Raw genomic sequence first — 111,335 nt, 5'->3', positions numbered from 1 at the left:
TCCTTGCGAGCTCCACGGTCCCTGCCTGGACCATGACGATCATCCCCGCGTCCTTTGCACGGGGAATCATATCGGCGGCATAGCCCTCGGCGTAGAACAGCGAGAGCATCCGCGGCCTCTCCTGAAGAATGACCTGGAATTGCGCTTCGAAAACCTCCGGGCCACCAAATTGGGGAACAAGATTCACGCCAAACGGTTTGTCCGTGAGCTCTCTGGTCTCTCGGAGCCACCTGCGCAGAGCCAACGGTGGGAGGCGCAATCCTCCCACTACGCCCATGCCCCCTGCATTCGCTACCGCAGCGACCAGCTTGGGACCGGAGATGGCAGCCATGCCGGCCAGGAAGACGGGATAACGCACTCCGCAGAGTTGCGTGACGAGGTTGCCCGCAAAGTTCAGATCTGATTCGCTCATGGCTTACAACTCCACATGTTTTCCGAGGATCCGCTGCAGCGCGGCATTCTTCAGCACAAAGTGATTCTTGAGTGCGCCGAAGATGTGCAGCGCAAGGCCCGCAAGAAAAGCGGTCGCGCCAATGTTGAAGAGGATGTCGACGGCGTACTTCACCTGCGCGTTGGGCTCGATGAGTGTTGGGATTGAAAATCCGCCGGGCAGGCCAGTCACCTCTCCGGCTGCCGACCGGGAAAGCCAAACGGCAATCGGCAGCAGTACCATAGCCAACGCGAGGGCTGTCGCCACCGATCGACTCGCGATCACCTCGACCGGATTGGGCGTGCCCACGGGCAGAGGGTGATAGGAAGTGACCCTCGCCCAGAAACGATAGATCGAAACAACGAACAAAGCCATGCCCAGCAGGTTCTGCACCTGCATCAACTCTGTCCTTGTCGAAACGTTCGAAACCTGTGCGATTACGGCGCTGAGCCCGAGGACCGAGAGCAGCAGTGCCGCCACGATCCAATGCAGCGCAATGGTAATTGGGGAGAACCGAAGTCCGTTGTCTCGCAATTGCATGATTTTTCTCCTTCAATGTTCCGACGAATGAACTCGGCGATAGCGACGGGCGCCTGTATGCGCCCACCCGCTATGTGAGCTCAATGGCTGACGGCTCCGGATGCCCCGATCCCGGTCTGAGCCCGGATGAACTGATCGTCAAAGTCGTTTCTCTCAACCATGCTACGGGGGCTGCGATCGGTGACCGAACCCAACCATGCAAAAAAGAAAGCCAGATTCATTGAGATGATTGCGGGGTAGTCATAGGGAAAGACCGCGTTCGCATTGCCAAGCACCTTGACCCACACGGCGGGTGACAGGATGACAAGCCCTACAGCGCTTACGAGCCCCACCATGCCCCCAATCAATGCGCCCCGGGTCGTGAGTCCTTTCCAGAACATCGACAGGGCCAAGATTGGAAAATTCACCGAAGCTGCGACACCAAAGGTGAGTGCAACCAGGAAAGCGATGTTCTGATCCTTGAACAGGATACCCAGCACAACCGCCACCACGCCGATACACACCGACGCGATCTTCGAGACGCGCCTTTCCTTTGCCGGATCAGCCTTGTTCTTCTTGATCACCATCGCATAGAGATCGTGCGAAATTGCGGACGTACCTGCCATCGTGAGGCCAGCGACCACCGCCAGGATCGTGGCAAAGGCGACCGCCGACAGGAAGCCCAGGAACAGATCGCCGCCGAGCGCTTTGGCCAGGTGCATCACAGGCATGTTTCCGCCGCCAATGAGCTTTCCACCCAGCTGACCCCCTTCGTAGAACGCGGGGTCTTGGCCGACGATCACGATCGCGGCCATGCCTAGCACCACTACGACCAGAAAGAAGAAGCCGATAAAACCCGTCGCGACAAACACCGATTTCCGTGCCTGCTTCGCGTCCGGAACGGTAAAGAAGCGCATGAGAATGTGCGGCAATCCCGCGGTCCCGAACACCAGCCCAATCGACAGCGAGATCATGGCAACCGGATCCGCCACCAGTTTGCTGGGGAGAAGGATGCCGGCACCGTTCTTGTGAACGGAGACTGCCTTCGAGAACAGGGCGTCGAGAGAGAAGCCAAACCGACTCAAGGCAAGCACCGCCAGCAGGGTTCCTCCGAACAGCAGCAAGACCGCTTTGATGATCTGAACCCAGGTGGTCGCGACCATGCCTCCAAAGGTGACATAGACTGCCATCAACAGGCCAACCGCGATCACTGCATAGTTGTACTGCAGGCCAAAAAGCAACTGGATCAGTTGTCCGGCCCCCACCATCTGAACGACTAGATAGAAGCAAACCACGGTCAACGAACCAGCAGCCATCATGGTTCGAATACGGTTCTGCTCTAGGCGAAAGGAGGCAATGTCGGAAATGGTAATGCGGCCCAGGTTCCGGATTCGCTCCGCAAACAGAAAGAGCAGAAGTGGCCATGCCACGAAGAAGCTGATCGCGTAGATCATTCCATCGTAGCCATTGAAGAAGATCATGCTGGTGAGACCCAGCAACGCTGCCGCAGACATGTAGTCGCCAGCAAGAGCCAGGCCGTTCTGAAACCCTGTTATTCCGCCACCGCAATTGTAGAAATCATCCATGGATTTCGTCTTGGAGGCGGCCCAATAGGTGATCCCCAGCGTGGCGATGACGAACACCAGGAACATCACGATCGCCGTGATGTTGATGGGCTGTTTTTCGACTTCCTGAAGTGCACCAGGTGCCGCTGAGGCAGTGATTGCCGCACCAAGGAAGACAGAAAGAACGAGACGTTGGAGGGCGCGGCTCATGATTTCGCCCTCGCCAGAATCGCTGCAGTGAGATCATCGAACTCACCGTTGGCGCGATAGATGTACAGGCCCGTGAGAAGCCATGTACCAATGATCAAGGCCAAGCCCATCGGCCAGCCGACATTGATGATGCTGGTGTTTGAGAGCTTCGTCGCGAGGAAATTTGGAGCAAACGCAGCAACGAGGATGAAGCCGTAGTAAGGCGCTAGTGTCAGCACCGTAAGCCAGCCTACAAATTTTCGTCTGCGTCTTACCAGATCCTTGAACTGGAACTGATTCCGGATATTGGCTAGGGTCGTGTTGCTCATTTTGTCTCCTGGGCGTCGTGGAAGAATTTTTGCGCCGTGACCTCAGACTCGATAACTCGAACTGCCACAGGTCTCGGCTTATGGCCGTGGAAGATAGGCTTCGCTTTCAATCATGTAAAACGATGAATGATGATGGATGAAATCTCTTTTGATGATTCATCCCGCGGACTAGATGCCGATTCGGGCTTCTTTCAAGCCACCGCTCACAGGGGTCTTGAAGTCAAGGCGACAACTTTCGTAACTTGGCCATGCGGCCGATTCGACATCGCGAACGGGAAGACCTCCTGACAGGAATTTTCATTACTGCCGCCGCTCTCCTCGCGGTGGGCGGTCATCTCGCAGAGCTATGACACCGCGCCCAGTCCAAAGGCGCTGCGCCTCGCCACGCCTTCGATTCACCAATAGTGATTCATGACATCACTATTCATCGTTTTACATGATCGATGGTGAGACTTATCGTTTGGCGCAGGGTACGTTTACGACCCCTGACCTAGATGATTTGAAAGGGATGCTGAGCCCCTGCCGGGGCATCCCCCAACCACGAAAGAAACCCCATGGACCACAAGCTTCCCCCGCTACCGTTTGCCAAGGATGCGTTGGCTCCCCACGTGTCGGCGGAGACCTTCGACTACCACTATGCCAAGCACCATCAGGCCTACGTCACCAACCTGAACGGCTTGATCAAGGGCACGCCCTACGAGGAATTGGCGCTTGAGGAAATCGTGCGCAAAGCTCCGGCCGGCGGCATCTACAACAACGCTGCGCAAGTCTGGAATCACACGTTCTTCTGGAACTGCATGAAGCCCCAAGGCGGCGGAGCCCCCTCTGGAGCGCTCGCTGTCGCGGTCCGCGCCAAGTGGGGTAGCCTGGACGCCTTCAGCGACGCATTCCGCGCATCGGCCATCGGCAACTTCGGTTCGGGCTGGACGTGGCTGGTCAAGAAGCTGGACGGCACCCTAGACATCACGAACATGGGGCCCGCCGGCACGCCCTTAACGACTGACGACAAGCCGCTGCTTTGCATCGATGTCTGGGAGCACGCCTATTACATCGACTACCGCAATGCGCGTCCCGCCTTCGTCGAGGTGTTTCTCAACAAGTTGGTCAATTGGTCGTTTGCAGAAACCAACTTCACCTGATCTGGACGCCGGGACAGATTTGTCCCCACTTTCATCACATCGCACAAGGAGACTTTGAATATGACCACCACGCCCGCCGATATCGAACACTACATCCAGGGCCGCGTCGTGCTAGGCACTTCGGGGCGCACGCAGGACGTTACGAATCCAGCGACCGGCGCTGTTATCGGCAAGGTGGCTTTGGCGTCTTCCGCGGAGGTCGACGCAGCCGTGAAGGCTGCTGCCGCGGCGTTTCCGAAGTGGGCCGATACGCCGCCGATCCGCCGCGCGCGCGTCATGTTCAAGTTCCTGCAGCTGCTCAATGAACAAAAAGACGAACTGGCCCACCTCATCACCGCCGAGCACGGCAAAGTCTTCACCGACGCGCAGGGCGAAGTAGCGCGTGGTATCGACATCGTCGAGTTCGCGTGCGGCATCCCGCAACTGCTCAAGGGCGACTTCACCGACCAGGTTTCCACCGGCATCGACAACTGGACGCTGCGCCAGCCGCTCGGTGTGGTCGCCGGCATCACGCCCTTCAACTTTCCGGTGATGGTGCCCATGTGGATGTTCCCGGTGGCCATTGCCGCGGGCAACACCTTCATTCTCAAGCCCAGTCCGACCGATCCGAGCCCTTCATTGTTCATCGCCAAGCTGTTCAAGGAAGCCGGCCTGCCCGATGGCGTGTTCAACGTGGTGCAGGGCGACAAGGTCGCGGTCGATGCGCTGCTCGAGCACCCGGACGTCAAGGCCATCAGCTTCGTCGGCTCGACGCCGATCGCGAACTACATTTACGAAACCGGCGCGCGACACGGCAAGCGCGTGCAGGCGCTCGGCGGCGCGAAGAACCACATGGTGGTCATGCCCGACGCCGACATCGACCAAGCCGTCGATGCGCTGATCGGTGCCGGCTACGGCTCGGCCGGCGAGCGCTGCATGGCAATCAGCGTCGCAGTGCTGGTGGGTGACGTGGCCGACCGGCTGTTGCCCAAGCTCATCGAGCGCACGAAGACGCTGAAGGTGCTCAACGGCACCAACCTCGCGGCCGAGATGGGCCCGATCGTTACGCGCGCGGCGCACGAGCGCATCATGGGCTACATCGACATCGGTCAGAAGGAAGGCGCCAAGTTGCTGGTCGACGGGCGCAGCTTCGATGGCGCAAGCGCTGGCGAAGGCTGCGCTGATGGTTTCTGGATGGGCGGCACTCTGTTCGACCACGTTACGCCCGAAATGCGCATCTACAAGGAAGAGATCTTCGGCCCGGTGCTGGGTTGCATGCGCGTACATGATCTCAAGGAAGCAGTCGACCTGATCAATGCCCACGAGTTCGGCAACGGCGTGGCTTGCTTCACCCGTGACGGCAACGTGGCACGCGAGTTCGGTCGACGCGTCCAGGTCGGCATGGTCGGCATCAACGTGCCGATCCCGGTGCCCATGGCCTGGCACGGCTTCGGCGGCTGGAAGCGCTCGTTGTTCGGCGACATGCATGCCTACGGCGAGGAAGGCGTGCGCTTCTACACCAAGCAGAAGAGCATCATGCAGCGTTGGCCGGAAAGCATTGGCAAGGGCGCCGAGTTCGTGATGCCCACCGCTAAGTAGTCATCGCGGCGCTCATTCGTGGGCACCGACGGCAGCATCCCTTGCGATCATGCATGTGGCTGCTTGTATCTTTTTTCCCAAATCTTTCCCAAGAAGCACTCTATGCTGACACCTCCGCAACGCGACATCATCACGGCTACCGTCCCATTGCTGGAGACCGGTGGCGAAGCTCTCACCACCCATTTCTACAAGTTGATGCTCAGCGAGTACCCGGAGGTCCGGCCGCTGTTCAACCAGGCGCACCAGGCCAGCGGCGCCCAGCAGCGGGCGCTTGCCAATGGGGTGCTCATGTACGCACGTAACATTGACCGGCTCGAAGCATTGGGGCCATTGGCTGCGCAGATCGTCAACAAACACGTGGCGCTGCAGATCCAGCCTGAGCACTATCCAATCGTCGGTACCTGCCTGCTGCGGGCAATCCGCGAAGTGCTTGGCGAAGAAATCGCAACGGATGCGGTGATCGATGCCTGGGGTGCGGCCTACCAGCAACTCGCCGATATCTTGATCGGCGCCGAGCGCGAGGTCTACACCGCGCTGGCGACGGCACCCGGCGGTTGGCGGGGTGCGCGCGCATTCCGCGTTGTTCGCAAAGTACCAGAGAGCACGGAAATCACATCCTTCTATCTGGAGCCGGTCGATGGTGGCCAAGTTCTCGGCTTCAAGCCAGGCCAGTACATTGGCCTGCGCTTAGTCGTGGATGGCGAGGAAATCCGCCGCAACTACTCGCTGTCGGCGGCGTCGAATGGCCGCAGCTACCGCATCAGCGTGAAGCGCGAACGCGACGGCGTTGCATCTAACTTCCTCCACGACCATATCCCCGAAGGCGGGACCCTCGAACTCTTCCCGCCCGCCGGGGAATTCACCCTCGTCGACAGTAACAGACCGGTGGTGTTCATCAGCGGCGGTGTTGGCATCACGCCGACGTTGGCGATGGCCGAGGCAGCTCTCGACGCCGAGCGCCCGATCACCTTCATCCACTACGCGCGCAACGCCGAGGCTCATGCGTTTGGAGAACTCGTCGACGCCTGGGCTAAGCGGTATCCGCGACTGCAGGTCTATCTCGCTTACGAAGAGCACGATGGGACTACAGGACGCCGTCCAGATGCGGTGGGCCGACCTCATGCGGCGCAACTGCAGCAATGGCTTCCGGCTCATCGTGATTTTGATGCGTACTTTCTGGGGCCAAAGCCATTTATGGCATTCATCAAGCGAGCGCTGCGCGAATTGGGCCTGCCCGACGAACAAATTCGCTATGAATTCTTCGGCCCAGCCGAAGCCTTGAACTGAAGGTCAAGCAACCCCAACTTTTGAACAAGTCTGGCCGCGAATGTCGCCCCGGATGTTCCCCACTTCAAGCAGACCAAAATGCCCCTACTCAAGTTCGACGTCATCCAGGGTCGCAGCGACGCACAGCTCCGGGCGCTCCTGGACTCCGCCCACCATGCCATGGTTCAAGCGTTCGCGGTTCCCACAAGCGACCGCTATCAATCCGTCACACAACACCGCCCCGGCGAACTGGTGCTGGAAGATACAGGGTTGGGCTTCACACGATCCGCCAGCGTCGTGTTACTGACAGTGACTACACGTCCACGCTCGCAAGCACAAAAGTCCGAGTTCTATCGTCTTTTAGCTGAGCGACTGGAAGCTGACTGCGGCCTGTCTCCAGACGACCTAATCATCTCGATAGTCGAGAACGATAGTGTCGACTGGTCTTTCGGGTGTGGTCGTGCACAGTTCCTGACGAAGGAACTCTAGTGTTTTTGGTGTTAGTCCAACGTGACCAGCCACACTAAGGCACTCGAGGCCTAGCAGGCTGTTGAATTTCACCACTCGAGGTCGATGAGGCCCCCTCGTCGAGAGGTTTGCAGAGTTTTCCAGCGGTTGCGTTACGGCATGTTCGGCACCGAGGGCGATGCAGATGCACCTTCAGCGCCTCGAGCAGTTGCTCGTCTAGCCCAGCGGCCTGTCATATCGGCTCGAATTCGGGACGCTGGAAGGCATTCTGGCCTGCGTCGGCGCAGACGTCTGCGTCACCCTTCAGCCTTGGTACGTGATCGCAAGGTCGTTTGCGTACCAGCGCCTGATCGTGCACGAAATTGATGCTTCGATCTCTCGGACGCCAACGCTGCTCGTCACACGTCGAGGCGCCAACCGCGATGCCGATGTTTCGGGAGTGCCTGGCGCATCCGACATTGCGCCAGCTTGAAGATCTTCGGGTGAGCGAGAACTTTGATTCGATGGCAGCTCAGTGAGCGATTTGGGTCGAGCCCGTTCCACATGACAAACGTGCCACACGTGTCTTAGACCGCCTTGGTCCCGCAACGATCAATCAGGAAGCCAGTTCACTCGCCAGAACAGACATCAGTTCTGAGGCTGGCAATTCCCGCGCCAACGGTGCGCCTTGCCCCGCCCAATGCGCCGCAAACTCGCTGTTGCCGAGCTTTGCTGCCGCAGTATTCAATTGTTTAGCCGCATCGTACGCGACCGGATAGGCTGCGGGCGGGGGTGCACCCTTCGCTTCGCCGTGCGAGATGATGTGGTTGACGATGCCGCGCGCAGGGCGTCCAGACAAGGCGCTCGTCAAGCGCGTTACCGCAGCACGCTGGCTCTTGAGATTCGCGCGGTAGCTTGCGTTCGCGGCTGACTCGGGGCACAAAAGGAAGGCCGTACCAAGCTGCGCGGCAGACGCTCCCAAGTTGAGCGCGGCCTTGATGCCCTGGCCATCCATGATGCCGCCAGCTGCAATGATGGGCAGTTGTGTTCGTTGAACGAGCAAGCGCACCAACACTGCAGTACTCAGACCTTCGTCTGTCGCATCGGCATCGAAGACGCCTCGATGACCGCCGGCCTCAATGCCTTGGGCGACGATTGCATCCACGCCGGCCTGCTCGATCAAGGAGGCTTCCGCCAAATTGGTAGCGGTGGCGAAGGTGTAGATGCCGGCCTGCTTCAGTGCCTTAACCCGATGGACTGCCGGCACCCCGAAATGAAAGCTCACGACTGACGGGCGCTGTGCGAGCATGAGCTCGAAGGCCTCCTCGTCATCAAGGAAGGACTTGTAGATCTCTGACAGTGAGGCGGGCACCGCGATGCCCGCCTCGGCGAACAACGGTGCAAGATGCTTCAGCCACGCCGATTCACGTTCGGGCTCGCGACGCGCAGTACCGTGGCAAAACACATTGACATTGATGGGCCGGCTCGTCAGCGCGCGCGTTTCCTGAATTGCCTCGCGTGCCTGCTCGACCGTGCTCGCGCCGATTCCCAGCGATCCGAGCCCGCCTGCGTTCGACACGGCGGCGGCAAGGCGCGGTGTGGAGACACCGGCCATGGGTGCCTGGATGATGGGGAGCTGGATTGCGATCCGAGCCAGAAACCTTGAAGACGCGGTCATCAACCTTCCTTCTGCCATAGAGGCCTTGCGTTTAACATTCTCTAACTGAGAATATAATAGCACAACTATTTCATTTTAAAGAACTACATGGACTCCGAATCCCTCAGGATCTTCAACTCCGTGGCACGCGAACTCAGCATCACCCGCGCGGCCACCCGACTGGGCCGCGCGCCCTCCAACGTCACCACGCGCATCCAGCAACTGGAGGCCGACTTTGGCTGTGAGCTGTTCGTTCGAACCGGCAAGCGCATGGCGCTGTCCGCCGCGGGCGATCGGCTGCTCGAGTATGCGCAGCGCATGCTGGCACTCGAAGAGGAGGCAAGGCATGTCGTCAGTGGTGGACTCAGCGGTGGCGCATTGCGCATCGGGAGTATGGAAAGCACGGCCGCCACGCGCTTGCCGTCCTTGCTGGCCGGCTACCACGCAAAGCACCCGACGACACGCCTGGAACTCAGCACCGCCCCTTCGCGGCAACTGCTCGAACAGGTCCGCACTGGACGACTGGACTGTGCATTCATTGCCCTGCCGCCGTCGTTCAGCGGCGCAGACGCTCTGGCCGACCTCGGGATGGTGGGCGTAACCGCGTGGAGGGAGGATCTGAAGCTGCTGCTCCCCGCCAGCGAATACAAGGCGCGCCGAGCGGGGGACGTCCAAACGCGCTCGCTTGTCGCATTTCCACTCGGGTGCACCTACCGCAACATCGCGGAAGACCTGCTTGGAACCGCGGGATCGAGTGAATGGACAGTCCAGGAGATGGCCTCCTATCACGCGATGATCGCGTGCGTTGCCGCAGGCGCTTGCGTCACGCTTCTGCCTGCCAGCGTGCTGACGATCACGAGCGCACCTGCGGAGTTGAGAACGCTGAACGCCGGGCACGCAAACACCTTGCTGGTCTCGCGCAAGAACTACGACGTACCCGCATTCCAGCAACTTTTCACCCAGGTTGTCGAAGGGCGGCCATGACGACATCGATCACCCATGGGCGCAGAAAGAACAATTCGAACGTCCGCTCCGCTCTCGAGGCCGCTCTTATCCTTGCAGTGGGCATGGGGTTCGGCCGGTTTGCGTTCACTGCGGTCTACCCGCACATGATCACAGAGGGAGTCTTGAGCCTGCGAGGCGGCAGCTACGCTGCCACTGCCAACTATGCCGGTTATCTGATCGGGGCCATCCTCTCCGTCAGGGCTCAAGCAAGAAACGCTCATCAGGTCTGCCTGTGGTCGGTCATCGGGACTTCCGCCTGCCTAATGGTCTTGGCCGTCCTCACGCAAACCTGGGCGATCGTTGCCGTGCGCGGCCTCGCGGGAATGTTCAGTTCTCTGTCAATGGTCGCAAGCTCGCTTTGGCTGCTGGAGCGTCGCGGCCACCATCGCGGCGCGCCGCTGCTATTCGCCGGTGTGGGGGTCGGCATCGCGATCTCGGCCGAACTCCTGGTACTGGCCGCATATATCGGGATGGACAGCAGCGGTATGTGGATCATGCTAGGCGTCATCGGCCTTCTTGTGGGTCTGCTCGCGGCGCCCGGACTGGTCGCCAGCGGCAAGCAGACCCTGCAGGCAGCCAGTGCAGTCACTTCCTTGGCTCAAGCCCCTGTCGCAGCCTGGCCGCTGGTGGCGATCTACGGCCTGGCCGGTGTGGGATACATCGTCACGGCCACCTACCTCCCGTTGCTGGTCAAAACCGCGCTGCCGCACCTCGACGCCGCTCACGTCTGGGCGGTGTTCGGACTGGGCGCTGCGCCCTCCTGCTTCTTCTGGCATCGAGTTCACGGCCGACTAGGTACGCGAGCAGCACTGCAGGTGAACCTTCTGATCCAGGCTGTGGGCGTAGCCCTTCCCGCCTTGAACCAGTCGCCAGCGGCCTATCTGCTAAGCGCGTTGCTGGTAGGCGGCACGTTCATGGGAACGGTCACGATCGCCATGCCGGCAGCGCAGCACGCCGCTCGCGCTTCCGGCACGAACCTCATGGCGACAATGACCCTGGTCTATGGCGTTGGCCAAATCTTCGGCCCTGTGGTGGCTGATTTCCTGTACGCGCACAGCCATTCGTTTTCGACTTCGTTGGTCGCGGCTGCCGGGGCGTTGGTCGTCGCCGCCGCAGTGGCCTTGGCTCTGTAGCTTCCGAAAGCTCCGTGGCATTGAGATGCGGCGTAATCGTGTCGACCATCAAGCAAGGGCATCAATCGCGAAGACACTGTGGCGAGCCCGCCACGGGAAGGCCTTGGCAGTTTTGCGGCGCATATTCACCTTCTGCGCATCGAACTCGGTGCCTTTGCCCATGCTCCCGGGCCAGCACTGCAAAAACATGCCCGGAACGTAGTTAAGCTGGTCGGCAACGTCCTCGCCGATACGCTTGAGTGGTAATAGTCCGCTCGAGGCCGTTGTTGACGGCCGGATGGTTTAAGGCTTGATGTCGGTGACGTGTTGAAGCAGAGCGAACGCCATGCGCCATGCGCGGCCGTCGCAGTGGACGGTGGCCGTGCGCTGGTTGATCCGAACGATTTCTCCGACGTGACGCTTCAGGCTTTGGTCGGTGAAGCTCACGCGCTGGCCGACGCGGAAGTCCTGCTTGTGATGGATCTCCGGCGGCGGCCTCAGCGGTGCGACACCGTGGCAGGTGTGCAGTCCTCCCTGAAAGGGCTGTTATCCGTGACGGCACCCATCCGTTTCGGCGCCATCCATGTGGTACCCGTCATCAACGAGTTCCTGGCGCGCTATGCCGGTATCCGTGTGCAGGCCCAGTTCTCCGACCACAGAGTGAACCTGGCGGTTGGGGACATCGACGTGGCCGTTCGAATCGGGGTTCTTCCCGACTCTGGCTATCACGCGATACCCGTCGGTTCGTTGCGTCACGTCTGCTGCGCATCACCCGCCTATCTGGCCCAGGTCGGAACCCCATCCCAGCCCTTTGACCTACCCGGCGATCGCATCGTGGCATCGGTCGGAGGATGGACGTCGCTGGAGTGGCGCTTTTCAAAGGCATCTCCCGCCACCATCCAGGTGCAACCACGCCTGACGTGCAACAACAGCGAGGCCGCTGTGGCTGCAGTCGTCGGCGGCGCAGGCATCGCTCGTCTCTTGTCTTATCAGGTGGCGCGCGAGATCGAGCAAGGGCGGCTCGTCTCGGTGCTGGACGCGTTTCCTCAGTCCGCCCTTCCGGTCAACGTCATCCACCGGGAAGGCCGGACGATGTCCGCTCGAACCCGCTCGTTCGTCGAGCTGGCGGTCGAGCGGCTGCGCGCAACGCCGGCCCTCCAACAAGGTCGCTAAGGTATCCGCGGCACGCTTGTCAAAGAAGGTGGCAACGACAGACGCGCGGCAGGAAGAGCGCCACGCAATTTATGGCGCGTTCGTGCAGCGCAACTCTGCGAAGTGGTCGGCGGCCCTGACTGTGCATCTGTGTTCACTGGATGAACACATTCCGAGGTTCGGTTGACGATGAACATGCGCTCTGCAGAATCTGAAACCGTATTCACGGAATCTCCACAGCCTCACCGACATGCCCAACATCTATCAAACCTTGGCGTACCACGCGGTACGCCAGCCCGATGCCGTCGCGCTTTCCGATGCCAACAGGCAGTTCACTTACCGGCAATTCGTCAACCTCGTCAAAGACGTTGCCCAGTTCGTGCAGGACGGTGGCGTCAAGCCGGGCGATCGGGTCGCCATCGTCGCGGACAACAGCATCGAGTACGTCGCGTTGATCTACGCCACCGCGTTGGCCGGATTCGTTCTTGTCCCCCTGAACACGCGTTACTCGGCGGATGAGATTCGCCACGCGCTTGAAGACTGCGAACCTTCCTTGCTCCTGTACGAGGCCCGCTTCGCATCCGTCATCAACGAGGCAAACTGGCAGACCGTCCCTGTGCCAGTTGCGCGCGAACTGGATAGCTCGGGGTGGCGCATGAACCCGGTACGCGGCACTCTGACCGGGTCACGGTTCGGCACGGTCAGTGAATCGGACCTCTGCATGATCCTTTACACCTCGGGCACCACGTCGAGGCCAAAGGGCGCCATGCTGTCCCACCAGAACTTCGTCTGGAACTGCTTGAACAACATCGTCGAGCTGGAACTGACCCGTCGCAACCGGGCGATCATGGTCTCGCCCTTGTTCCACATCAACGCCTTCGGAGTTCTGAACGGCGCGATCCTGTACGCCGGAGGTTCGATCTTCGTCATGTCGAAGTTTGAGGCACGGGCGTACGCCGACGTGGTGGAAGACTTCCGACCCACAAACATCCCGCTGTTGTCGGTCATGTGGGTGGACCTCGTCAAAGAGCTGCGCAACAGGGGCAAACGATTCGACTTTGTTGACGCCCTTCAGGCTGCGGCCTCGCCGCTAAGCGAACAGCAACAGAACGAGATCGTGAGTTTCTTCCCCAACGCCGAGTGGGGATGGGGTTTCGGGCAGACCGAATGTTGCGGCACTTCGATTCGTAGCCGGTTCCGCTGGGAATCGGAGATGCGCCCAGGCACCACCGGGCATTTCTGGCGCCACGTCGAATGGCGGCTTGTCGACGATAACGGCCTGAGCATTGCAGAGCTTCCGGCCACGGGCGAGCTTCAGGTTCGGGGACCGACGGTGTTTCCGGGGTACTGGAAAAAGGACTCGCAGACGCGGGAGACCTTGACCAGTGATGGCTGGCTTCGCACGGGCGACATCTTGCGCGTCGAAGCCGACGAGTACGCATTCTTCGTAGGGCGGAGCAAAGACATGGTCAAGACTGGCGGCGAGAACGTTGCCGCGCTGGAGGTCGAACGCGCCCTGATCGAGCATCCTGCAGTGCAGGAGGCCGGCGCCTTCGGTCTGCCGCATGAGCGCTGGGGAGAGGAACTCGTGGCCGCGATCGTCTTGCGGCCCGGCATGAAAGCCAGCGCTGACGAGGTCAAAGACTTCATGCGCAAGACGGCAACCGGGTTTAAGGTTCCGAAGCGGATCTTCATCGTGCCCGCGCTCCCACAATCGTCCTCTGGCAAGGTTCAGAAGTTTGCCCTTCGTGAACAGTTCTCGGCACAGGCTACCCATGTCTGAAGGCATCGAAGCGACGGCTCCTAAGACCGTCCTGCTGAGCATCAGCGAGTCCATCGCCCTGGTTCAGCTGAACCGGTTCGAGAAAAAGAATGCGATCTCGGTGAGCATGCTCCGTCAGCTGCGCGATGTAGCGGTCCAACTGCAGAGCGATCGGACCGTGAAAGCCGTGGTGTTGGCAGGGAGAGGCTCCTGCTTTTCTGCGGGGGCGGACGTCGACGACCCTGAGCGCTGGGAAATCCCAGCCGACGACCTCGCGGCGCAGCGGATGGTCGCGCAGTTGGGACCTCGCGTTTGCCGTGAATGGGAGGCTCTTCCACAGCCCACCATCGCGGCGATCGAAGGTTTCGCGGTAGGCGGCGCCGCCAGCCTGGCCCTCTGTTGCGACTTCCGCGTCTGCGCGGAGAACGCCTTCTTCAAGTTCCCGGAAGTCCATATGGGCCTGCCCATGGGATGGCAGGCGGTGCCGCGGCTTGTGTCCGTCTGCGGGGCGGCGAACACGAAACGGATGCTGCTACTCGGCGAGGGCGTGCATGCAACAACCGCCTCGAACTGGGGATTGGCCACCGAGCTTGCTCCCCGCGGAGAGGCCATAGAAACGGCCATGAACCTGGCGCGTCGCCTGTCGTCCCTTCCAGCGCATGCGGTCGCGATGATCAAGGAGTCGGTGAACAACGCCGCCGGGCTGCTCAATCACGCGATCACAGCCATGGACGTGGACCAAGTCAACTGGGCAGCGTCAGCGATCCGAGCCCAAGTGCCGACCAAGACCGCTCGGTTGAACAAGTGAAGCATAGAACTTTCGATAAGGAGATGAAGATGAACCGATTCACGTCCATGGCGATCGGCGCCTCGTTGGTTGCCGCTTTCGGATCGCCACAATCGTCGCTTGCAGCGACACCGCCAAGCTTCAAGAGCGCGCCGATCAAGATCGTGGTTGCCTTCTCGGCCGGCGGGCCAGGGGATCTGCTTGCACGACGCATCGGACAACAGCTCTCACAGGATCTGGGCACGCCGGTAGTCATCGAAAACAAGACAGGGGCCGGCGGGCAGATCGCGACCAGCACCGTGGTGACGGCGAAGCCGGATGGATATACCCTCCTGCTGAACACGGGCGCGCTTTCCACAGAGGCGGTGACCAAGAACAAACTTCCCTACGACGTGCTGAAAGACCTTGCTCCGGTCACCAAGGCCGTGGATCTCCCAGCCGTGGTCATGGTCAGCAACCGCGTTCCAGCCAAGACGATGAAGGACTTCGTCCAGCACGCCAAGGCCAACCCGGACAAGATCACCTTCGGCTCGTCTGGCATCAGCAGCTCGACACATTTGGCGGGGGAGCTGATGAAGTCGGTCACCGGGATCGAGGCGGTTCATGTCCCCTACGCGGGTGGAACGCCCATGCTTCAGGCGCTGATGACGGGTGAGATCGCCTACCTCGTGGCTCCCATCAGCATGTCAAAGCCCCTCGCTGAGTCCGGGAAGGTGCATCCCCTTGCGGTTTCTGCCTCGCAACGCGTGGCCTACTGGCCCGAGGTCGTGACCACGGCGGAGTCCGGCTACCCTGAAGTGGACTTCACGCTATGGTTCGGGTTCTTCGCTCCGGCAAAAACTCCCTCAGAGACGGTTTCGGCGCTAAACCGCGCCATCGTTGCAGCCGCTCAACAGCCGACCGTCGCCAGATGGATCACAGACCAAGGCTTTCTGCCGATCAACAATTCTCCGGAGCAGTTCAAGTCGGAGATCGCATCAGAGATCAAGCGCTGGGAAGCCCTGGTGAAAAGATTGAACTTGCCCAAGAGCGACTGACAGGCACGAGCACACACATGGCCACCACGAAGAGCCAACCCGACAAGAACAGAAACTACGCCTCCGTGCGCAGCTGTCAACGGGGGCTCTCGCTTCTGGAGGTCATCAGCCTTCATCGGAGCATTCGTCTAAAGGATCTGGTTCGGGAGACTGCATTGCCTCGCGCCACGGTGGTGCGCCTGGTCGAAACGCTGGTGGACTGCGGATACGTGACAGAGAACCACGAGTTCGCAACCCTTGAGTTGGCACCGAGGGTTCTCAACTTGGCCAACGGCTTTCATTTCGAGAACTGGCTTGAAACGGTCTCCGCTCCCATCCTGTTGGAACTCATTGAGAAGATCGGCTGGCCGTCGGATGTGATGTTCCTTTACGGAGATCGCATGCGAGCCCGCGCGTCCAACCGCATGCACTGCGCGATGGAGATCAATAGGAACTTCGTCGGCGTGGGTGGCCCACTTTGGTATTCCGCCGCCGGTCGCGCGTACGTGGCATGGTGCAGCGAGATGGAGCTGGACCGCTTGCTGCACCAGAGCGCCCCACTGCCGCAGCACAAAGGCATTCGACGCGAGCTGGCATTGACACGCGAGCGCGGCTATTCGATACGGGACCCTGGGATCGAAGCAACGGTTGGCGCAATCGCGGTGCCCGTGATGTTCAAAGGCACGGTTGCCTGCACCCTCACCTGCATCTTTATCCACGGTGCGGTGACGAATATGGCGGTCGCAGAGAAGTGCCTGGAGCCTTTGCGGAAGGCCGCAGAGCGGTTGGAGCTTGCGTACCAAGGCAGCTTCCAACAAGTGCAAGCCGCACACCTGCAGGTCAACTCGTGGGAATAGCCGCTGGGCGATTGCGAGGCCCGTTCAGGCCGACAGGCACCCCGTGACAAGACAGGTGCTTCTTGGTGGGGCACACGGTCGCAGTCTCGATGGCCGAGATTAGCTGCAGGTCCATGGTGCTGCTGCGAAGCTCATCCTCGCTGAAGTAGGTTCCAAGTTCGACGTTGTCCTCCCACCCACGTCGAGAGAGGTTGGCTGTTAGCGCCGATGTAAAACTGACCCACTGGCTCAGTTTCCGGTCGGCGCCAACACTCGCAGTCTTCGGCGCCGGCGCCCTCGGCCTGCGTCTGGGTCAATGCTGGCTGCGCGTTCTGGTCGCCCACAAGTTCAAGCTGAGCGTGTTCGAGATGTTCGCTGGAGCGACCGTACTTCATGCGACGCAAGTACGCCACTTCGACCTTGAGCTTCTCGACGGTGAGCAGCGCGATCTTCAATGCCCCTTGGGGGCCTGCACCTCGCCGCTGAGAGCGGCGTTGGCGGCAAGCAGTTCCTGCGAGGTCAAGGGCACGGCTGTGCCGGCCGGAACCCGGCCTTACAACGGGAGTTGTCCTGTCAACTTGGCCGGCGGACCGCTACGCCGCTGCGCGCGGCTGCCAGGTGCGCTCAGGTCGGCGCCAGTCCATGCCTTCGAGCAGCATCGACAGCTGTGCGGCACTCAGGGAGATCGAGCCCGACTCGGCTTGCGGCCAGATGAAGCGGCCACGCTCCAGACGCTTGGCCAGCAGGCACATGCCGTCGCCGTCACTCCACAGCAACTTGACCAAGTGGCCTCGCCGCCCACGGAAGACGAAGATGTGTCCGGAGTACGGGGTCCTCGGTGAGCGCGGTCTGCACCTTCGCCGCCAGCGTTTCCATGCCGCAGCGCATGTCCGTCACGCCAGCAGCCAATCAAACCCGGGTGCCCGCGCGCGGGCCGAACATGCACTCTGCGCAGTGCGCGCAGAACGCTGCACAGGCTGTCTTCGTCGACAGCGCCACGCATTTGCAATTGCGCACCGGCAAACTCTAGCTCGATCACGCGGTTGCGCGGCGCCGGTCTCGACTGCGGGGTCGCGGGCCCGATTGAAGTGGCCATCGGCATTACCTCCGCGGCCGGCGCGACCTTCACCGGCCACAACACAGCGGATTCCGTGCGGTCCGATGATGTCTCAGCGCGCCGGAACTCACGTCGCCAAGTGAACAGCAAGTTGGCGTTGATGCCATGTTCCCGCGCGATTGCCGACGCCGACGCTTCTGGCTGCAGGCTCAACTCAATGAGCCTGGCCTTCAACGCCCGATCGTGATGGCGCCGACCTGGTTCTCCCTTACCCGTCATGATGTACACGCACTCCTGATGATGGGCACCTAATACGGTGCCATTTATTCAGGTCACATGCTGCCGACTTCGTCCGGCTTCATCAAGACGGCCTTCGTCGGACTATTACCTTGAGTTCCCAGTCGCATGCGCAGATGATCAAGGGCCACCTTCGCCCCCCGTAGTCTGGTGTTTTTTATTGCTCGAGGTAGATCGGCGTGGCCATCAGGTGACATTCATTTCCCGCGAGGGCAAGGCGGCCCGTGGGAAGCTATGTGGATGTGTTGTGCGGGCAGCCCGCCGCGGCCCGCAGGCGCACTGGCCACCCTTTGAAGCGCAACGTCCTTGGCGTCCAGTCGCTCTACATTCGAAACAGTGAAACTAGGTTCAGTGGAGGCGCACAAGGGCTGGCGAAGAGCGCACCATGTGACATCAGCACCATCCTATCGGCGCACGGCTATTTTGGAGTTGCTTCATCCCAAAGCGATAGATGCTAAAAGCCGCGCTAATTCTGCAGGAGCCGAGAGGAAGGGCGAATGGCTCGTGTCCATTGTGTGCACCACCGTTCTTCTCTGTGGAAATTCCTGGTCCGCCGTGCTGATCATGAGTTGCGCTAACGGCGGCACAACCGCATTGTCGCGCAGGCATTTGATGTAGTGCCGGTCGATGGCGCCCCATCCCCTCGCCGTTCTCGTAATAGGCACCAAGGCAGGACCTATTGGCTCATCCGGAGTTAGCAGATTCCCCATTGCCACAAACGCCTGATCGCTGACGTCGGCATAGAAGGCAGATTTGATCTTTGCTTGGTAAGCCGGGTCGGGCGACGCGAAATCAATGCGCTGTGCCCCACTTACCGCCAGGTCGCCCACTGTCAACCCCGGTACCTCGTTACTGGCGCCCTCTGGAACGATCGCCGTGTCGAGGAGTGACTTCCCGTTAAACGGAAGGAAGGCGGTGAGGTACACCAGTTTAGAAATTTTCCCAGCGGCACGTTCGCCCGCAAGCGTGATGGTACCGCCCCCGAGGCTGTGGCCGACCAGAATCACCTGACCATTGCCGAGGTTCCGAACCTGCTCGATGACGTCAAGCACGTGCACCACATAGTCATCAAGTGTTATGCCTGCAACTGGCGAGCGTTCGGCCGCAAATGCTTGCTCATTAAACGGACGTTGCCGCCAGCTCGCAGGAAAGCTTGCGCGCAATCCGTGGCCAGGAAGATCAACGGCAACGGCAGCGTGCCCTAGCTGAGCAAGGTGCGGGATCACCTGGTTCCAAGTGCTTGCATTGTGCCAAGCGCCGTGAACCAACACAAATACAGAGCGCGATGCGGCCTCCGCGTGGCCGCCTCCACATGCCGCGACTCCGGCGCCCAAGACCGCAGCGGAAGTTGTTCGTATCAAGTCACGGCGAGCAAGAGATTGTCGTTTCATATACATGCCTCCACCAGGTTATCCATGCTCTTAAATCTAGCTGGATCCCTTGTTTATCAGATGCTCCCCGGCACGCGCTTGTCTGCCTGCGAGCAAAAATTGTCTGCGGGTGCAGGTCTTACCGTAGCGCGCGCAGCGCGCGAGGTGGGTAACCGAACCGTTGAGTGAAACGCCGGCTGAAATGCGCGGGCGAAGTGAAGCCTGCCGCTGCGGCAATGTCTTTCATCGACAGGTCCGCTCCAGACGAGGCCAGCAGCAGCGCCCGGGCCCGTTCAAGGCGACACGAATAGACTAAGTCCATACAGCTAACGCCCTCCGCCGCTGCAAGAGCGTGCAGTCGGCGCAAAGACAATCCCAAGCCATTGGCAACATCCACAGGACGTAGCATCGGATCTACATGGTGTTCAGCAATATATGCGCGAACAGCTGCGAGCCCACCGATCTGGTGCGTCGTCGGCCCATTCCCCTCGGGCATCGCCCGTAGGAGCCTCACAAGTGCCCCACCGATTTCAGCACCGACGTGCAGGTTTGGCCCCTGCTGCTGGCCGGCGAACTCCTGTAGTAACGCTTTTAGGCCCCTGCACAACCATGGGGAGAAGCTGTCGACGGGCGCCGCTGAATAGGCCGCCAAGAATCGCGAGGCTGCACCAAGCTCATGATGTGGCACTCGCAAGGAGATGAGGCGATGGCCACTTCCTGCATGAAGAACGAATGGTTGCTGGCCATCGAACATCATCAAGCTACCGGGGTGCGCCACCTGACAACGACCGCCCTGCTCCACCCGGAAATATCCCTCCAAGACCAGGTTCAGGAACATCACCGGGTGTTGCTCACGCGCGATCATCTCAGTGGTGCGGTCCAGTCGCACGGCATCTGCAGTTGTCTCGTTCACTGCCAGCTGTCCCAGCTGGTAACTTGTCAATCGCACGCCTCTATGATTGCACTGCTCCCACAGAGTACGCATTTCCACGAAACAGTGACGCTGGATCTCTCGCTCCCGCGCCGCGCTCCAGTCAACTTCACCAAGGTTCCACTTGAGCTGAAGGGGAGCGGGTGGCACTGTCATGGTGGCATGCGCAGAGTGACTCAAAAATGAAGATGGGGAGGAGTCGCGTTCGCTCACAATCCGGCACACGCTTCAAACCGCCGGCATGTCGAATCGTGACGCGGAATGCCGCCAACCCTCCTTGCCGTCAAGCTGTTTTGCGTAGAAGACATCCAGGGATTCAATCATGTGGGCGAGGAACGGACCGGGCTGGCCCGCGTTGCGGTAGATCGTCGGACGCGCCAATGCTGCGCAGGCGGCAGACTTGCCATCGTAGAAGCCGCGCGCAAGCGTCTCGGCTTCGGGGCGAAGTGTGTTTGCCGGAGCTCGTTCGCCATCGTTTTCGTGAACGCGTTGAGCCACTCCGGTTCGACGTCGCCATCGAACACCATCGTCAGGGTCGATTTTCCGGGGTTCGTAGGACACGATGTCTCTCCACGCTTACTTCCAGCTCATGAACGCCAAGCCGATGCCGGAACCCAGGGGCGTTCGGTGCACTGGGATGTACTCTATGAAGTCAGATCTCAGCTCGGTCAGCATCCCGGAGACCATGATCCAGTTGCGGATCTCTGACGATCCAGACAGCATGGCCTCCTGCGGTATTGCGGTGAGCGTCTCGACGTCATTCGTCTGGAGGGCGGTGACGATGCGTCGGTCAAACGCCTCTTCACAAAGAAAGTGGCTGAGGCCCCCTGACGCAACCACCGCCACGCGCGCTGGATTCGAAGAGGCGGCAAGCGCCGTGGCGATCTTGGTTCCAACCTCGTAGCACCTTGCCGCCGTCGGCGTGTTCGGCGGAAAGTATGTGTTGAGCATCACCGGCAACATCGGCACGCTGACATCCTTCATCAACCGCTCGATGACGAAACCGAACGCGTGGCCGAAGCCGCGCACGCTCGGATCGAGGACACGATCCGATGACGCCACGTCGACACCTTGGCGAATAAGGTCATGCACCAGGTCAAGCGCCAGATCGGGCGCACCGGGATAGCGGTGCGGCAAGTCCATCCGATAGCCCGACCAGAATTTCTGGTCGGCCCACGGCGGCATTCCGTGAAGATGCTCTGATGGCTTCATCACGAGTTCTTCGCCGCGATAGATCGCCATCGCCGGGAAGTTCTCAGGGCCGAACAACTCCCCTTGATCGTCTCCTACGACCAGCACCACATCCGGCTCGGCGGCACGCAATTGCGCCGCCAAATTGTCGAGCGCGGCTTCCGCCCTTGCGGCCATCGCAGGAAAGCCCGCCGGGTCTGACTCTGCGAGGTAAGGCTCGCCTCGCTCAGCCACAAGGTCGTCGTACGAAACCAAGCGGCCGTCCAGCGTGTTGAGCGACGTGTTGCGCCGATCGTCCTTGGATCGGAACTCCCATTGCGGCCCACCCAAAACAAGCAATGGGCTGTGCGACGTGCCGATGCCTAGAACTATGCGAGCCATCAGTGTCTCCCCGTCACATTCCGATGCCTTGCCGGGCACCCTCGCCTGTCAAGTATTTGTTGGGGTCGCCTGTGACCTCGGGAGCTCCGCCCTTGGCTTTCAGGTGCGGAAACAGGCGTCGAGCGTTGTTCTCGTAGATATTGGCGCGGTCTTCGGCCGTCAACGTGTCGATGTCCTCGACGAGTGCCTTGATGTCGTCGAAGCTGCGGCCCGTCTCTGGATTCATCGCAGTGCCCGAGCCGGGGTTTTCAGTCCCGAATACGACCCGGTCGCTGCCCACGAGCTTGATCAGCATCGCCAGGGAGTCCTTTGAGTGGATCACGGTGTCGTAATAGATCCGCCGCAGGCTCTCGTCGAAGGTCTCGTTCAAGGGATGGTTCTTTGCCATGACCGGATGCAGACGCTCGGCGCGCCAGCGGCCGACCTGGTATGGCACCGAGCCACCGCCGTGGGAGATGATGATCTTCAGCTTCGGGAAGTCGAGGAAGACACGCGAGTTGACAAGGGACAGGATGGCAAGGCTTTCCTCGTCGATGAAATGGGTGGCGTAGGTGCCGCGGCCGTGCTGATTGCCGGTCGAGTGCACATGGGCAGGCACGTCAAGCTCGCACAGCTTTTCATACAGCGGGTACCAGTACTCGTCCCCCATGGGCGGGGTCTTGTTGTCACCCTCGCCCGGATCCGGGTCCAGCAGGCAGCCAACGAACCCGTATTCCTTGATGCAACGCTCCAGTTCGGGCAACGAGGTCTGGATCGGCTCGCCGGCTGGTTGCGGCAGGCCGCAAATGCCTGCGAAGCGGTCTGGCAACACGCGGCAGAACTGCGCAATGTAGGCATTGACCCCCTCGTTCCAGCGATGCGCCACGCGTCCCGGCTTCTCGGCGTGGAACATCGTGAAGGGCCGGGGCGACAGCAGCTGCACGTCTGTCCCTGCCAAGTCGATCGCATCGAGATTGCGCTTTGTCTCCGGCAGCGACAACATCTCGTCATCAGACATGGGCGGCGGTGGCGTGCCATAGGTGGCACGGCTGGCGAGCAGCAGGGTGTACCAAGCGTAGAGCTTCGGCGAGGCGCAAAGATGCCCGTGGACGTCGATGATCATGGGGAACTCCTAGAAATGCGGTTGGGGGCTGGGAGGCAGATGCCTTAAAAGTTGTAGACCTCGAGAGTCCGTTCGCCCGCGCGAATTCGATCGAGAATTGCAGCCTCCTTGGCCTCGCGCTCTTCGGCAGCTGCAACCACCTGCGCGGCGCGCTCGCGCGGGATCGCAACTACCCCATCGGTATCGCCGACGATCAAGTCACCGGCATTCACAGTGAGGTCACCGAACAGCACGGGATAATTGACCCAGCCGCGAGCGCCATAGTCCTTACCCGTGCCACGTATGCACAGGCCGCGCGCAAATACAGGCAAACCAAAGTCGGCGAGGATGCCGCCATCCCGCACGCAGCCATCGATGACGAGGCCAGCCAGGCCACGTGCCTTGGCGGCGCAGGACATGATTTCTCCCCAATAGCCGAACTCGTAGTCCTCGCTGACGTGGACAACGAGCACGTCGCCTGGCTGCGCCACATAGAGAGCGCGGTGCAGCCAGAGGTTGTCGCCGCCTGGTGAATGCACCGTGACTGCGGTGCCGCAGACGCGAAACGTCGGCGCCACCGGCTTGATCGACGGCGGCATAACGCCAATGCGGCCACCCGCCTCGTGCAGAGTCGCGGTGGGAAGGGACCGGGCGGCCGCGACAACATCCGCGCTGGTGCGCTCGATGTCGGCGCGAATGGTGGGCCCAGTGGGCACGGTTGGCGTGGTAGTCATTTCGAAGCCTCGCGCGTCTGCAGTTGGTGGTACTTGTGCTTCTGACGTGCTTCGCGCAGGTTCAGGCCGCTGCGTACCGACTCGCGGATCGCGTCTTCAGCGGTCTGGATCTCTTCGGCAGAGGCAAGCACGATGTCTTCCTGCTCCTTCGGAATGACGACCACGCCGTCTGCATCGCCACGTACGAGGTCTCCCGGGCAAACCCGGACGTCTCCGATGCTGACCGGGATTTGCGTGGCCTCGACTTGGACCCTGTCCTTTCCCGTGCGCATCCAGGATTCGCGGCTGTAGACCGGGTAGCCAAGCTGCAGGCAAAGGGAGACGTCGCGGTTGATGCCGTCGATGACGGTGCCTGCGATGCCCTTGCTGTGTGCGACCTCCGTCAGGATGTCACCCCAGACCGTGACGTTGTCGCGTCCGCCGTTGTCCAGCACGATCACGCTGCCCGGCGCCACATCGTCGATGTAATCGCCAACGGTGCCCGGTGGCGTGCCTGCGGGGCCGTACTTGAGAGTCCAGGCACGGCCCGTCATGCGGAAATCGCTCGAGCGCGGCTTGATCTTGTAGCATTGGCCATTGAGGCCGTGACGGTCGAGCGCGTCGCTCAAGGTTGCTGTATCGAGCTTTGAGGCTCGCTCAACGTTGCGGTCAGTCATATCGTTTTTTCAATACGCCGCTCAGCGCAGCATGTGTTCGTAATCGGCGCCCATCACTTGGGCGATTGGTTGACCGGCCAGCAGCGCCTTGGCCATAGCCGCTTCTCGACCTGCGATCGGCTCAGCGGCGTCGAGAACACGCTCGACATCAGCGGCCGGAATGAAAGCGACGCCGCTCGCATCAGCAATCACGTAGTCGCCGGCTTCTACGGTTACCTCGCCAATCGTGACGCGTTGATTGACCTCGGCTTCCGCCACGCGTCCGCGCGCAGTCTTGGCGGTCAGCGCACGGCAATACACAGGGAAGTCGTAGGTACGCGCCTCGTCGATATCGCGCACCGGGCCATCCGCGATCACGCCAGCGACACCGCGAACCTTCGCACCCAAAGTGAGGATGCCGCCCCAGCTACCAGCATCCAGTCCGGTGCGCTGCTCAGCAACGATCACATCGCCGGGTTGCGCCAAATCAATGGCAGTCGTACCCAGATGCCGGGGCGCTCCGCCCGCGAGCGGTGGCGCCTCAGCGGCAGGGACGAGCCGGTAGGTCACCACGCGCCCGGCGATACGCCGAGTTGTCGATCGCTGCTCCAGACCGCTTACAACACGATCGCGCAACCCGAGCTTGTCGAGCGCATCCGACACCGCGCAGCAATCGAGGCGGTTCAGGCGTTTGACGGAATCATTCATGAAACTAAGCCTTTGATGAAGACAGGTACTTCAGACGCAACTCGCGCTTGAGCACCTTGCCAGTGGGGTTCTTTGGCAACGCGTCGATCAGGATTACGCGCTTGGGGATCTTGAACAGCGCCAGCTTTCCGGCGCAGGCCTCCAGCACACCCTGTTCGGTGAGTTCTTGGCCGGGCCTCGCTACGATCACGGCCGTGACCGCCTCGATCCACTTCGGGTCTGGCAGTCCGATCACCGCGACTTCGGACACCCCTGCTATCCCGTAGATCGCCTCTTCGACTTCGCGACTGGCGACGTTCTCGCCGCCAGTCTTGATCATGTCTTTCTTCCGATCAACCACACTGATGTAGCCTTCCTCGTCGATGGTTCCCAAATCGCCGCTGTGAAACCAACCACCGTGGAATGCAAGCTTGGTGCGCTCCTCGTCCTTGTAGTAGCCCGACAGAAGCTGAGGCGAGCGATGCACGATTTCGCCGATCTCGCCGGCTCCGACGTCCTTCATGTCGTCGTCGACCAGCCTGGTCTCGACGTTGAGCGTCGCGCGCCCGGCCGTGCCTGCCTTTCGCAACTGGTCCTCAGGCTTCAACACGGTGGCCACCGGCGCGATCTCCGTCTGGCCATAGAGGTTCCAGAGGCGGACCGCCGGCATGCGTCGCTGAATCTCCTTCAACACCCCCACCGGCATGATGGAAGCACCGTAGTAGCCTTTGCGTAACGAGGAAAGGTCCGTCGATTCGAACTGGGGCGCCTGCATCAACCCGATCCAGACAGTCGGAGGCGCGAAGAAGGAGTTGATGCTGTCGCGCGCCATCAACGCCAGAAGATTGGCAGCGTTAGGGTTGCCTGTGATGACGCTCGTCGCGCCGACGTAAACGCATGGGCCGAGGAAGACATCCAATTGCGCGCAGTGGTACAGCGGGAGCGCATGCAGGACCCGATCGTTCGCTGCCACCTCGATGTCCACCAGGCAACTCACGTACTCGGAGATGACCGCGTCGTGCGTCAGCATCGCCCCTTTGGGACGCGATTCGGTTCCGCTGGTGTAAATGATTTGCGCCAGCATCGAGCCCGTCAACGCTCGCGGTGGAGCGTCGCCCTTCTCAAGCAGCTCATCGAACGTCGTCAATCCTGGCGCCGGATCGCTCGGCCCTTCGCTCGGAAGCCAGACCGTTTCACTGACCGAGGTATCAACGCTCGCGGCCGCGCCCAGCGCGGCGAAGTCCGCATCGACACATAGCATCCTCGCCCCGGAGTGCTCAAGAATGTAGTGCGCCTCGTCGGTGCTCAGCATGAAATTGATGGGGACCAGCACCGCACCCAATCGGGCGAGCGCGAACCGCAGAGCCGCAAACGCGTGAGAGTTCCGCGAGATTACGGCGACACGGTCCCCGATCTCGATCCCGCGTTTCGCAAGGCCGCCTGCAAGCTGGTTGCAGACCTCGTCGAACTGCGCGTAGGTCCAGTCGACCCTGCCGCAGCGAATAGCCAGCTTTTCAGGAAAGCGTTGCCTGGTGCGCCGCAGCAGGTCTCCAAGCGTGTGGCGCGCAATGTCGTTGGTCATTGACCTTCCCTCGGTTGTTGCATCAGAGTTCGTTGATGATGGCGACGACTTCCAGTTGCACCAACATGCCGTTCTGGAGGTCGTACATCAGGGTGTGGCGGGCCGGACGGTCGTGCGGATCGGTAAAGCACTTGAGCCATTCGGCATTGACGTGCTCACGCGCGGCACCGTCCTTCAGGTAGACCGTCATGCGCACCACGTCATCCAACGTGGCACCGCCTCCGGAAAGTAGGGCGCGCAGGTGCTCGAATGCGAAGCGAGCCTGCGAGGCTGCGTCGGGCGGAAGCTTTCCGGTGGCTGGATCGATGCCTGGGATGCCCGAGGAATAGAGGGTGTTGCCAACGCGGGCACCCATGGGAATGGGGGCGGCGCCGTGAGAGACACCGGTGACTTCGATCGAGCGTCGACGAGATTGCTTCATTCGCTTTACTCCGGGGATCAGGCCGACACGCCAAGCAGCTTGTCGATCAGAGGTTGGTTGCCCAGCAACTCTTCGCTGGGGCCGCTGTGGACGACCGAGCCGTGATCGATGACCACGCAGCGCTTGGACTGCGCCAATGCCAAGTCGTACTTCTGTTCGACCAGCACGATGGCCATGTCGCTCTCGTGGCGCATTCGCTCGATCGCAGTCAACATCTCCTTGACGATCAAGGGCGCGAGCCCTTCCACCGGCTCGTCGAGCAGCAGGAGTGACGGGTTCGTCATCAGAGCCCGTCCCAGCGCCAGCATCTGCTGCTCGCCGCCTGAGAGTTGGTTGCCGTAGTTGCCACGGCGCTCCTTCAAGCGAGGAAAGAGGCCGTAGACCCGCTCGAGGTTCCAAGTGCCAGGCCGCGCCACGACCGTGAGGTTCTCCTCGACGGTCAGTGATGGAAACACCTCCCGCTGCTGCGGCACCCAACCGACGCCGAGTCGATTGCGGCGATGCGCAGGCTCCGCATCAATGCGCTTGCTGTCGAACCAGATCTCGCCGGAATGGTGCGTCGTCAACCCGATGATGGTCTCGATCAGCGTGGTTTTTCCGACCCCGTTGCGGCCGATCACAACGAGCGTCTCGCCGCGACGAACCGACAGCTCCATGTCGTGCAGCACGCGGGCCGGCCCATATCCGGCACATACCTTGCGGACCTCCAGGAGTGCCTCTGATCCGACCGTCACTCGCGCCATTGCTGCAGGTTGCACGGAGGGACACGTGCCGCTGGAGGCGGCCCCCAATCTGGACTTGAGTTCAGCTTCCAAGATAGGCCTTTCGCACGCGCTCGTCTGCGCGAACCTGAACGGGGGTGCCTTGTGCAATCAGATCCCCCCCGGCAAACACTGACACCCGATCCGCATAGCGAAAAACCAGGTGCATGTCGTGCTCGATGAAGAGAACCGTCGTTTCTCCGGCCAGACTGGAGAGTTGGTCGAACAACGCCACTCCCTGCGAGGTCGAAAGGCCGGCCGCGGGCTCGTCCAGCAGCAAGACTCGCGGCTTCATGGCAAACGCCAATACCACCTCCAGCACTCTTTGCTCACCGTACGCCAGTGCCTGAGTCGGCCTGAGCGCCGAACCCAGCAGTCCGAAGCGGTCGAGCAGCGCGGACGCCTCATCGATCTGCCTGGTCATGCGGCTGATCGGTCGCCACGAAGGGCGCGCGAGGCCGTCGCGCTGGCACAGTGCGAGCACCACGGATTCGAGAGGATTCAGCGTCGGAAAGAGCGTGTTGATCTGAAACGTCCGCACCAAGCCGGCATGCACCCGCTCTTGCGGAGTGGTGGCCGTCACGTCGCGCCCTTCGAGGAACAACTTGCCGTCCGTGGGTGTCAGAAGCCCCGTCACAAGGTTCACGAATGTGCTTTTTCCAGCACCGTTCGGACCGATGACCGCATGTCTTTCGCCCCTTCGCATCGAGAAGTTGAGCTTGTCGAAGATCTTTAGTCCACCGAAGGCCATCCGCAGATCGCGGGTCTCGAGAACGGTCTCGGCGCTCATGCGCGTGCCTCGCGACGCAGGGCCAGGCGGCCTAGGAGCGTTGGAACAATCCCCTTGCGGAAGGTGGCCACGATGAGCACCAGGAGCAGACCGATCCAGAAGTACCAATAGATGGGGTTGTATGAAGACAATAAGTCGCGCAGTAGTATGAACACCGCAGCGCCTATAAACCCGCCGTAGAGCACCGCAGTGCCACCGATGACCAGCATGACCAGCACGTCAGCGGAACGCGTAAACGCCATGACGTCGGGAGAGACAAACTGTGTCGTCTGGGTCAGCAACGCACCGGCGACGCCAGCCAGAGCCGCGGAGATCCCGAACACGACGGTCACATCACGGTCAATCGGCGTGCCGAGCATCATCATTCGCCGCGTGTTCTCCCTTGCGCCGAGCAGCGAGAGGCCGAAGGAAGATTTGACAAGGACACGGGCGACCAGGAAGCAGACCAGCACTACCACGAAGGTATAGAGGTAGGCCGTGCGTCCGACCATGTCGAAGCGAAACATTCCGAGCACTGGCGCGACCTCGATGCCCTGCAGACCGTCATCCCCACCGGTGAGATGCGTCGAACGATGCACGAAGTCGAACAGGATCATGTTGAGTCCGAGCGTGACCATGAGCAACCCGATGCCATGCATTCCGCGAACGATGCGCCCCGTGGCCAGGCCAGCGCAACCAGCGACCAGACCTGCAACGAGCAGGCCACTGATAGGCTCCGTCCAGCCATACTTGCCGAGAAATCCTGCGCTGTAGGCCCCGATACCGAAGAACGCGGCGTGACCGAGCGAAGGAATGCCCCTGTATCCAAGCACCAGGTCCAGCGAGAGCGCAAAGAGCCCCCAGATCAGAATCTGTGACAGCAAGACAAGATTGCTGTTGGGGATGAAGAAGAGCACCAGAAGTACAGCCCAGAAGGCGAACTCCCACCGACTCCAGCCGCCGCGTGCAGAGAAGTACTGCGAAATGTCAGGACGCGTCATGTCAAACCTTTCGACCGAGCAATCCCTGCGGACGCCACATCATGATGAGCACGGTCAGCAAGTAGATGAAGAGGCCACCCGCTTCCGGGACGTAGTACTTGCCCACCACGTCGGCCACGCCGATCAGGAGCGCGGCAAGCAAGCTGCCGAAGATGTTTCCCATGCCCCCGACCGATACAACGATCAGCACGTACACCAGGTAGCGCAGTGGGAAATTGGGGTCCAGGCTCAGCAGATTGGCCGACAGAGCGCCGCCCAATCCGGCAAGACCACCGCCGAGCGCGAAGGTGAGAGCGAAGACGGCGCTGGTGTTCATGCCGCACCCGGAAGCGGCGCGTCGGTTGTCGACGCATGCACGCACCATGGCACCGAATCGCGTCCGCTCGAGTCCAAGCACGAGCACGAGGGAAATCAAGGCGCCGGCCACGAGCAGGAAGATGCGGTAGCGTTCGAGCATGAGACCAAGGACCGGCTCCTGGCCGCTCAGCCAGGCGGGAACGGTCACCGGCCGAAACGAGGGCCCCCAAAAGAAGGCGACCGCCGAAATCGACATGAACACAAGGCCCAACGTCAACAGTACCTGCGTCAGATCGTCAGTGTCGTAGAAGTGGCGCAGGACCAAGCGTTCCAAGACGACGGAGAAAACCGCAACGGCGACGAAGGCGAGCGGAAGGCTCGCCAGGAACGAAAGGCCCAGCGATCCCATCGCCGTCACCATCACGTAACCCCCAAGCATCGAGAAGCTCACTTGCGCGAGGTTCACGAACTGCATCATTCCCATAGTGACTGACAAACCCACCGCGATGATGAATAGCAGCACGCCGTACGCGAGCCCGTTGAAGAGAATGGTCAATAGCGCGTTCATGACGTCGTACTCAGAGGTGATCTGGGTCGGCTCAGTGGGCACCGGTCACTTGGCCGCGACGTCTTTGGTCGTCGCAATCTCAACGTTCTGGAGCACGCCGTCGCGCTTCTCCACCTGCCGGATGTAGACGTTCTGCGTGATGTCGCCGTTTCCTTTGTCAATGGTGATCGGTCCGCGGGGACTCTCAATGGAACGCCCCTTGACGAAGGCCATGAATTTGTCTGCGTCGAATGGCGCGCTTCCCTGTGCGGCGATGCCGTCATAGATGAGGCGCAGCGCATCCCACACGGCGACGCTGGACGCAGTGACTCGGGGAGACTTCCCGAACTGAGCGACATAGTCCGCCACGAACTGCTTGTTGGCAGCCGACTCATGCGCCGTAGAATAGACACCCGACGTGATCACGCCCAGCCCCGCATCACCGGCAGCATCAATTACGCTTTCGTCGGTCAGGTCACCGGTGCCAAGAAGCTTGATGGTGGTGTTCTTGAGCCCCGAATCGGCGTAGGCCTTGAGGAACTGCGGCACCAGTTCACCGATCGGCATGAAGACGAACACGGCATCCGGCTGAGCGTCCTTGATGCGCTGCATGTAGCTCGAAAATTCCGGACTGCGGACCGGAACACGACCGGTCCCCGCCAGCGTTCCGCCCAGCGCCGTAAATGCTTTTGTAAAGGTGGCTTCCGTGTCATGGCCAGGTCCGAAATCTGCCACCAGCACGTACGGTTTCTTCACGCCGTTTTTGTGTGCCCACTCTGCCATTGGCTTGACCGCCTGGGGGATGGAGAAGAACGTGCGAACGTAGTAAGGCGATTTCTCGCCGACGATCCCACCCGTGGCTGCGCCGGTCAGAAAGGTCGGGACCTTCGCTTCCGTCACCAGCGGCGCTACGGCCAGCGCGTTCGGAGTGAAGTCGGGTCCGATGAGAATCTGTACCTTTTCGCGAACGATGAGTTCCTGCGCAAGGCGCTTGGCGACTTCCGGGTTCGGGCCGGTGGTGTCCCGCTTGACGAATTCGATCTTCTTTCCACCGACGGTTGAACCATTCTTCTGTTGGAACAGTTTGATGGCGTTGTCGCTGAGCTGGCCGGTCATGCCTGATGCACCGGAGTACGTGAAGAGCAATCCGACCTTGACAGTTTCCTGAGCGAGGGCCGTCGTACCGAATGCGAGCCCGAATGCCACAGCGCCGGTGAGCCCAGTGAGAGAGTGAAGAAAGCTACGACGCATTGATGTCTCCGTTGATTTATAGGAAAGCCGCGAACGGCCGGGTTCGAACAACACTAGAGATCGAGGGTCAGCGAAGCTCCGGTGCAACGCGACACACAGACCATGATTCGATCCGTGGCGTTGGCTTCTTCGCCGAGCAGCACCGAGTCGCGGTGGTCGGGGATGCCTTCGAGCACGCGGGTCTCGCACGTTCCGCAGACGCCATCGCAGCAGGAGTGCTGCACGGCAACTCCGGCCTCGATAAGCACGTCGAGGATGGACTTCTGCGGCGGGACCGTAAGGGTGACGCCGCTGTTTGCGAGCTTCACCACAAACTCTCCGTCTGTCTGGGCGCCGGCCGTTGCGCTGGCGACGACTGACCTGGGCTTGAACCATTCGACATGTACCGTGCTTGGATCGCGTTCGGCCGCTGCGCGCTCAAACGCCTCCATCAGCGTCGTCGGGCCGCAGCAATACAGATGCGCATCCGCGGGCGCGTCGGCCATCACCTTCGAAAGGTCGATCGGGGCACCACCAGGCACCCCATCAAAGACCGGGATCACTTGGCCGGGCAGATCCTTCAACTCATCCAGAAAGGCGGCCCGCTCGGGTGTCCTGGCACAGTAGTAGAGGGTCCACCGTTGGCCGAGTGCGCTTAATCGCCGCGCCATCGCCAACATGGGAGTCACACCGATCCCCCCTGCCACGAGCACGGAAGAGTGCGCGGGCTCATAGAGCTGAAAGTGGTTACGGGGCGTGCTGATGTGAACGACGTCGCCAACCTTGAGGTTGTCGTGCAGATAGGCCGACCCGCCTCGCGTGTTGGCATCCCTGCCGACGCCGATCACATACCGATCGTGTTCGGCCGGGTCGTTGCACAGCGAGTACTGCCGCACGATGAAGTGGCCATAGGCGTCACGCACTGGCAGTTCAACGTCAATGTGGGAGCCCGCTGCGAAAGGGGTTAGTTCGTAGCCGTCGACCGCCCGCAGCTCGATTGCGACCACGCCGTCTGCGACGACACGGCGCTCCTGCACCCGCACGTTCAGGCCGGTGGTAGTGGGCATTGAATTCGCTGGTGCCATGGTGTCAGGCTCTCGGAGGGTCAGGTTTGAGCAGTAGGCTGTGCGCTCACTGGGCGGGGACTTGTACGGGCATGGAACTAAGTCCACGGAACACGGGCGAATGCATCCGAACGACCCGGTCGTGCAGCACGGTGAACCTGCGCGTCCGCGCGAACCACTCCTCCAGGAAGATTCGCGACATGGCTTTGGCCAACTGGGCGCCGAGGCAGAAGTGGACGCCGTGTCCCATTGCCAGGTGCCGGCTTGGCGGACGCGTGAGATCAAAGCGTTCGGGGTCGGTGTATTTGCGCTCGTCCCGGTTGGCCGACCCATACATCACCAGCACGCTTTGACCGGCGCGAATTGTTTGGCCATGTAGTTCGATGTCCTGTGTGGCGGTGCGATGGAAGCGCTGAGTGGGGGTGTCATACCGCAGCATCTCCTCGATGGCAGTCGGCGCCTGCGACAGGTCTGAAGCCAGCAGGTCAGCCTGGTCGGGGTGCTCGTTGAGCGCCAACATCGCGTTTCCGATGAAGCTCGAGGCGCTTTCGATGCCGGCTCCTAACAGCGTGGCCACCGTGTGCATCAGGTCGATCGGCGAGAGTTTTTGGCCTTCGACCTCGGCCGCAATGAGTGCGCTGATCAGGTCGTCGCGCGGCTCGATGCGGCGTGCCTCGATGGTCTTTTGCGCGTAGTCGACCATCGCACGCCGCGCCTCGTAGCCGGAGGGCGGCAACTGACGGGTCACAGGATCTCGGTACACCAGTCCGTCGACCCAAATTTTCAGCTGGACGTGGTCGGCGCGCTCGAATCCGAGCAGGTCGCATATCGTCGAGGTGCTGATCCGGGCCGTGAGCTGCCTGATGATGTCTCCACCGCCGGCCGCGAAGAATTCGTTCATGAACTCTTGGGTGATGGCTCGCATCTGGGGCTCCCGCTCGACGACCCGCCCGCGCATAAAAGCGGCATTAACCAGGCCACGCAGTTCATCGTGCTTGGGCGGATCGCTGGTGCCCAGCGTGTTGCCCATGCGGGCCGGGTCGTCATCCAAAACATTGCCGCGGGCCGAGGAGAAACGCTTCGGGTCATTGCATGCGTTGGCAATGTCCTCGTAGCGCGACAGAGCCCAGCAGTTGGCCTTTTCGCACCAATACAGTGGGTGGTCGCGCCGCAGCACCGCGTAATACGGGTAAGGGTTTTCCTGTACGTGGACTGAATACGGATCGAATTCGAAGGTTGTCTCGTTGGCCATTTCTGTTCCTGTTTGTGAGGAAAGTCGCGTCTTGCCGATGGGATGACTGTGATTGAATTCAATTATGAATGCCATTAGGGATTCCACCGGGATTGGGATTGGATTCAATCGTGAATGCGCGTTAGGCCTACACTTGCAGGCATCAACCGCACAACAGGAGGCGAGCGCATGCCGCCAGTCGCACAAAAGGCCCAAGTCATGGAGCGGGCCCTTCAACAACTTCGCGCAAGGGTCGTCTCGGGCGAGCTGATGCCGGGTGAGCAGATCCGGCAGCAGGAAATGGCCGAAGAACTGGGCGTGAGCCGAGTCCCCTTACGCGAGGCGCTCAACCTCCTCGCCGATCAGGGCCTTTTGGTCCACCGTCCCAACTCGGGCTACTTCGTTGCGAAGCGTGCGCCGAACGAGCTGGCCCAGATCAGCCGCATCCTGCAGTTGCTCGAGAACGAGCTGCTGGGTTCGATTTCCTGGCCCGATGAGGACTGCATCGCAACGCTGAAGGCGCTCAACGAGGAGATGCGCGCCGTCGCCGTGGCAGACGACTGGACCCCACTCGTACGGCTCAACCGTGAGTTCCACTTGCAGATCTATTCGCTGTCGCCCTATCGAATCATCCTGGACGAGGTCAAGCGTCTGTGGACGCAGGCGGATACGTTCATCGCGACAAAAATGTCCGAAGTCAGCGCGCGACTGCGCACGGTGGAGGAACACGACCGCTTGATCGAATGTCTGATTCGACGCGACCACGACGTCTGCCTGGCGGCGATGGAGGTGCATCGCGCAAGCACAACGAGTGGCTTGGCCCCCGATGCGCAACTTCGCCTCACTAATCCGAGGAACTCCCTCACCGCAGGGCCGGTGATGAACTGAAAGACCACGCGATGACGCTGCAGCTGTGTCTTGCAGGCGAAGGGGCGATCGCGCGATCGCACATGGAGGTCCTCAAGGAGACCCCTGGGGTCGTGGTGGTGTGCCTTGTGGGGGGCGTCGCCGGACCCGCGGCATCGTTTGCGCAGGAATGGTCCATTCCCCACCTCGACATGGATCTTGACGGGTGCCTTGCCAACCCTGGCATCGATGCAGTCGTCCTTGCCACACCTAGCCATCTTCATGCCGATCAGGCGGTGGCCTGTCTGAGCGCCGGCAAACATGTGCTGATCGAAATCCCGATGGCGCTAAACCTCGCCGACAGCGAGCGCGTCGCCGCAGCGGCCGCCGCGCGCCCCGACCTCGTTTGCATGGTGGCCCACACGCGCCGATTCAACGCTCCACACCGGGAAATGCGAAGGCGTATCGCCGAAGGGCACTTTCAGCTCCAGCACCTCGTATCCGAAACATACTTTTTTCGCCGTGAGAACACCAACGCGCGAGGCGAGCCGCGCTCGTGGGTCGACAGCCTGCTTTGGCATCACGCATGCCACTCTGTGGACTTGATGAGTTGGCTGCTGGATGATCCGGAACTGGATGCTTGGGGCCAACAGGGTCCGGTGCATCCGACGCTCGGAATTGCCATGGATATGACGATCGCGCTGAGATCGCGTCGGAGTGGAGGCGCGCTGGGAACCCTTGCGCTTTCCTTCAACAACCGAGGCCCGTTCGGCGGCTTCTACCGCTACATCGGGGAAGAAGGCACTTACCGCGCCTATAGGGACGAGCTCCTTGATGACGAAGGAAAATCGATCGGCTTGACCGGCATCGGCATCGAGAGCCAGGACCGGGAGTTCATCGCCGCCATAGCCGAGCATCGGCTTCCGGAAGCGAGCGTGGCAGCGTGCTTGCCTTCCATGCGCCTGCTCGATCGCATCGAACGATGCATGGCCGAGCAACTCACCCCCGCTCCCGATGGGCTTTCGTGAGCCTGACACGGTCCGCCAAGCCATCCCCATACTCCTGCCAGAGATCAGCGGCCATCTCGGCTAATCATTGATCACATTGATCTGCGGCAGCCGGTCTTTGCTCGAGATCGTCCCCTCGCCAAGGATTGACGCAGTTCGCCGCCAGCTTGCCATGGACCAGGTAGGTTGTCAGACCGGTCAAGGCAAGCATGCCCATTTGGTCCCGCGCATCTTGTGTAGCGCTGCCGATGTGTGGGAGCAAGGTCGTGTTGGCCAACTCGAGGAACCGGCGATCGATGTGTGGCTCGTTCTGGAACACGTCCAGCCCGACACTTCCTATTCGCCCACTCTCAAGGGCCGCGATGAGCGCATCCTCGTCAATCAGATCCCCTCGTGCAACGTTCACCACGGCTGCGCCGCTGGGCAGCAATGAGAGTCGCTGCGCATTGATCGATCCGCGCGTCTGCGCCGTCGCCGGCGCACAGATGCACAGCACATCGGCCACCCCCATGAGGGAATCGATTTCAGCGTGAAAGCGGGCCCCTTGCTCCAACGGCGGTGTCAGGCGGCGGCGGTTGTGATAATGGATCTTGAGATCGAACGCCCGCGCCCTGTGCGCCACCGCAAGACCGATGCGACCCATGCCATAAACACCAAGCCTCAACCCCCCGAGTTGCCGGCTGAGCATTGCCGTTGGCGACCACGGCCCCCAATGGCCGGCACGCAAGATGCGCTCGGATTCGGTGGTGCCCCGAGTGGTCGCCAGAATCAGGAACATCGCTATATCGGCCACCGCATCACTAAGCACATCGGGCGTATGAAACACCGGCAGCCCCAAGCGTGAGGCCGCCACTACATCGATGTGGTCATAGCCGACAGAGAAGGTTGCGACCGCCCTCACCCCGTCGTCCCTGAGTCGGGTCAACCGCGCAGCGTCGAGAGCTTCGGTCGGCATGACAAGGACAGCATCCTGGCCACGGGCCGCTCGGTCGAACTCAGCGCCGATCGGTTGGTCCTTCGACCACACAGTGGTACCGAAGTTCTCTTGGGCGTACGCCAGCACTCGATCGCTCAGCGCGCGCGTGATCAGCAGTTTTAGGCGTCCTTTATCCATGTCGGGGCCCCCTTAAGCCACGGTGTGAGCGGACGTGGGCGTGGCAGGGGCCTCCTCTGTGCCGTGCAACGTCACCGGCTGGGCTGCCGAATTGGTTTCGTCGGGAGCGGATGTCACCTGGAACAGCCTCTCACTGAGCACCCTCCAGCGCACGCGCGCAGTCGTGATGCTGGCCTCTTTGACGTGCCCGAAGCCCCTGATCTGTTCGGGCAACCGCGCGATGGCGAGCGCATGATCTAGATTGACCTCGTCCCACCGGGACAGAATCTCTTCGACGGCCTTTCGGTATTCATCCACCAGGCGCCGCTCCTCGCGTCGTTCCGCAGTCCGTCCAAAGATGTCCATCGGTGTTCCGCGCAGCCTGCGCAGCGCCGCTAGCGTACGGAAGACCGGCATCATCCAAGGCCCGAAGGACTGCTTCACAGGTTGACCTTGTGCGTCACGCTTTCCGAACATTGGCGGCGCCAAATGGAAAGTGAGCTTCGGCTTGCCTTCGAACTCCTGAGCGAGCTTCGCGCGAAACTTGCCGTCCGTGTACAGGCGCGCAACTTCGTATTCGTCCTTGTAGGCCATCAGCTTGAAAAGGTTCGAAGCTACCGCCCGAGTCAAATCCCCACTGCCGCCCCGGTCGGATTCGACCTGCTGGACCCGTCCGACGAAGTCAGCGTAGCTCCTTGCATAGTCGGCATCCTGGTACTCCTTCAAAACGGCGGCACGGTCGGCGATCAACGAGGCGCCTGTCTTTGGCCTTTGCACGATGACGACTGTCTGCGACGGCGAGGCCTCGCGCGCTACGGAAGAAAGGTCCAGCGCCGCCCTGCGTCCCCACTGAAAGGCTGATTGGTTGGCTTTGACCGCTACGCCATTGATTTCGATAGCCTTCAGCAGCGCTTGCGAGGACACTGGTACAGCGCCTTTCTGAAACGCAAACCCTAGCAGGAAGAGATTGGCGGCGATCGCATCGCCCATCAAGCGGGTCGCCAGCTGCGTCGCGTCGACAAAGTCCATGTGGCCACCGACGGATTCCGCGATGAGTTCGCGCACCTGCGTCGCGGGGAACTCCCAGTCTGCGTTCTGGGCAAAGTGACCGGTGGGCTGCTCGAACGTATTCACCAAAGCATAGGTGCGGCCTGGACGCATTCTCGCGATGGCGTCCGGCGCGCCGGCCGTCAACATGTCACATCCCAGGATCAGATCCGCCTCGCCTGTAGGTATGCGCTGCGCCTTCAAATGCGCATTGTCTGAAGCGATGCGAACGTGGGAAGTCACGGAGCCGTTCTTCTGAGACATTCCGGTCATGTCCAGCACGCTGACGCCCTTGCCTTCCAAATGGGCGGCCATGCCGATCAGCGCACCGACCGTGATGACGCCGGTGCCCCCGATACCGGTGATAAGGATGTTGTGGATCTGATCGAGCGAGGGCAACGGTGGCTCGGAAAATGTAAAGGCCAGGTCGGTCTTCGCCTCGACAGGTCTGTTCTTGCGCGGCACCACGCCTTCCACGCTCACGAAGCTCGGGCAGAAGCCTTTGATGCAGGAATAGTCGGCGTTGCAGGAACTCTGATCAACACGCCTCTTCAGGCCGTAGTCAGTCGGTTGGGGCTGTAGCGACGTGCAGTTCGACTGTTCTCCGCAATCGCCGCAACCCTCGCACACGTCCTCGTTGATGAACACGCGCTGTGCGATCTTCGGAAACTCGCCCATCTTGCGGCGACGGCGCTTTTCGGCCGCGCACACTTGGTCGTAGATCAGCACCGAGACGCCTTCGAAATCGCGCAGCTCGCGCTGGACCTTCTCCAGCTCGTCACGATGGTGCACGGTAAATGTCAGCCCGTCGCCATCCTTTGGCAGCGCCGAACGATCGTGCCAGCGGGTCGGGTCCTCGGCGACGAGCGCGATCCTCGTGACGCCCTCTGCCGCGACCTGTTGGGCGATCCGCGGCACACTGATGGGCCCATCGACCGGCTGACCGCCCGTCATGGCCACCGCGTCGTTGTACAGAATCTTGTAGGTGATGTTCACCTTCGCGGCGACAGCCGCCCTGATCGCCATCGAGCCCGAATGGTAGTAGGTGCCATCGCCAAGGTTTGCGAAGACGTGCTTGCGTTTTGAGAACCAGGCTTGCCCAAGCCAAGGCGCACCTTCGCCTCCCATGTGCGTAGTTGTCTTGTTGTGTTCCGGATAGATCGCCGTCGCCATTACATGGCAACCGATGCCCGCGAGCGCCAGGCTCCCCTCGGGGACCTTGGTCGAGGTGTTGTGCGGGCAGCCCGAGCAGTACCATGCCGGCCGCGGGGGCGTGGCCACTGCTTTTCCAAGCACAACGTCTTTCGCATCGAGGATCGCCAGCCGTGTACGGATCATGTCGCTGGTGTGGAAGCGCGCAATACGCCCGGCGATCACGCGCGCGATCTGCGCGACTGAAAAGTCCGCAGTCGCCGGCAAGAGCCAGCGCCCGCGCGGATGGGCCCACTCGCCCGCCTCATCGAATTTTCCGATGACCCGTGGGCGGACGTCCTCACGCCAGTTGTACAGGTGTTCCTTGAGCTGATACTCGACAACCTGCCGTTTCTCCTCGACCACCAAGATCTCATCGAGACCTTCGGCGAACTCGCGGATCGAATCGGGCTCGAGCGGCCACGGCATCGCCACTTTAAACACTCGCACGCCCACCTCCGCAGCCATCTCGGCGTCGATCCCGAGCTCTTCCAGCGCCTCAAGAACATCACGGTACGACTTGCCTGATGCGACGATGCCAAGCTTGGCATGAGGAGAGTCGAGCGTGACGTGATTGAGCTTGTTCTCTCGCGCGTAGGCGATGGCGGCGTAGATCTTGTAATCCTGCATCAACGCCTCTTGCTTGCGCGCCTGCAAGCCGAGTGTGTCGGTCGACAGGCGCGCATGCACGCCGCCTGGCGGAAACGCAAAATCGCGTGGCAGCACGGTTTGCACGCCCATCGCATCGGCGCCGATCGGACCCGAAGATTCGACTGTGTCGGCTAATGCCTTGAAGCCTACGGGCAAACCTGCGAAGCGCGACATCGCGAAACCATGCAGGCCCAGCTCAATGTACTCCTCCACGCTCTGCGGATACAGCATCGGAATCATCGCCGCCGAGAAGATGTGGTCGCTCTGGTTGGGTAACGTCGATGAGTACGCGCCATGGTCATCCCCCGCGATGAGCAAGACGCCGCCATGGGCGGAGGTGCCGCCATGGCTCATGTGCTTGAAAACGTCGCCGCAGCGGTCGACACCCGGCCCCTTTCCGTACCACATCGCATACACGCCGTCGACCGCGCTCTCGCCCGTGAGGTGCACCTGCTGCGTCCCCCAGACTGCCGTCGCCGCCAGTTCTTCGTTGACCCCAGGAAGGAACTTGACGCCATTGGCATCGAGATGCTTCTGTGCGTGCCAGAACGCCTCGTCGATTCCGCCGAGTGGCGATCCGCGGTAGCCCGACACGAACCCGGCCGTGTTCAGGCCGGCCACTTGGTCGCGCCAACGCTGCACGAGCATGAGGCGAACAAGCGCCTGGATGCCGCTCAGGTAGACGCGGCCGTTCGTCGATGTGTACTTGTCGTCCAGCGAGACGCTGGCTAGTTCGGGGCTCTTCATCATGGTCTTGAATCCGGTAGGAATCACAAAAAGCACGCTTGGCCATAGGTAAACGGCACTGCGCGTCGAGCAACCGGCGGCGGGTATAGCCCCCGGGGCACTATCCAAAAAGTCTTCGAATCAATCAGTAGGCGGGAATCTCGTCCTCCTTTCGATACCAGCGGTCCTTCCCCAGCATTACGCGGTGGTGTCCCTCTCCAGAGGGCATCATCGGAAAGCAGTTTTCCTGCGCGGCCACCTGCACGTCGAGAAAGAAAGGCCCCTTGTAGGCGAGGCACTCGGCCAGTGCTGCTTCGAGCTCTGCGGTTTTGGACACGCGCCGTCCACCCCAGCCGAACGCTCTGGCAAGCGCGACGAAATCCGGCAGTGCCTCGTTCCAACTATGACTCAGCCGATTCCCGTGATTGAGTTCTTGCCATTGGCGCACCATCCCCATGTAGCCGTTGTTCGAGAGTACGAGTTTCACGGGCGTCCGGTGCTGCACGGCGGTGGACAACTCTTGGATGTTCATCAGCACTGAGGCGTCGCCACTGACGCATACGACAAGAGCCTCCGGCTGCGCGACCTGGGCGCCGATCGCAGCGGGCAGCCCATAGCCCATCGTGCCTGCGCCACCAGAGGTGAGCCAGCGCCGCGGACGTTCAAAACACAGATACTGGGCGGCCCACATCTGGTGCTGGCCCACGTCGGTGGAAACAATCGCATCGCGTCCGACTAACTGACTTTGTAGCGATGCCATCAGCTGCTGCGGCAGGATGACGTCGCTACGCGGCGTGAATTCAAGGCATTTACGCGAACGCCAGCGTGAGATCCACCGCCACCAGGGCTCCAGTCGCTCAGGCATGAGGGTGTCCAGTGGGCTCGATGCCAGCAAGGCCTCGACCACCGCCCGGCAGTCGCCAACCATGGGCACATCCACCGAACCCAATTTGTTGATGTTGGCAGGATCGATGTCGATGTGACTCTTGCGCGCGTGGGGACAGAACTCTTCCAGCTTGCCAGTCACACGATCATCGAAGCGCGCGCCGATGCAGATCACCAAGTCATACGGATGAGACCCTCTATGAGTTCGGCCGCGTGCTGGCGACCATCCCCGAAATTCAGGAGGCGTACCTGGTCTAAGGTGACTACGACTACTACATCCGTATCGCGGTGCGTGACACGCGCGACTACGAGCGTCTCTTGCGCGAGAAGCTGTACAAGATTCCCGGCATTCGCCACAGCAAGTCGAGTTTCGTGTTGCGCGTGCTGAAAGAAGCCAGCGTGCCGCTCGGCTGATCACGAGTCATCACCATCGGTCGCGCCGAGCGGACGTGTCGCAGCAGCGTCGAGCTCTCGCATGAGCGCCAGTCCGCTGCGCTCTGACACGATGCCCGGCCGCAGCCAGCCATGCTCCAACTCGACGAGGCCACGGTACTGAAGGCGATGCAGCAGGCGAAGCACGCTCTCGAAGTTGATTTCTCCGCTGCCGGGCTCCGTCCGCCCCGGGTTGTCGGCGATCTGCACGATGTCGATCGCATCCCAGGTCGCCTCTAGGTTGGCGAGCAGATCACCGTCCATGATCTGCACGTGAGAGGTGTCGAAGATCAGTCGCACCGCAGGATGATCGACGGCGCGCACGATGGCGTAGGCGTCGGCGATGTGCTGCAGCAGCATGTCTGGCACGCTCTTGCTGCTCAGGGTCTCCAGGCACAGCGACACGCCCGCAGCGGCGGCGATTTCCGCTGCAAATCGAAGATTCCGGATGAAAGCCGCATGCTGTTCAGCCATGGGCCGGTCAGGATCCGAACCGCCGAGCACCGCCAGCCGCTTCGCGCCGATCCGTTTCGCAGCGTCAATGGCCAGTCTCAATTCGGCTGCAATCGCGTCACGGGCATCTCGCGTATCAACGGCCCACATCGTGGCCCGCAGCTTGTCGAAGGTGGTGTAGAGCAAACAACCCGCCTCGAGGCCGCTGCGCGCCAGCGCTTCGCCGACACGGCGCTGCTCGTCGACCGTTCGGCCGCGAGCGGCGGCATACAGGACGCCTGCAAACCCTTGGTCTCGCGCAAACTCAATGTGGGCGACGGGATCGTCGGAGCCCACGGTGGCGCGGAACAACGGGTCGAATGGTGGCCGGTAGCCGAGATGTGGCGCATAGCGCAGGTTCCAGGTCACCGGATGCCCTTTCCAGAGGAGGTAGGAAGACGCAGGATGTCTGGTCCGAGTTCGGCAATCCGAGGCACGCCGCACAACTGCATGGCCCGACGCAACTCTTCCTGCAGGATTTCCAAAGCACGGGCGGCGCCCGCCTCTCCCGCCGCGGAGGCGCCATAGAGTGTGGCGCGCCCCATTGCCACAGCTTGGGCACCTGAGGCCACGGCCTTGAGCACATCACTGCCCCGACGAACGCCCGAGTCGAGGATCACCGGAATCCGCGATCCCACTGCGCTCACCACATCGGTCAGCGCGTCGACTGCTGCGACGGAACCATCGAGTTGCCGCCCCCCGTGGTTGGATACCCAGATGGCATCGACGCCCAGTTCGGCCAACTGCTGTGCATCATCGCCACGCAGCACCCCCTTGACGATCAACTTGCGCGGCCATGCTTCGCGCAGACGCCGCAGCGCCTGCCAGTCGAAACCCGCATCGAGGTTTTGCCCCACCTTGGCGGCAATGGAAGCATCGGGTGCAGCCATGCCTTCCAGGCCATCGAGGTTCTCGAAACGCGGCGCACCCGCGCGCAGCATGTGCCAAAGCCACACCGGATGGCCGAGGAAATCCGCAGCGAGCCGCCAGCTGGGGCGCAACGGCACGGTGAACCCGTTGCGGAGATCGCGCTCGCGCTTGCCGCCCGTCTGGAGGTCGAGGGTTACAACCAGTGCTTCGTATCCGGCATCGCGCGCACGTGCCATCAGGCGGTTCGTGAAGTCGCGATCGCGAAGCACATAGAGCTGGAACCACAGTCGGCCGCCAGCACCTTCAGCAATGGCCTCGATCGAGGAGGTGGCCGTCGTGGACAAGGTGTATGGAAGTCCTGCCTTGGCCGCTGCACGGGCGATGGCCAAATCGGCCTGCGGCCAGCCTGCACCGATGGCACCGGTTGGCGCGATCAGCATCGGGGCAGCCGCGGGTGCGCCAACGATCGTGGTACCAAGGTCCACGTTCGACACGTCCACCAGCACTCGCGGCACCAGGCGCATCCGCTCGAAAGCGTGGCGGTTGTCGCGCAGGGTGCACTCGTCCTCGGCCCCACCGTCGAAAAAATCAAAGACAGCGCGTGGAAGACGCTGTAGCGCCATCTCGCGCAGGTCCTGCACGCTGTGGGCTTCATGCAGTCCGCGGGACACGGCTATCCCATTGCGCTCTGCGCCGCCGTCCGAAGTGCATCTGCAGCCTGGCGCTGCGCAGTTCCGGCTGCGTCAAGTTGACCTCGCATGCCGAAAAAGGTGTGCAGCATGCCGACATAGCGCACACAGGTTGCACTTACGCCCGCTTCAGCCAGACGGGCAGCATAGGCCTCGCCGTCGTCGCGCACCACGTCACACTCCGCTGTGATCACCAGCGCCGGTGGCAGAGCCGCATGCGAGGCAGCGAGCAGTGGCGACAGACGCCAGTCGTCCACCTTTGCCGTCCGGCCAAGGCCGTAGTTTTTGAACGCATGGGTCACGTCAACGGAGCGTTGTCCGTAGCCGTTGGCGTACTGCTTCATCGATGCCGATTCTTGGCGGGCATCCGTTGCGGGGTAGATCAACACTTGAGCCAGGATGCGAGGGCCGCCCTCATCCCGCGCCCGCAGGCAGAGCCCGGCAGCCAAATTTCCGCCAGCGGACTCGCCCAGCACGGCGAGCCGTTCGACCGGTAGGTCATGCTCATGACCATGGGCGACAACCCAGGTCGCAGCGATCCAGGCATCTTCTGCAGCAGCGGGGAACAGATGCTCCGGCGCGAGCCGGTAGTCAACATTGACGATCGCCAGCCCGGATTCTGCAGCGAGATGCCGGCAAGTGGCGTCGAAGCTGTCCAGGTTTCCCATCAGCCACCCGCCCCCATGAAACGCAAGGGCAACGCCCAGGGGATTTGCAGGGCGATACACGCGCACTGGCAGTTCACCATCCGGATGGGAAATACGAAGGTCGAAGACTCTCTCAATCTCGGGACCACGAGGCCTGGAGGCCGTTCGGGCCGCCATGCCCGCGCGAGCCTCTTGGGGCGCGGTATCGGCGAGACTGGGCTTCCCGGCCGCGGCCTCTGCGTGGGCACGCAGGTGGGGGTGAATATCGGTGCGGACGTTGGACATGGTGTGTGCAGCTAAATTCAGCCCGGGGGAGGACCAAAGGTGATATTGGGAAGAGCGGTGGTCACGCTGACCCCACCGTCGACGGCGAGCACGGCGCCCGTGACATGCGCGCCGAGGTCTGATGAAAGAAACAACAACGGACCTGCGATCTCTGCGGGCGTTGCGGCCCTCCCCAGCGGTACGGTTTTGCCGATGGATTGCCACGCCGCATCGTCAAGTCGGACGTTGAGGCGCGGTGTCCGCACGTAGCCGGGCGCCACCGCATTCACGCGCACACCCCGCGGGCCGTACTCGGCCCCCGCGCAGCGCACCAGATGGTGGAGAGCCGCCTTCGAAACGCCATACGCCGTCTGGTTGGGGACCGCCAAGTTGCCAGACATCGATCCGACGAAGGTCACGCAACCACCCCCATCGGCTGCCATCGTCTCCCCGCCTATCTGGATGGCCATGTAGGCGTGGCGCAGCACGATGTCGAATTGGCGATCCCAGGCAACATCGTCGGTCTCGGACAGCGGCTTGATGCCAGCGACACCGATGATGTCGACCACGCCATGCACCCTGCCGAGGACTTGACGCGCATGGGCGAAGAGGCGCTCCATGTCCGCCCGAGCCGTCACGTCGGCTGCGAAGGGGATGCCGCCAGTTGCATTGGCAATACGATCAGCCAACCCCTCGTCGCGATCCACACACAGGACGCGCGCGCCCGCTTGGGCCAAGGCGTGAGTTGTCTGCTCACCGATTCCCTGCCCGGCCCCAAGGACAATAAACCCGCGCCCATCCAATCTCAGTTGCGACAGGAAGTCGGGCACCGGCGCTTCCGCGGCACTTTGCGGGCCCATTACGCAGCGGCCTTCAGGGGACGGTGACCCGGCATCAGTTCGCGCCAGGGCTGCCCGGCTCGAAGGCTTGCGTCACACGCGCCGACGCCAGTGAGGTCCATGCCAACGCCGGGGGGCTCGATGCCACTGCTCAAACCCTTCACCGCATCGAGCAATATCCGCCGCACGCGCATGACCGCCCGGTCGGATGGCACGAGATGTTCCTTCGAGCGGTCATAAAGTGCCCCTTGCGACAGTGCAATGGCGGCATCCTCCACCTCGACACCGACCAGGCCTGTCCAGCTCGATTCCTTCATCAATTTGCGGCTTTGACCGAAGGAATCCGCCCACGTTGCCGTGAACAGACAAGTCTCGCGGTTGTAGTAGCGCTTGTCGTCCAGGCCAAGCAGTTCGATCACGCGGTCAGCCTCTACGGGTGCGTCTCCATAAATGACGATGTAGGTACTCGTGTGCGTGTCATCGTCCGGAACTTCGAACACGAAGAAGGAGAACGCAGGCGATGGAATCACCCGTCCGTAGGGCACAACGAAGGGGACCACCCGGGCATTGCGCACGTCGGGCTCGTCGGTCTTGCGAAGAGCCACATAGTGGAAGCCGAACTCTGTGTCTTCAAGTTCAAGCTCCGGGTGAAGGTCGTTGGTCGCCAGAGCTGCCGGATTGACGACGTCTTTGTTGGGCTGGAACTCCTTGTCTTTCCAGCCCGGCCGCGCCATGTTGGTGTGCAGGACTCCGACGTGCGACGTGTCCTCACCACCCTCGACCAGCTGCAGATAGTTGCAATTGATGTTGATGCGGATGACGGCTCGATTCTCGGACTTGGTGTCCATGAAGGCGTAGCGAGAAAACGCTGGCTCGCGGTCGCGCGGGCCAACGTAGGCCCAGACCAGGCCAGCTTCCTCGTGCACCGGATAGGCCGGTGCCTTCATCCGCGCCCGATACTTCGCATCATCATGGTTGGGCGTTTCCAGGAGGGCCCCTGTAACGTCGAACTTCCAGCCGTGGTAGAGGCAACGGATACCGCCCTCTTCCACACGCCCCAGCGCGAGCGAGGCACCCCGGTGCATGCACAGCTCATCGAACATGCCGACTCGGCCTTCGGTGTCCCGAAAGACCACGAAATTCTCGCCAAGCAGCCGAACGCGCAGCGGATCGCTGTCAGGCGCTGGCAATTGTGCAGAGGTACAGACGGGGTGCCAGTATCGGCGCATGACCGCGCCCATGGGCGTTTCTGGTCCAACATGACACAGCAGGGCGTTATCTTCAGTCTTGAGCATTGGGATTCCTTTCAGTTCGCAGCACGGGCTGGCTCGGATTGAGGGACGGCCGGCGGCCGGTGATTCGGCACCAAGCTCTGCCAGGGTTGTTCAGTCTCAATCTCGGCCGAGATCCCGATGATTTGCGTGGTGTCGGCCCGCACCACCGGCAGCTCGTTTGTTTCGCGCAAGACCCGGACGCAGGTCAATAGCGAGCGGTAGAGGCGGGTGATGGCGATGTCCGCAGTCGAGAGCATCTCGCGGGACCGGTCGCGTAGCGCGCCGCTCGAGATGCTGCAGGCGGCGTCTTCCTGAGAGAAGCTGGCGAGCCCTGTGAAATGCCCCGCGCGCTGCAGGGCCCGGTCTTGTCCGTAGCCATTGGCCCAGCTCTGCTTGTTGGGACCATCGCACGTGTCCGCCGTCATGCCATACGCGGATAGCGTCGCATCGTCGAGTCCGACAAAAGCCAGTTGCTGGGAACGCAACGGCTCTTCCCCAATTCGCTTTTCGGTGTTCCACCAGACGTGATAGAAGTTGCAGCGCTCGTCATTGACTGGCACCACAGCAAAGAAGAGGTCGCCGTTCGGATTTGCCACGAAGCACGGAGCGATGAACGAAGCGATCCGCGCCATGCGTTTGTCCCCGGCCGGACGAATCGCCACGTAGTGGAAACCGAATTCGGTCTCCTCCGCCTCGATCTGCGGCGACGCATCGAACTGCATGTGCGATGTCTTCTTCGCAAAGTCCATGTCTGAGCCGTTGGTCTTGGCCAGACCCGAGGCATGGAGCAAGGTGAGATGGGAAGAATCGACCAGACCCTCGATGACTTGAACGAAGTTGCAGTTCTCCACCGCTACGGCATTGATACGGTACGCGGCGTCCACATCCATCCAAGGCCAGCGCGGGAACTCGGGTTCGTGCTCCTTGGGGCCGAGGTACACCCAGATCAGTCCCCCCGCTTCGCGAACGGGGTACGTCCTGCCGCGAATCCGCTCCTTGAACTTCGGATCTGCCACATTGGGCGTGTCGAGAACTGCGCCGTCAACGGCGAACTTCCAGCCGTGATAGATGCAACGCAAGCCCTCGGGCTCAGCACGAGCGAGAAGCATCGACGAACCCCTGTGCAGGCAGGCCTCGTCGAAAAAGCCTGGGCGGCCCGCACCGTCACGCCATGCGACAAAACGCTGCCCCAGCAACTCCACCCCCTTCGGATCGCTGCCCGCTTCCGGGAGTTCAGAAGATTGGAGAGCAGGTAGCCATGTGCGACGCATGACATCGCCCATCCCGGTTCCGGGTCCGACCCGGCACATCAATTCGTTGTCTTGGGTTTTCAACATTTGTAGATTCCTCTCAATCGTGGTGGGGACACTTCATCGGAAGCTTCTAGAAATCAACGGTCAAACGTGGCTCGAGAGACCGCGAGCAACAAGGCATGAAGCAGTCGTTTTTCGCTCGCTCGGCATCGGTGAGGTACATGTCGCGATGGTCGGGCTTTCCTGCCAAAACCCTCGTCAAGCAGGTTCCGCACACGCCTTGTTCGCATGAGACTTCCAACGGCAAACCAGCGTCGATGAGCGCGCTCGCGACGCTCTGCTCTGCCTCGATTCGGATGACCCGACCGGACCGTTCCAGGACCAAGTCGAAGGCATCGTCAGCCGAATGGTCGATGACTGCGCCCGCGAAGTACTCGCGATGAAGTCGCTCCTCTGGCCAGCCAAGCTCACGTGCGGTGCGAAGAACATGGTCCATGAATCCCGAAGGGCCGCAGACGTAGAGATGCGTGTCGGGCTCCGGTGCTCCGATCGAGCGCACGGCGTCGAAGCGCTGATCCTCCGGGCCGTCGTCGACATGCAGCCACACGTTGGACGCGAAGCCCGCGCTGTGGAAGTACTCGACAAACGCCATCCGGGAAAGCGAACGGCCGCAGTAGTGGAGCTCGAACGGCGCGCCGTCCTGAGCCAGTTGCTCCGCCATGCAAAGCAGCGGCGTCACCCCGATGCCTCCCGCGAACAGCAGCGAACGCTTGGCGGACTTCTGCAGAGGGAAATGATTGCGCGGTTCGCTGATCGTCAGCACCTCGCCTTCTCGCACCAACTCATGCATCCGATCCGACCCTCCGCGAGAGGCTGGGTCTCGAAGAATTCCGATGCAGTAGCGATGGATCTCGGAGGACGGATTGAAGAGCGAATATTGGCGCACGGGACCGCCAGGCACATGGACGTCAATGTGCGCGCCCGCGGCGAAGGCGGGCAGCGGCATCCCGTCGACAGGAGAGAGCTCGTAACTTTCCACCCCCTCCGCTCGGGTCCGTCGTTCGACAACTTTGACTTCACGCATGCCTGCACTCCTCAGCTTCGATCAACTCGGAATTTAATCTTCCATGGAAGATGTTTAAGACGGACTTTAGCCTTTTGGACATTGGCGCGCCTCAGTTGGAAAGCGTGGTGGCGGCTGGCCGCCTCCGGACGATGACCATCGGAGCTCCGCCGAGTTCACGCTGCGCCAACCAACGCGCAAGCCCCTGGTCCATCACCTGCGCATGTTCGGGAAACCAGCGGGCGAGCTCCTGCGCCAGTGCGCGCGCCACGTCAAGGCGCCCCGCTTGTACAAGTTCACGCACTTCCACCACGGAGCGCAGAACCGCGGCGTGCTCATCGACATGGCAGCCAGCTGACGGATAGTCGCCCGTGCGCATCCATTGGTCCTCTTCAGCGAAATGCCGGCGTGCATGGTCTTCAAAACGGGCCAGCGCTGCGCCGACTTGGGAGTCATCGCAGGTCAGCAGCGCCTGGACACACTCGACGAACTCATGGTGCGTGTCATCCATCTCGGCGTGACCGAGGGCGAACTCAGGGCGCCATTCGAAGTTGATGTCACCCATCTCAGGTCTCCTGCAAATCCGCGCTCGCGGCATTCACTTTGTGTGAGGGCATCAGGGTGCGCCAGGGCCGTTCACTGTTCACCGACCCATGGGTGCCGACGACGCCGCGCCAGTCGATGCGCACGCCCTGCCCTGGCAGGGCCTTCCCTGCTTCGATCGCATCGGCACAACTCAGCAGAGAGCGATACAGACGACCTACGGCCACGTCTGCACTCGACAGCATTTCCTGGCTCCGACTGCGAATAGGCCCGGCCGATACCGAAACGGCCACGTCCTCCTCAATCAAGCCAGGCAGCCCGCTCCAGCTTTCGCCGCGACGCATCGCGTCCCGGTCCTGGAAGAAGTTGTTGCGCGGGTTGGGCCGATCGCTGCGTCCCAGCGTGTCATTGGTGATGCCAAAGGCGTCAAGGACCTCGTCCTCCAGGCCGACGAAATGCAGGTGCTTGGAACGCAGCGGTTCGGCGCCCAAGCGTTCGGTCTCGCTCCAGAACACATGGAAAAAGGCCGAACGGACGTCGTCGATCGGAACCACCACCGTCATGATGTCGCCGTTGGGGTTCAAGAGCGTGCATGGCGCGATGAACGCCGTCACACGGGCGTCGACGCGCGTCGACGTACCCTCGGCCACCTCACGAAGGGCCGCGTAGTAGAAGCCGAACACCGTGTCTTCTGCCTCGATGCGAGGTGCAAGGTTGTTCTGCATCGAACTGACTTTTTGCGCGAAGGCCACGTCGCTGCTTCCCGACTGCTTCATCCCATTCAAGTGCAGGACGCCAAGGTGGGAAGAATCGACCAATCCCTCGATCACCTGCACGTAGTTGCACTCCTCGACGTGGTAGGTCACCAGTACCTGCAAAGGCGGCAGGTCCATCCACGGCCAGCGGGGAAAGTCCGGCTGGTGCTCGACAGGTCCTAGATAGACCCAGATCAGGCCGCCCGCCTCGACGACGGGATGGGTCCGGCCGCGAATTCGCTGGCGGAATTTCGGGTCAGCGACGTTGGGGGTCTCCAGGACCGTGCCATCAACCGCGAACTTCCAGCCGTGGTAAATGCAGCGCAGACCTTCAGGCTCGGCGCGTGCCAACAACATCGAAGAACCTCGGTGTAGGCAAGCCTCGTCGTAAAAACCTACGCGCCCGATGCCGTCACGATACGCGACAAAGCGCTCGCCCAACATCTCGACGCCCTTCGGGTCGCCTGCAGGCGTCGCCAGCTCGGAGGACTGCAAGGCGGGCAGCCAGTAGCGACGCATCGCCGCGCCCATCGGCGTGTCGGCGCCGACACGGCACATACGTTCGTTGGATTTGTCAATGAGCATCGAAACCCTCCTGTACGTCAGTGGTAGACGGACCCACCGTCCACCGCGAGGACCTGGCCCGAAATGAAGGAGGCATCGTCGCTCGCGAGAAACGCAACAGCACCGACGATGTCGGCGGGCCACCCATCGCGCGGCAACGCTCGCGTGGCGATTGCAGCTTCACGATAGGCGTCCCGAAAGGCCTCGTTCGCCAGGTTGCCCTCGCTGAGCGTGTAACCTGGCGAAACGGCGTTGACGGTCACGAACGCAGGGCCCAGCTCCTTCGCCAGCGCCCGCGTCATCGTCATCAACGCCCCCTTGCTCGCCACGTAGTCCAGCATGAACGGCGCGCCCTTGAAGGCCGTGCCAGATGTGATGTTGACAATCCGGCCAGCTTTCTGCGCGCGCATGTGCGGCGACACTGCGCGAGTGCAAAGGAACGGCCCCATCGCATTCACTTCCTGCATGCGCCGCCATTCCGCAACCGTGATGTCTTCGAACGGACGAAGCTGAATCGTGGCAGCGATCGCTGCGTTGTTCACGAGAATGTCGACGCGACCGAACTCTTTCATCGTGCGCTCAACCATGTCGCTGACGGATGCCTCGTCAGCCACATCTGTTTTGAGGGCCACCGCTCGTGCGCCGCTGGATCTCAGTTCCGCAGCGCGGGATTCTGCGTCTGCCACGTCTGCTAAGACAAGAGCGGCGCCATCGTGAGCCAAACGTTGTGCAATGGCCAAGCCAATTCCCGTAGCCGCGCCGGTGACAATGGCCGTTTTTCCTTCGAGCTTCATCTATTGGTTCCTCATCTCAGTGACTGAGGCCCATGAGCGCCGCGAGCGCCGGGCCTTCCTCGCTCACGTCCTTCGACAGGCCCTCGAAAACACACCGACCGCGGTCCATGACGACGCAACGCTGTGACAGATCCAGGGCGATGTCGACGCGCTGCTCGACCAGCAACAGGGCAACCGAGCCACCTGCAACAATCTTTCGGATGCTGCCCACCAACTGCTCGACCACGATCGGCGCCAGTCCCTCGAAAGGTTCGTCCATTAGCAGGACGCGCGGATTGCCGAGCAGCGCTCGAGCGACAGCCAGCATCTGTTGCTCTCCACCCGAGAGCTGCGTCCCGTAGCTTTCGAGCCTTTCGCCAAGACGCGGAAAGAGCTGGAGCACCCGCTCTATGGACCACGGGCCTTGGCGCGATGCGGCATCCAGGTGCTCCTGGACGGTGAGACTGGGAAACACTTCCCTGCCCTGTGGCACATAGCCGAAACCGCGACGTGCCCTCTCGTGGATCGGCGCGGCAGACAGGTCATTTCCTTCTAGGAGAATTTGACCACCCCGCCGCTTGGCACGCCCCATCAGCAATTCGAGCAGGGTGCTCTTACCGACGCCATTTCGACCGATGACAGCCACGGTCTCCCCGCTGGCCACGTTCAAGCTGAACTCCTCGACCACTTGAGTCGGACCCCAGCCGCCTCCCAGGTTGCGGATCTCAAGCATGGACGGCCACCCTTCCGCCTTCGAAGCGCTTGGTTCCCGCCGTGCCCAGGTAGACAGCCTGAACTTCTGTATGGGACATGACTTCCTTAGGCGTCCCTGAGATCAAGACTTCGCCCTGAACCAAAACTGAGACTTCCGACGCGAAGCGACGGACCATCTCCATGTCGTGCTCGATCATGAGTACCGCAATTTGCGCTGGTAGGCGCTCAATTGCGTTGATCAGCAGGTCCAGTTCATTGCTGGGAATTCCGGCCGCCGGTTCGTCAAGCAGAAGTACTTTGGGTTCCATGGCTAGCGCGATGGCGATTTCCACCAGGCGCTGGCGTCCGTAGGCGATCTCGGAGACCTTGCGGTGCATATCGTCGGCCAGTCGCAACTGTTCAAGGAGAATCTCTGTGCGCTCCAGAAGGTCCTTCTGCTTGCCGGCCGACCTCCACATGTCGAAACTTCGACCCGCGCATTGGCTGACAGCAATGAACACGTTTTCGAAGACAGTCAGTTCCGCATACAGGCTCGATATCTGAAAGGTACGGACAAGACCGCGCCGCGTACGCTGAGGGGCAGAGGCTTTGGTGAGGTCCTCGCCGAACAACTGAAGCCGGCCGGAGTCGGGCTTTAGGACTCCCGTCAACAAATTGACGAGCGTGGTTTTTCCCGCGCCGTTGGGCCCGATCAGCGCAGTACGCGCACCTCGGGCTAAGGTCAGGCTGACGTCCTTTGTCACTTGGAGGGCGCCGAAGCTCTTGCTCAGTCCGAAGGCTTGGAGGGCGGGCATCATGCCAACTTCTACGAGAGATGAGACGGTAGTCAAGAACGCCCCCCCAGACGAAGGTTACGCCAAGCGTGCTGGGCGATACCCATCAGGCCACCTCGGCCGAACATAACCACCGCGATCAGCAGGACGCCAATCACGAGCATCCAGTAGTACGGATTCCACTGCGACGAGAAATGCTTGAGCAGCATGTAAATTGGCGCTCCGATCAGCGCGCCGTACAGACCTCCAAGACCACCCAGCACCAGCATCACAAGCACGTCGACACTGGTGTCGAGTGCGAACACACCAAGACCTACGAACGCGTTGGCTTGGGTAAAGAGCGCCCCTGCGATGCCCGCCGCTGCGCCACTGATTGCGTAAGCCAAGGTGAGGTGAGGCAACACCGAGTTGCCGATTAGCCGCATGCGGCCGGGGTTCTCTCGGATGCCCTGCAGGGCTATTCCAAAGGGTGAAGAGACCACCCGCTTCAACAGCCAAAACACGACCACTAACCAGCCCAAGGTATAGAGGTAGCTGGTCTTGCCGCCAAGCCCCCAATCGAACACGCCGAGGATCGGCGCAAACTGGATACCAGACAGGCCGTCATCGCCTCCCGTGATGCCGGTAGCCTTGTGAGCTGCCTCGAACACCAACACACCGATGGCAAGTGTGACCATCAGCAGGGGTAGATGGGTCAGCCGCAGTACAAAGGGGCCCAGCGCCAGTGCGAGCAGTGCCGATGCGAGGCCAGCCACGAGCACCGCACTGATGGGCTCGGTCCAGCCCGCCAGCGATAGCCAGCCTGCGATGTAGGCCCCGAGTCCAAAAAACACAGCGTGGCCGAACGTGAGCACGCCGGAGAAGCCCAGGAGAAGGTCAAACGAGAGAACCAGGATCACCATCACAAGCACGGAGGTCCCGAGCGAGAGATATTCTGGAAAGGCGAAGAAGATTGCCAGGGCCAGGAGCAGCCACGCGACTTCTCCGACACGCAGGCTATGCCGCGACAGGATCGAATCTCGAGGTAGTGAGGTCATGCGACACGCGTGGTCTTGCGACGCACGAAAAGGCCATCCTGTCGCCAGATCATGAGCACGATCAGCAACGCGTAGATGAAGAAGGCCCCGAACTGGGGGAAGAGGTACCGACCGGCAGTCTCGACAATTCCTACGATCACCGCGACGGCCACCGACGCGCGGATCTGACCATGTCCGGCGAGGGCGACGACGACCAGGACCAAGACCAGGTACTTGAGTGGCCACATGGGTTCCATCGGCAGCATCGGTGCTCCCAAGGCGCCTCCGAGCGCCGCCAGGCCGCAGCCCAGAGCGAATGTCGCAGAGAAGAGCAGCGGCACATTCACACCCATCGCTTGGGTCATCGTGGGGTTGTCAACCGCCGCACGAAGCTTGGCGCCGATACCGGTACGGTCAAACATCCACCAGAGCGCCCCGATCACGCAGACACAGACAATGGAGACGACGATGCGATACACCTCGAAATCGCGAAACCCCAGGTCCACGCTGGCCTTCAACGATGGCGGAAGTTCCATGCTCATCACATTGGGACCGAACACCAAGGTGAGAAGCGCAATGACGATGAAGTTGAATCCAATGGTCACCAGGACCTGGTCGAGTTGGGGTCGCTTGTAAAGGTGCACATAGAGCAGTCGTTCGGTGAGGACTCCGAATGCCGCCACGGCGAAGACCGCCGCCGGCACGGCCAAGACATACGGCCAGCCGTACTGCTGCATCAGATTGATCACCATGTAGCCGCCTATCGCGGCGAAGGCCCCGTGCGCCAGGTTCACCACGCGCATCAGCCCCATCGTGATGACGAGGCCGAGCGCGATCAGGCACAACACGAGGCCGAACGAGATCCCGTAGAGAAGAATGAAGGCCAAGGCGGACATGAGTGAACCTGTCAGACGCGGTCGTGGGTCACTTCAACGCCACCGGCTGCACTCGCTCCCAGGTCTTCACGACGCGGTTGCGCTTCTGGCCGCCGTCTCCTTTGACCACTTCGCGTAGGTAGAAGTTCTGCACCAACTCCCGCGAAGCCGGATCGATGGTGACCGGTCCGCGCGGGCTCTTGAATGAGTACCCTGCCAGAGCCTTGACCGCCGCTTCACCGTTGAACGGCTTGCCGGCCTGGTCATTCAGCATCTTGTAGGCCAGGTGCATGCCATCGAAGGCGCCGATGTGGAACGAGTTGGGGAGCACGGTGGGGCCGACGTTCTTCTTCAGCCAGTTCGAGAATGCGACGTTCTCGGGATTGGTCGCATTTGCATCGATATAGATGATTGACTTGAAGCCGATGATGGAATCGTCGAACAAGGGCAGGTCACTATCCTCTGCCTCCCCCTGGCCGATGATCAACACTTTCGACGTCAGACCGCGCGCTGCCAGCGCCTTGCTGAAGCCGACTGACGCAGCTCCTGGCGGAAGGAAAATTTGCAACACGTCAGGATTTGCATTCGCGATGCGTTCGGCGAAAGGCGCAAAGTCGGCCGTATTGAGGGGAATGCGCACGTTGCCAACCATCTTGCCGCCTTCGGCTTGGAACTTGGCGGTGAAAGCCTGCTCGACGAGATGGCCGGGCCCATAGTCCGCCACAGCAACATAGCCCTTGGATTTGCCCTGCTGCCGTGCGTAAATTGCCGCCAGTTCCGCCGGCTGGTTGATCGCCTGACCCATGCGCAGGAACAGCGGCGATAGCTTCATCAGGGACGGGGTTGCCGCGTTCACAATGAACAGCGGCGTTTTGGAGGCGTTGGCGATGGGGGCCGCCGCGGAGACCTCGGGGCTGAGGTAGAAGCCACCCAGAATCGCAACCTTGTCCTTGACCACCAGCTCCTCTGCCAGACGCTTTGCCAGCGTTGGATCCGCGCCAGCGCTGTCGCGGTACACGAGCTCGACTTTGCGTCCCCCTGCCGAGTCGCCGTTGAGCGCGACGTAGGCTTCGACGCCCTGCCGGAACGATTGTCCGGCCACGGCGAACGCCCCCGTGAACGGTCCGACGATGCCGATCTTGACCACCTCCTGCGCTGCAGCAGCCAGCGGCAGGATGGCGCAGAGCGCAGCGAGAATTCGAGCCGAAAGTCTTTTCATCGTTGTCACCTGGTTGTTTTCCGACAGCGGGCGGGAAGGAGCTCGTGAAGACAGTTCTCATCGTCTTCCATGGAAGAGATTCTAGGAGCCGATGTCGCCACGTCCAGCTAGGGTTAGTACCCGGTTATCCATCTTCACGCTGAAGAAGTGATCCGATTCGTCATTTGCAACCCTAGTCTTACAATATCTTCTAAGGAAGTACATAAATGCCGAATATTGAGAAATCGCGGCGCGGTGCCCAGCGCGACCAATGCGCATCCGAGCCGGTGCCGGCCACCAGCCTGATCGACCTGATCGCTCTACAGTGGCAGCGAGAGCGACCCGACCTCGATCTCGACAATTTCCTGCTGGCGATCTATTTCATGCGCCTCGGCACGCTGGTGGATCGCGCGTTCGGGCGGATGTGCGCTCAGCGCTATGGCATCACCGGCGCCGACATGCGTGTGCTGCTGGCGCTGCGAAGGGGCGGCCCCCCGTACTTCAAAAGACCCACGGATCTGTTTCGCGCCCTATTGGTGACTTCCGGTGCCATGACCAAGAAGGTCGACCGATTGGCCGCTGCGGGCTATGTCGAGCGCCTTCCCGACCCAGGACACGGCGGCGGGTTTCTGGTGCACCTCACAAAGAAGGGTTTGGCCGTGGTCGAAGAGGCGGTGGAAGTGCTCGCCCGTGAATCGACGCTCGGCCCGGCCGTGGCCCAATTCAGCAAGGAGGAGTTCAAAGCTGGATGTCGATTTGCTTTGCGCACTCTAGCTGCGATGGAGGTTAATGAACTTTCCTACGACGCGACTAGCACTGAATGAGCATCTTGTCTGCACCTGCCACACCCGAGCTCAGTGCGTCAGAGCGGATCAAGGCAACCTTGGCATCCAGCGTCGCCAGCCCGGCAGCGAGCACGCCGTCGCGCTCACGCAGCTGTGCACCCCATTTCCATGTCTCCTGGCGCGTAAGGTGTCCTGCCGCAGGCGGAAGTAGTTGGCAACAGTAAACTCTCATTGAGCCTGCAGAGCGTCTCACTTCAACGACAAGCCGACACCTGGACACCTACAAGGGAGGCAAGAAGGTGGACCGGGACTTGTCCTCGCCAGCCACATCGGCTGACTCCATCACTATTCCGCAAAGGGACACTCTTTTGAACAAGACCGAACTGGTTATCGCCATCGCCGCGGAAACCGACCTCAGCAAGACCGACGTGAGCCGAGCGCTCGATTCCGTGCTGGAGAACCTGTCCCAAGCCCTGGCGCGCGGCGAGTCAGTGCAGTTGATCGGCTTCGGTGCCTTCAGCGTGTCGAGCCGCGCGGAGCGCGCCGGCCGCAACCCTGCAACGGGCGAGGCGATGACCATCAAGGCGAGCAAGGTGCCCAAGTTCACGCCCGGCAAGGCTTTGAAGGATCGGGTGAACGGGAGCGCCTGATCAGTCCTGGGTGTCAGGTCGAGCGGCGCCGCTCGGCTCGGCCCCTGAGAACACAGAGGTGGCAATGGCACAAGGGTCCAGCGTCCGGCAGGAAGAAGCATCACTTCCACAGATCGGCGCACGCTTCCTGCCAGCAACGTGCCGCCGAAGTGGGCTCACGACGCCCGCACGGGCGTCCCGCTACATCCACGATACCGAGGTTTCCGGAGCGCGGGCCGAATGCCGATGCTCCGCCTGTCACCGTTCACTGACGCCGGTACTGGCCGGGCAACCGCTGCGCCGCAACCCCGCCGCGCACTTTCGTCACCCGAAAGGCGCTCAGAAAGACGATTGCGCACTCGTCGCCGCGCCGCTCTGTATTGCCCTCAGGAACCGTCTTCTTGATTGCTGCGCTGCTCGATCTGAAACTGTGCTCTCCGCGCAGCTTGCTGCAACCGCTCAACCAGTACCGTACGCGGCGGCAAGGTGGTCAAGTACTCAGCAACATGGATGCCGGACTTGTCTAGTTCCAGCAGTTCAATCTGCTCGGACTTCTTGCCAGTGCAGAGGATGATCCCTAGCGGCGAGGCTTCTTCCGGTTCCCGCTCGTGCTTGTCCAGCCAGCGCAGGTAGAGCTCCATCTGGCCTTTGTATGCCGCCTTGAACTCCCCGACCTTCAATTCGACCGCCACCAGCCGGTGCAGCTTGCGGTTGTAAAACAGCAAGTCGAGGTGGAAATCGTCGTCGTCGATCTGGATGCGCTTCTGCCGAGCCACGAAGGTGAAACCCACGCCCAGTTCCAACAGGAATGACTCCATTTCTCGGATGATCGCTGCCTCTAGATCGCCTTCCTGCCAGGTGTCCCGCAAGCCGAGGAAGTCAAGGATGTACGGATCGCGCATGACCAAGCTAGGCGACATGCGCTGTGCGTCGCGCATCGTCGCCAGTTCCTGGGCGATCAACTCTTCGGGCTTCTTGGACAACGCCGTACGCTCGTACAGCATCGAGTCGATGCGCTCGCGCAGCGTCCGAACACTCCAACGTTCAGCACCGGCCATCTGCGCATAGTAGTCCCGCTGCATCGGCTCCTTGAGGGCCAGCAGCAAGACGAAGTGTGACCAACTCAATTGTCGCGACAGCGTCGCGACAATTGCTTCGTCCCGGAACGTAGCGGCGAACTTCACCATCCGGCGCAGGTTCTTCTCCCCAAAGCCCCGCCCGTAGTCTCGGTCGAGCTGCGCCGCCAGGGTCGGCAGGATTTCCTCTCCGTAGCCGGCACGCTGGCCGGCCAGTACCTCCGTATGGATTCGGTGGCCGATGCGCCAAAACAGCAGGGTCAGTTCGGCATTAACCGCCGAGGCGGCGCGCCGCCGAGACGCCTCGATCAGTGTCCGGATGTCGCCAAGCAGCGCCGACGGCTGCGTCCGCCTGCTTGCAGGCACCTTCGACTTGCTCACGCGAACTCGAGCATCAGTTCCTCGGCCACGTCGTTGCTGGCCGGGGGCCGCACCTGCTCCAGCAGGTGATCTTCCAGTTTCGTTAATGCCTCCAGCAACTGTTCTCGCGTTGGCGGCGCGTAGGAAAGCGTCATCGACGTGTTGGAGGAGTGCTTCATCAGGTGTGAAATGGTGAAAGCGTGAACGTTCAACCGCGTCATCGCCGTCGTGAAGGTGCGCCGCAAATCGTGCATGGACCAATGCTGGTCGCATGCCTCCCGGATCAATTTGATGTGGTACTGCGGCGGGCAGACGACGTGGCCCTTCTTCGAGTCGGCATAGCCGAACACGAAGTCATTGATCTTTTCTCTGTACCGGCGCTCCAGTATCGCTCGCGCCAGCGGAGCGATAGGGAAGGTGTAGTCCTGACCGTTCTTAGTGTCCCGGAACACCATGTCGCCCTTCTTGAAGTCCACCTCGGCCCAACGCAGCGTCGCCGACTCGATGGAACGGCTGGCGGTAATCAGCGTGAATAGGATGTAGTCGCCCACAACGCCTTCCAGCGATTCGCAGGCGCGCCACCACTGCACGAAGTTCGCCTTGGTGGTGTCGAGGAAGCCGTTGCGGCGGTTCATGCGACTCCAGCGCCGGGCGGTCTTGAGGATGGAAACCGGATTGACGAAACCGGCACGCGACAGCTTGTACTTGCTGATCGCGTAGTTGTAGGCGGCTTGCAGGTACTTGAAATGCTGGTTGGAAGTGCGCGTGATCGGCTTGACGGCGCCGCCTGCGGGCTTGCGCTTGGGGACCATGCGCGATACGAGGTCGAAGCGCGCCAGCACTTCGTCCTGCGTGATCTCCCGATAGGGCCGCTTAAGCCAACTCGGCAGCTTGATCTTGATGATCTCGATCCTCTCTGCCGAACGGCCATCGGGCTTGGTCTTGAACGCCTTACCGTCCAGGCCACCGAAGTGGCGCTTGGCGGAGTCGATGCTCTTCTTGGTGTTGGCCCGGTGCGAAACCTCGTCCTTGTACTCGTCAATCAGTTCCTCGAGCGTGGCATCGCTGGCCCCGTGATGGCGTTCCACGTACGGGTCTTTCCCGTCGAGCAACTGGGCTTTTACCAGCAAGGCGCCCTTGCGCGCCTGATCGACGGTCATGGGACCGTATTCGCCAATCTTGCGTTTGAGCACCTTCCGGCCCAGGCGCATCTGGAGATAGAACACCTTCTTGGTCATAGAGACGCGCAGACCGAAACCGGTCAATTCGTCATCCATGTAGAAGGTTTGGTCGCCGCCAGCAGCGAAGGCGAGGGACTTCACGAAGGACTGCGTGAGTTTGGGCATCTTGGATCTCCTTCTAGGCTACACGCAGCCGGTCCCAGGCTACACGTAGGCTACATATGGGCTACAAGTTAATCGCAGCCCATCCAAGTTCAGCAAACTATGTCGTGCTGAAAAGTCTTTGTAGATCAAAGACTTAGCGTCAAGATTAGTGGAATTTCTCAACGCCTGCAAGGGCTTACGAAATGCCACTCTAGAATCTTATGAGTCCGCTGCTCTAACCAACTGAGCTAACGGCCCACGCGGACGAATTCTAGTGGAGCGCGGCTCAGGGTTTGCGGTGGCTCAGCGCATTGCTCACCAGGCGCGAGGTGATGTCGACGATCTGGATCATCCGGTCGTAGTGCATGCGGGTCGGGCCGATCACGCCCAGCGTGCCGACCACCTGCCCGTCGACCTCGTAATTGGCGCTCACGACCGACAGTTCCTCGAAAGGCACGACCTGGCTCTCGCCGCCGATGAAGATGCGCACGCCCTCGGCCTTGCTCGACACGTCGAGCAGCCGCATGAGCTGCGCCTTCTGCTCGAACAGGTCGAAGGCGCGCCGCAGCTGGCCCATGTCGCTGGAAAAATCGGTCACGGCCAGCAGGTTGCGCTCGCCGGACACCACCACATCGTCCTGCGATTCGGTCATGACCTCGGAGCTTGCCTGCATCGCGGCCTGCATCAGCGAGGCGATCTCGCCCCGCAGCTTCTCGACCTCGGACTGCAGGCGGTCGCGCACCTGCTCGATCGTCAGGCCCGCATAGTGCGCATTGATGTAGTTCGCCGCCTCGACCAGCTGCGACTGCGAATACTCCGTGTCGGGGAAGATCACGCGGTTCTGCACGTCGCCGTCGGGCGACACGATGATCACCAGCAGTCGCTTGTCGGACAGGCGCAGGAACTCGATCTGCTTGAACACCGAGGTCCGGCGCGGCGCCAGCACCACGCCGACGAACTGCGACAGGCTCGACAGCAGGTGCGCGGCATTGGCGATCACCTTCTGCGGCTGGTCGGGCGCCAGGCTCGGCGCGGGCAACTGCTCCCGTTGCGCGGTCAGCATGGTGTCGACGAACAGCCGGTAGCCGCGCGCCGTGGGAATGCGACCGGCCGAAGTGTGGGGGCTTGTGATGAGACCGAGCATCTCGAGGTCGGACATCACGTTGCGGATGGTCGCGGGCGACAGCTCCAGCCCCGAGGCATGCGAGAGCGTGCGCGAGCCGACGGGTTGTCCGTCGGAGATATAGCGCTCGACAAGCGTCTTGAGAAGCAACTTGGCGCGGTCGTCCAGCATCGTCTGATTTTAGTGTTGTACTTTAAGAATCACCGATGCTCGCAGCGTTTTCTCTCCGCTCTTTTCGCGCTTGAGCCATTTCGTTAAGAGACTTGACTGCGCTCGCCGCGCTCACGAAAGCCAGCGCCATCGGCTTACCTCCATCGGGCCCGCTGACGGGAGGCCGCGCCCTTATCACGTCTGCGAGCAGATCATGAAAAGCGACTTCGTACTGGCCAGGCGCCGTGGGCAGAATTCTGCAGATCGGCAAAATGTTCGTTACATCCTCGGCGTCTACGATCAGAATGTTCAGCCATTCCGGGGACAAGAAAATCCAGTAGCGCGCCGCCGCTGCGTCGAGTTGACGCTTGATGACTACAGCCCAATGCTCGAACCAAGCGTCAGCGCTAGGATGAGTTACCGAGTTGAGGTAAGCCATTGGCCCAATAGTAGTTTCGTAAGATGAAGAAACCACCATGGCATGGCTTCGGTGCAAAATAGTAATTACGTGACCTGTGGTCATTTCGTTCGTGACCACGAGAAAATTTGAATCAGGCAGCCATTCGACGCCGAACGGAGTGAGGCGCAGCGAGCAAATGGCACCACCAACGCCTTGGTCAAACAATGGGTCATGTAGACCGTAGCTCTGAATCAGAGCAGTGACCGAGAGGAGCATTCGACGCTCATCCAAAGCTCCATTGCTCAGCAGGAGCACGACCTGTTTAGTCATATCCGTATGCCACGACTCAAGGCTTCCGATGGACGCTTCGTTCTCGATAACTTTTGGGACTGGGGAGTCAGAACGCCAACGCCAAAGCTCTGCGCCTGCATCTGTCTGCCTTGCAATCAAGAACTCAAACAGATCAGAATGGGTCAAATCGATGGATGCGGCAACCGCCGCCACCGTCCCTTCAATGGAGGACAACGGGCGATGAAGGGTCTTGAACAAAGCCCCGACTTCTGTCGCCCTTCGAACGTCGCCCGCGTAAGCAATTACGCAATCCTCAGAGACAACCATAAGCTTCTGCAAACCCTCTTGAACATACCCAGAAGGGGTCATTCGCGCCGCCTCTCCAAAGGAAGACACACCGCCAGTCCCTGGCGCACCTGTCTGAAAGGTGATCGCAGAATCAGCGAACATGTAGACGCTCTTCCTGTATTTGAACGCAAAACAATATGTCATTACAGTACCTAAAGAATCACCGCAGGGGCTTCAACATTATTCAGCCTCGAACGCACGTAGGGGCCGCCGCCCAGCCAGACGTTCGCGCTTCAGGCTCAGCTTCATATCGTCACTGTCAAATTTGCCTATGATGTACTCTCCGGTAAATAAACTGGTTGCACGGTTAATCCTCGCGGCCACCACCACCTCGCCGTACATCCTAATAACAGCGAAATCCGGCTTCAAGGCTAGAAAATAAAACGTCTGCTGAGACCGACCCGTAGCAGCGCCTGCGTAAAGTGTCAAAGACGCAAGAGTTATAGGGGCGATCGTTAGCAACACACTGAACTGATGCCGCACCAGGGGTGACCAGGAAAATATGGGCCCGCTCAATAAGCGCCGCTTTTTTGACCGCTGCTCGCCAACCCAAAAGGTCGCCATGGCCCAAATACCAAAAGCAGCAAAAATGTACGTAGGCCAGCCATCGGGAGCCACGGCCATACCCAGCAAGATGAACACGAAATACATTAGCACGATTGCGCTATGAACTCGCTCGTGGAGGTCTCTTCGCTCCAACAAAAACATCCCGAACATGGGAAGCCCTAAGCCCAGTGTCGCTATAACAAGCACTGCCGCAGCGATGTTCGAAGGTGTAGGCGCTATAACATAAGTCGGAAATCCCGAATGCCATGCGAAGCCGAGCTCAAAGACGAAGGCTAGTCCGTAGCCCGACACCGAGACAAAGGCAAGGAAGATTGCATCGGTTAGCCAGCTTTGAAAGCGCTTCATCGTTCATTTCTCGCAAAAGGTCATCGCCCATTGTGTCCACGCCGGCTGACACCAGCACGCACCAACGCATTTCGTATCGCGCTAAACGAGCAATCCAGAACAGCAGCCACCTCATAGATACTGAATCCGTCGCTGTAGAGCCTACATGCAAGGGCGACATCATCAGGCCCCAAAAGAGGCGAACGACCGAACCTCACGCCTCGTGCCATGGCCGCCACACGCCCAGCGCTGCAGCGCTCTCTGATCAGCGATCGTTCGAACTGGGCCACCGCGCCCAGTATCTGCAGGATCAGCTCTCCGATCGCTGACGAGGTATCAATGGGCTCGGTTAACGAGCGGACAGCGCAGCCCTCTGCGCGAAGACGGTCGAGCAGACTGAGAAGGTCCTTGAGGCTACGCGCCAGCCGATCGAGCTTGTATACGACCAGCACGTCACCAGGCCGAAGCACAGCCAACGCCCTATGCAACTGAGGCCGAGGCCCCACCCCACTGGTTTTCTCAGAAAACAGCCTTCGGACCCCAGCCTTTTTGAGCGCGTCAATCTGCAGCCGCGTCTCCTGCTCACTGGTCGAGACGCGTGCATAGCCGATCAACACCGCGCTCTAGCGCAGCAACCTGATGGCCGCCAGGATGAGAACCACGATAGCGAGCCAAACCAGCAGCTTGAGGGACCAATGCCAATCAGCCCCCCACAGCGGCGGTGGAGCGCCTCGATTCGAACGGGTAGGCAGCCGGAAAAACTTACGCTTCGGCTTGTCTCGGTTGTTCCACCATTCGCGGTAATAGTCACGGTCTTGGATACCCATTCGCTCAATGTAACAGGGTGTTCCACGAGCACCACCCATGGGCCGGGAACCGTCTCAGATCGGAGGACCATCCCCCGCAAGCGGGTCCCTTCGAATACCGCTTAGCAATGAAGCGAGTTCGCTGCAGAGCGCGTCGCAAGCTAGCGCTCTTTCGCTCTCTTCATATCCTCACGGCGAGCCATGGCGGCGAATACCTCGCGGTCATCATCCGCCCATCTCTGGCGCTCAAGCTGCTCGCGGTAGGGGTTGGCGTCAGAAATGATTTCGAGGGCCTTCCCGATGCCCGAAGCAACGCGCGTGGCGTCTTCGCAAAAGAGCTTGTCCTTGTCGACGGGAAAGCCTGCCGTGTCGAAGCACTGACATCGGTCCCTGATGCGGGCACATCCGGCGAAGGCCGGCTCACGGACCGGGCTTGAGGCTGGCGGCGTGGGTAGGGGTGCCTCTGGCGCGCTCGAAGCGGCCACGGGCTCATGCGGGGCCTTGCCGCCCGGCTGTGCGGGCGTGGCAACCGGAATGAGCGGCTTGCCACCGAAGTAGCGTTCTTGAAAGCTGCCGCCAAACTTCCAGGCCAGGGCTGGGAAGCCGACCAGGCACGCGATGATGACGAACAGCACCGTGGGTATCGCGCGCTTTTGCTTCGTGTGCAGCGAGCTTGATCGATAGACCTTCTCCGCGTCCTTGCTGCGCCGCCAGGCCTTTTTGGCGAAGGCGTTTTTGTACAGCAGCGTGCGGCTCACGCCGTCCCATTCGTAGATGGTGGCGAAGCGGGAATTGCCGAGCTTCCGAATGTGCAAATGCTGCCCGGCCAGACGCACGATTGCCGCGTTGATAAGCATCGGGTGCTGCGTCATCAGGATCATGTCGATGCCGTAATGGCGGTGCGTCTCCAGTTCGGTGATGCACTTTGGCTGTTCCTTGTTCGCGCCCGTCAGCGGCCATGGCTTTTGCACTTCATCGAAGACGATCAGATCGCCAGGCTTGGCCCACTCGTGCCAGCGCGCCAGGTCGTCGGCGTCGATCTTCTCGTGCTCGAGCAAGAGGCCGTTGATGTTGGTGAGCAACCGGCGTTTGACTGTGATCTTCTCGCCATCGGGCGTGATGGCCTGTTCCTGCCAGTCCTTGGCAGCGAGCGGCATCAGGAAGCGCTCTACGACGCCGGCTGTCTTGCCTGATCCGGGCAGGCCTGTAATGACGGTCAACATCAGCCGTTGCTCTTGCCGAGAATCTTCGTGGCGTTCTGGATGTTCCAGAGCATCAACTTAGTCGCACACGCGCCGAAGATCACGCCGAGCGCCTTGCCGAGCCAAAGATACAGCGCGAAGTCGATGATGCCGCCGAGGCCTGAGAGGTTGCTGACAATCATCCCCTTGACCGTGTTCAGCGCGGCATCAACGCCGACGATGGAGACGACGCTGAAGCCGAGCGCCATCAACAGCTTGGCAAGGATCGGCTCTACAAGCCCGATGAGGAACGTTCCGAACTTCATTCGCGTACCCCGCCCGGCATGATGATGAAGAAAGCCATGATGGCCGCGAGGCCCATCACCAAAGCGCGCAGCGGCAGCGCGTGGCCGCAGAAGGTCTGCCAGTCGATGATCGTTGCTGACTGCCCACCGAGCGTCTGAAACGAGGTCGTGACGTTGGCAGGACATGCGCCGCCGCCGAGCACGTCCTCTGCCTCAAAAGTGATGTTCTTCGTCGTCTTCGGAATCTCGGCCTCTGGCGTGTCGGTTTCCATGCAATCGACGCGCTCCGGGTTCTTCTTGCAGGGGTCCTCCGGGTCTTTCTCAGCCTCTTCTTCAGCGGGCGTTTCGGTCTTGGTGGTCGTGTTCCGAACACTGTTGTCGGTGTTGTACGTCGTTGTGTTGGTGACGTTCGAAATGTTCGTGATCGTGTTGCCCGAGGTCTGAAAGTTGTACGTCGTTTTCTCGACCGTGCGCGACCCGTCGGGGTTGGTCGTCGTGTTCTCCTTCCCGGGAATGACGGTCGGCCCCGTTACCGTCAAAGGCGACGGCAGCGGGATGTCGGCACCCTGGCGCAGCAACTCGCCCACCACGCCAGGGTCCGGAGCCTTCTGTGCCATGTATGGCGCAATGTCGTCCATCGAGGCGGGAATCCAAGCGTCATCTGCAACCGGAGTGCACGTGCCGCCCGGTCTGATGTACCAACCCGCCGGGCAGCTCTCACTTTGGCGTTCTTGAAGATCTGAACCAGTTTCAAAGCCGCTGGTCCCCGGGGCAATCGCACGATAGAAGCAGTACGAATCGCCGTGCCCGTCTAGCGGTCCAATGCGGGGGTCAGCGTAGGTGAACCCAAATTGCGCGTTTGCGTTTTGATCCGCGACATAACCACGGCACGCCTGCAGGGGGTCGAGGGTCCACTGCCCCACCCGAGAGCCGTTGGTGTACCAACGATATTCTTTGCCGTTCGATTTCTTGATATCAGGGTCTTGGCGCTGCAGGCCCTTGCCATCTGGTGCAATGCGCGCACCGGCCTTGTCAAGCCAGTCAAGCGCAAGAGGGCAGGCCAGCATGCACGCGACACCAAGCGGCCCACCGAGGAAGCCCGCAGCGGCCGCAGCCAGGTCGCCGAGCTTGAGATCGCCGCCGACGCGATATGGGTACATGACACCGTCGTAGTACCCGGCCTTGTTCGGAATGAAGACCTTGCCATCGGCACCGAGCGCAAAACTGGTGCCCTGGACTGGGGCCTTCGGAATGCCATAGTTACCAGCGGCCTGCCAGCCAGGCGGCGGCGTGATCGAACCGGACTGGTTACCGAGCCCGAAGGACGTGGTCTTACCGCTTTGGCCGTAGGGCACAGAGCCCCAGGCCGGAAGCTTCGCAGCAGTGACGCTCAGCGAAAAGCCAAGAAGAGCAGCAGCAAGCAGAAGCCGCTGAACATGAATTCGATTGAGGACATTTTTAGCCACCGTCATGAGGGCCGCCGTTGAACACGTTGTAGACCTGACGGCCACCCCACACGAGGATGACCAGGAAGAGCATCAGCCCGAAGGCCATGCTGATGTCTTCGAGCTTCTCTGTCGTGACAGGGGCCGGCTCCAGCAGCAGCGTGACCGTGCATGCCGTTGCGCATTCGATGGTCTGTGCTGCCATGCTGGAGCCTCCCCGACTGGCTTACAGCCAGCCCATCTTTTGGCCGAGCTTCTTCGCGGCGTAGATGCTGATGCCAGCCACGATGACCAGACCAACGGCGGTCACCACGTCGGTACCGACACCTTCGATGGCTGCTGCTGCGCCAGCGGGCAGAGCGGCATGCGAAGCCGAAGCAACCGCTGCCAGAGCGGAAGAGACGGCGGTACGGGGCGAACGAACGATGCGAGCAAACTTATTCATGATGAACTTTCTTGAGGTTGTTGCCGGTCAGTTAATGAAGGTATGCAACGGGACCGGCGTCCGCTGAATCTGTGTGTGTTGGAGCCCACGAGAAAGGGCCGCTTGCCTCGATAGCGCGGGGCGTAGTTCGGACGCGGATAAAGCTTGAAAAACCGCCGCCTGTTGGTGCGAACTCAGACTGGAGAAGCTCTCCGGTCGCAGCATTGATAAAGCCGCCTCCCTGCGCAGGTCGGAAGCGGTCGGAGACCGAAGCATTGCCCTGCACATACGCAGGCCAAAGAACCCACCGCTTGAAAGCAGCGCCAGGAGCATCCAAGCCCCCGATTCCGTAGATGCGAGAGCCACGTGGGAAACCTCCAATGGATTTGCTGTCGGCCTTGCTGGCGTACTTCATGAGGTACGCAACCGGCGCGGTTGCCTTGAGCGTGTTGGTCATGCCGTGAGGCCACCAGCCGCGTTTGTCGGCACGGGGCATGCTCACCCCTGCCGGAAGGAAAAAGACCGCGTGGTAGTGCAGCACGCCGCGTTTCTGCAACTCTGCGACCCACACGTAGCGAAGACGCTGGCCAGGGCAGCGCTTCGCGAACCACTGGCGCACTGCGCGGATGTAGTCGGAGACGTGGCGCGGCTTCCAGTAGTGATGCCCGACAGCCGCAGAATCGACGCGGCCCGTGTCGTAGGTCAGCGTGACCATGACGTTGTTTTCGGCGGGGCCTTCGCCCAGGTTCAGGAGGCACTTCGATGCCACGCCCACGCCCTTGCGCAGGCGAGTGACGCGGGCTTGCGCGCGGTCGATGGTGATGCACTGTTCTTGCCACCGGAAGGCGGTGGGCAGTGCATCAAAACCACTTGTTGATACTGAGACAAGCCCGCGCGCTGCGCGCGCTTCAGCAGCCTCGCCAGCTCGCGCGAAGTTGCGAGCGGAGAACGCGCGAAGCGCGTCCATCGACTGCACGCGAGCAGCGTCGACCATGGATTGATGCGCGCCGAAGTAGCTCATGCGCAGGCTCTCGCCACGTCGACCAGCCAGGCGGCGAAGGCCTCCGGCGTGCGTTCGCGCTCAGGACGGCCCATGCGCTCGACGGTCGTCACAGTAGGTGCGTCCGCGACGTAGGGGATCTCGGGTATCGGACCGACGATGTAAAGCGCCGTCTTCTTCGGTGCACGATGACCCCACCAGCTCTGAAGCACGGGCACCAGCACGCCGCCGTGCTGATCGCGCATGCCGAAGCCGAGACACCCGGAAGCACGCCAGAGGCGCGACGAATAGGGATGCTCAAGCACGCCGCCGAACTGCCGAACGTTTTCCATCGCCCAAATCGCCAGCTCGCGTTCGCCATCACGTGGCTTGGCGAAGTGGGAAAGCTGGCCCCATGAGCGGCACGGCGGATGGAAGACACCAGGTGCGCCACCCTGCCAGGTCAGCGCATCGCGGTCAGCGTCGTAGCAGTCGCAACCGAGGGCCGCATAGTGGTTAGCTCTGCGAACGAAGAGAGCTGCGACAGTCATCGAACACACCTCAGGAGCCACGCGGCGAATGCGATGACCAGCACGACGCCGACACCGACGACGACGCACTCCAGAAAGAACGGCCCGTTCCAGTCGGTGACGTGCGTCATAGCGACTTCAGGACAGCGACCGTAGCGACGGCAGCGAGAGCGCCGAGCTTCCAGCCGTAGCCGCGAACGATGATGGCGAGGAAGCGCTTCACAGGCAGCGCTCCAGGTCCAGGAAGATGGCGCAGACAAGCCACAGCGCGAACGCGTCATCGGCTTGGCGCAGAGCCTCGTCGCGTGCACCAGGAAGCCAGCAGGCCTCCCAACGATCAGCGGCCTCAAGCGCTCGCTCGAAGCGTGCAGCGTGGGCTGTGAGTTGGCGCAGGGCTTCGGGCGCGTCGGGCTCGAAAAGCGCGATCTGCGCGAGGTTGATCGGGTCGCGCTTCATGCTGCTACCCGCCGGTAGTACGCCCATGCGTCAGCCGGTACAGCCGAGACAGCGCAGGCGAGCCAGAAGCGACGGTCGGCCTCCGTCAACGCGTTCCACCATTGCACGCCGGGATGTTGATCGGCGTTCACAGCGACTCGCCCGACATAGGGACGCCTTTTTGCGTGAACGACAGATCGATAACGGACTGGCCGTCATCGACCGATGCAGACACTTCGAGGCCGTCATAGCCTTCTTCCTGCGCAAACCGCAGGAGCGCCAGCACCGCCGATTCGAGGTTCGCCTTGCGCACTGCGCGGGCGATCTCTACGGATTGCATGAATGCCCCCGCTCAGCGAGTGATGGGTGCCAGACGCGGAGCCACCGCGAGATTGCCCTGGCGGTCCACGTACAAGCTGGCGGGGTGCAACTGGTATTCCCCGACCGCGTAGGCCATCGGCTGGCCTTGTTCGTTCTTGTCGAGGATGATTTCGGTCTTCTCGGGGAAGGGAGCGGGCTTGCCGTCCTTACCCACGGTGTGGACGTACACCGTTTGGAAATCCATGTTGTAGGCTTTGCCCGATGCTTTGCCGATACCGGCTTGATTACGGGTGATGACGGCGGGGATCGATACCTTGATCATTGGTGGCTCCAGTGAAGTGCTACTCAATGTGAGTAGTGCAACGGAGCCTATCGTCTACTCACCTTGAGTAGCAAGCGTTTTCTATACTTACACGACTTGAGTAGCTTCTACACAACATGAGGAATCCGCTGATATGCAAACGACCATGAACCTGCTAGCGAGCGCGCTAAAGGTGGAACCGAGCATCGCTACGTGGACGAAGCGTCTTGGCCTGTCTGCGCAAGCTCTCTACAACGCACGCGATCGCGAGCATCTGTCTCCTGCGATCGCGGGCGCACTGGCCGAAGAGATCGGGCAAGACCCGCGCGATTGGATCGTTGTGGCAGCGCTGGAATCAGAGCGTGACAGCGCGTGTAAGGAGCGGATGGTCAAGCGTGTCGGCGCCATCCTGAAACGGTAATTTGTTGATGACCTCCCGCTTCCGGCATGTCGCCCTTATTGGCAAATACCAAGCGCCCGGCCGCCGGACGCCGACAGGCGCATCGGACGACGTCATGGAAGACATCGGCGCCTTCCTCGAATCGCAGGGTTGCAAGGTGTCGGTCGAGCGCGGCACGGCCGACGAGATCACGCACAGCCGCTATGCGGCCCTGAGTGTCGAGGAAATCGGCGAGCAATGCGACCTCGGCCTGGTGGTCGGCGGCGACGGCACCATGCTCGGCATCGCGCGGCAGCTGGCGCCCTACGGCGTGCCGCTGATCGGCATCAACCGCGGCCGGCTGGGGTTCATCACCGACATTCCGCTCGGCAACTACCGCGACACGCTGGTGCCGATGCTGGCCGGCGAGTACGAGGAAGACCATCGCAGCCTGCTGCATGCCCAGGTGATGCGCGAAGGCGCCTGCGTGTTCGACGCGCTCGCGATGAACGACGTGGTGGTCAACCGCGGCGCCACCTCCGGCATGGTCGAGCTGCGCGTCTCGGTGGGCAACCATTTCGTGGCCAACCAGCGCGCCGACGGCCTGATCATCGCGTCGCCCACGGGCTCGACCGCCTACTCGCTCTCGGCCGGCGGCCCGCTGCTGCACCCGTCGATCCCGGGCTGGGTGCTGGTGCCGATCGCGCCGCACACGCTGTCGAACCGCCCGATCCTGCTGCCCGACGCCGACGAGATCTCGATCGAGCTCGTGTCGGGCCGCGACGCCAGCGCCAATTTCGACATGCAGTCGCTGGCCTCGGTCGAGATCGGCGACCGCGTCGTGGTGCGCCGCTCCGACTACCACGTGCGCTTTCTGCATCCACGGGGCTGGAGTTACTTCGACACGCTGCGCAAGAAACTGCACTGGAACGAAGGAGGTTCCTGATGCCCCCCGCCACCCCGCGCGCCCGCGCTTCGCTTCACCTGGACCTCTGATGGCTCTGCGACGCATCGCACTGCGCGACTTCGTGATCGTGCGCGCCCTCGAAATCGACCTGTCCTCGGGCTTCACCGTGCTGACCGGCGAGACCGGCGCCGGCAAGTCCATCCTCATCGACGCCCTGCAGCTGGCGCTGGGCAACCGTGCCGATGCCGGCGCCGTGCGCGAAGGCGCCGAGCGCCTCGACGTCAGCGCCGAATTCGATGCCGACCCTGCGCTCGCCGAGTGGCTGGACGAAGGCGGCTTCGAGACCGGCGACGCGCTTCTTCTGCGACGCACCGTCGACCTGCAGGGCCGCAGCCGCGGCTGGATCAACGGCAGCCCGGCCACCGCCACCCAGTTGCGCGAGCTGGGCGACCACCTGCTCGACATCCACGGCCAGCATGCCTGGCAGAGCCTGACCCGGCCCGACGCCGTGCGCGGCCTGCTCGATGCCTACGCCGGCGTGCGCACCGATGCGCTCGACACCGCCTGGCAGGCCTGGCGCCAGGCGCTGGGCACGCTGGCCACGGCCCGCTCGGCACAGGACTCTCTGCAGCGCGAACGCGAGCGGCTGCAATGGCAGATCGCCGAGGTGCAGAAGCTGGCGCCGGGTGACGACGAGTGGGAGGAGCTGTCGGCCAACCACGGCCGCGCCTCGAATGCGCAGGCGCTGATCGATGCCGCCGGCGGCGCGCGCGCGGCCCTCGAGGACGACGACCAGGGCGCGCTGGTGGCCCTGAACCGCGCGCTCTCGCTGCTGCAGGACTGCGAACACATCGAGCCAGAATTCAAGGCGCTGTCCGAAGTGCTGGCCTCGAGCGTGGCACAGGCCGCGGACGCAGCCCACTCGCTGCACGGCTACCTGCGCCACACCGACACCGATCCACAGCACCTGGCCGATCTCGACGAGCGCATGGGCCTGTGGATGTCGCTGGCGCGCCGCTACAAGCGCACGCCGGTCGAGCTGCCGGGTCTTCTTGCGAGCTGGCAGGCCGAGTTGAAGGCACTGGACGCACAGAGCGACCTCGAGGGGCTCGAGCGCGCCGAGCAGACCGCGCAGCAGGTCTACATGAAAGAGGCCAAGGCCCTGGGCAAATCGCGCAAGCAGGCCGCGCCGAAGCTCGCGCAGGCCGTGACGCAGGCGATGCAGGGCCTGGGCATGCAGGGCGGACGTTTCGACGTCGCGCTGCAGCCGCTCGCGCAGCCGGGCCGCGCCGGACTCGAGGAAGTGGCTTTCCTCGTCGCCGGCCATCCGGGCAGCACGCCGAGGCCGATCGGCAAGGTGGCCTCGGGCGGCGAACTGTCGCGCGTGGCGCTGGCCATCGCGGTCACGACCAGCGAGCTCGGTACCGCGCAGACGCTGATCTTCGACGAGGTCGATGCCGGCGTCGGCGGCGCGGTGGCCGAGACGGTCGGTCGCCTCATGCAGCAACTGGGGCGCGACCGGCAGGTGCTGGCCGTCACCCATCTGCCACAGGTCGCGGCCTGCGCCGACCACCATCTGCTGGTGGCCAAGCGTGCGGCACCGGCCGACGGCACGCAGGGTCCGCGCACCGAGAGCGGCGTCACCACGCTCGCCGCGGAATCACGCACCCGCGAGATCGCGCGCATGCTCGGCGGCGAACGCAGTTCCGCCACCTCGCTCGCCCATGCCCGCGAAATGCTCGACCGGCAGAGCGTAGGGACCGCATGAGCGACAACACCGCAAGACCCAGTTCCATGACCGACGAAATCCAAGACGCCGAATTCAACCTGGTGCTGATCACAGGCATGTCCGGCTCGGGCAAGTCGGTGGCGCTGCATGCATTGGAAGACGCGGGCTACTACTGCGTCGACAACCTGCCGCCCGAACTGCTGGCCCCGTTCATCGCGTTGCAGCGCCAGCAGCGCGCCACCCATGTCGCGATCGCGATGGACGTGCGCAGCGGCGTGTCGCTGCCGCAGGTTCCCCAGCAGCTGGAACGGCTGCGCCAAGAAGGCGTGGCCCTGCGCTCGCTGTTCCTCGACGCCACCACCGACGCGCTGGTGCGCCGCTATTCCGAGACGCGCCGGCGCCATCCGCTGTCGCGCCAGGAGGAACGCGGCGATGCCCCCGAGCAGCAGCGCGTGCTGGTGCAGGCCATCGACCTCGAGCGCGAGCTGCTGGCCGACCTGCGCGACGGCGCCGACGTGATCGACACCAGCATCATCCGGCCGGCCCAGCTGCAGAGCTATGTGAAGGCGCTGATCTCCGCGCCGCAGAGCACGCTGACGCTGGTCTTCGAGTCCTTCGCCTTCAAGCGCGGCGTGCCGCTGGACGCCGACTACGTGTTCGACGTGCGCATGCTGCCCAATCCGCACTACGTGCCGGCGCTGCGTCCGCTGACCGGCCGCGACACCGCGGTGATCGAGTGGCTGCGCGAGCACGACGACGTCGGCCGTATGTACGGTGACATCACGCAGTTCCTCGAGCGTTGGCTCGACGCGCTGGCGCAGGACCACCGCAGCTACGTCACGGTGGCCATCGGCTGCACCGGCGGGCAGCACCGCTCGGTGTTCCTGGTCGAACAGCTGGCCCGAGGTTTCAGCGCGCGCTGGGCCGCGCTCAAGCGGCACCGCGAGCTGGACGGGATCTAGGAGCGTTCCAGCGCCACCGGCGGCTGCGCCAGCAGCTTGCGCACCGGCGCCGGCAAGCCCAGCGCGGACCACGACGCGGCCGTGAACCATGCGCCGCTGTCGCCCAGCGAACGGCCTTCGCTCATGACCCGGACCGGATGCAGGTGCAGGTCCTTGTGCGTGAGCACATGCAGGAAGGCCGGCGCATCGACCACCGACGCGCGCTCGGCCGGCGACAGCACCGCCAGCAAGGCCTCGCGACTCTCGAACACCGGCAGGCTGTAGAGACCGGCCCAGATGCCCCGCGCCGGACGCTTCTCCAGCCAGACCCGGTCGGCACCGTCGTCGGCCTGCAGCATCCACAAAGACTGCGCCGTGCGCCGCAGCTTGCGTGTCTTGACCGGGTAACGCTCGGGCTCGCCCTCGCGCCGCGCGACGCACAGCGCGCCGACCGGGCAGATCATGCAGCTCGGGCGGCGCGGCAGACAGACCGTCGCACCCAGGTCCATCACGCCCTGCGTGTAGCGCGCGATGTCGGCGGGCTGGTCGGCCGGCGGCAGCAGTTGCGTGGCGATGTCCCACAGCGCGCGCTCCTGGGCGCTCGACGACATGTCGCCGTCGAAGCCCAACAGCCGCGTGAGCACGCGCTTGACGTTGCCGTCGAGGATCGCCACACGCTCGCCGAAACAGAAGGCCGCGATGGCCGAGGCCGTGGAGCGGCCGATGCCCGGCAGCGTCGTGAGTTCGGCCGCGCTGCGCGGAAACGCGCCGCCAAAGCGCGCCACCACTTCCTGCGCACAGCGATGCATGTTGCGTGCGCGGCTGTAGTAGCCCAGCCCGCTCCAGAGACCGAAGACCTCGTCCTCGGTGCCCGCGGCCAGCGCCGCCACATCGGGAAAGCGTGTGAGAAAGCGGGCGAAGTACCCCAGCACCGTGCTGACCTGGGTCTGCTGCAGCATGACTTCCGAGAGCCACACGCGGTAGGGATCCTGGGTGTTCTGCCACGGGAGCTCGCTGCGGCCGTGGGTCCTCTGCCAGGCGACGACATGCGCGGCGAAGCCGAGCGTTGCGGGCTCCGCCTTCATCGCGTGGCGCGCCGGCCCGATCTCACGCCGCACTGACGATGCCGTGCACGCTGGAGGCGCCCACCGGAGTCGATGCCTCGTTGCTGATCAGCAGCGCGGTGAGTTCGTCGAGGCGCCGTTGCAGGTCGGCCAGGCCGCTCTCCTGTGCGGCGATCTCGGCCAGCCGCTCTTCGAGATTGCCGGCCGCGCCCTGGATGCGTTCGACCGACTCCAGCCGACGCCCGAAATTGCGGCGGCGCTCCTTGAGCTGGGCGTCGAGCTGAGCCCCCGCACCCTTGCTCCAGCGCTCCACCTCGGCCATCGCAGCCTCGTTGACCACGCGCAGGCGGCTCGCCAGGGCCCGCACCAGCTTGTCGCAGAAGTCGGCCTGTGCCAGCTTCAGCAGGTTGCTGACGCCGAGGTAGTGCAGATGGCTGCCCTCGATCTGCGTGAGTTGCTGCTCGAAGCTCGTCAGGTCGGGCTCGGCCGGCGCCTGCAGCGTGAAGCCGTGCTCGGCATTGAGCTGGCGGAAGGTGGCATGCAGCATCGACTGGATCTCGCCCGTGGTGGCCTGCACCTCGCGCAGGTTGTTGCGCAAGGCATCGAAGGTCGCGCCATACACCTTGCGCACGCTGAGCTTGATGCCCGGACGCTTCAACGCTGCGGCGAGGCGGCCCATGTCGGCCTTGAGCGCGGTGCTGCCGAGCACCGCATAGACCTCACGCAGCAGCTTGCCCTGCACCGAGCGAACGGCCAGGATGCGCACGTTGCTGGATTCGAATTCGGACTGCTCCTGCTCGATCCGCCCACGCATGTGGCGGATCACCGAGGCGTTCTTGCCCCGCAGGCCCTGCAGTTCCAGCACCTGTTCGGAGAGGTCGCGCTGGCGCACCTGAAGAATGCGCGACGCCTCGGCGCGCAGCGAGGCGATGCCGGCGTCGACGGCCAGGCGCAGCATGGTCTCGCGCTTGCCCAGCAGGCCTTCGCCCAGCACGGCCTCGAGGCCCGGCAGCCGGCTGGCCTGCAGCAGCGGCGCGTCGCGACGGATCTTCGCCTGCAGGCCCTTCTGGGCCGACACCGGCAGCACCTGAGGCAGCGGCACACCCAGCAACTCGGCCGCGCCCTGGCGCTGGCGCTCGATCTGCGCATCGATCTGCACGGGCGTGCTCAGCGTGTCCCACATCGTGTCGATCTTGTTGAGCACCACGATGCGGGTGTCGCCCGCATCGCCCTCGGTGACCAGGTGCTCCCGCCAGATGGCCAGGTCGGAGCGCGTCACACCGGTGTCGGCGCCGAGGATGAACACCACCGCATGCGCGCGCGGGATCAGGCTCACCGTGAGCTCGGGCTCGGCGCCGATCGCGTTGAGGCCGGGGGTGTCGAGGATCACCAGGCCCTGCTCGAGCAGCGGATGCGGCATGTTGAGCACCGCATGGCGCCAGCGCGGAATCTCGACCTGGCCCTGGTCGTCGGGCAGCGGGTTGTCGTCGGGTGCGTCGTCGCTCCAGAAGCCCAGCGTGCGCGCCTCGGCCAGCGGCACCCATCGCACTTCGGCCACCTTGGCCATCGCTTCGGACAGCTGCGCCGCGTCTCCGACATCGATCGGCACGTCGACCCAGTGCGAGGGTTCGTCACGCCAGTGCATCAGCGAGTGCGGTTCGGACCGCGTCTCGATCGGCAGCAGCCGGAGGCTCGGCGGCTGGCTGGCGTCGTAGCCCAGCTCGGTCGGGCACATGGTGGTGCGGCCCGCGCTCGCCGGCATGATGCGGCGACCGTAGCCGGCGAAGAAGATCGCATTGATCAGCTCCGACTTGCCGCGCGAGAACTCCGCCACGAAGGCCACCATGACCTTGCTGGTGCGCATCTGCGCCTCGAGTTCGCGCAGGCGCTCCGCCACGGCCTGGTCGAGCAACTCGTTCTCCGCGAGCCAGCCCGACAACCATTGCAGCCGCTTCGCAAAACTGCGGCGCCAGACGCCGTGCTGGTCGAATTGCTGGTTGAAGGAACGTGTCAAGGAGAGGGGAGAAAGAGTGGGCTCACAAAATATAGCATTCGACGCTGCGGCGAAGGACCGCTGCCCGCGGGCGGCTCAGTGCTTTTGGCAGTTCGGGCAGAAATAGGTGGAGCGCTGGCCCTGGCGCATCTGCCGGATCGGCGCAGCACAGACGCGGCAGGGTTCGCCGGCACGGCCGTAGACGGTCGCCTCGATCTGGAAATGGCCGCTCTGGCCGTCGATGTTGGAAAAGTCGCGCAGCGTGGTGCCGCCCTGCGCCACCGCGCGCGCCAGCACCTGGCGGACCGCCGCATGCAGGCGCAGCGCGCGCGGCCGGCTGATGCGCGACGCCGCCACCGTGGGCCGGATGCCAGCCAGGAAAAGCACCTCCGACGCATAGATGTTGCCGACGCCCACCACCACGTCGCCGGCCAGCAGCACCAGCTTGATCGCGGAGCGACGCCGCCGCAGACCGGCATGGAAGGCCTCGAAATCGAAGCTGTCTTCCAGCGGCTCCATGCCCAGGCCGCCCAGCAGTTTCAGCGCCAGCGGCGAATCCTCGCCCTCCACGTAGACCACCGCACCGAAGCGACGCGGGTCGTTCAGGCGCAGGATGCCCCGGCTGGTGGCGAGATCGAAGTGATCGTGCGACCCCGGCGCCGGCAGCACTGCGTCGAAGCGGAGGCTGCCCGACATGCCCAGGTGCAACAGCAGCAGGCCGGCGTCGAGCTCGACCAGCAGGTACTTGCCGCGCCGGCGCACGGTCCGGACTTCGCGCCCCACCAGCGTCTGCGGGTCGATGCCCAGCGCCCAGCGCAGGGGCTTGCCCATGCGCACCGCCTCGATGCGGGCGCCGGCGATGCGGTCGACAAAACCGCGGCGGGTGACTTCGACTTCAGGGAGTTCGGGCATGGCGCGAGCGTGACACATGAATGAGCGCCAAGGGAACCGGATGCCCCGCCGCCGCTCTGATGAAAAAGCCTTGGATTATTATGAGTTCGATGACCCCATCGCCCCGCCGACTCCGCCTTGCGGCGGCCCTCTCCCTCGTCTTGATCGCCATGGCCGCCCAGGCACAGCAGCCCCCCGCTGCCGTGCCGCCGGCCGCGGCACCGACGAGCCCCGCGCCGATCATCGAGCGAACGCCGCCCGTGACCAAAGCAGAAGCCAAGCCCTCGGCCGAAGGTGGAGCCAAGGCCTCGGCGCTGACGGCCGAACTCTTCTACGAGGTGCTGGTGGGCGAAATCACCGCCCGCGGCGGCGATCCCGGGGCCGGCTACGCGCTGGTGCTCGACGCGGCCCGCCGCACGCGCGACGGCGCCTTGTTCCAGCGCGCGGTCGAGATCGCGCTGCAGTCGCGTTCGGGCGACGCCGCCCTGGCGGCGGCACAGGCCTGGAAGGAAGCGCTGCCCAATTCGCGCGAGGCACGCCGCTTCGAGCTGCAAATCTTGATCGCCCTCAACCGCATCGCGGAGACGGCCGAGCCGTTGCGCGCCGCGATCGCCGCAACGCCCCTGCCTGAGCATCCGCTGCTGATGGCCGTCATTGCGCGCAACTACGCCCGCGCTACCGACAAGAAGCTGGCCGCATCGGTGGTGGAGCAGGCACTGGTCGACGAGGTGAAGAATCCCGCGACGGCTGGCCTGGCCTGGACCACGATCGGCCGCCTGCGACTGCTCGCCGGCGACAGCACCGGCGCGCTCGAGGCGGCGATCCAGGGCCAGACGGCCGACCCGGCCTCCGACGGCCCGCCGCTGCTCGCCCTCGAGTTGATGGCCCCCGAGCGTCCGCTGGCCGAGCCGCTGGTCAAGCGCTACCTCGCCGGCCCGAAGGCCCTGCCGGAGCTGCGCATCGCCTACGCCCGCGAACTCATGGAAGCGCGCCGCTATGCCGACGCGACCGCCCAGCTCACGACCCTCACCACCGAAAAGCCCGAGCTGCCCAATCCCTGGGTGCTGCTGGGCAGCCTCCAGGCGCAGGCCCGCCAGGATGCGGCGGCCGAGACCTCGCTCAAGCGCTACGTCACGCTGGCCAACGCACTGCCGGCAGAGGACGAATCCCGGCGCGGCCTCACGCAAGCCTATCTGCTGCTGTCGCAGCTGGCCGAGCGCCGCAAGGATTTCGCCGAGGCCGACCGTTGGCTCTCGCGTTCGGACAGCGCGGAAGACGCGCTCGGCTGGCAGCTGCGCCGCGCGGGGCTGCTGGCGCGCCAGGGGAAGGTTCAGCAGGCACGGGAGCTCGTGCGTGCACTGCCCGAGCGCAACGAGGAGGAAGGCAAGCAGAAGCTGCAGGCCGAAGTCCAGTTGCTGCGCGACGCCAAGCAGTACCAGCCGGCCTACGATCTGCTGGCCAAGGCCAGCGCCGCTGCGCCCCAGGACGCCGACCTGATCTACGACCAGGCCATGATGGCCGAGAAGCTCAACCGGCTCGACGAGATGGAGCGCCTGCTGCGCCGCCTGATCGTGCTGAGGCCCGACAACCAGAACGCCTACAACGCCCTGGGCTACTCGTTCGCCGATCGCAAGATCCGCCTGGAAGAAGCGCGCACCTTGATCCGCAAGGCGGTGCAGCTCGCACCCCAGGACCCGTTCATCGCCGACAGCCTGGGCTGGGTCGAGTTCAGGCTCGGCAACACCGCCGAGTCCCAGCGCATCCTGGAAGCTGCCTACACGCGCCGTGCCGACCCCGAGATCGGCGCCCACCTGGGCGAGGTGCTCTGGACGGCCGGCGACCGTGAGCGCGCAATGCGCATCTGGCGCGAAGCGGCGCAGGCCGACGCGGAAAACGAAACCCTGCAGGAGACGCTCAAGCGCCTGCGCATCAAGCTGTGACGGCACGCCGCCACCTGCTGAAGGCCTCCGGCGCCGCGCTGGCGGCCGTGGTGCTCGCCGGCTGTGCGACCCCCGGGAAATCCGACGCCACATCGCCCGACGGCGAGCGCCCCGAGAACTGGAGCGGCCGCATGTCGCTGCGCATCGACAGCGACCCGGTCCAGACCTTCTCCGCGCTGTTCGATCTGCGCGGCGGTCCGGAACGCGGCACGCTGACGCTCACGACGCCGATCGGCAGCACGCTGGCCGAGCTCCAGTGGGCGCCCGGCGAGGCGCTGTTGAAGAACGGCAGCGAGACGCGGCGCTATGCATCGGTCGGTGCGTTGATCGAAGCGGCCACCGGCGCCTCGATCCCGGTCGGCGCGCTGTTCGGCTGGCTCGCCGGACGCGACGAGGCCGTGCCCGGCTGGCAGCCCGATCTCTCGCAGCGGGCCGCAGGCCGCCTGCAGGCCGTGCGCGAATCGCCGCTGCCGCGCGCCGACCTGCGCATCGCCTTCGCACGCGAATGAAAGCGCTGTACGACCTCCCGGCGCCGGCCAAACTCAACACCTTCCTGCACATCACCGGCCGGCGTGCCGACGGCTACCACCTGCTGCAGTCGGTGTTCATGCTGATCGACTGGTGCGACACGCTGCACCTGGAACTGCGCCACGACGGCGTGCTCAGCCGCGAGGACCTGACCACGCCGCTGCCGCCCGACGACCTGGTGCTGCGCGCCGCGCGCGCACTGCAGGCGCATGCCCGGCCCGGCCAGGGCGCGCACATCGGCGTGGCCAAGCACGTCCCGGCGCAAGCCGGCATGGGCGGCGGATCCTCCGATGCCGCCACCTGCCTGCTGGCGCTCAATCGCCTGTGGGATCTGCGGTTGCCGCTCGCCACGCTCGAAGGCATCGGCTTGCGGCTCGGCGCCGACGTGCCCTTCTTCCTGCGCGGGTACAACGCCTGGGTCGAGGGCGTCGGGGAGAAGATCACCCCCATCACCCTGCCCGCGGCACGCTTCGCAGTGCTCAAGCCGGACGCCGGATTGGAGACTTCATTAATTTTTGCAGCACCCGATTTGAAACGCTCAACTCCTGTTGCTATAATCTCTGGCTTTGCTGCACACAGCGGATCAGAAGCTTACAGTTTCGGTCACAACGACTTGCAGCCGGTTGCGCAGCGGCTTTGCCCCGCGGTCACCGACGCCATCGAATGGCTCGGCCACCAAGGTTTGAAGGCGCGCATGACAGGCTCGGGAAGCGCGGTGTTTGCAATGATGTCGCATGAAGCGAATTTGCCTCAAGAGCCTTCGGGTTGGCAGCTTCGACAGTGCGACAATCTGGCCGCTCATCCTTTACAGGGCTGGGCGGACTGAAAGAGAAATATCGGTTGGCGGCCTCGGTCGTCAACCCGTGTAGGGGCGTCGCCAAGCTGGTTAAGGCACTGGATTTTGATTCCAGCATGCGAAGGTTCGAATCCTTCCGCCCCTGCCAAAACACACCTCACGACCAATAGGTCGTGAGACATGAATCGCGGCCCTCAGGCCGTGATGAACGAGATTCGCGGCGCCGCCGCGGTCAACGAGATCTGCAGCCGGTCGGCTGCAGAGACCACGAGAATACTGGCGGCTCCCTGAAGAGCCATTTGCATTGCTGGACGCGCTCATGCAGGCTCAACATCCTGACTTCATGGTTTTCACCGGCAATGCCAATCCGGGTCTGGCCGCGGAGATCGCACAGCACCTCGGCACCGGCCTCGGCGCCGCCCGTGTGGGCCGCTTCTCCGACGGCGAAGTCACCGTCGAAATCAACCAGAACGTTCGTGCCCGCGATGTCTTCGTGGTGCAGTCGACCTGCGCGCCGACCAACGAGAACCTGATGGAACTGCTGATGATGGTCGATGCGCTCAAGCGCGCCTCGGCCGAGCGGATCAGCGCCGTCATCCCCTACTACGGCTACGCCCGCCAGGACCGCCGTCCGCGTTCGAGCCGCGTGCCGATCTCGGCCAAGGTGGTGGCCGATCTGCTGCAGACCGTGGGTGTGTCCCGCGTGCTCACGATGGATCTGCACGCCGACCAGATCCAGGGCTTCTTCGACATCCCGGTCGACAACATCTACGCGTCGCCGGTGCTGCTGGGCGACCTGCGCCAGAAGAACTACGAAGACCTCATCGTGGTCTCGCCCGACGTCGGCGGCGTGGTCCGTGCGCGTGCACTGGCCAAGCAGCTGAACACCGACCTGGCCATCATCGACAAGCGTCGCCCGAAGGCGAACGTGAGCGAAGTGATGAACGTGATCGGCGAGATCGACGGCCGCAACTGCGTGATCATGGACGACATGATCGACACCGCGGGCACGCTGGTCAAAGCCGCCGAAGTGCTCAAGGAACGCGGCGCCAAGAAGGTCTACGCCTACTGCACGCACCCGATCTTCTCCGGTCCGGCCATCGAGCGCATCGCTCAGGGCTCGGCGCTCGACGAAGTCGTCGTGACCAACACCATTCCTCTGTCCGACACCGCGTTGGGCTGCAAGAAGATCCGTCAACTCTCCGTGGCACCGCTGATCGCCGAAACGATCCAGCGCATCTCCAAGGGTGAGTCGGTGATGAGTTTGTTCTCGGACCAGGACAACCTGTTCTGATCTGAGCAAAAAGCAGGCTTCCCATTCGGGAGGCCATTTTGAAACCGGCGCCGCACTGGTCGCGGTCGGCGCTCAAGAAGCGAGGCAATTGCGCCTTCGCTCCAAGGAGTTAACTATGAAATTCGTCGCTTTTGAGCGCGCCAAGCAGGGCACGGGTGCGAGCCGCCGTCTCCGCATCTCGGGCAAGACCCCCGGCATCGTCTACGGTGGCGAGGCCACGCCCCAGCTGATCGAAATCGATCACAACGCGCTGTGGCACGCCCTGAAGAAGGAAGCCTTCCACGCCTCCATCCTCGAGATGGAAATGGACGGCGCAGTGAGCAAGGTGCTGTTGCGCGACGTGCAATACCACCCCTTCCGTCCGCTGGTGCAACACATCGACTTCCAACGCGTCGATGCCAAGACCCGCATGACCATGAAGGTGCCAGTGCACTTCAAGGGCGAGGAAGAGTCCGATGCCGTCAAGATCGAGCTGAACCTGGTCAACCACGTGACCACCGAACTCGAAGTGAACTGCCTGCCCTCGGAACTGCCCGAATTCATCGAGGTCGACCTGTCGGGCCTCAAGAAGAACGGCACCGTCACGCTCAAGGACATCAAGCTGCCGCGCGGCGTGAAGTGGGTCAGCCACGGCAAGCCGAACCTCGTGCTGGCTTCGGCCACCGCGCCGGCCGCCGAAGAAGTCGATGCACCGGTGGAAGGCGCTGAAGCCGCTGCCGCCGCCGCTGCACCGGCCGGCAAGGGTGGCAAGGCTGCGGCCAAGACCCCCGCTGCCAAGGCGCCTGCAGCCAAGGCACCGGCCAAGAAGTAAGACTTCTCCCGCCTGCAGAACAACGGCCCGCCTCGTGCGGGCCGTTTTCTTTTGGGGCACCACGATAATCACCCCATGATCAAGTTGTTCGTCGGCCTGGGCAATCCGGGCCCGGAATACGAAGCCACGCGGCACAACGCCGGCTTCTGGTGGATCGACGCACTGGCGCGCGACCTGAAAGTCACGCTCGTGCCCGAGCGCGGCTACCACGGCTTCGCGGCCCGCGCGACGGTGAACGGCCGGCCGGTCTGGCTGCTCGAGCCCCAGACCTTCATGAACCTCTCGGGCAAGTCGGTGGCGGCGCTCGCGCGCTTCTTCAAGATCGAGCCGCAGGAGATCCTCGTGGTGCACGACGAACTCGACGTCGTGCCCGGCCAGGTCAAGCTCAAGTTCGGCGGCAGCCATGCGGGCCACAACGGCCTGCGCGACATCCATGCACAACTGGGCACCGGCGACTACTGGCGGCTGCGCATCGGCATCGGCCACCCGGGCGTGAAGTCCGAAGTGGTGAACTGGGTGCTGAAGAAGCCCCTCAAGGAACAACGCGAAGCCATCGACGACGCGCTCATCCGCACGCTGCATGCCGTGCCCGCGTTGCTGGCCGGAGAGATGGAGAAGGCCACGCTGCTGATCCACACGAGCAAGCCCCCGCGCCCCAAACCGCCCCGGCGCGAACCGGGCGAGAGTGCAGGCGAAGGAGCGAGCGAGCCCGCCGCACCCTGAGCGCGGCGCCACCGAGCGACAGAGGAAAAGAGAAGGAAGGGAGACGAAAAAAATGAAAGTCCAGAGACTTCACCGGCCCATCGCCACGGCCATTGCCTGCATCGCGATGGCTGCTGCGGCCCCTGCAGCGGCCGGCACCTGGCGCTGCGGCAGCACCTACACCGACCAGCCCTGCCCCGGCGGCCAGGTCGTGCCCACGGATGCCGCGCCGAGCACCGAACGGGTGCGCGACGCCGACGAGCAGACGCGCAGAACGCAAGCCACGGCCGCACGCATGGAAGCCGAACGCCTGCGCCGCGACAAGGAGCGCCCGGCCATGGTCCACCTGCCGGCACCCTCGGCAGCGAAAACACCCGTCGAACCCGCGCCAACCGCGGGTCGCAAGGGCAAGGGGCGCAAGGCCTCCGATTTCTTCACCGCGGCCGGCCCTGGCACGGCCAAGGCCCCCAAAAAGAAAAAAGCCGCAAAGGCCCCGGCCGCAGGCTGATCGACCCGGGGCGCGGGCTCAGGCCGCGACCGGCGCGTCGCCCGCGCCGCTGGCCGCGGCCTTGGTGGCCGTGAGCCGCTCGAACTTCATCCAGAGGGTGTCGCGCGCCTCGACGTGCGCGGGGTTGGTGGGAATGCACGCGACCGGGCACACCTGCACGCATTGCGGTTCGTCGAAGTGGCCCACGCATTCGGTGCACTTGTGCGGGTCGATCTCGTAGATCGACTCGCCCATGTAGATCGCGTCGTTGGGGCACTCCGGCTCGCACACATCGCAGTTGATGCATTCGTCGGTGATCATCAGAGCCATGCCTGAATTATCCGCTGCGGGCATGCTTGTTGCGGGAGTCGGGTTATGCTGCGCCCCGCCCCATGAGTCTGTTTCTATTCAAGCGCTTCGCGACACTGATCGGTACGCTGATCGGTGCTTCCATCATCGTCTTCCTGGTCCTGGAGATCCTGCCCGGCAATGCCGCGCAGCTGCTCCTGGGCCCCGATGCGCCGCCCGATGCCGTTGCAGCATTGGCGACGCAGCTCGGGCTCGACCAACCGGCCTGGACACGCTACTGGCACTGGATCGGCGGCCTGCTGACCGGCGACCTGGGCAACAGCTACGCCTACAGCTCGCCGGTGCTCGACCTGATCCTCGAACGGCTCGCGCTGACCGTGCCGCTGGCCGTGATGGCGATGGCGCTCACCACGGTGCTCGCGCTGCTGGTCGGCGTCACCGCGGCGGCGCGCCACAACAAGCTGGGCGACGTCGGGTTGATGAGCCTCACGCAGGTCGGCATCGCGATCCCGAACTTCTGGTTCGCGATCCTGCTGATCCTGGTGTTCTCGGTGCAGCTCAAGTGGTTCTCGGCCGGCGGCTTCGACGGTTGGGGCGAAGGCATCTTCGCGGGCATCAAGTCGCTGCTGTTGCCCGCGCTGTCGCTGGCCGTGGTGCAGGCCGCGATCCTGGCGCGCATCACGCGCTCGGCCGTGCTCGAGGTGATGCGCGAGGACTTCGTGCGCACCGCGCGCGCCAAGGGCGTGTCGCAGCGCATGGTGCTCTGGACCCACGTGCTGCGCAACGCGATGATCCCGGTGATCACGGTGATGGGCATGCAGTTCTCCGAGCTGCTGGCCGGCACCATCGTGGTGGAGAACGTGTTCTACCTGCCCGGCCTGGGCCGCCTGATCTTCCAGGCCATCAGCAACCGCGACCTGGTCGTGGTGCGCAACTGCGTGATGCTGCTGGCCGCGCTGGTGGTGATCGTCAATTTCGTGGTCGACGTGCTGTATGCGGTGATCGACCCGCGCATCAAGGCTTCAGACATATGATGCCCCCCAGCTTTTCACACCGCTTCGCGGCGTGTAACTCCGCCCCCCAAGGGGGAGGCGCGGCCCGCCTTGGGGCGGCCCGGCGGCGGCCGCTATGAGCGCGCTCCCCAACGCACTCGCCCCCAAGGCCATGAAGGTGCCCGGTTTCTGGCGCCGCGCGCTGCACCACCGCAGCTTCGTCATCGGCGCAGTGCTCACCCTGCTGCTGCTGCTGGCCGCCACCGTGTCGCTGGTCTGGACACCCTGGTCGCCCTACGAGATGGACATGGCCAGCAAGCTGCAGGGGCCGAGCCTGTCGCACTGGCTGGGCACCGACCCCTTCGGCCGCGACGTGGCCTCGCTGCTGCTGGTGGGCGCACGCGCCTCGATCCTGGTCGGCCTGATCGCCGTCGGCATCGGCCTGATCGTGGGCACGGCGCTGGGCCTGCTCGCGGCCGCGCGGCGCGGCTGGGTCGAAGAGGCCATCATGCGATTCAGCGACTTCTCGCTGGCCTTCCCCGCGATCCTCTCGGCCATCATGATGACGGCCGTGTTCGGCCCGGGCATCGTCAACGCGATCGTCGCGATCGGCATCTACAACATCCCGACCTTCGCGCGCATCACGCGCGCCTCGGCCAACGCGATCTGGTCGCGCGAGTACATCGCGGCGGCACGCGCCTGCGGCAAGGGCGGCTTCTCGATCACGCTGCAGCACGTGCTGCCCAACATCTCGGCCGTGCTGATCGTGCAGATCACGATCCGCTTCGCGATCGCGATCCTGGCCGAGGCCGCGCTGTCGTACCTGGGCCTGGGCACGCAACCGCCGCAGCCCTCGTGGGGCCGCATGCTCGCCGAAGCCCAGACCCTGATGTTCCAGGCACCGCTGCTGGCGGTGTTCCCCGGCATGGCCATCGCGCTCGCGGTGCTCGGCCTCAATCTGCTGGGCGACGGATTGCGCGATCTGCTCGACCCGCGGCTGGCGAGAGCACGCTGACCATGGCCCTCCTCGAAGTCAAAGACCTCCACATCGGCCTGCAGACGCAGCGCGGCCCGGCCGAGGCCGTGCGCGGCATCGATTTCACGCTCGAGCGCGGCGAGACGCTGGGCATCGTGGGCGAATCGGGCTGCGGCAAGTCGATCACCGTGATGTCGCTCATGGGCCTGCTGCCCGCGAGCGCCAAGGTCACAGGGAGCATCCGGTTCGACGGCACCGAACTCGTGGGCCGGAGCGAGAAGGCGATGTGCCAGATCCGCGGCAACCGCATCGGCATGATCTTCCAGGAACCGATGACGGCGCTGAACCCGGTGCACACCATCGTGCGTCAGATCGGCGAGCCGCTGCGGCTGCACCGCGGGCTCACCGGCGCCGCGGCGCGCGCCGAGGTGCTGGCATTGCTCGAGCGCGTGGGCATCCCCGACCCGGCCTCGCGGCTCGACGCCTATCCGCACCAGTTCTCCGGCGGCCAGCGCCAGCGCATCGGCATCGCGATGGCGCTGGCCTGCGGCCCCGACCTGCTGATCGCCGACGAGCCGACCACCGCGCTGGACGTGACGATCCAGAAGCAGATCCTCGACCTGATCCAGAGCCTGGTGGCCGAGCGCGGCATGGCGCTGATCCTGATCTCGCACGACCTCGGCGTGATCGCGCAGAGCGTCTCGAAGGTGGCGGTGATGTACGGCGGCAGCATCGTCGAGAGCGGCCCGACCGACACGCTCTTCGCCGCCCGCGCGCACCCCTACACCCAGGGCTTGTTCGCGGCCCGCCCTGCCCTGGGCGCACCGCGCGGCACGCGGCTCGCGACCATCCGCGGCAGCGTGCCCGAGCTGGTCGACCTGCCGCCCGGCTGCCCCTTCGCGGGCCGCTGCCGGCTGACGGTCGACGCCTGCCACACGACGCGCCCGCCCGCCACGCCGCTGCCGCACGGCCACCTGGCGCGCTGCCTGCGGCTCGACGAAGCGCTGGCCACCGAGGGGGCCGCCGCATGACGACGCGCACCACCGCACCCCTGCTCGAAGTCACCGACCTCGTTCGCCACTACGCGCTGCCGCGCGAATCGCTGTTCGCGCCGCCGCCGCAGGTGCAGGCGCTCAACGGCGTGAGCTTTCGCGTCGAGGCCGGGCGCAGCCTGGGCATCGTCGGCGAATCGGGCTCGGGCAAGTCGACCATCGCACGCCTCGTGATGGCGCTCGACCGGCCCACCTCGGGCAGCGTGAAGCTGCTGGGCCGCGACCTGCACCAGCTCTCGCGGTCGGAACTCCGCACCGCGCGGCGCGACCTGCAGATGGTGTTTCAGGACCCCTACGGCTCGCTCGATCCGCGCCAGACCGTGGCACGCATCGTGGCCGAGCCGCTCGAAGCCTTGGCCGAGACCAACCGCAGCGAGCAGCGCGAACGCGCGGCCGAGTCGCTGGCCGCGGTCGGCCTGCGCAGCACCGACCTGGGCAAGTACCCGCACGAGTTCTCGGGCGGCCAGCGCCAGCGCATCGCGATCGCGCGCGCGCTGATCACGCGGCCCAAGCTCATCGTGGCCGACGAGCCGGTGAGCGCGCTCGACGTGTCGGTGCAGGCCCAGGTGCTCAACCTCATGCAGGACCTGCAGCAGCAGTTCGGCATCAGCTACCTGCTGATCAGCCACGACCTCGCGGTGGTCAACCACCTGTGCGACGAGGTCTGCGTGCTGCACCGCGGCGTGGTGGTCGAACGCGGCGAACCGCTGCGGCTGTTCGCCCACGCGGAGCACCCGTACACGCAGGCGCTGCTGGCGGCCGTGCCGCGCGCCGAGCCCCCGGCGCGTGCGCGGGCACAGCCCGCTTGATATAAGGTCTGCACTTTCCCTCTTTCTGTCTTTGCCTGGAGCCTGCCCATGTTGAAACGCCGTACCGTCCTCACCGCTTCCGCCGCGACCGCGGTGGCCTCGGCCCTGCCGACCTTCGCGCTCGCGCAGAACCGCAAGGACGCGATGGTGCTGGGCATGACGCTCGAACCCACGGGCCTCGATCCGACGACCAGCGCAGCGGTGTCGATCTCGGAGGTGGTGCTCTACAACATCTTCGAGACGCTGACCAAGATCAACCCCGACGGCAGCGTGACGCCGCTGCTGGCCGAGAGCTGGGACATCTCGCCCGACCTGAAGACCTACACCTTCCGGCTGCGCAAGGGCGTGAAGTTCCAGAACGGCGAGCCCTTCAACGCGCAGACCGTGAAGTTCGCCTTCGAGCGCGCGGGCAACGAGAAGAGCACCAACAAGGACAAGCGCACCTTCGCCAACATCGGCGTGCAGGTGATCGACGAACACACGGTGGTGCTGCTCAACAAGGAAATCGATCCCGACTTTCCCTTCGTGCTGGGCCAGGCCACGTCCATCATCGTGGAGCCCAAGAGCGCCGACACCAACGCCGCCAAGCCGATCGGCACCGGCCCCTACAAGCTCGACACCTACAACAAGGGCGCCTCGCTGGTGCTCAGCAAGTGGGACGGCTTCCGCAACCCGGCGCAGGCCAAGCTCAACAAGATCACCTTCCGCTTCATCTCCGACCCGGCCGCGCAGGCCGCGTCGCTGCTGGCCGGCGACGTCGACGTGTTCCCGCGCGCGGCCACGCGCATCGTGGCGCAGTTCAAGAACAACCCGCAGTTCCAGACCATCCTGGCCGGCTCGCGCGCCAAGACCATCCTGGCGATCAACAACGCCAAGAAGCCGCTCGACGACGTGCGCGTACGCCGCGCCATCCTGGCCGCGCTCGACCGCAAGGCCATCATCGAAGGCGCGGCCGACGGCTTCGGCACGCCCATCGGCAGCCACTACGTGCCCGGCGCGCCCGGCTACGTCGACACCACGGGCGCGAACCCCTTCGACATCGAGAAGGCCAAGAAGCTGCTGGCCGAAGCCGGCGTGAAGACGCCGCTCGAACTCACGATGACGCTGCCGCCACCGCCCTACGCGCGCCAGGGCGGCGAGATGGTGGTGGCCCAGTTGGCCAAGATCGGCATCGTGGTCAAGGTGCAGAACGTCGAATGGGCGCAATGGCTCAGCGGCACCTACGGCAGCAAGAACTACGACCTGTCGATCGTCTCGCACGTCGAGCCCTTCGACCTGGGCAACTACGCCAAGTCGGACTACTACTGGGGCTACCAGTCGAAGCCCTTCGTCGCGCTGTTCGACAAGATCAAGACCACCGGCAACGTGACCGAGCGCAACAAGCTGCTGGGCGACGCACAGAAGATGCTCGCGGCCGATGCGGCCAACGGCTTCCTGTTCCAGCCGCAGTTCCCGACCATCGCCAAGAAGAACGTCAAGGGCCTGTGGAAGGAACTGCCGATCTTCGCCAACGACCTGTCCGCCCTCTCTTGGTAATGACTCGGCCGCTGCACGACCTGAGTGCCGCCGAACTGGGCGCGGCCTACCGTGACGGCAGCCTGTCGCCGGTCGAGGTGACGCAGTCGGTGCTCGACCATGTGGCGCGCTGGGAGCCGCACCTGGGCGCGACCTGGCTGCTGCGCCCCGACGCCGCACTCGAGCAGGCGCGCGCCTCCGAGGCGCGCTGGCGCAGCGGCGAATCGCGGGGCCCGCTCGACGGCGTGCCGACCACGGTCAAGGAAAACATCGCGACCAAGGGCGACCCGCTGCCGGCCGGCACCGCGGCCGTCACGCTGCGCCCGGCCGCGGCCGATGCGCCGCCCGCGGCCCGGCTCAAGGAAGCCGGCGTGGTGATCGTGAGCAAGACGACGATGCCCGACTACGGCATGCTGTCCTCCGGGCTCTCGAGCTTCCACACGCTCGCGCGCAATCCCTGGGACCTGCGCAAGACACCCGGCGGCTCCAGCGCCGGCGCGGGCGCGGCGGCAGCCGCGGGCTACGGCCCGCTGCACATCGGCACCGACATCGGCGGCTCGCTGCGTCTGCCCGCGGGCTGGTGCGGCATCTTCACGCTCAAGCCCAGCCTGGGCCGGGTCCCGATCGACCCGCCCTACATGGGCCGCGCCGCCGGACCGATGACCCGCACCGTGGCCGACGCCGCGCTGATGATGCAGGCGCTGTCGAAGCCCGACGCGCGCGACAGCATGAGCCTGCCCGCGCAGGACATCGCCTGGTCGGCTTTCGACGTCGACCCGGGCCACCTGCGCGGACTGCGCATCGGCCTGCTGCTCGAGGCCGGCTGCGGCCTGCCGGTCGACCCCGAGATCCTGGCCGCGGTGAACGAGGCCGCGCGGCTGTTCGAGCGCGCGGGGGCCACCGTCGAGCCGATGCAGCCCTTCATGTCGCAGGCCATGCTCGACGGCATGGACCACCTGTGGCGCATGCGTTCCTTCGTCGACCTCAACGCGCTGCCGGGCGCGCAGCGCGCCAAGGTGCTGCCCTACATCCGCGCCTGGGCCGAGAGCGCCTCGGACTTCAGCGGCGACCACGTGTTCCGCGCCTTCAGCCAGTTCCATGCGACGCGCGTGACCACGGTGGACGCCTGCGCGCGCTTCGACTACGTGATCTCGCCGGTGTCGCCCAACATGCCGGCGCCGGCCGAAGACCCGTCGCCCACCAACGACCCCTTGCGTCCGCTGGAACACATCGGCTTCACCGTGCCCTACAACATGTCGGAGCAACCGGCCGCCTCGGTCAACTGCGGCTACTCGGCCGCCGGCCTGCCGATCGGCCTGCAGATCGCGGGCAAGCGCTTCGACGACCTGGGCGTGCTGCAGGTCTCGCGCGCCTTCGAGCAGATCCGCGGCGCCCAGAAGGCCTGGCCGCAGCCGCCGACCGACTGACGCGCCGATGCGGGGGCTCAGGCGAACTGCGCCACCAGCAGTTCGCGGGCCCGCGCCACGAAGTCGCTCTCGCCCCGGCGGGGCGGCAGCACATGGAAAGCGACCCGCGGCAGCGCCGGCAGCCCGGCCTGGCGCAGCGGCACCACACCGTCGCACAGCGCCGATTCGTTGAGGCACGCCACGCCCAGGCCTGCCGCCAGCGCCGATTGCAGGCCCGCGACGCCCGAGGCGAGATGCGCCACCTCGTACGGCACATGCCGCTGACGCAACAGCTTGGCGGTGAACTGGTGCAGCGCACAGGTGTCGGGCAGGGCCAGCAGGCGCAGCGGCATGCCCTTGTGCCATGACAGCCCGCGCGCGCCCATCCAGAGCAGCGCCTCGCGGCGCAGCACGAGAGCGCGTGCGAGGCTGCCGGTATCGGCGATGCGCATGGCCACGCCGACGTCGAAGTCGCCGCGCGCGTGGCCGGCTTCGACCTCCCCGCTCTTCACCACACTCACATGCAGGCGTACCTGTGGGTAGCGCTCGCCGAGCCGCGCCAGCAAGCCCGCCAGTTCGGCCGGCCGGAAATAGTCGGTGACGGCAAGGCGCAACTCGCCCTGCAGCTGCTCGTCGCGCAGCTCGCGGTAGGCCGCCTCACTGAGCGCGAGGATCTCGCGTGCATGGCCCAGCAGGCGCGCACCGGCTTCGGTCACGGCGACGCCTGCCTTGCTGCGGGTGAACAGTGAACGCCCGGCGCGCTCCTCGAGCTTGCGGATCTGCTCGCTCACCGACGACTGGGAGAGAAACACGCGCGGTGCGGCGGCCGTGAGGCTGCCGGCCTCCGCCACGGCCACGAAGGTCCGGAGCTGCGCGATGTCGAATCCGGCCATTTCTTCCATCCGTTATTCCGATGACACTCATCATATCTTCCCGCTTTTCCGATGGGACAGATCGATGAAGAATCGCGACATCCCTACCCGCTGACGCAAGGAGTTTCCATGCCCCACATCGTTCTTCATCTTTCCGGCGAACCCGAGGCCGCACGCACCCGCGAGGCCGTCGATGCCGTGGTGCGCCTGACGCAATCGGTGCTGGGCAAGAAGCTGCCCGTGATCGCCGTCGCGGTGCAGCACATCGCCGCCGACCAGTGGTTCATCGGCGGCCAAACCCTGGCCTCGCTCGGTCGCAGCGCCTTCCAGCTCGACATCAGCATCACCGACGAGACCAACACCAAGGCCGAGAAGGCGCGCTATCTGCGCGAGGTGCATGCGGCGATGGCCGCACTGATGCCCGAACTGCACGAGGTGTCGTATGTGCACGTGATCGACGCCCGGGCCGCTGCGTACGGCTACGGCGGACGGACCCAGGAGCACCGCCACCAGCAGGCCGGCGTGTAGCGACAACCGGACCGTGGCACGATGCGGAAGCCCCCACCTTCGAGGACTTCTTCCGTGAGTGCAGCGCCCCGTCTCCTGGCCGACAGCCTCGGCAATCCCGTCACGCTGGACGATCCCGCCAGCCTCGGGTCGCTCGACGATTTCGTCGGCGGCTTCATCGCCTGCGAGGCACGCGCCGCCAACGTGCTGGCCGCGGCCCGCGACAGCAGCCCGCTGGTGCAAGCGTACTGCGCCGCGCTGCACATGTTCGCCGAGTCGCGCGATGCGGGGCCGAACGCGCGCCCCTTCCTCGACCGCGCGCAGGCCGGCGCCGCGCGCGCCACCGCCCGTGAACAGCGCTTCATCGCGGCCGTGGCCGCCTGGGTCGACGGCGACATCGCGCGCGCCATCGCGCTGCACGAGGAACAGGCACGCGAACATCCGCGCGACCTGGTGTCGCTCAAGCTGGGCCAGTACCACTGCTTCAACCTCGGCGACTGCCCGGGCATGCTGCGGCTCGCGCTGGCGGCACTGCCGGCGGCGGGCGACGTGCCTTACCTGCACGGCATGCTGGCCTTCGGCCACGAGCAATGCCACCGGATGCGCGAGGCCGAGGCGAGCGCGCGCCGGGCCATCGCGATGTGCCGCAAGGAACCCTGGGCCCACCATGCGCTGGGCCACGTGATGCTGACCGAAGGCCGGCTCGCCGAGGGCCTGGACTTCATGCGCGGCGTGAGCGACAGCTGGACCGGCCTCAACTCCTTCATGGTCACGCACAACTGGTGGCACGTGGCGCTGTTCCTGATCGACCTGGGGCGCGACGCCGAGGCGCTGGCGGTGTACGACACCCAGGTCTGGGGCGTGGTCAAGGACTACACGCAGGACCAGATCGGCGCGGTCTCGCTGCTGGCGCGCTTCGAGCTGGCCGGCATCGACGTCGGCCCGCGCTGGCACGACGTGGCCGACCGCCTCATGGGTCGGCTCGACGACCATGTGCTGCCCTTCCTCGACCTGCAGTACCTCTACGGCCTGGCGCGCGCGGAACGGCCCGAGGCCGACGCGCTGCTGCGCGGCATCGAGGCCTTCGCGCCCACGGCACCGCCCGCCACCCGCAACACGTGGGAGCGCGTCTGCGTGCCGGCCGCACGCGGCCTGTTGGCGCACGCGCGGGGCGACATGGCCGGCGCCATCGAGGGCCTGGGCCTGGCGCTGCCGCGGTTGATCGAGATCGGCGGCAGCCACGCCCAGCGCGACCTGTTCGAGCAGGCCTGGCTCGCTGCCCTCATGCGCGAGGGCAGCGAACGTTCGCTGACCATCGCCCAGGGCCTGCTGCAGCCGCAGGTCAACGGCCAGCCCGAGTCGCTGCGCCTGCGCCGGCAACTGGCGCAGGTGTATGCCGGGCTCCGGCTGCCGATGGCGGCATGATCCGGCCCGCAAAGCAGCTATAAGTCGGGTCCCGCCTTTCGGCGCGCGCCACCCTCGGCCTTTCATTCACCGTTCCCATGACCCCGCATTTCACCGAAGCCACCACCGGCTACTGGCAACAGCTCCTCGACGCTGGCACGCTCGCCCGGCCCGAGGCCCCATGGCAGCACGGCTACCCGGCGCGCCTGCCCGACGGCCGCGTGCTGATGCTGCCGATCCGCCAGTTGGCAGCCGACCCGACCCAGGCCGTGGCCTCGCTGATCTGCAACCAGGCCTCGCTCGAGGTGATCGAGACGCTGGGCCGGATGCTGGCCAAGAAGCTCGCGCCGCTGCAGCCGGATGTCGTGATCGGCATCCCGACGCTGGGCCTGACCTTCGCGCCCATCGTGGCCCGCCATCTGGGCCACGCGCGCTACGTGCCCATGGGCTACTCGCGCAAGTTCTGGTACGACGAAGCGCTGTCGAGCGAGGTGCAGTCGATCACCACGCCCACGGCGGGCAAGCGCGTCTACCTCGACCCGAACCTGTTGCCGCTGGTGCGCGGCAAGCGCGTGGTGCTGGTCGACGACGCGGTCAGCAGCGGCAGCACGCTGAAGGCGCCCTGGCGGCTGATCGAGTCGCTCGATGCCGAAGTGCTGGCCTGCGGCGTGGCCATGCTGCAGGGCCGGCGCTGGCAGCAGACGCTGGGCGCCGAGCGCGCAGCGCGCCTGGTGGGCGTGTTCGACAGCCCGCTGCTGCAGGCTGTACCGGACGGCTGGGTCGAGCGCAGCTAAGCCGGTTCTTCACCGCCCCGAGCCGTCGCAGGTGGTACGCAACCTGCTTGCCTCGGTGCGCGCCCCGGGGCGTATCTCGTTTCGTATACATTTTTGGTGCGCCGCAGCAACATCGCTCGGTGGCCGAGCCCTTCTGGAGTCTTCATGCCCTCGATCCCCACGTCCCCCTCCCCTTCGATGCCTTCTGCCTCCCTGTCGCGTCGCCGCCTGCTCCAGGCCGCGGGCGCCGCCTCGGCCGCCAGCCTGCTGGCCGCGCCGGCCTTCGCCCAGACCCGGGCCATGAGCATCACCCTGCCCTGGGTGGTGAACGGCTCCAACTACTGGCCGCTGGTCGGCAAGGAACTGGGCTACTTCAAGAAGCGCGGCATCGACCTGACCGTCTCGCGCGGCAACGGCTCGGTAGCCGCGGCCCAGGCCGTGGCCAACAAGCAGTTCGACTTCGGCGTGGTGTTCTTCGGCGGCACGCTGGTCAACATCGCGCGCGGCCTGCCGCTGCAGGCGCTGGCCACGGTCGGCTACGACGCGCTGATGGGCAACCTGGTGCTGGCCGATTCGCCGATCCGCGGCCCCAAGGACTTCGAAGGCAAGCGCGTGGGCACGGTCGCCACCTCGGCCGAATCGCCCTACTGGAGCGCCTATGCGGCCAAGACCGGCATCGACCTGAGCAAGGTCACGCGCCAGCAGCTGGACGCCCGCCTGATCGAGCGCGCGCTGATGGAAAAACAGGTCGATGCGATCACCGCGATCGGCTCCTCAAGCATCCCGGTGCTGGACTCGCTGGGCGTGAAGACCCGCTTCATCCCCTGGGCCAAGGCCGGCGTGCAGCTCTATGCCTCGCAGATCATCGCGCGGCGCGAGACCATCGACGGCGATCCGGGCCTGTGCCAGGCCATGGTCGACGCGATCCTGGAGTCGGCGGTCTACACGCTGAAGAATCCGCAGGCTTCGCTGGACATCCTCTACAAGGCACAGCCCGAGATCGCCATGGCCAAGGGCGGCAAGGAGAACGCCGCCATCGCGCAGGGCCTGGCGCAGGCCACCATGGTCGCGCCCGAGGCGATCCAGAACGGCATGGGCTACAGCAGCATCCCGACGCTGGCCGGCATGATCGCGCTCGCCGCCAAGGCCGGCGCGCTCACGGCCGACGCCAAGCCGCTGCGCCCCGAAGACCTGGCGACCAACCGCTTCGTCGGCAAGATCAAGCTCAGCACGTCCGAGTGGGACGCGATCCGCAAGAATGTGGCGCCTTACAACGCCATGCTGGGGACGTGAGCGCTTCGGCGCAGGACAGCGCCTTCCACCGCATCGGCCTGCCGCTGCTGTTCGCCCTCGGCACCCTCGCGCTGTGGGAAGCCGCGGTGCGCTTCTTCGAGATCCGCGAGGTGCTGCTGCCCACGCCGAGCGCGATCGGCGCGCGCCTGATCGAGACCTTCCCGATGCTGATGCAGCACGCCTGGCCCACGGTGTGGGAAAGCGTGGCGGGCTTCGCCATCGCCTCGGTGCTGGGCGTGGCGCTGGCCGCGCTACTGAGCGCCTCGGGCCTGATGCGCAGCATGCTCTACCCGAACGTGGTGCTGTTCCAGCTGATCCCCAAGATCGCGCTGGCGCCGTTGTTCATCGTCTGGCTGGGCATCGGCTTCCAGTCGCGCCTGACCTTCTCGGTCTTCATCAGCTTCTTCCCGGTGGTGATCGCCGCATTGGCCGGCCTGGACAACGTCGACAAGTCGCTGCTGCGGCTGTGCCGCGCGCTCACCGCATCGAGCTGGCAGGTGTTCTGCTCAGTGCGGCTGCCGCACGCGCTGCCCTATGTGTTCAGCGGCATGAAGATCGCGACCACCTTCGCCATCATCGGCGTGATCGTGGGCGAGTTCATCACCTCGCAGGCCGGCCTCGGCTACCTCATTCTTTTCGCTTCCGCCCAGGCCGATACGGCGCTGATCCTCGCGGCCATCGTGGTGCTGTGCGGCTTCGGCCTGCTGTTCTACGGCGCGGTGGCGCTGCTCGAGCGTTGGACCCAGAAGGTGTTCGGCGAATGACGACGATGACTTCCTCCCCCTCCTGGCTGCAGGCCACCTCCATCGCCGCCGACCGCGACGCCAGCTACCTCTCGGTGCAGGGCGCGCGCAAGACCTACGACACCCGCAACGGCGAAGTGCATGCGGTAGAACGCGCCGACTTCGACATCGACGAGGGCGACTTCGTGAGCCTGGTCGGCCCGAGCGGCTGCGGCAAGAGCACGCTGATGTCGATGATCGGCGGACTCGAGACCCCGAGCGCCGGGCGCATCCGCGTGGCCGGCAGCCCCATCACCGCACCGCGCCGCGACTTCGGCTACGTGTTCCAGGACGCCACGCTGCTGCCCTGGAAGACGGTGTTCGACAACGTGCTGTTCCCGATCCGCACGCAGAAGCGTCCGGTGGCCGACTACCTGGCCGAGGCCGAGCGGCTGCTGCGCCTGACCGACCTCTGGGCCTTCCGCGACAAGCGGCCGTCCGAGCTCTCGGGCGGCATGCGCCAGCGCGTGGCGATCTGCCGCGGGCTGATCAACGACCCGCAGCTGCTGATGATGGACGAGCCCTTCTCGGCGCTCGACGCGATCACGCGCGACGACATGAACCTCGCGCTCGCGCAGCTCTGGGACCAGGTGCACAAGACCGCGGTATTCATCACCCACAGCATCCGCGAGGCCGTGTTCCTGTCGGACCGCGTGCTGGTGATGAACGCGCGGCCTTCGCGCATCGTGGCCGACATCCGGGTGCCCTTCGCCCGGCCACGCCGCGCCGAGATGCAGGAAGAACCGCTGTTCAACGAGATCTGCGGCTTCGTGCGCGACAAGATCCACGAAGGCCATGGCAGTCGTCAGCCCGCGTCCGCCTGAAGTGACCGCCGCAGTCGAGACGCCGCTGCAGGCGCTGGTGCGCGCGCACCGCGAGGCCGGCGGCGGCCGGCTGTCGACCGATGCCATCGTGCGCCTGCTGCAGGAGGCGATCGTGCGCGGCCTGTTCGGGCCAGGCCAGGCGCTGCGCCAGGACGAGCTGGCCGCGTTGTGCCACGTCAGCAAGATCCCGGTGCGCGAGGCGCTGCGCACGCTCGAGGCCAACGGTTTCGTCGAACTGCTGATGAACCGCGGCGCGGTGGTCAAGGCGCTCACGCTCGACCAGCTGCGCGACGCCTTCGAGCTGCGCATGATGGTCGAGCCGCACCTGATGCGCACCGCCGCGCCCCTGCTGAGCGCGGCCGACCTCGACGAGGCCGAGCGGCTGGTCGCGGCGATGGACGACGCGGGCCATGCCTGGGCCTTCAGCGAACTCAACGGCCGCTTCCACGACCTGCTCTACCGCGCGGCCGACAAGCCGCTGTCCAAGCAGATCCTCGCCATGCTGCAGGGCCACATCCAGCGCATGTCCTTCATGCAGCTCTCGCTCGCGGGCTTCAACCGCAGTTCGAACGAGGACCACCGGCTGATCCTGGCGGCCTGCCGGAGCGGCGATGCCGAGGCCGCGGCGCAGGCCGTGGCCGCGCACGTCGAAGGCGTGAAGGACATCGTGCTCGACCTCTACGCGCGGCATCACGCGCGCGCCTGAGGCCGGCCAGCGATCAGGTCGACTTGAGGTGCCGGCGCTGGTCGTAGTTGGGCTGCGCCGGCAGGTCGGCCAGGTGCTTCGTGTCGGCCCAGTCGAGCACCTCGATCTGCGCCGGGTTCGCCGGATCGGCGATGCGGATGCGGTTGATGCCCGCATTGGGGATGTCGCTCTGGCGCGGGCCGTTGAGGCCCAGGCCGCGCGCGGTGCGCCACACCATGTCGAGCACGCCGCCATGCGTGACCACCAGCAGCCGCCGGCCCGCATGCGCGGTCGCCAAGGCGCCCAGCGCACCCAGGATGCGTGCATGGAACTGCAGCGGCGATTCGCCCTCGGGCATGGCGTGGTCCTCGCGGAACTCCAGCCATTGCTCCCAGGCGCGCGGATGCAGTTCGCGGATGTCCTCTGCACGCAGGCCCTCGACCACGCCGAAGTGCTGCTCGCGCAGCGCCGCCTGCGTCACGACCGGGAGCGCCAGCTGCTGCGCGGCGGGCGCTGCGGTCTGCTGGGCGCGCAGCAGGTCGCTGCAGAAGAACAGGTCGACCGTCTCGCCGGCCAGCCGCAGGCCGAGCCGCCGCGCCTGCTCGTGGCCGGTGTCGTTGAGCGGGATGTCGATGTGGCCCTGGAAGCGCAGCTCGCGGTTCCAGTCGGTCTCGCCGTGGCGGATCAGGATGAAGTCGGTGGGGGTGGAGGTCGGTGTGGATAGGGTCATGGCTGCGGTCTATTGTCTCCGCATCGCATGCAGGCCATGTGGCAGCGCGGCTTCGCCGACAATGGCGCGATGCCCCGTCTAGTCCTCTTGCCCGGCCTCGCCTGCGACGAGCGCCTCTGGCAGGCCCAGCGCCCTGCCCTCCCCCACGCCTTCGATGCCCGCGTGAGCGATGTGCACACCCGGCACGAACGCATCGAGCAGATGGCCGCGGCCGTGCTGGCCGAGAACGAGGGGCCACTGATTCTCTGCGGCGCCTCGCTGGGCGGCATGATCGCGATGGCCGCCGCGCAGCAGGCGCCCGAACGCATCGTCGGCCTCGCATTGCTGGGCACCAGCGCACGGCCGGAAACGCCGGAGATGTTCCAGCTTCGCGAGTCGGCGATCGAGATGTTCGAGCGCGGCGAGGCGCGCGAGCTGATCGAGCTCAACGCCAACTTCGCGCTGCATCCCGCGCAGGTGGCCGACCGGGCGCTGGTGCGCCGCTACGTGGAGATGGTGCTCGACGCCGGCGTGACGCAGCTGGTGCGCCAGAACCGCGCCGCCATGCAGCGGCCCGATGCACGACGCCATCTGCCGGCCGTGCGCTGCCCGGTGCTGGTGCTGTGCGGCGACGGCGACAAGCTCACGCCGCCCGAATGCAGCAGCGAGATCGCGGCGCTGGTGCCGCAGGCCGAGCTGCAGTGGATCACGCAGGCGGGCCACATGCTCACGATGGAGCAGCCGGCGCAGGTCAACGCGGCACTGGTCCATTGGCTGCGGCGCTGGAGCGTGGACGCCTGATCGGCGCGGTTCGTCTCGCGTGCTCAGCCGACGGCTGCAGCGACGCCGCGCGGACCGTCACGCCCTCCCAGCGCACGCAAGGCCACGAAACCGGCCAGCAGCGCGCCGCCATAGCTGTCGTAGTCGCGTTCGGCGCTGCTCAGCACCGCGTAGTGGGCGAACATCTTCTTTTCGCCCGTGCCCTGGAGGATCACCCAGCCATAGCGCTGTTCCGGCAACTCGCGCACGCTCAATGCGAGATCTCGCAATTCCATTCTGACAACTCCCTGTCGATTCTTGTGACGCACTTTTAGCCGCTGGGCGCGGCGTCATCAAGGTCATCCGTCACGCTTCGGGCCCGCAAGCCCCAGCGTCGTGCGGATCAGGTGCAGGCCATGACTGCGATGCCTTCGCGCTCGAGGGCGCCGCGGATGCGCCGCGCGAAGGCCAGCGCATGCGCGCCGTCGCCATGCAGGCACACGCTCTGGGCGTTGACCGCGACCAGGCTGCCGTCGATGGCCGTGACCTGGTGGTCGCGCACCAGCGACAGGGTCTGGGCCAGCGACTGCGCCTCGTCCTCGATCAGCGCGCCGGGCTGGCCGCGCGGGACCAGGCTGCCGTCGGGCATGTAGCCGCGGTCGGCGAAGACCTCTTCCACCGGCTTGAGGCCGGCACGCTCGGCCGCCTGGATCATGCCGCTGCCGGCCAGGCCGAAGAAGCGCAGGGTCGGATCGAAGTGCCGCACCGCGTCGCACAGCGCCTCGGCGAGCGCGGGCTCCTTGACCGCCTGGTTGTAAAGCGCGCCGTGCGCCTTGACGTGCGACAGCGTGCCACCCTCGGCCTTCACGATCGCGGCCAGCGCGCCGATCTGGTAGAGCACGCCAGCCACGATCTCCTCGGGCGGCAGGTGCATGGCCGTGCGGCCGAAGTTGGCGCGGTCGGGGAAGCTCGGGTGCGCGCCGATCGCCACCTTGTTGTCGATGGCCCAGCGCACGCACCGGCGCATGGTCAGCGCGTCGCCCGCGTGCCAGCCGCAGGCGATGTTGGCCGAGCTCACGAGCTTCAGAAGTTCTTCGTCGCTGCCGGCGCCTTCGCCGAGGTCGGCATTCAAATCGATCTGCATGGGATGCTCCTTGGAAACGATTCTGCGCCGAGGCCGATGGGCCCGCGCTTCAGTCGGGAGTCTGGCGCGGCACCGCGGCCGACGCGGCGACCGGCCAGCCGCTGGCCGCCAGGCCTTGCGCCACCTGCGCCAGGTAGCGCTGCTGCGCGGCCCAGGCCTGGATCGCCTCGGCTGCGTCGGTCTTGACCAGCCGCAGCATGCCACCGAGCGGCGCCTGTGCGAGCTTCCAGAGGTCGGCCCGGATCACCACGCCGATGCGCGGGTAGCCGCCGGTGGTCTGGGCATCGCCCATGAGGATGATCGGTTGGCCCGAGGGCGGCACCTGCACGGTGCCGGGCACCACGCCCGAGGACAGCATGTCGCCGGTGCGCTGGCGGGCGAGCACCGGCCCTTCGAGCCGGCTGCCCATGCGGTTGCTCTGCGGCGTGAGGCGCCAGGGCTCGCGCCACAGCGCCGCGATCGACGCGGCCGTGAACAGCTCGCACTCGGGACCGGGCATCACGCGCAGCGCGATGGCGTCGCCGGGGTCGGCCTGGCCTTCGAGCGCCCATGCGGGTGCGCGCACGCCGAAGGCGCGCCGTGCGCGTTGCGCCGCGTCGAGCGGGCTCGGCCCCAGCGGCAGCCGGTCGCCCTTCTTCAGCGCGCGGCCCAGGTGGCCACCGAAGCCGGCCTTGAGGTCGGTGCTGCGCGAACCCAGCACCGGCGCCACGTCGATGCCGCCGGCCACGGCCAGCCAGCTGCGCACGCCCTTCTTGCCGGCCGCGGCATTGGCGCCGCCCAGCTCCAGACGCTGGCCCGCCGCCACCGGCGTGCTCCAGTTGGGCCGCAGCGGCAGGCCGTCGAGCCGGGCGTCGAAATCGTCGCCGGCAAGCGCGATTCGGGTGTCTTCCTCGAAACGGAATTCGCAGGCGCCCAGCGTGAGCTCCAGGCCCGCCGCGCCGTCGGCATTGCCGACCAGCCGGTTCGCCAGCGTGAGCCCGAGCGCATCGAGCGCGCCCCCCGGACAGATGCCGCGCTCGCGATGCCCGTAACGCCCCAGGTCCTGGACCGAGGCCAGCATGCCGGGCTTGACGACGAAGATCATGGAAGCTGCACGCTCTCGACGACGAAGCGCACGCGGTCGCCCGCGCGCAGCAGCGTCGGCTCCTCGGCGGACGGATCGAACAGGGCCAGCGAGGTGCGGCCGATCAGTTGCCAGCCGCCGGGCGACACCAGCGGGTAGATGCCGGTCTGCGCGCCGCCGATACCGACCGAGCGCGCCGGCACCGCCACGCGCGGTTCGGCACGGCGCGGCGTCGCGAGTTCGGGCGGCAGGCCGCCCATGAAGGCGAAGCCGGGCAGGAATCCCAGCAGGTAGACCACGTACTCGCCGGCGCTGTGGCGGCGCACCACCTCGGCGGGCGTGAGGCCGGTGTGGGCCGCGACGTCGCCCAGGTCCGGACCGTGTTCACCGCCGTAGGCCACGGGGATCTCGAGGGTGCGGCCCTCGACGGCCGCGGCGTCGAGCTGCGGCCAGGCGGCCAGCACCTGGATCTCGAGTTCGGCCGCGTCGACCTGCAGCGGGTCGAACAGCAGCGTGAGGTTGTTCATGCCGGGCAGCACCTCGTGCACCGCCGGCCACCGCATCGCCTCGCGCGCCAGGGCCCAGATCTGCTGCTGCTGCGCCAGCGTGGCCGGTGCCGGCAGCTCGCACAGCAGCGCGGCGTCGCCCAGGGGATGAAGCCGCGGTGGGATCATTCCCCGCCGAGAGCGCGGACCTTGGCGACCAGCTTGTCCTGCACGAAGGGCGAGACGAACTTGTCGACCTCGCCGCCCAGCATCGCGATCTCGCGCACGAAGGTGCTGGAGATGAACTGGTACTTGTCGCTGGGCGTCAGAAAGACGGTCTCGACATCGGGCATCAGCGAGCGGTTCATGCCGGCCAGCTGGAACTCGTAGTCGAAGTCGGTCACGGCGCGCAGGCCGCGCACCATGGCCTTGCCGCCGCGCGCCACGACGAAGTCGCGCAACAGCCCGGCGAAGCTCTCGACCTTGACCTGGTCGCTGTAGGGCGCCACCGCCTCCTGCGCCATCTCGATGCGTTCCTGCAGCGAGAAGAGCGTCTTCTTGTGGTGACCCGCCGCCACCGCCACGATGACGTGCGAGAACAGCTGGGTGGCACGCCGTACCACGTCTTCGTGGCCGAGCGTCATGGGGTCGAATGTGCCGGGGTAGACCGCGATCACGCTGGACATCGTGCGAACTCCTTGTGCAGCCATTGCCGCATGAATCGGCGGATTATGCAGTCGACGCTTCGACCGCCTGGAGCAGGTGCGCGTGCACCGCCCCGGCTTTGAGATGGCGATAGCCTGCGAGGCCGAAAGCCGCCAGCTCCTCGTCGAGCCACTGGCGCGCCGCCTCGAGGTAGACCACGCCGCCGGGCCGCAGCGCGCGCGCGGCCGCACGCAGCGCCGGTTCGTAGAGCGCGGGGCTCTCGAAGGGCGGGTCGAGCAGCACCAGATCCAGGCTGCCGGCGGGCGCGCGTTCCAGTGCGGTCACGCCGTGACCGCGCTCGATGCGCACCGCGTCGGCCGAGAGCTTGGCCTTCGACTTCTGCAACTGGACGACCAGTTCCGCATCCTGCTCGCACAGCAGCACCGACGTCGCCCCGCGCGAAGCGGCTTCGAGGCCCAGTGCGCCGGTGCCGGCGAAGGCATCGAGGCAGTGCCAGCCCGGCAGCGCGCCGCCGCCGACACCGGCCAGGCTCGCGAGCCAGTTGAACAGCGTTTCGCGCACCCGGTCGGGTGTGGGCCGCAGGCCGGGCTTGTCGGCCACGGCCAGGCGTGTGCGCTTCCACTGGCCGCCGATGATGCGGACTTCGTGCGGACGCTTGTCGTGTTTGGGGACCTTGGGGGTCGCGGATGTCGCTGGGGAAACCTTCTTCTTCATGCGGCGAGCTTAACGGCAGCCGGGCCCCGCGCGCTCAGCCTGCCGCCAACCCGTGCCGAATCAGCAGCAACGCGAGCAGCAGCATGGTGCAACCGATCGATGCATCGACCCATTGCCAGGCCCGCGGTCGCTCGAACCAGGGCGCCAGCAGCCGCGCACCGAAGCCCAGCGCGGTGAACCACAGCGCGCTCGCGAGCGCCGCACCGGCCACGAAGCATGCGCGTGCCAGGCCTGCGTACTGCGCACCGGTGCCGCCCACGAACAGCACGGTGTCGAGGTAGACGTGCGGATTCAGCAGCGTGAAGGCCGCGGCCTGCGTCAGCACCGCGCGGCGCGAGGCATCGCCGCGGCCCGCGCCGACCATGGCGGCCTGCGGCTGGCGCGCGCGCCACAGGCTGCGCACGCCATAGGCCCCGAGAAAGGCCGCGCCCGCGAAGGCCATCGCCGCGGCCAGGCCGGGGCGCCCCTGCAGCAGCTGCGCCATGCCCAGCACACCGATCGCGACCAGCAGCGCGTCGCCCAACGCGCAGAACATCACCACCGCCGCCACATGTTCGCGGCGCAGGCCCTGGCGCAGCACGAAGGCGTTCTGCGCGCCGATGGCGACGATCAGAACGAGGCTCATGGCGAAGCCATGCGGGAGGGCGGAGACGGCAGAGGAAGACATGGATCCTGAGTGTCCGGGTGGCTCCGCGTGAAGGCAAACTAAGATTCCTTCACTTGGATTAGGGAAACTTAATATCATGCTCGACTACGCCGCCTTGCACGCCCTCGCCGCAGTGGTCCGCGAGGGCAGTTTCGAACGCGCGGCGCGCACGCTCAACGTCACGCCCTCCGCGGTCTCGCAACGCCTGAAGGCGCTCGAGGAACGACTGGGCATCGCGCTGGTGGTGCGCGGCACGCCCTGCACCGCGACCGAGGCCGGCCGCCATTTCTGCCGTCATGCCGAACACGTGCGGATGCTCGAGCACGAATTGGGGGCGGTGCTGCCCGTAACGCCCACCGCCACGGCGGCGGAGCGCATGACGCTGCGCATCGCCGTGAATGCCGACAGCCTGGCCACCTGGTTCGTGCCCGCGGCGGCGGCCTTCGCAAAGGCGACGCCCACGCTGCTCGATGTCGGCGTCGACGACCAGGACCACACGGCCGAGCGCCTGCGCAGCGGCGATGTGCTCGCTGCGGTGACGGCCATGGCCAAGCCCGTGACCGGCTGCAACAGCGGCGCGCTGGGGTCGATGCGCTATGTGGCGGCCGCCAGCCCGGCCTTCGTGCAGAGGCACTTCGCCGACGGTGTCGATGCCCGCTCGCTGGCCCGCGCGCCCAGCCTGGTGTTCGACCGCAAGGACCGGCTGCAGTCGCGCTGGATGCGGCGCATCTGCCCACGTGGGATCGAGGCACCGCGCCACTGGCTGCCCTCGCCCCAGGCCTTCGCGGAGGCCGCGTGCGCGGACATGGGTTGGGGCATGCACCCACGCAGCCTGATCGCCCAGGCACTGAGCCAGGGGACGCTGGTGGAGCTGGTGCCTGACACGCCGCTGGCCGTGCCGCTCTACTGGCAGCAGGCGCGCGGTGCGCCGCCCTTGCTCAAGCGGCTGGCCGAGGCGGTCTTCCAGGCGGCGCGCAGCGGGCCGCACGCGCTGGACTGAATCGCCCGCGGCGCGTGTTCAGCGCGCCGCGCGTTTCAGGGCTTGGCGCCCACGACCACCGTCACCATGCGCTGCGGCTGCAGCTTGCGCGCGAACGCGGCCTTGATGTCGGCCACGGTCACGGCGTTCATGCGCGCGGTCCAGGTGTCGAGGTAGTCGAGCGGCAAATCGTTCCAGGCGATGTTGGCCACGTTGCCTAGCAGCTTGCGGTTGCTGTCGAGCAGCAGCGGGAAGCCGCCGATCAGGTTGTCCTTGGCCGCCTTGAGCTCCGCCTCGGTCGGGCCTTCGGCCACGAACTTCGCCATCACTTCGCGCGACACCTTGACGGCCTCGTCGGCCTGGTCCGGCCGGGTCTGGAAGCCGACGCGGAAAGCGCCCGCATGCAGGCCCGGCGAGAAGCCGCTATAGATGCCGTAGACCAGCCCGCGCTTCTCGCGCACCTCGTTCATCAGGCGCGACACGAAGCCGCCGCCGCCCAGGATGTAGTTGCCGAGGGTCAGCGCGAAGTGGTCGGGGTCGCGCCGCAGGTAGCCGGGCTGGCCGATCATCACGTGGGCCTGGGCCGAAGTGAAGGGAATGCGCTCTTCGGCCGGTGCGTTCAACGCGGCGACGTCGTGCACCGGCGGCAGCGCGGCGCAGGCGCCGTCCTGCACGGGCAGGCGCGACAGCAGTCGCGTGGCGATCGCGTCGGCCTGCGCGCGCGTGACCGCGCCGACGATGCTGAGCTTGGCGCGGCAGGGCTGGATCAGCTGTGCCTGGCGCGTGCGCATCATGTCCACGTCGATGGTGGCGAGCGTGGCTTCGGTGGTGTCCTGGCCATAGGGATGCGTGCCGTACAGCGCCTGGGCGAACGCGCGTGCGGTGACGGTGCCGGGCTGGGTGTTGGCTTCCTTGAGCGCGGCGACGATCTGTTCACGCTCGCGCTGCCAGACGTCGGCCGGGAAAGACGGCTCGCCGATCTCGCGCGCGGCGAGCGCCACCGCCTTGTCGAGCAATGCCGGATCGGACAGCGTGCGCAGCGAGAAGCTGGTGCGCTCGGCGCCGGCACCGGCGTCGAAGTTCGCACCCAGGTCGGCCCAGGCTTCGCCCAGCATGTTCTCGTCGAGCGCCGGGCCGGCATCGCTGGCACGCACGCCCTTCTGGACCATGCCCGCGCTCGCGGCCGCCAGGCCGGCCTGCGCCGCCGGGTCGCGGCGGCTGCCGGCATCGAAGTCGACCTGCACGTCGACGATCGGCAACGCATCGGTGGCGGCCAGGTAGACCTTGGCGCCGTTGGGCAGCGTCCAGTGCTGGATGGGAATGGCGGCCTGGGCGTTGAGCGCGGCCAACAGGCCGACGCTCGCGAGCACGGCGGCGCCGGCGATCTTCTTCATCATCATCAGATTGGGCATGGAGCGGCGTCTTTCGTTCAGCGCAGAGCGCCTGCGGGCACGGCGGGGTTGCGCGGCCGGCTGTTCTTCTCGGGCGGCAGGGGCCGCAGCGTGGCGACGGTGAGCTGGTCGTCGCCGAAATACTTGCCGGCCACGGCCTTGACCTGTTCGGCCGTGACGCCCTGCAGTCGCGCGACGATGCGCGCGCTGGCGTCCAGCGGCAGGCCTTGCACCCAGTTGTTGCCCAGTTCACGCGCCTGCGCCATCACCGAGTCGAGCTTGTAGGTCTGGCTCGCGACCCACTGCGTCTTGACGCGGGCCAGTTCGGCCGCGCCCACGCCGTCGCGCGCCACGCGGGCCACTTCGGCGCGCAGCGCGGCCTCGACCGCCTCGGGCGTCTTGCCCGCGGCCGGCACGCCGTCGAGCTCGAACAGCTGCGGACCACGGCCGACGATGCCGGCATAGGAGCTGGCGCTGTCGGCCACGCGGTCCGGGCCTTGCGTCAGGGCACGGTCCAGGCGTGCGCCGGGATAGCCGTCGAGCAGCGCCGAGAGCACCACCAGGGGCCAGACGTCGCTGTCGCCGTCCAGGCTCTCGAGGCGCGGCGCGCGGAAGGCGAGCGACACGTAGGCCTGCTCGGCCGGCGCCTTGAAGTCCAAGCGTCGGATGCCGCGCTGCTCGGGCTCGGTGCGGGGCTTGCGCGCAGGCAGTGCGCGCACGGGGATGCGGCCGTAGTACTTCTCGGCCAGCGCACGCACGCGTGCGACGTCGACATCACCAGCCACCACGACGACCGCGTTGGACGGCACGTACCACGCGCGGTGGAAGGCGCGCACGTCCTCGGGCGTCATCGCATCGAGGTCGCTCATCCAGCCGACCACCGGGCGCCGGTACGGCGAGGCGACGAAAACCGCGGCATTCTGCTGCTCGCCCAGCAGCGCACGCGGCTGGTCTTCGGTGCGCATGCGACGCTCTTCCTTGACGACCTCGATCTCGCGCTGAAATTCGATGTCGGCCCACTGGTTGTTGGCGAACCGATCGGCCTCGAGCTTCATCACCTGCTCCAGCTTCTCCGTGGGGATCTGCTGGTAGTAGCCGGTGGAATCGCGTGAGGTGAAGGCGTTCTCCTGCCCGCCCAGTGCGGCCACCTGGCGCGAGAATTCACCCGGTTCGATCAGCTTGCTGCCCTTGAACATCATGTGTTCGAGCGCATGTGCCACACCGGACGTGCCGTCGACCTCGTCCATCGAACCGACGCGGACCCACAGCATGTGGACCGCGGTGGGGGCGCGGCGATCGGGCTGGACGATCAGCGTCAAGCCATTGGCAAGGGTGAAGGTCTGCGCCTGGTTCGCGAGTGCGGCGGGTGTCGCGGCATCGGAAGACGGCAGGGCGGATGGCTGGGCCAGAACGGGCAGGGTGCCCAGCGCAGCGAGCGCCAGGACCAGCACCGCACCAGACGCTGTGCGACGTGGCGAGAGGTGTTTCATAGAATGGGTCGGATTGTAAAAACCATCTGATGTTCAGTTTCTTCAAGAAAAAACCGGCCGAGGCCGTTCCGCCCCCCGCGCAACCGGTCGACGTGCCGTCCGCGCCTGCGCCCGCCACTATCGCACCCGTGCCGCCGCCACCGGCGAAATCGGTGTTCTCGCCGTCGACGTGGTTCAAGAGCGATGCACCGGTGCCACCGCCACCGCCACCGCCACCGCCACCGCCACCGCCACCGCCACCGCCACCGCCACCGCAGGTCAGTATCCCTGCACCCGTGGCCGTGCCACCACCGGCCGCGCCGGTCCCCGTTGCTGTGCCTGTCGCGGTGCCGGCGGTTGCGGCGCCGGCCTTCCTTGCGCCAGCGCCCGTACCAGTCCCTGCACCTGCACCTGCACTTGCCCCGGCCCTTGCACCTGCTCCGACCCCGGCACCCGCTCCCGCACCCGTCGCAGCGTCCGCCGTTGCGCCGGCACCGTCTCCTGCCCCTGTGGCCGCGCCACCGGCACCGTCACGCACGGGCTGGCTCGACAAGCTCAAGGCCGGTCTGCGCAAGACCGGCACCGGCATCCAGGCGGTGTTCGTCAACGCACAGATCGACGAGGCGCTCTACGAAGAGCTCGAAGCCGCACTGCTGATGGCAGACACCGGCGTCAAGGCCACGGAATTCCTGCTCGAGGACCTGCGCGGTCGCGTCAAACGCCAGATGGCGACCGATGCGCAGCAGGTGCGCCGCCTGCTGGGCGAAGCCATCGCCGATCTGCTGCGTCCGCTGGAAAAGCCGCTGGTCATCGGCCGCTACACGCCGACCGTGATCATGGTTGCCGGCGTGAACGGCGCGGGCAAGACCACCTCCATCGGCAAGCTCACCAAGCACCTGGCGAACGAGGGTGCGTCGGTGCTGCTGGCGGCAGCCGACACTTTCCGTGCGGCTGCGCGCGAGCAGTTGCTGGTCTGGGCCGACCGCAACACGGTCGAGATCGTGAGCAACGAGGGTGGCGATCCGTCGGCCGTGAGCTTCGACGCGGTGAACGCCGGCAAGGCACGCGGCAAGGACGTGGTTCTGGTCGACACGGCCGGTCGCCTGCCGACGCAACTTCACCTGATGGACGAGCTCAAGAAGATCAAGCGCGTGGTCACCAAGGCGGATGCCACGGCGCCGCACGAGGTGCTGCTCGTGATCGACGGCAACACCGGCCAGAACGCGCTGGCGCAGGTCCGCGCCTTCGACGAGATACTGGGCCTGACCGGACTGATCGTGACCAAGCTCGACGGTACCGCCAAGGGTGGCGTGCTGTGCGCGATCGCGCGCGAGCGGCCGATCCCGGTGTACTTCATCGGTGTGGGCGAAAAACTGGAAGACCTCGAGACCTTCGACGCCCGCGAGTTCGCGCAAGCCTTGCTGGGCTGAGGCTGAGGCGGCTTCGACGGGCCCGGCGCCAGGCCCAGCGTCGCGGCACGGTCCGACCGCTGCCATGCGGCCATAGGCCAGAACCCGAAGCTGAACGGCTTAGCGCGATCAGGTCGCGGTTCTGGAGCCCTGGCGCCGAACCTTGTGGCCATTCACCCGCGTGCCTTGGCTGCTGCCGAGATCGACAAGCACCGCCGCGTTGCCGGCAGCCTTCATGTCGGAATGGTTGCGGCCGACCTTTGCACCGTCTACGCCTTGTGACGAATCTCATTGGCACCGTTTCAATGATGGGAGACGGTGCGGTGAGTCGCGCTTTTCCGGAGTACACGGGGCCGTCATGCAGGTGGTCGGCTGTTGAGAGCAGCCTTGAGCGCGCACGGGCCCACAGAGCGATGCACCACGAGATAGCTGGATGGATGGTCATGAAGATGCCGCAGGTGCATTTCATTCCAATCGCAATTCCATTTCCCCAAAAAGAAAAGCCCCAACCGTTAGGTTGGGGCTTGTCTAGGGCTGTAAGAGCCTGACGATGACCTACTTTCACACGGGAACCCGCACTATCATCGGCGCTGACGCGT

Annotated in this window: 114 protein-coding genes, 1 tRNA gene and 5 pseudogenes (1 of these 120 running past the window's edge); 45 read left to right on the top strand and 75 right to left on the bottom strand. The window is 64.2% G+C overall.

Features of this window, described 5'->3' with window-relative positions; all coding sequences use genetic code 11:
- The 4 genes from ACSFBC_RS25225 to ACSFBC_RS25210 all read right to left on the bottom strand — a co-directional run.
- Positions 1–412: the start of an NAD(P)H-dependent flavin oxidoreductase gene (locus tag ACSFBC_RS25225; protein WP_435513077.1), read on the bottom strand. It extends 596 nt beyond the left edge of the window; the window shows 412 of its 1,008 coding nt (coding positions 1–412); it begins with the start codon at positions 410–412; its stop codon lies off the left edge, out of view.
- A 3-nt stretch (positions 413–415) separates the two neighbouring features.
- Complete coding sequence (locus ACSFBC_RS25220) at positions 416–970, bottom strand: cytochrome b (RefSeq protein WP_435513076.1); 555 nt, start codon at positions 968–970, stop codon at positions 416–418.
- An 80-nt stretch (positions 971–1,050) separates the two neighbouring features.
- A complete protein-coding gene (locus tag ACSFBC_RS25215) occupies positions 1,051–2,724 on the bottom strand; it encodes a cation acetate symporter (RefSeq protein WP_435513075.1) in 1,674 nt (557 codons plus the stop codon).
- Positions 2,721–3,032: a DUF485 domain-containing protein gene (locus ACSFBC_RS25210; RefSeq protein ID WP_435513074.1), complete on the bottom strand. Its 312-nt coding sequence runs from the start codon at positions 3,030–3,032 to the stop codon at positions 2,721–2,723. The genes ACSFBC_RS25215 and ACSFBC_RS25210 overlap by 4 nt, the downstream gene beginning before the upstream one ends.
- A gap of 554 nt (positions 3,033–3,586) precedes the next feature.
- On the opposite strand from ACSFBC_RS25210, the gene ACSFBC_RS25205 reads away from it, so the two are divergent.
- The 4 genes from ACSFBC_RS25205 to ACSFBC_RS25190 all read left to right on the top strand — a co-directional run bounded on the left by ACSFBC_RS25205 (position 3,587) and on the right by ACSFBC_RS25190 (position 7,504).
- Positions 3,587–4,171, top strand: coding sequence for a superoxide dismutase (locus tag ACSFBC_RS25205; RefSeq protein ID WP_435513073.1), 585 nt, complete (start codon positions 3,587–3,589; stop codon positions 4,169–4,171).
- A gap of 60 nt (positions 4,172–4,231) precedes the next feature.
- Positions 4,232–5,749 carry a CoA-acylating methylmalonate-semialdehyde dehydrogenase gene (locus ACSFBC_RS25200; protein ID WP_435513072.1) on the top strand — a complete coding sequence of 506 codons (1,518 nt, stop codon included), beginning with the start codon at positions 4,232–4,234 and terminating at the stop codon, positions 5,747–5,749.
- Positions 5,750–5,851: 102 nt separating this feature from the next.
- The gene (gene hmpA, locus ACSFBC_RS25195; RefSeq protein WP_435513071.1) at positions 5,852–7,036 is read left to right on the top strand and encodes an NO-inducible flavohemoprotein; all 1,185 of its coding nucleotides are present in this window, start codon (positions 5,852–5,854) and stop codon (positions 7,034–7,036) included.
- A gap of 78 nt (positions 7,037–7,114) precedes the next feature.
- On the top strand, positions 7,115–7,504 hold the full coding sequence (locus ACSFBC_RS25190) for a tautomerase family protein (RefSeq protein WP_435513070.1): 390 nt from the start codon (positions 7,115–7,117) through the stop codon (positions 7,502–7,504).
- A gap of 574 nt (positions 7,505–8,078) precedes the next feature.
- Here ACSFBC_RS25190 and ACSFBC_RS25185 read toward each other — a convergent pair.
- Entirely contained in the window at positions 8,079–9,140 is a 1,062-nt protein-coding gene (locus ACSFBC_RS25185; RefSeq protein WP_435513069.1) for an NAD(P)H-dependent flavin oxidoreductase, read from the bottom strand.
- Positions 9,141–9,227: 87 nt separating this feature from the next.
- On the opposite strand from ACSFBC_RS25185, the gene ACSFBC_RS25180 reads away from it, so the two are divergent.
- From ACSFBC_RS25180 to ACSFBC_RS25150, 7 genes are all read left to right on the top strand, one after another.
- Positions 9,228–10,103 (top strand): LysR family transcriptional regulator, encoded by an 876-nt coding sequence (locus ACSFBC_RS25180; protein WP_435513068.1) that lies wholly within the window; start codon positions 9,228–9,230, stop codon positions 10,101–10,103.
- Positions 10,100–11,257, top strand: a complete 1,158-nt coding sequence (locus ACSFBC_RS25175; protein ID WP_435513067.1) for a YbfB/YjiJ family MFS transporter — start codon at positions 10,100–10,102, stop codon at positions 11,255–11,257. Before ACSFBC_RS25180 ends, ACSFBC_RS25175 begins: the two co-directional genes overlap by 4 nt.
- Before the next feature lie 303 nt (positions 11,258–11,560).
- Complete coding sequence (locus ACSFBC_RS25170) at positions 11,561–12,409, top strand: LysR substrate-binding domain-containing protein (RefSeq protein ID WP_435513066.1); 849 nt, start codon at positions 11,561–11,563, stop codon at positions 12,407–12,409.
- Positions 12,410–12,638: 229 nt separating this feature from the next.
- Positions 12,639–14,171, top strand: coding sequence for a class I adenylate-forming enzyme family protein (locus ACSFBC_RS25165; RefSeq protein WP_435513065.1), 1,533 nt, complete (start codon positions 12,639–12,641; stop codon positions 14,169–14,171).
- Entirely contained in the window at positions 14,164–14,958 is a 795-nt protein-coding gene (locus ACSFBC_RS25160) for an enoyl-CoA hydratase/isomerase family protein (RefSeq protein WP_435513064.1), read from the top strand. Before ACSFBC_RS25165 ends, ACSFBC_RS25160 begins: the two co-directional genes overlap by 8 nt.
- 29 nt (positions 14,959–14,987) lie before the next feature.
- Positions 14,988–15,974, top strand: coding sequence for a Bug family tripartite tricarboxylate transporter substrate binding protein (locus ACSFBC_RS25155; protein WP_435513063.1), 987 nt, complete (start codon positions 14,988–14,990; stop codon positions 15,972–15,974).
- Between the two features lie 17 nt (positions 15,975–15,991).
- The gene (locus ACSFBC_RS25150; RefSeq protein ID WP_435513062.1) at positions 15,992–16,810 is read left to right on the top strand and encodes a helix-turn-helix domain-containing protein; all 819 of its coding nucleotides are present in this window, start codon (positions 15,992–15,994) and stop codon (positions 16,808–16,810) included.
- 131 nt (positions 16,811–16,941) lie between these two features.
- On the opposite strand, the gene ACSFBC_RS25145 is transcribed toward ACSFBC_RS25150, so the two are convergent.
- Complete coding sequence (locus ACSFBC_RS25145) at positions 16,942–17,244, bottom strand: transposase domain-containing protein (RefSeq protein ID WP_435513061.1); 303 nt, start codon at positions 17,242–17,244, stop codon at positions 16,942–16,944.
- Positions 17,245–17,382: 138 nt separating this feature from the next.
- Positions 17,383–17,613: pseudogene (gene tnpB, locus ACSFBC_RS25140) on the bottom strand (IS66 family insertion sequence element accessory protein TnpB); the annotation flags it as partial.
- Positions 17,614–17,627: 14 nt separating this feature from the next.
- Here tnpB and ACSFBC_RS25135 point away from each other — a divergent pair.
- Positions 17,628–17,819, top strand: a complete 192-nt coding sequence (locus ACSFBC_RS25135; RefSeq protein ID WP_435513212.1) for a hypothetical protein — start codon at positions 17,628–17,630, stop codon at positions 17,817–17,819.
- Here ACSFBC_RS25135 and tnpA read toward each other — a convergent pair.
- The 18 genes and pseudogenes from tnpA to ACSFBC_RS25045 all read right to left on the bottom strand — a co-directional run.
- A pseudogene (gene tnpA, locus ACSFBC_RS25130) lies at positions 17,802–18,125 on the bottom strand (IS66-like element accessory protein TnpA); the annotation flags it as partial. The gene ACSFBC_RS25135 and the pseudogene tnpA sit on opposite strands and share 18 nt — an antisense overlap.
- A gap of 452 nt (positions 18,126–18,577) precedes the next feature.
- Entirely contained in the window at positions 18,578–19,534 is a 957-nt protein-coding gene (locus ACSFBC_RS25125; protein ID WP_435513060.1) for an alpha/beta hydrolase, read from the bottom strand.
- 118 nt (positions 19,535–19,652) lie between these two features.
- The gene (locus ACSFBC_RS25120; protein ID WP_435513059.1) at positions 19,653–20,600 is read right to left on the bottom strand and encodes a helix-turn-helix domain-containing protein; all 948 of its coding nucleotides are present in this window, start codon (positions 20,598–20,600) and stop codon (positions 19,653–19,655) included.
- 72 nt (positions 20,601–20,672) lie between these two features.
- Positions 20,673–21,005: a Clp protease/crotonase-like domain-containing protein gene (locus tag ACSFBC_RS25115; RefSeq protein ID WP_435513058.1), complete on the bottom strand. Its 333-nt coding sequence runs from the start codon at positions 21,003–21,005 to the stop codon at positions 20,673–20,675.
- A 15-nt stretch (positions 21,006–21,020) separates the two neighbouring features.
- Entirely contained in the window at positions 21,021–22,016 is a 996-nt protein-coding gene (locus ACSFBC_RS25110; protein ID WP_435513057.1) for a DODA-type extradiol aromatic ring-opening family dioxygenase, read from the bottom strand.
- 13 nt (positions 22,017–22,029) lie between these two features.
- Positions 22,030–23,118 carry an amidohydrolase family protein gene (locus tag ACSFBC_RS25105; protein ID WP_435513056.1) on the bottom strand — a complete coding sequence of 363 codons (1,089 nt, stop codon included), beginning with the start codon at positions 23,116–23,118 and terminating at the stop codon, positions 22,030–22,032.
- Positions 23,119–23,162: 44 nt separating this feature from the next.
- Positions 23,163–23,831 (bottom strand): 4-carboxy-4-hydroxy-2-oxoadipate aldolase/oxaloacetate decarboxylase, encoded by a 669-nt coding sequence (locus ACSFBC_RS25100; RefSeq protein WP_435513055.1) that lies wholly within the window; start codon positions 23,829–23,831, stop codon positions 23,163–23,165.
- Positions 23,828–24,487, bottom strand: a complete 660-nt coding sequence (locus ACSFBC_RS25095) for an RraA family protein (protein ID WP_435513054.1) — start codon at positions 24,485–24,487, stop codon at positions 23,828–23,830. Before ACSFBC_RS25095 ends, ACSFBC_RS25100 begins: the two co-directional genes overlap by 4 nt.
- A 21-nt stretch (positions 24,488–24,508) precedes the next feature.
- On the bottom strand, positions 24,509–25,174 hold the full coding sequence (locus ACSFBC_RS25090) for an RraA family protein (protein ID WP_435513053.1): 666 nt from the start codon (positions 25,172–25,174) through the stop codon (positions 24,509–24,511).
- Between the two features lie 4 nt (positions 25,175–25,178).
- The gene (locus ACSFBC_RS25085; protein WP_435513052.1) at positions 25,179–26,735 is read right to left on the bottom strand and encodes a fatty acyl-CoA synthetase; all 1,557 of its coding nucleotides are present in this window, start codon (positions 26,733–26,735) and stop codon (positions 25,179–25,181) included.
- A 22-nt stretch (positions 26,736–26,757) separates the two neighbouring features.
- Positions 26,758–27,156 carry a RidA family protein gene (locus tag ACSFBC_RS25080; RefSeq protein WP_435513051.1) on the bottom strand — a complete coding sequence of 133 codons (399 nt, stop codon included), beginning with the start codon at positions 27,154–27,156 and terminating at the stop codon, positions 26,758–26,760.
- 17 nt (positions 27,157–27,173) lie between these two features.
- Positions 27,174–27,899: an ABC transporter ATP-binding protein gene (locus ACSFBC_RS25075; protein ID WP_435513206.1), complete on the bottom strand. Its 726-nt coding sequence runs from the start codon at positions 27,897–27,899 to the stop codon at positions 27,174–27,176.
- Between the two features lie 61 nt (positions 27,900–27,960).
- Positions 27,961–28,707 (bottom strand): ABC transporter ATP-binding protein, encoded by a 747-nt coding sequence (locus tag ACSFBC_RS25070; protein ID WP_435513050.1) that lies wholly within the window; start codon positions 28,705–28,707, stop codon positions 27,961–27,963.
- Positions 28,704–29,687: a branched-chain amino acid ABC transporter permease gene (locus ACSFBC_RS25065; RefSeq protein WP_435513049.1), complete on the bottom strand. Its 984-nt coding sequence runs from the start codon at positions 29,685–29,687 to the stop codon at positions 28,704–28,706. The genes ACSFBC_RS25070 and ACSFBC_RS25065 overlap by 4 nt, the downstream gene beginning before the upstream one ends.
- A gap of 1 nt (position 29,688) precedes the next feature.
- On the bottom strand, positions 29,689–30,552 hold the full coding sequence (locus ACSFBC_RS25060) for a branched-chain amino acid ABC transporter permease (protein ID WP_435513048.1): 864 nt from the start codon (positions 30,550–30,552) through the stop codon (positions 29,689–29,691).
- A 45-nt stretch (positions 30,553–30,597) separates the two neighbouring features.
- Entirely contained in the window at positions 30,598–31,782 is a 1,185-nt protein-coding gene (locus tag ACSFBC_RS25055) for an ABC transporter substrate-binding protein (protein ID WP_435513047.1), read from the bottom strand.
- Between the two features lie 53 nt (positions 31,783–31,835).
- Positions 31,836–32,828, bottom strand: a complete 993-nt coding sequence (locus tag ACSFBC_RS25050; protein WP_435513046.1) for a PDR/VanB family oxidoreductase — start codon at positions 32,826–32,828, stop codon at positions 31,836–31,838.
- A gap of 64 nt (positions 32,829–32,892) precedes the next feature.
- On the bottom strand, positions 32,893–34,077 hold the full coding sequence (locus ACSFBC_RS25045; protein WP_435513045.1) for a cytochrome P450: 1,185 nt from the start codon (positions 34,075–34,077) through the stop codon (positions 32,893–32,895).
- Positions 34,078–34,245: 168 nt separating this feature from the next.
- Between ACSFBC_RS25045 and ACSFBC_RS25040 the strand changes: the two genes are divergently transcribed.
- Together ACSFBC_RS25040 and ACSFBC_RS25035 are read left to right on the top strand one after the other, a co-directional pair.
- Positions 34,246–34,944, top strand: a complete 699-nt coding sequence (locus ACSFBC_RS25040) for a GntR family transcriptional regulator (protein ID WP_435513044.1) — start codon at positions 34,246–34,248, stop codon at positions 34,942–34,944.
- Between the two features lie 11 nt (positions 34,945–34,955).
- Entirely contained in the window at positions 34,956–35,930 is a 975-nt protein-coding gene (locus tag ACSFBC_RS25035; protein WP_435513043.1) for a Gfo/Idh/MocA family oxidoreductase, read from the top strand.
- 64 nt (positions 35,931–35,994) lie between these two features.
- On the opposite strand, the gene ACSFBC_RS25030 is transcribed toward ACSFBC_RS25035, so the two are convergent.
- The 3 genes and pseudogenes from ACSFBC_RS25030 to ACSFBC_RS25020 all read right to left on the bottom strand — a co-directional run.
- Positions 35,995–37,023 (bottom strand): 2-hydroxyacid dehydrogenase, encoded by a 1,029-nt coding sequence (locus ACSFBC_RS25030; protein WP_435513042.1) that lies wholly within the window; start codon positions 37,021–37,023, stop codon positions 35,995–35,997.
- A gap of 12 nt (positions 37,024–37,035) precedes the next feature.
- Positions 37,036–40,638: an indolepyruvate ferredoxin oxidoreductase family protein gene (locus ACSFBC_RS25025; protein WP_435513205.1), complete on the bottom strand. Its 3,603-nt coding sequence runs from the start codon at positions 40,636–40,638 to the stop codon at positions 37,036–37,038.
- Between the two features lie 124 nt (positions 40,639–40,762).
- A pseudogene (locus ACSFBC_RS25020) lies at positions 40,763–41,755 on the bottom strand (thiamine pyrophosphate-dependent enzyme); the annotation flags it as partial.
- Here ACSFBC_RS25020 and ACSFBC_RS25015 point away from each other — a divergent pair.
- Positions 41,680–41,916: pseudogene (locus ACSFBC_RS25015) on the top strand (Lrp/AsnC ligand binding domain-containing protein); the annotation flags it as partial. The pseudogenes ACSFBC_RS25020 and ACSFBC_RS25015 sit on opposite strands and share 76 nt — an antisense overlap.
- On the opposite strand, the gene ACSFBC_RS25010 reads toward ACSFBC_RS25015, so the two are convergent.
- The 15 genes from ACSFBC_RS25010 to ACSFBC_RS24940 all read right to left on the bottom strand — a co-directional run bounded on the left by ACSFBC_RS25010 (position 41,917) and on the right by ACSFBC_RS24940 (position 56,557).
- Entirely contained in the window at positions 41,917–42,795 is an 879-nt protein-coding gene (locus ACSFBC_RS25010) for a TIM barrel protein (RefSeq protein ID WP_435513041.1), read from the bottom strand. It abuts the pseudogene before it with no gap.
- Entirely contained in the window at positions 42,792–43,937 is a 1,146-nt protein-coding gene (locus tag ACSFBC_RS25005; protein ID WP_435513040.1) for an alpha-hydroxy acid oxidase, read from the bottom strand. The genes ACSFBC_RS25010 and ACSFBC_RS25005 overlap by 4 nt, the downstream gene beginning before the upstream one ends.
- 32 nt (positions 43,938–43,969) lie before the next feature.
- A complete protein-coding gene (locus ACSFBC_RS25000; protein ID WP_435513039.1) occupies positions 43,970–44,917 on the bottom strand; it encodes an alpha/beta hydrolase in 948 nt (315 codons plus the stop codon).
- Positions 44,918–44,934: 17 nt separating this feature from the next.
- Positions 44,935–45,756 (bottom strand): SDR family NAD(P)-dependent oxidoreductase, encoded by an 822-nt coding sequence (locus ACSFBC_RS24995; protein ID WP_435513038.1) that lies wholly within the window; start codon positions 45,754–45,756, stop codon positions 44,935–44,937.
- Positions 45,756–47,030, bottom strand: a complete 1,275-nt coding sequence (locus tag ACSFBC_RS24990) for a Rieske 2Fe-2S domain-containing protein (protein ID WP_435513037.1) — start codon at positions 47,028–47,030, stop codon at positions 45,756–45,758. Before ACSFBC_RS24990 ends, ACSFBC_RS24995 begins: the two co-directional genes overlap by 1 nt.
- 11 nt (positions 47,031–47,041) lie before the next feature.
- Positions 47,042–48,346, bottom strand: a complete 1,305-nt coding sequence (locus tag ACSFBC_RS24985) for a Rieske 2Fe-2S domain-containing protein (RefSeq protein ID WP_435513036.1) — start codon at positions 48,344–48,346, stop codon at positions 47,042–47,044.
- Positions 48,347–48,392: 46 nt separating this feature from the next.
- A complete protein-coding gene (locus tag ACSFBC_RS24980) occupies positions 48,393–49,346 on the bottom strand; it encodes a PDR/VanB family oxidoreductase (RefSeq protein ID WP_435513035.1) in 954 nt (317 codons plus the stop codon).
- Positions 49,347–49,437: 91 nt separating this feature from the next.
- Positions 49,438–49,890 carry a bacteriohemerythrin gene (locus ACSFBC_RS24975; RefSeq protein WP_435513034.1) on the bottom strand — a complete coding sequence of 151 codons (453 nt, stop codon included), beginning with the start codon at positions 49,888–49,890 and terminating at the stop codon, positions 49,438–49,440.
- A 1-nt stretch (position 49,891) separates the two neighbouring features.
- Positions 49,892–51,208 carry a Rieske 2Fe-2S domain-containing protein gene (locus ACSFBC_RS24970; RefSeq protein WP_435513033.1) on the bottom strand — a complete coding sequence of 439 codons (1,317 nt, stop codon included), beginning with the start codon at positions 51,206–51,208 and terminating at the stop codon, positions 49,892–49,894.
- 17 nt (positions 51,209–51,225) lie between these two features.
- Positions 51,226–51,981 carry an SDR family NAD(P)-dependent oxidoreductase gene (locus ACSFBC_RS24965; RefSeq protein ID WP_435513032.1) on the bottom strand — a complete coding sequence of 252 codons (756 nt, stop codon included), beginning with the start codon at positions 51,979–51,981 and terminating at the stop codon, positions 51,226–51,228.
- A gap of 16 nt (positions 51,982–51,997) precedes the next feature.
- A complete protein-coding gene (locus tag ACSFBC_RS24960) occupies positions 51,998–52,693 on the bottom strand; it encodes an ABC transporter ATP-binding protein (RefSeq protein ID WP_435513031.1) in 696 nt (231 codons plus the stop codon).
- Positions 52,686–53,471, bottom strand: coding sequence for an ABC transporter ATP-binding protein (locus tag ACSFBC_RS24955; RefSeq protein WP_435513030.1), 786 nt, complete (start codon positions 53,469–53,471; stop codon positions 52,686–52,688). Before ACSFBC_RS24955 ends, ACSFBC_RS24960 begins: the two co-directional genes overlap by 8 nt.
- Positions 53,472–53,500: 29 nt before the next feature.
- A complete protein-coding gene (locus tag ACSFBC_RS24950; RefSeq protein WP_435513029.1) occupies positions 53,501–54,484 on the bottom strand; it encodes a branched-chain amino acid ABC transporter permease in 984 nt (327 codons plus the stop codon).
- The gene (locus tag ACSFBC_RS24945; RefSeq protein WP_435513028.1) at positions 54,481–55,359 is read right to left on the bottom strand and encodes a branched-chain amino acid ABC transporter permease; all 879 of its coding nucleotides are present in this window, start codon (positions 55,357–55,359) and stop codon (positions 54,481–54,483) included. Before ACSFBC_RS24945 ends, ACSFBC_RS24950 begins: the two co-directional genes overlap by 4 nt.
- 28 nt (positions 55,360–55,387) lie before the next feature.
- On the bottom strand, positions 55,388–56,557 hold the full coding sequence (locus ACSFBC_RS24940) for an ABC transporter substrate-binding protein (protein ID WP_435513027.1): 1,170 nt from the start codon (positions 56,555–56,557) through the stop codon (positions 55,388–55,390).
- 206 nt (positions 56,558–56,763) lie between these two features.
- Between ACSFBC_RS24940 and ACSFBC_RS24935 the strand changes: the two genes are divergently transcribed.
- Positions 56,764–57,360, top strand: coding sequence for a MarR family winged helix-turn-helix transcriptional regulator (locus ACSFBC_RS24935; RefSeq protein ID WP_435513026.1), 597 nt, complete (start codon positions 56,764–56,766; stop codon positions 57,358–57,360).
- A 329-nt stretch (positions 57,361–57,689) separates the two neighbouring features.
- Entirely contained in the window at positions 57,690–57,971 is a 282-nt protein-coding gene (locus ACSFBC_RS24930) for an HU family DNA-binding protein (protein ID WP_435513025.1), read from the top strand.
- 365 nt (positions 57,972–58,336) lie between these two features.
- On the opposite strand, the gene ACSFBC_RS24925 is transcribed toward ACSFBC_RS24930, so the two are convergent.
- From ACSFBC_RS24925 to ACSFBC_RS24850, 16 genes are all read right to left on the bottom strand, one after another.
- Positions 58,337–59,407 carry a PDDEXK nuclease domain-containing protein gene (locus tag ACSFBC_RS24925; RefSeq protein WP_435513024.1) on the bottom strand — a complete coding sequence of 357 codons (1,071 nt, stop codon included), beginning with the start codon at positions 59,405–59,407 and terminating at the stop codon, positions 58,337–58,339.
- Positions 59,404–60,732 carry a tyrosine-type recombinase/integrase gene (locus ACSFBC_RS24920; RefSeq protein WP_435513023.1) on the bottom strand — a complete coding sequence of 443 codons (1,329 nt, stop codon included), beginning with the start codon at positions 60,730–60,732 and terminating at the stop codon, positions 59,404–59,406. Before ACSFBC_RS24920 ends, ACSFBC_RS24925 begins: the two co-directional genes overlap by 4 nt.
- Positions 60,733–60,997: 265 nt before the next feature.
- A complete protein-coding gene (gene hrcA / locus ACSFBC_RS24915; protein ID WP_435513022.1) occupies positions 60,998–62,005 on the bottom strand; it encodes a heat-inducible transcriptional repressor HrcA in 1,008 nt (335 codons plus the stop codon).
- A 22-nt stretch (positions 62,006–62,027) separates the two neighbouring features.
- The gene (locus ACSFBC_RS24910; protein WP_435513021.1) at positions 62,028–63,125 is read right to left on the bottom strand and encodes a hypothetical protein; all 1,098 of its coding nucleotides are present in this window, start codon (positions 63,123–63,125) and stop codon (positions 62,028–62,030) included.
- A 78-nt stretch (positions 63,126–63,203) separates the two neighbouring features.
- A complete protein-coding gene (locus tag ACSFBC_RS24905) occupies positions 63,204–63,935 on the bottom strand; it encodes a hypothetical protein (protein WP_435513020.1) in 732 nt (243 codons plus the stop codon).
- A gap of 20 nt (positions 63,936–63,955) precedes the next feature.
- Entirely contained in the window at positions 63,956–64,531 is a 576-nt protein-coding gene (locus ACSFBC_RS24900; protein WP_435513019.1) for a recombinase family protein, read from the bottom strand.
- Positions 64,532–64,881: 350 nt separating this feature from the next.
- A complete protein-coding gene (locus ACSFBC_RS24895; RefSeq protein ID WP_435513018.1) occupies positions 64,882–65,943 on the bottom strand; it encodes a zonular occludens toxin domain-containing protein in 1,062 nt (353 codons plus the stop codon).
- Positions 65,943–66,227: a DUF2523 family protein gene (locus tag ACSFBC_RS24890; RefSeq protein ID WP_435513017.1), complete on the bottom strand. Its 285-nt coding sequence runs from the start codon at positions 66,225–66,227 to the stop codon at positions 65,943–65,945. Before ACSFBC_RS24890 ends, ACSFBC_RS24895 begins: the two co-directional genes overlap by 1 nt.
- Entirely contained in the window at positions 66,224–67,678 is a 1,455-nt protein-coding gene (locus ACSFBC_RS24885; protein ID WP_435513016.1) for a virulence factor TspB C-terminal domain-related protein, read from the bottom strand. Before ACSFBC_RS24885 ends, ACSFBC_RS24890 begins: the two co-directional genes overlap by 4 nt.
- Entirely contained in the window at positions 67,665–67,856 is a 192-nt protein-coding gene (locus tag ACSFBC_RS24880) for a hypothetical protein (RefSeq protein ID WP_435513015.1), read from the bottom strand. The genes ACSFBC_RS24885 and ACSFBC_RS24880 overlap by 14 nt, the downstream gene beginning before the upstream one ends.
- 21 nt (positions 67,857–67,877) lie before the next feature.
- Complete coding sequence (locus ACSFBC_RS24875; RefSeq protein WP_435513014.1) at positions 67,878–68,096, bottom strand: hypothetical protein; 219 nt, start codon at positions 68,094–68,096, stop codon at positions 67,878–67,880.
- Between the two features lie 31 nt (positions 68,097–68,127).
- Positions 68,128–69,096 (bottom strand): rolling circle replication-associated protein, encoded by a 969-nt coding sequence (locus ACSFBC_RS24870; protein ID WP_435513013.1) that lies wholly within the window; start codon positions 69,094–69,096, stop codon positions 68,128–68,130.
- On the bottom strand, positions 69,093–69,605 hold the full coding sequence (locus tag ACSFBC_RS24865) for a hypothetical protein (protein WP_435513012.1): 513 nt from the start codon (positions 69,603–69,605) through the stop codon (positions 69,093–69,095). The genes ACSFBC_RS24870 and ACSFBC_RS24865 overlap by 4 nt, the downstream gene beginning before the upstream one ends.
- A 198-nt stretch (positions 69,606–69,803) precedes the next feature.
- Entirely contained in the window at positions 69,804–70,040 is a 237-nt protein-coding gene (locus ACSFBC_RS24860; RefSeq protein WP_435513011.1) for a hypothetical protein, read from the bottom strand.
- Positions 70,041–70,167: 127 nt separating this feature from the next.
- Complete coding sequence (locus ACSFBC_RS24855; RefSeq protein ID WP_435513010.1) at positions 70,168–70,359, bottom strand: hypothetical protein; 192 nt, start codon at positions 70,357–70,359, stop codon at positions 70,168–70,170.
- Between the two features lie 12 nt (positions 70,360–70,371).
- Positions 70,372–70,662: a single-stranded DNA-binding protein gene (locus tag ACSFBC_RS24850; RefSeq protein WP_435513009.1), complete on the bottom strand. Its 291-nt coding sequence runs from the start codon at positions 70,660–70,662 to the stop codon at positions 70,372–70,374.
- Between the two features lie 133 nt (positions 70,663–70,795).
- Between ACSFBC_RS24850 and ACSFBC_RS24845 the strand changes: the two genes are divergently transcribed.
- The 4 genes from ACSFBC_RS24845 to rapZ are packed head-to-tail and all read left to right on the top strand — an operon-like array spanning position 70,796 to position 74,618.
- Positions 70,796–71,062, top strand: coding sequence for a hypothetical protein (locus ACSFBC_RS24845; RefSeq protein WP_435513008.1), 267 nt, complete (start codon positions 70,796–70,798; stop codon positions 71,060–71,062).
- Positions 71,063–71,069: 7 nt separating this feature from the next.
- Complete coding sequence (locus ACSFBC_RS24840; RefSeq protein ID WP_435513007.1) at positions 71,070–71,966, top strand: NAD kinase; 897 nt, start codon at positions 71,070–71,072, stop codon at positions 71,964–71,966.
- Positions 71,967–72,015: 49 nt separating this feature from the next.
- Positions 72,016–73,695, top strand: coding sequence for a DNA repair protein RecN (recN, locus tag ACSFBC_RS24835; RefSeq protein ID WP_435513006.1), 1,680 nt, complete (start codon positions 72,016–72,018; stop codon positions 73,693–73,695).
- 26 nt (positions 73,696–73,721) lie between these two features.
- Positions 73,722–74,618, top strand: coding sequence for an RNase adapter RapZ (gene rapZ / locus ACSFBC_RS24830; protein WP_435513005.1), 897 nt, complete (start codon positions 73,722–73,724; stop codon positions 74,616–74,618).
- Here the strand turns inward: rapZ and mutY are convergent.
- The 3 genes from mutY to mutM form a co-directional block, all read right to left on the bottom strand.
- Positions 74,615–75,682 carry an A/G-specific adenine glycosylase gene (mutY, locus tag ACSFBC_RS24825; protein WP_435513004.1) on the bottom strand — a complete coding sequence of 356 codons (1,068 nt, stop codon included), beginning with the start codon at positions 75,680–75,682 and terminating at the stop codon, positions 74,615–74,617. The genes rapZ and mutY overlap by 4 nt on opposite strands.
- Positions 75,683–75,704: 22 nt before the next feature.
- Positions 75,705–77,675: a dynamin family protein gene (locus tag ACSFBC_RS24820; RefSeq protein ID WP_435513003.1), complete on the bottom strand. Its 1,971-nt coding sequence runs from the start codon at positions 77,673–77,675 to the stop codon at positions 75,705–75,707.
- Positions 77,676–77,750: 75 nt separating this feature from the next.
- Positions 77,751–78,566 carry a bifunctional DNA-formamidopyrimidine glycosylase/DNA-(apurinic or apyrimidinic site) lyase gene (gene mutM / locus ACSFBC_RS24815; protein ID WP_435513002.1) on the bottom strand — a complete coding sequence of 272 codons (816 nt, stop codon included), beginning with the start codon at positions 78,564–78,566 and terminating at the stop codon, positions 77,751–77,753.
- Positions 78,567–78,655: 89 nt separating this feature from the next.
- On the opposite strand from mutM, the gene ACSFBC_RS24810 reads away from it, so the two are divergent.
- The 8 genes from ACSFBC_RS24810 (at position 78,656) to ACSFBC_RS24775 (ending at position 85,124) form a co-directional block, all read left to right on the top strand.
- Positions 78,656–80,485: a heme biosynthesis protein HemY gene (locus tag ACSFBC_RS24810; protein WP_435513001.1), complete on the top strand. Its 1,830-nt coding sequence runs from the start codon at positions 78,656–78,658 to the stop codon at positions 80,483–80,485.
- Complete coding sequence (locus tag ACSFBC_RS24805; RefSeq protein WP_435513000.1) at positions 80,482–80,994, top strand: lipoprotein insertase outer membrane protein LolB; 513 nt, start codon at positions 80,482–80,484, stop codon at positions 80,992–80,994. The genes ACSFBC_RS24810 and ACSFBC_RS24805 overlap by 4 nt, the downstream gene beginning before the upstream one ends.
- Positions 80,991–81,839, top strand: coding sequence for a 4-(cytidine 5'-diphospho)-2-C-methyl-D-erythritol kinase (gene ispE, locus ACSFBC_RS24800; protein WP_435512999.1), 849 nt, complete (start codon positions 80,991–80,993; stop codon positions 81,837–81,839). Before ACSFBC_RS24805 ends, ispE begins: the two co-directional genes overlap by 4 nt.
- A gap of 41 nt (positions 81,840–81,880) precedes the next feature.
- Positions 81,881–81,957, top strand: a tRNA-Gln gene (locus tag ACSFBC_RS24795).
- Between the two features lie 171 nt (positions 81,958–82,128).
- On the top strand, positions 82,129–83,103 hold the full coding sequence (locus ACSFBC_RS24790) for a ribose-phosphate pyrophosphokinase (protein WP_183025476.1): 975 nt from the start codon (positions 82,129–82,131) through the stop codon (positions 83,101–83,103).
- A 115-nt stretch (positions 83,104–83,218) separates the two neighbouring features.
- Complete coding sequence (locus ACSFBC_RS24785) at positions 83,219–83,914, top strand: 50S ribosomal protein L25/general stress protein Ctc (RefSeq protein ID WP_435512998.1); 696 nt, start codon at positions 83,219–83,221, stop codon at positions 83,912–83,914.
- 75 nt (positions 83,915–83,989) lie between these two features.
- Positions 83,990–84,637: an aminoacyl-tRNA hydrolase gene (pth, locus tag ACSFBC_RS24780; protein ID WP_435512997.1), complete on the top strand. Its 648-nt coding sequence runs from the start codon at positions 83,990–83,992 to the stop codon at positions 84,635–84,637.
- A gap of 52 nt (positions 84,638–84,689) precedes the next feature.
- The gene (locus tag ACSFBC_RS24775) at positions 84,690–85,124 is read left to right on the top strand and encodes a hypothetical protein (RefSeq protein ID WP_435512996.1); all 435 of its coding nucleotides are present in this window, start codon (positions 84,690–84,692) and stop codon (positions 85,122–85,124) included.
- Positions 85,125–85,142: 18 nt separating this feature from the next.
- On the opposite strand, the gene ACSFBC_RS24770 is transcribed toward ACSFBC_RS24775, so the two are convergent.
- The gene (locus ACSFBC_RS24770) at positions 85,143–85,433 is read right to left on the bottom strand and encodes a YfhL family 4Fe-4S dicluster ferredoxin (RefSeq protein ID WP_435512995.1); all 291 of its coding nucleotides are present in this window, start codon (positions 85,431–85,433) and stop codon (positions 85,143–85,145) included.
- A gap of 62 nt (positions 85,434–85,495) precedes the next feature.
- Here ACSFBC_RS24770 and ACSFBC_RS24765 point away from each other — a divergent pair, with 62 nt between their 5' ends.
- From ACSFBC_RS24765 to ACSFBC_RS24740, 6 genes are all read left to right on the top strand, one after another.
- Positions 85,496–86,446: an ABC transporter permease gene (locus ACSFBC_RS24765; protein ID WP_435512994.1), complete on the top strand. Its 951-nt coding sequence runs from the start codon at positions 85,496–85,498 to the stop codon at positions 86,444–86,446.
- A gap of 94 nt (positions 86,447–86,540) precedes the next feature.
- Entirely contained in the window at positions 86,541–87,419 is an 879-nt protein-coding gene (locus ACSFBC_RS24760; RefSeq protein ID WP_435512993.1) for an ABC transporter permease, read from the top strand.
- A gap of 2 nt (positions 87,420–87,421) precedes the next feature.
- Complete coding sequence (locus tag ACSFBC_RS24755) at positions 87,422–88,411, top strand: ABC transporter ATP-binding protein (RefSeq protein WP_435512992.1); 990 nt, start codon at positions 87,422–87,424, stop codon at positions 88,409–88,411.
- Complete coding sequence (locus ACSFBC_RS24750) at positions 88,408–89,241, top strand: ATP-binding cassette domain-containing protein (RefSeq protein ID WP_435512991.1); 834 nt, start codon at positions 88,408–88,410, stop codon at positions 89,239–89,241. Before ACSFBC_RS24755 ends, ACSFBC_RS24750 begins: the two co-directional genes overlap by 4 nt.
- A 48-nt stretch (positions 89,242–89,289) precedes the next feature.
- A complete protein-coding gene (locus tag ACSFBC_RS24745) occupies positions 89,290–90,777 on the top strand; it encodes an ABC transporter substrate-binding protein (RefSeq protein WP_435512990.1) in 1,488 nt (495 codons plus the stop codon).
- Complete coding sequence (locus ACSFBC_RS24740; protein ID WP_435512989.1) at positions 90,777–92,183, top strand: amidase; 1,407 nt, start codon at positions 90,777–90,779, stop codon at positions 92,181–92,183. Before ACSFBC_RS24745 ends, ACSFBC_RS24740 begins: the two co-directional genes overlap by 1 nt.
- A gap of 17 nt (positions 92,184–92,200) precedes the next feature.
- Here the strand turns inward: ACSFBC_RS24740 and ACSFBC_RS24735 are convergent, their stop codons facing one another.
- A complete protein-coding gene (locus ACSFBC_RS24735; protein ID WP_435512988.1) occupies positions 92,201–93,055 on the bottom strand; it encodes a LysR family transcriptional regulator in 855 nt (284 codons plus the stop codon).
- Positions 93,056–93,163: 108 nt separating this feature from the next.
- On the opposite strand from ACSFBC_RS24735, the gene ACSFBC_RS24730 reads away from it, so the two are divergent.
- From ACSFBC_RS24730 to ACSFBC_RS24700, 7 genes are all read left to right on the top strand, one after another.
- Positions 93,164–93,562 (top strand): tautomerase family protein, encoded by a 399-nt coding sequence (locus ACSFBC_RS24730; RefSeq protein WP_435512987.1) that lies wholly within the window; start codon positions 93,164–93,166, stop codon positions 93,560–93,562.
- Positions 93,563–93,616: 54 nt separating this feature from the next.
- On the top strand, positions 93,617–94,966 hold the full coding sequence (locus ACSFBC_RS24725; protein ID WP_435512986.1) for a tetratricopeptide repeat protein: 1,350 nt from the start codon (positions 93,617–93,619) through the stop codon (positions 94,964–94,966).
- A gap of 77 nt (positions 94,967–95,043) precedes the next feature.
- Positions 95,044–95,739 (top strand): phosphoribosyltransferase, encoded by a 696-nt coding sequence (locus ACSFBC_RS24720; RefSeq protein WP_435512985.1) that lies wholly within the window; start codon positions 95,044–95,046, stop codon positions 95,737–95,739.
- A 177-nt stretch (positions 95,740–95,916) separates the two neighbouring features.
- A complete protein-coding gene (locus ACSFBC_RS24715; protein WP_435512984.1) occupies positions 95,917–97,011 on the top strand; it encodes an ABC transporter substrate-binding protein in 1,095 nt (364 codons plus the stop codon).
- Positions 97,008–97,775, top strand: a complete 768-nt coding sequence (locus ACSFBC_RS24710; RefSeq protein ID WP_435512983.1) for an ABC transporter permease — start codon at positions 97,008–97,010, stop codon at positions 97,773–97,775. Before ACSFBC_RS24715 ends, ACSFBC_RS24710 begins: the two co-directional genes overlap by 4 nt.
- A gap of 5 nt (positions 97,776–97,780) precedes the next feature.
- Positions 97,781–98,617 (top strand): ABC transporter ATP-binding protein, encoded by an 837-nt coding sequence (locus tag ACSFBC_RS24705; protein ID WP_435512982.1) that lies wholly within the window; start codon positions 97,781–97,783, stop codon positions 98,615–98,617.
- Positions 98,589–99,323, top strand: coding sequence for a GntR family transcriptional regulator (locus ACSFBC_RS24700; RefSeq protein ID WP_435512981.1), 735 nt, complete (start codon positions 98,589–98,591; stop codon positions 99,321–99,323). The genes ACSFBC_RS24705 and ACSFBC_RS24700 overlap by 29 nt, the downstream gene beginning before the upstream one ends.
- A 13-nt stretch (positions 99,324–99,336) precedes the next feature.
- Here the strand turns inward: ACSFBC_RS24700 and ACSFBC_RS24695 are convergent, their stop codons facing one another.
- The gene (locus ACSFBC_RS24695; protein WP_435512980.1) at positions 99,337–100,032 is read right to left on the bottom strand and encodes a histidine phosphatase family protein; all 696 of its coding nucleotides are present in this window, start codon (positions 100,030–100,032) and stop codon (positions 99,337–99,339) included.
- 69 nt (positions 100,033–100,101) lie between these two features.
- Here ACSFBC_RS24695 and ACSFBC_RS24690 point away from each other — a divergent pair, with 69 nt between their 5' ends.
- Positions 100,102–100,812, top strand: coding sequence for an alpha/beta fold hydrolase (locus ACSFBC_RS24690; RefSeq protein WP_435512979.1), 711 nt, complete (start codon positions 100,102–100,104; stop codon positions 100,810–100,812).
- Between the two features lie 23 nt (positions 100,813–100,835).
- Here the strand turns inward: ACSFBC_RS24690 and ACSFBC_RS24685 are convergent, their stop codons facing one another.
- The 7 genes from ACSFBC_RS24685 to ACSFBC_RS24655 all read right to left on the bottom strand — a co-directional run bounded on the left by ACSFBC_RS24685 (position 100,836) and on the right by ACSFBC_RS24655 (position 105,467).
- Positions 100,836–101,066, bottom strand: coding sequence for a hypothetical protein (locus ACSFBC_RS24685; RefSeq protein WP_435512978.1), 231 nt, complete (start codon positions 101,064–101,066; stop codon positions 100,836–100,838).
- Between the two features lie 107 nt (positions 101,067–101,173).
- Positions 101,174–101,914 carry a 5-oxoprolinase subunit PxpA gene (pxpA, locus tag ACSFBC_RS24680; RefSeq protein ID WP_435512977.1) on the bottom strand — a complete coding sequence of 247 codons (741 nt, stop codon included), beginning with the start codon at positions 101,912–101,914 and terminating at the stop codon, positions 101,174–101,176.
- Positions 101,915–101,963: 49 nt separating this feature from the next.
- Positions 101,964–102,998, bottom strand: coding sequence for a 5-oxoprolinase subunit C family protein (locus ACSFBC_RS24675; RefSeq protein ID WP_435512976.1), 1,035 nt, complete (start codon positions 102,996–102,998; stop codon positions 101,964–101,966).
- Positions 102,995–103,651: a 5-oxoprolinase subunit PxpB gene (pxpB, locus tag ACSFBC_RS24670; RefSeq protein ID WP_435512975.1), complete on the bottom strand. Its 657-nt coding sequence runs from the start codon at positions 103,649–103,651 to the stop codon at positions 102,995–102,997. Before pxpB ends, ACSFBC_RS24675 begins: the two co-directional genes overlap by 4 nt.
- Complete coding sequence (gene coaD, locus ACSFBC_RS24665; protein WP_435512974.1) at positions 103,648–104,148, bottom strand: pantetheine-phosphate adenylyltransferase; 501 nt, start codon at positions 104,146–104,148, stop codon at positions 103,648–103,650. Before coaD ends, pxpB begins: the two co-directional genes overlap by 4 nt.
- 43 nt (positions 104,149–104,191) lie before the next feature.
- Positions 104,192–104,842, bottom strand: coding sequence for an RsmD family RNA methyltransferase (locus ACSFBC_RS24660; RefSeq protein WP_435512973.1), 651 nt, complete (start codon positions 104,840–104,842; stop codon positions 104,192–104,194).
- 34 nt (positions 104,843–104,876) lie between these two features.
- A complete protein-coding gene (locus tag ACSFBC_RS24655) occupies positions 104,877–105,467 on the bottom strand; it encodes a LysE/ArgO family amino acid transporter (protein WP_435512972.1) in 591 nt (196 codons plus the stop codon).
- A 118-nt stretch (positions 105,468–105,585) separates the two neighbouring features.
- Here ACSFBC_RS24655 and ACSFBC_RS24650 point away from each other — a divergent pair, with 118 nt between their 5' ends.
- The gene (locus ACSFBC_RS24650) at positions 105,586–106,488 is read left to right on the top strand and encodes a LysR family transcriptional regulator ArgP (protein WP_435512971.1); all 903 of its coding nucleotides are present in this window, start codon (positions 105,586–105,588) and stop codon (positions 106,486–106,488) included.
- A gap of 35 nt (positions 106,489–106,523) precedes the next feature.
- Here ACSFBC_RS24650 and ACSFBC_RS24645 read toward each other — a convergent pair whose 3' ends face one another.
- Complete coding sequence (locus ACSFBC_RS24645; protein WP_435512970.1) at positions 106,524–107,879, bottom strand: M16 family metallopeptidase; 1,356 nt, start codon at positions 107,877–107,879, stop codon at positions 106,524–106,526.
- 17 nt (positions 107,880–107,896) lie between these two features.
- A complete protein-coding gene (locus tag ACSFBC_RS24640; RefSeq protein WP_435512969.1) occupies positions 107,897–109,348 on the bottom strand; it encodes a M16 family metallopeptidase in 1,452 nt (483 codons plus the stop codon).
- Between the two features lie 29 nt (positions 109,349–109,377).
- On the opposite strand from ACSFBC_RS24640, the gene ftsY reads away from it, so the two are divergent.
- Positions 109,378–110,757 carry a signal recognition particle-docking protein FtsY gene (ftsY, locus tag ACSFBC_RS24635; RefSeq protein WP_435512968.1) on the top strand — a complete coding sequence of 460 codons (1,380 nt, stop codon included), beginning with the start codon at positions 109,378–109,380 and terminating at the stop codon, positions 110,755–110,757.
- A 108-nt stretch (positions 110,758–110,865) separates the two neighbouring features.
- Here ftsY and ACSFBC_RS24630 read toward each other — a convergent pair.
- Positions 110,866–110,997, bottom strand: a pseudogene (locus ACSFBC_RS24630) (FHA domain-containing protein); the annotation flags it as partial.
- Positions 110,998–111,335: the final 338 nt, after the last annotated feature.

It is taken from the genome of Variovorax frigidus (genome assembly GCF_051216515.1).
In the GTDB taxonomy this organism is placed as follows: Bacteria; Pseudomonadota; Gammaproteobacteria; order Burkholderiales; family Burkholderiaceae_C; genus Variovorax.
The sequence above is the reverse complement of the archived record's forward strand: the minus strand, read 5'-3'. Positions and strand labels throughout refer to the sequence as shown.

Coding starts and splice junctions, on each gene's coding strand:
- recN (WP_435513006.1), top strand. CDS start 72,016: ATGGCTCTGCGACGCATCGCACTGCGCGACTTCGTGATCGTGCGCGCC.
- ACSFBC_RS24850 (WP_435513009.1), bottom strand. CDS start 70,662: ATGATCAAGGTATCGATCCCCGCCGTCATCACCCGTAATCAAGCCGGT.
- hrcA (WP_435513022.1), bottom strand. CDS start 62,005: ATGCTGGACGACCGCGCCAAGTTGCTTCTCAAGACGCTTGTCGAGCGC.
- ACSFBC_RS24845 (WP_435513008.1), top strand. CDS start 70,796: ATGCAAACGACCATGAACCTGCTAGCGAGCGCGCTAAAGGTGGAACCG.
- ACSFBC_RS24640 (WP_435512969.1), bottom strand. CDS start 109,348: ATGAAACACCTCTCGCCACGTCGCACAGCGTCTGGTGCGGTGCTGGTC.
- ACSFBC_RS24685 (WP_435512978.1), bottom strand. CDS start 101,066: ATGGAATTGCGAGATCTCGCATTGAGCGTGCGCGAGTTGCCGGAACAG.
- ACSFBC_RS24895 (WP_435513018.1), bottom strand. CDS start 65,943: ATGTTGACCGTCATTACAGGCCTGCCCGGATCAGGCAAGACAGCCGGC.
- rapZ (WP_435513005.1), top strand. CDS start 73,722: ATGACCGACGAAATCCAAGACGCCGAATTCAACCTGGTGCTGATCACA.
- ACSFBC_RS24790 (WP_183025476.1), top strand. CDS start 82,129: ATGCAGGCTCAACATCCTGACTTCATGGTTTTCACCGGCAATGCCAAT.
- ACSFBC_RS25100 (WP_435513055.1), bottom strand. CDS start 23,831: ATGACTACCACGCCAACCGTGCCCACTGGGCCCACCATTCGCGCCGAC.
- ACSFBC_RS25060 (WP_435513048.1), bottom strand. CDS start 30,552: ATGAACGCGCTATTGACCATTCTCTTCAACGGGCTCGCGTACGGCGTG.
- ACSFBC_RS25125 (WP_435513060.1), bottom strand. CDS start 19,534: ATGAAACGACAATCTCTTGCTCGCCGTGACTTGATACGAACAACTTCC.
- ACSFBC_RS24840 (WP_435513007.1), top strand. CDS start 71,070: ATGACCTCCCGCTTCCGGCATGTCGCCCTTATTGGCAAATACCAAGCG.
- ACSFBC_RS25095 (WP_435513054.1), bottom strand. CDS start 24,487: ATGACTGACCGCAACGTTGAGCGAGCCTCAAAGCTCGATACAGCAACC.
- ACSFBC_RS25215 (WP_435513075.1), bottom strand. CDS start 2,724: ATGAGCCGCGCCCTCCAACGTCTCGTTCTTTCTGTCTTCCTTGGTGCG.
- ftsY (WP_435512968.1), top strand. CDS start 109,378: ATGTTCAGTTTCTTCAAGAAAAAACCGGCCGAGGCCGTTCCGCCCCCC.
- ACSFBC_RS25050 (WP_435513046.1), bottom strand. CDS start 32,828: ATGCCCACTACCACCGGCCTGAACGTGCGGGTGCAGGAGCGCCGTGTC.
- ispE (WP_435512999.1), top strand. CDS start 80,991: ATGAAAGCGCTGTACGACCTCCCGGCGCCGGCCAAACTCAACACCTTC.
- ACSFBC_RS25160 (WP_435513064.1), top strand. CDS start 14,164: ATGTCTGAAGGCATCGAAGCGACGGCTCCTAAGACCGTCCTGCTGAGC.
- ACSFBC_RS24935 (WP_435513026.1), top strand. CDS start 56,764: ATGCCGAATATTGAGAAATCGCGGCGCGGTGCCCAGCGCGACCAATGC.
- ACSFBC_RS24855 (WP_435513010.1), bottom strand. CDS start 70,359: ATGCAATCCGTAGAGATCGCCCGCGCAGTGCGCAAGGCGAACCTCGAA.
- ACSFBC_RS25075 (WP_435513206.1), bottom strand. CDS start 27,899: ATGGCGCGAGTGACGGTCGGATCAGAGGCACTCCTGGAGGTCCGCAAG.
- ACSFBC_RS24945 (WP_435513028.1), bottom strand. CDS start 55,359: ATGTCCGCCTTGGCCTTCATTCTTCTCTACGGGATCTCGTTCGGCCTC.
- ACSFBC_RS24890 (WP_435513017.1), bottom strand. CDS start 66,227: ATGAAGTTCGGAACGTTCCTCATCGGGCTTGTAGAGCCGATCCTTGCC.
- ACSFBC_RS25025 (WP_435513205.1), bottom strand. CDS start 40,638: ATGAAGAGCCCCGAACTAGCCAGCGTCTCGCTGGACGACAAGTACACA.
- ACSFBC_RS24690 (WP_435512979.1), top strand. CDS start 100,102: ATGCCCCGTCTAGTCCTCTTGCCCGGCCTCGCCTGCGACGAGCGCCTC.
- ACSFBC_RS24740 (WP_435512989.1), top strand. CDS start 90,777: ATGACTCGGCCGCTGCACGACCTGAGTGCCGCCGAACTGGGCGCGGCC.
- ACSFBC_RS24810 (WP_435513001.1), top strand. CDS start 78,656: ATGACCCCATCGCCCCGCCGACTCCGCCTTGCGGCGGCCCTCTCCCTC.
- ACSFBC_RS25190 (WP_435513070.1), top strand. CDS start 7,115: ATGCCCCTACTCAAGTTCGACGTCATCCAGGGTCGCAGCGACGCACAG.
- ACSFBC_RS24965 (WP_435513032.1), bottom strand. CDS start 51,981: ATGAAGCTCGAAGGAAAAACGGCCATTGTCACCGGCGCGGCTACGGGA.
- pth (WP_435512997.1), top strand. CDS start 83,990: ATGATCAAGTTGTTCGTCGGCCTGGGCAATCCGGGCCCGGAATACGAA.
- ACSFBC_RS25090 (WP_435513053.1), bottom strand. CDS start 25,174: ATGAATGATTCCGTCAAACGCCTGAACCGCCTCGATTGCTGCGCGGTG.
- pxpA (WP_435512977.1), bottom strand. CDS start 101,914: ATGCAGATCGATTTGAATGCCGACCTCGGCGAAGGCGCCGGCAGCGAC.
- ACSFBC_RS25210 (WP_435513074.1), bottom strand. CDS start 3,032: ATGAGCAACACGACCCTAGCCAATATCCGGAATCAGTTCCAGTTCAAG.
- ACSFBC_RS24995 (WP_435513038.1), bottom strand. CDS start 45,756: ATGGGCCCGCAAAGTGCCGCGGAAGCGCCGGTGCCCGACTTCCTGTCG.
- ACSFBC_RS24940 (WP_435513027.1), bottom strand. CDS start 56,557: ATGAAAAGACTTTCGGCTCGAATTCTCGCTGCGCTCTGCGCCATCCTG.
- ACSFBC_RS25200 (WP_435513072.1), top strand. CDS start 4,232: ATGACCACCACGCCCGCCGATATCGAACACTACATCCAGGGCCGCGTC.
- ACSFBC_RS24735 (WP_435512988.1), bottom strand. CDS start 93,055: ATGGCCGGATTCGACATCGCGCAGCTCCGGACCTTCGTGGCCGTGGCG.
- ACSFBC_RS24950 (WP_435513029.1), bottom strand. CDS start 54,484: ATGACCTCACTACCTCGAGATTCGATCCTGTCGCGGCATAGCCTGCGT.
- ACSFBC_RS24730 (WP_435512987.1), top strand. CDS start 93,164: ATGCCCCACATCGTTCTTCATCTTTCCGGCGAACCCGAGGCCGCACGC.
- hmpA (WP_435513071.1), top strand. CDS start 5,852: ATGCTGACACCTCCGCAACGCGACATCATCACGGCTACCGTCCCATTG.
- ACSFBC_RS24655 (WP_435512972.1), bottom strand. CDS start 105,467: ATGAGCCTCGTTCTGATCGTCGCCATCGGCGCGCAGAACGCCTTCGTG.
- ACSFBC_RS24700 (WP_435512981.1), top strand. CDS start 98,589: ATGGCAGTCGTCAGCCCGCGTCCGCCTGAAGTGACCGCCGCAGTCGAG.
- ACSFBC_RS24755 (WP_435512992.1), top strand. CDS start 87,422: ATGGCCCTCCTCGAAGTCAAAGACCTCCACATCGGCCTGCAGACGCAG.
- ACSFBC_RS24650 (WP_435512971.1), top strand. CDS start 105,586: ATGCTCGACTACGCCGCCTTGCACGCCCTCGCCGCAGTGGTCCGCGAG.
- ACSFBC_RS24920 (WP_435513023.1), bottom strand. CDS start 60,732: ATGCCCAAACTCACGCAGTCCTTCGTGAAGTCCCTCGCCTTCGCTGCT.
- ACSFBC_RS24770 (WP_435512995.1), bottom strand. CDS start 85,433: ATGGCTCTGATGATCACCGACGAATGCATCAACTGCGATGTGTGCGAG.
- ACSFBC_RS24860 (WP_435513011.1), bottom strand. CDS start 70,040: ATGAAGCGCGACCCGATCAACCTCGCGCAGATCGCGCTTTTCGAGCCC.
- ACSFBC_RS24975 (WP_435513034.1), bottom strand. CDS start 49,890: ATGGGTGACATCAACTTCGAATGGCGCCCTGAGTTCGCCCTCGGTCAC.
- mutM (WP_435513002.1), bottom strand. CDS start 78,566: ATGCCCGAACTCCCTGAAGTCGAAGTCACCCGCCGCGGTTTTGTCGAC.
- ACSFBC_RS24905 (WP_435513020.1), bottom strand. CDS start 63,935: ATGAAGCGCTTTCAAAGCTGGCTAACCGATGCAATCTTCCTTGCCTTT.
- ACSFBC_RS25120 (WP_435513059.1), bottom strand. CDS start 20,600: ATGACAGTGCCACCCGCTCCCCTTCAGCTCAAGTGGAACCTTGGTGAA.
- ACSFBC_RS24695 (WP_435512980.1), bottom strand. CDS start 100,032: ATGACCCTATCCACACCGACCTCCACCCCCACCGACTTCATCCTGATC.
- ACSFBC_RS24885 (WP_435513016.1), bottom strand. CDS start 67,678: ATGACGGTGGCTAAAAATGTCCTCAATCGAATTCATGTTCAGCGGCTT.
- ACSFBC_RS25220 (WP_435513076.1), bottom strand. CDS start 970: ATGCAATTGCGAGACAACGGACTTCGGTTCTCCCCAATTACCATTGCG.
- ACSFBC_RS25105 (WP_435513056.1), bottom strand. CDS start 23,118: ATGATCATCGACGTCCACGGGCATCTTTGCGCCTCGCCGAAGCTCTAC.
- ACSFBC_RS24970 (WP_435513033.1), bottom strand. CDS start 51,208: ATGCTCATTGACAAATCCAACGAACGTATGTGCCGTGTCGGCGCCGAC.
- ACSFBC_RS25000 (WP_435513039.1), bottom strand. CDS start 44,917: ATGTCCAACGTCCGCACCGATATTCACCCCCACCTGCGTGCCCACGCA.
- ACSFBC_RS24880 (WP_435513015.1), bottom strand. CDS start 67,856: ATGGCAGCACAGACCATCGAATGCGCAACGGCATGCACGGTCACGCTG.
- ACSFBC_RS25085 (WP_435513052.1), bottom strand. CDS start 26,735: ATGACCAACGACATTGCGCGCCACACGCTTGGAGACCTGCTGCGGCGC.
- mutY (WP_435513004.1), bottom strand. CDS start 75,682: ATGAAGGCGGAGCCCGCAACGCTCGGCTTCGCCGCGCATGTCGTCGCC.
- ACSFBC_RS24675 (WP_435512976.1), bottom strand. CDS start 102,998: ATGATCTTCGTCGTCAAGCCCGGCATGCTGGCCTCGGTCCAGGACCTG.
- ACSFBC_RS25155 (WP_435513063.1), top strand. CDS start 14,988: ATGAACCGATTCACGTCCATGGCGATCGGCGCCTCGTTGGTTGCCGCT.
- ACSFBC_RS24765 (WP_435512994.1), top strand. CDS start 85,496: ATGAGTCTGTTTCTATTCAAGCGCTTCGCGACACTGATCGGTACGCTG.
- ACSFBC_RS25030 (WP_435513042.1), bottom strand. CDS start 37,023: ATGGATAAAGGACGCCTAAAACTGCTGATCACGCGCGCGCTGAGCGAT.
- ACSFBC_RS25045 (WP_435513045.1), bottom strand. CDS start 34,077: ATGGCCAACGAGACAACCTTCGAATTCGATCCGTATTCAGTCCACGTA.
- ACSFBC_RS24785 (WP_435512998.1), top strand. CDS start 83,219: ATGAAATTCGTCGCTTTTGAGCGCGCCAAGCAGGGCACGGGTGCGAGC.
- ACSFBC_RS24955 (WP_435513030.1), bottom strand. CDS start 53,471: ATGATGCCCGCCCTCCAAGCCTTCGGACTGAGCAAGAGCTTCGGCGCC.
- ACSFBC_RS25110 (WP_435513057.1), bottom strand. CDS start 22,016: ATGGCTCGCATAGTTCTAGGCATCGGCACGTCGCACAGCCCATTGCTT.
- ACSFBC_RS25035 (WP_435513043.1), top strand. CDS start 34,956: ATGACGCTGCAGCTGTGTCTTGCAGGCGAAGGGGCGATCGCGCGATCG.
- ACSFBC_RS24775 (WP_435512996.1), top strand. CDS start 84,690: ATGAAAGTCCAGAGACTTCACCGGCCCATCGCCACGGCCATTGCCTGC.
- ACSFBC_RS24750 (WP_435512991.1), top strand. CDS start 88,408: ATGACGACGCGCACCACCGCACCCCTGCTCGAAGTCACCGACCTCGTT.
- ACSFBC_RS25185 (WP_435513069.1), bottom strand. CDS start 9,140: ATGACCGCGTCTTCAAGGTTTCTGGCTCGGATCGCAATCCAGCTCCCC.
- ACSFBC_RS24980 (WP_435513035.1), bottom strand. CDS start 49,346: ATGCGTGAAGTCAAAGTTGTCGAACGACGGACCCGAGCGGAGGGGGTG.
- ACSFBC_RS25150 (WP_435513062.1), top strand. CDS start 15,992: ATGGCCACCACGAAGAGCCAACCCGACAAGAACAGAAACTACGCCTCC.
- ACSFBC_RS25180 (WP_435513068.1), top strand. CDS start 9,228: ATGGACTCCGAATCCCTCAGGATCTTCAACTCCGTGGCACGCGAACTC.
- pxpB (WP_435512975.1), bottom strand. CDS start 103,651: ATGATCCCACCGCGGCTTCATCCCCTGGGCGACGCCGCGCTGCTGTGC.
- ACSFBC_RS25175 (WP_435513067.1), top strand. CDS start 10,100: ATGACGACATCGATCACCCATGGGCGCAGAAAGAACAATTCGAACGTC.
- ACSFBC_RS25065 (WP_435513049.1), bottom strand. CDS start 29,687: ATGACGCGTCCTGACATTTCGCAGTACTTCTCTGCACGCGGCGGCTGG.
- ACSFBC_RS24870 (WP_435513013.1), bottom strand. CDS start 69,096: ATGAGCTACTTCGGCGCGCATCAATCCATGGTCGACGCTGCTCGCGTG.
- coaD (WP_435512974.1), bottom strand. CDS start 104,148: ATGTCCAGCGTGATCGCGGTCTACCCCGGCACATTCGACCCCATGACG.
- ACSFBC_RS24705 (WP_435512982.1), top strand. CDS start 97,781: ATGACTTCCTCCCCCTCCTGGCTGCAGGCCACCTCCATCGCCGCCGAC.
- ACSFBC_RS25070 (WP_435513050.1), bottom strand. CDS start 28,707: ATGAGCGCCGAGACCGTTCTCGAGACCCGCGATCTGCGGATGGCCTTC.
- ACSFBC_RS24990 (WP_435513037.1), bottom strand. CDS start 47,030: ATGCTCAAGACTGAAGATAACGCCCTGCTGTGTCATGTTGGACCAGAA.
- ACSFBC_RS24960 (WP_435513031.1), bottom strand. CDS start 52,693: ATGCTTGAGATCCGCAACCTGGGAGGCGGCTGGGGTCCGACTCAAGTG.
- ACSFBC_RS24715 (WP_435512984.1), top strand. CDS start 95,917: ATGCCTTCTGCCTCCCTGTCGCGTCGCCGCCTGCTCCAGGCCGCGGGC.
- ACSFBC_RS24645 (WP_435512970.1), bottom strand. CDS start 107,879: ATGCCCAATCTGATGATGATGAAGAAGATCGCCGGCGCCGCCGTGCTC.
- ACSFBC_RS24745 (WP_435512990.1), top strand. CDS start 89,290: ATGTTGAAACGCCGTACCGTCCTCACCGCTTCCGCCGCGACCGCGGTG.
- ACSFBC_RS24985 (WP_435513036.1), bottom strand. CDS start 48,346: ATGTTGAAAACCCAAGACAACGAATTGATGTGCCGGGTCGGACCCGGA.
- ACSFBC_RS24660 (WP_435512973.1), bottom strand. CDS start 104,842: ATGAAGAAGAAGGTTTCCCCAGCGACATCCGCGACCCCCAAGGTCCCC.
- ACSFBC_RS24760 (WP_435512993.1), top strand. CDS start 86,541: ATGAGCGCGCTCCCCAACGCACTCGCCCCCAAGGCCATGAAGGTGCCC.
- ACSFBC_RS24910 (WP_435513021.1), bottom strand. CDS start 63,125: ATGTTCGCTGATTCTGCGATCACCTTTCAGACAGGTGCGCCAGGGACT.
- ACSFBC_RS24865 (WP_435513012.1), bottom strand. CDS start 69,605: ATGACTGTCGCAGCTCTCTTCGTTCGCAGAGCTAACCACTATGCGGCC.
- ACSFBC_RS25055 (WP_435513047.1), bottom strand. CDS start 31,782: ATGCGTCGTAGCTTTCTTCACTCTCTCACTGGGCTCACCGGCGCTGTG.
- ACSFBC_RS25040 (WP_435513044.1), top strand. CDS start 34,246: ATGCCGCCAGTCGCACAAAAGGCCCAAGTCATGGAGCGGGCCCTTCAA.
- ACSFBC_RS25205 (WP_435513073.1), top strand. CDS start 3,587: ATGGACCACAAGCTTCCCCCGCTACCGTTTGCCAAGGATGCGTTGGCT.
- ACSFBC_RS25080 (WP_435513051.1), bottom strand. CDS start 27,156: ATGAAGCAATCTCGTCGACGCTCGATCGAAGTCACCGGTGTCTCTCAC.
- ACSFBC_RS25165 (WP_435513065.1), top strand. CDS start 12,639: ATGCCCAACATCTATCAAACCTTGGCGTACCACGCGGTACGCCAGCCC.
- ACSFBC_RS24875 (WP_435513014.1), bottom strand. CDS start 68,096: ATGAATAAGTTTGCTCGCATCGTTCGTTCGCCCCGTACCGCCGTCTCT.
- ACSFBC_RS24720 (WP_435512985.1), top strand. CDS start 95,044: ATGACCCCGCATTTCACCGAAGCCACCACCGGCTACTGGCAACAGCTC.